Here is a 115,343-nt window from a genome sequence, read left to right on the forward strand (position 1 = left end):
ATCTTATCAATCTTTAATGAAAGAAAATATGAAGTCATTAAATAAAGCACTTAATGAGTAATTTTAATATAAAGATAAGAGGTTGAGACAAAAAATTTGTCTCAACCTCTTTTGATTTTGTGATAGAAAGTACCATCATCGTTTTTTAATATACATTTAGTCATTTCAACATGTTTTGTATTTTTCAATAATTAACATTTTTAATCATATCTGATGTAAGACACTGTTGTATTATAATATTCTTCAAGCCCACGAATACCATCAGCGCCTCCAATACCTGACTCTCTCCAACCAGCATGATATCCATTCACAACTTCTTCTGCTTCACAATTTGCATAAACCTCACCAAATTTAAGACGTTCAGTTGCTGTCATTACTTCTTTTAAATCTTCTGAAAATATATAAGATGATAAACCGGCATTTGTGTGATTGGCGTGTTCAATAGCTGCTGCAAAATCAGAATACTTAATTATAGGTAGTACAGGGCCGAAAATTTCTTCTTTAAAAGCTTCGTCGTCTGGATTAACTTGGTCTAAAATCGTTGGTTCATAAAAATAACCAGAACGATTTATGATGCTGCCACCTGTAATTAATTGAGCCCCATTTTGAATTGCCTTTTGAACTTTTTCATCTATGCTTGCTAATTGTTTTTGATTGATAATTGCACCGAAATCAGTTTGATCATCGAATGGATCGCCTACATTTAGAGTCTCCATTTTATCTTTTAGTTTATTAATGAAAGTTTCGTGAATATCATGATGAACAAAGATGCGTTCAGGACAAGTACATACTTGTCCTGCGTTATTAATTCTAGCAGCCACAATGTAATCAACTGCCTTATTTAAATTGGCATTTGGTGTCACTATTACAGGCGCATTACCGCCAAGTTCAAGATTAACTTTTTTAACCGTTTGGGCACTTTTGGCATAAACGGATTTACCCGCGCGCATACTACCTGTGATTGATATTAATTGTATATCTGGATGTTCTGCTAATTGCGTACCTACAGTTTCTCCTTTACCAGGAACAATTTGAATAAGACCCGCAGGAATCGTTGATTGTCGGAACAATTCTGCAATTTTTAAAGTTACTAATGATGTTTCTTCACTAGGTTTTATTATTACAGAACAACCTGAGATTATAGCAGGAATGACCTTTCTCATTAATACCATGATGGGTGCATTCCATGGTACGATACCTGCTGTCACACCAATAGGTTTTTTAGTTAATTGTATCGTCTCATTTTCACGACTATTTTGAATCACTTCACCTTTGCTATTCATACTTTGACTTGTCATATAATCTATAAAGTGTATTGCCTTGTTTATTTCACCGATTGCTGAATTGAGTGTTTTACCTTGTTCTTGAACATATAATTTTGCAATTTTTTCTTTATGTTCTTCTAATAACGGAATTAGCATTTTTACATGGTCAGCACGTGTTGGTTGAGGGACCTTTTCCCATTCTAATTGTGCATGTTTAGATTTTTCCACAGCTGAATTTACTTCGTCTTTAGTCGCAAATGTAATTGTGTCTATGATTTCTTCTGTCGCAGGATTAATGACATTCATTGTGTCATTAGACTCACTTTCTACAAATTGGTTGTTTATAAATAATTTATTCATTTCGACACCTCCACACTATGATATATACCACTTATTTGAGCAGAAGAAACGGTTTGAGAAATAATCATAAAACTTTGGTTTTGTTAAGTAATCGGATGTTAGTATATTTTTTATACTTAATGTGTTGACTTATGTTCAAAAGGGTATTATAATTTATCTCGAAATCGAAATAAATTGAAAGTTGGTGATGCAATGAATCGTACTAAAGAGTCATTGAATACCTTTATTGGTTTAAATCGAACCGTAGATCATTTAGAACAAATCGTTAGAAATGATATTCAACGTTATGGTTTGAATATAACGGAGTTTGCAGTTTTAGAGTTATTATATAATAAAGGTGATCAGCCGATACAACGTATTGGTGACAGAGTTTTAATTGCGAGTAGCAGTATCACATATGTCGTTGATAAGTTAGAAGCAAAAGGATATGTAGTAAGAATTCGAAATATACAGGATAAGCGCGTAACGAATGCTTCAATTACAGAAGAAGGACATGCACTAATGAATGATATATTTCCAGAACATGCAGCTACGTTAGAATCAACTTTCTCAGTATTGTCAAACGAAGAATTAGCAACATTGCAACAAGCTTTAAAAAAATTAAGTGCTCAACCTATCAATAAGTCGTAGCACTTAAAAATTTTATTCAAAATTACTTCGAAATCGAGATAAATATAATGGAAAAAGGAGTTTTATTATGACAAACACTCAATTATTAGGAATACACCATGTAACAGCAATCACAGATGATGCTGAACGAAACTATAAATTTTTTACTGAAGTATTAGGAATGAGACTTGTGAAAAAGACTGTAAACCAAGATGATATATATACTTATCATACATTCTTTGCAGATGATGTTGGTTCTCCAGGTACAGATATGACATTTTTTGATTTTCCTAATGTTCCTCAAGGGCATTCTGGTACAAATTCAATTACACGTCCGTCATTTCGTGTGCCTGATGATGCAGCGTTAGCATATTATGAACAAAGATTTAATGAATATAATATTAAACATGAAGGCATTCAAACATTATTTGGTAAAAAAGTATTGCCTTTTGAAGAAGCAGATGGACAAAGTTATCAATTAATCTCAGATGAAAACAATAAAGGTGTGGCAGCTGGTCAACCATGGAAAGAAGGCCCAGTACCAACAGATAAAGCGATTTATGGTCTAGGCCCGATTGAAATAACTGTTAGTTATTTTGAAGACTTTAAAAAGATTTTAGAAGATATATTTGGTATGACAACAATTATAGAAGAAGAAAACGTTGCAGTATTAGAAGTAGGTGAAGGTGGTAATGGTGGCCAAGTCTTTTTAAGAAAAGATGCAACTGGACCAGAAGCAAGACAAGGTTATGGTGAAGTGCATCATGTTTCATTCAGATTAAAAGATCATGAGGCAATATCTAAATGGTTAGAAAAATATGAACAGTATGGTATTGGTAACTCAGGCTTAGTAGATAGATTTTATTTTGAAGCATTATATGCACGTATTGGTCATATTTTGATTGAAGTTTCTACAGATGGACCTGGATTTATGGGAGATGAACCATATGAAACATTGGGCGAAAGCCTTGCATTACCACCATTTTTAGAAGAAAAACGTGATTATATAGAATCAGAAGTGCGTCCATTTGATACAAGACGTTCGCATTAAATTGTGAGATTGCTTAAATCTTAATATTAAAAAGTGAGAGGGTAGTTATTTTATGGAAGATATTAGTCATATTCATCATATTTCGGCGATTGTAGGTAATCCAGAAGAGAATATTCAATTTTATAGAGATATACTCAATTTAAAATTAATTAAGAAAACAGTGAATTTTGATGATCCTTCCACGTACCATCTATATTTTGCGAATGGCAATGTGGATAATGGAACAATATTGACATTTTTTAATTGGCCCAACAATTATAAAGGACGTATCGGTTCTGGTCAGGTTCAACGTATAGCATTTCGAGTGCCTAAAGGATCATTAGAAGATTGGGAAAAACATTTGCAATCACATGGGATAGAAACTGCGAGAACACAATTATTTAATAAAGCTACGGTCGAATTTTCAGATACACATGCGTTACCATTAGCACTTGTGGAAGCTGATGAAGTGCATACGTACGATAGTGGAGAAAATATTATAGGTTTTCATGGTGTTAGCATGCTATCAATTGAGCCATATCAAACAGTACGAACATTAAATGAGGATATGGGGTTAGAGCTAATAGATGAAAATAAGCGTCATATTCACCTTGAAACTAAAGGAGAATGGCGACACCATGTGATAGTTCAAAAAGAAGTTGCCGATGTGCGTGTACGATGGGGTGTTGGTGTCGTGCATCATATTGCCTGGTCAGTACCTAATGATGAGGAACACAAAGCTTGGCAAATGAAAATGAAAGACAAGGGCTATCATGTAACGGAAGTGAAAGATCGCAATTATTTTAATGCTATTTACATGAAAGAACGTGGTGGCATTATTTTTGAGTTTGCTACTGAAGGACCAGGATTTACGATAGATGAACGATTTGAAGACTTGGGTACACATCTTATGTTACCGCCACAATATGAGGAACAAAGAGAAGCATTATTGAAATTATTACCACCTATTCGAATATAAGTATATTAAAAAGGAGATGATAAATAATGGAACACATTTTTAAACAAGGTGATTTAAACGGTCCAACTTTTATTTTATTACATGGCACAGGTGGAGATGAACATGATCTTTTACCTTTAGCACAAGCATTAAATGCAAGTTATAATGTACTAAGTGTAAGAGGAGAAGTTTCGGAAAATGGTATGAATCGTTTCTTCAAGAGATATGGTGAAGGACAATATGATGTTGAAAATTTGAAATATAGAACAAACAATTTAATACAATTTTTAAAAGAAGCGGCTGAAACGTATCATTTTGATTTGACCCAAGCTATACCAGTAGGCTTCTCTAATGGTTCTAATATTGCGATAAGCATGATGTTACACCCAGATATTTCATTTAATAAAGCACTACTTTACGCACCTTTATATCCTTTAGAGTCAGTAAATGACAAAGATTTATCCAATTCTAAGGTATTATTATCAATGGGTGAAAATGACCCTATCGTTTCTGTTCAGGATAGTCAACATGTGATTGATATCTTTAATCAAGCTGGCGCAACAGTTAAACAAATATGGGTGAATAGTCACGAGTTGACACGTGAAGGCATTATTGCGGGCCAATCATTATTAGAAGATGAATAAATAACAATTTAATTAGAATAATGATATGTAAGTGCTGCGATAGCAAAATAAAAAACCTCTAGACCAACTCAATATTATGATTGAATGATGATAATATTGAAACTCTCGTCTAGAGGTTTTTGTTATGATGAATGTGATTTATAAAAGATACCTTTGATTAATATAGGAATTAACAAAATAAAACCAAAGAGTCCCATCAATGGAAATACTTTTCCAATTAACTCAATAAAACCGACAAACGTAGTAGCAAATGTAATAATTGCAATAATTATAATTAAAATATAATAATTTTGTTTATATGGTTCTGTGAAACGAGAGGCAAATGCATACATTAAGCCCACAACTGTATTATAAATCACTAATACCATGATAATGGCCATAAAATGACCAATCACAGGTGAAATTTGTTTTGCCAATAATAGTGACGGTAACGCTACATTTGTTATTTTTGTAAATTCTGTGACCATACCAAGGTTTAACATTAATAATAAAAACGTTATGACCATGCCACCTAAAATACCACCTAAATATGTTGCCTTTTCAGATTTTATACGTCCCCCCATTACAGAAAGAAAACTAAACGCAGCTGCAATTTGCAAACTGCCATAATTAATTGCATCAAACCACCACCATTTATCTGTACGTGTGCCACTATTGGCATATTGCGACGCTGAATCAAAGTCAAAACTTCCAGTAGTGAAATAATAAATAGCAATTATTGATACAATAATAATTAAAAATGGTGTAACCATACCTAAAACAGTGATTAAACGATCAAATTTTAAGCATAAAGTAGCCAAGATAATAATGACTAAAATCAAAGCGCTAATGACATAAGGTATACCAAAATTTTCATGAATCGTTGAAACGCCACCAGCTGTCATTATCATAGCTAATGCAAGTAAAAACAGTGTTAAAATCATATCAAACATTGTCGCAATTGTTCGAGGTAGGTAAAACTTTATGGGCTCAGTATGGCTGTGTGAACGCAACCGGTAGCCTGTATTTAATACAAATACACCAGCTATGGTAATGATAAATCCGGTGATAATAACGCCTAAAACACTAAATTTACCATTGCTAGTAAAAAATTGGAAAATTTCTTGGCCCGTTGCAAAGCCGGCACCCACAACAACACCTACAAACGCAAAAGCAACGATGATACTTTCTTTTAAACTAGACATATAATTGGAATCCTTTCTTGCCATACATATGGTAATCATACTTATTTAATAAACATCACAATGATTTATTTTATCTTAAACGAAACGAGAAATAAATCATAAAGTTCATATCATATATACATTTGTATTTTTTGAGAGAACGAAGCAGCTCAAAGGTTGAGTAAACAAGTTGCAAATATTCATAAAGTCAGAACCTAAAAAAACTAGGCTGCATACCCATGGGATTTAGGGATTAACAGCCTAGAAAATGGTGCTTTGATTAAGTTTGCAATTTAAGAGAACGGCGTTTATAAATAGTGTCGTTTTCTATATTTTTATGAAACAACGTAGCATTCGCCGCGTTGTTTTTTTGGACTTTTAGTCACTGGATACAGCATTATTTCATTATCATTTTATGAAGAAGTCATGGATAAAATTAGTTGACAAATCGGTCATGCATCAATACTTTTAACACATCAATTTTTTCTTGTATATCTTTACCAGTATTAGTATCACGTATTTTTTTACGTTTTAACTCTTTGTCTACCACGCGTCTTATAGAAAGTTCGTCAGCCCCATTGAGCAAGACATGTTTTTTAGAATTAAAGTGTTGGTGTGCTACAAGCTGCATTCCAAAAGAATTATAGAGTAAAGTATAGCCAGCAATACCAGTTGTAGATTGGTAGGCTTTTGAAAATCCACCGTCGATGACAATCATTTTACCACTTGCTTTGATTGGGTTTTCGCCGTCAATTTCTTTAACTGGTGTATGGCCATTGATTATATGTCCTTCTTCTGGATCTAAACCGAAATCTTTTAACATTTTTTTGCACATATTTACGTCTTCACGTAAATAATAATAAGGGTTTTTAGTTTCTTTATGTGCTGATTTATCATTAATAAAATAACGTTCAAATGTTGTCATTGCTCTTTTTCCAAATAAGGACGAATACTTACCTGTCCATAGATACCAAACAAGATCCGTTGCTAGATCATCATGTATGTCTTTATGGTCAAATGCCTCTCTTACAAAGTATTCGAAATGGTCGAGCAAATCTCTGCCATAGCATTTTTCACCATCAATAACCATAGATTCCATTTCTCCATTTTCATCCACAGGAATACAACCATGAATTAGCAAATTGCCATTATAAGGAAGGTAAAGTTTCCCTTTTTGCATTAAAAATGTCATGTGACGTTTTAATTTTTCAGATTGTTGCACTGATAATAATAATTTTTCTATTACTTCGTGTTCATCTTCAGTTAATGCGTTAGGGTTGCTTGGATCAATTGTTTGGAAACAAGTATGTTCTAAAGCATAAGTTTTACCATAAAGTGTGGCTGTATGATTTTCATAGTCGATGCTTTCCAACACTAATCGTTCTTCCATTTCAAAGTTAGGTCTACGCTTAATGATAGGTGCTTCTAGTTTAAATTGGATGATTGCGATTGCTTGGTGAATTTTAGTGATTTGTTCTATTTCGGATTGAGACAGTCCTTCAGCATTTTTAGGTTTGAAAGCAGGATTGTCACCTGAATAGTATTTTTCAGCAAGTGTTAATAATGGACGTAAATTAATACCATAAGCATCTTCAATAATGTCTAAGTTATCATAACGCGCACAAATTCTGAGTAAATTTGCTAAGCACACTTTAGAACCAGCATAGGCACCAATCCACAAGACATCATGATTTCCCCATTGTACATCAACAGAAGGATAGTCAATTAAGGTGTCCATGATTTTATCAGGTTCTGGACCACGATCATAAATATCACCTACAACGTGTAAATGGTTCACCACGAGATGTTGAATTGTAAAGGACAGACCGATAATCAGATCATCTGATTGTTCGAGTTCAATAATTTGATTCATTAGCGTCTGATAATATGAATGTTTATTATTATATTTATTACTTTTATATAATAGCTCTTCTATTATAAAAATATAATTTTTAGGTAAAGTTTTGCGTAATTTTGTTCGTGTATATTTAGAAGAAGCATAAGTGACTAATTTGATAAGACGATTAATCGTTGTGATATACCATTCATCTAAGCGCTCTTTTGAGGTGAAACTATTTTTAATTAATTTTAATTTTTCTTCTGGATAATATACAAGTGCCGAAAATTCATTTATTTCTTGTCGTGTCAAAGTATCTTGAAATATATCACTGATTTTAGAACGAACATTTCCTGAACCATTTCTTAATACATGTTGAAATGCATGGAATTCTCCATGTAGGTCGCTGACGAAATGTTCCGTGCCTTTTGGAAGTTCTAAAATAGACTCAAGATTTATAATTTCAGTTGCTAATTCCTCTCTGTTATTAAATTGTTGAGATAATAAATCTAAATATTTTTCTTTTACACTTTTTTCTGTTGCATCATGCATTATTTATGTCACTCCAATTAGGTAGTTTTGTTACTCATTCTATTTAATAAAACGTTTCCATTGTATGTGTAATATTGTAGCATTATTTTTGGGGTGAGTGTCTAGTATTGATTACATTATTTATACTATCTTTTAATTAATGGGAATGGCTTCATTTTTTTGTCAAAAAAGCGGTAAAATTGTTAAAAATAACGATGTTACTCAAATAAACAAATTCTCATATAAATGTAAATATTGTAGGAAACATACATTTTTTTGAATTAGAAAAATAAGTATTTAACCCTATAATTGTAAAAATGCACATATTATTTAAAGCGATAAAAATAGCTTGATAACAATTGTTTTGAGCGTATTGAAGGTGATTTGGAATGTATTTACAAAAAATATTTTTTAAATAGCGGTTTAAAAATTTTTAAACTTTTGTATAATAAGTGCATGTAACAAAATTATACAAAGGGAGTTTATTTTATGTTTACTTTGGGAGCATCGTTATCGAGTCAAGTAAATCCAAACTGGCAGACATATATTATGCTTGGTGCGTATTTTGTTGTGCTATTAGTCATTGGATATTACGGCTATAAGCAAGCGACAGGTAATATCAGTGAGTATATGTTAGGTGGTAGAAACATAGGACCTTATGTTACAGCATTATCTGCTGGAGCATCAGATATGAGTGGTTGGATGATTATGGGATTGCCTGGTGAAGTTTATACGACAGGATTATCAGCTGCATGGTTGGCAATCGGTCTGACTATTGGTGCATACATAAATTATCTCGTTGTAGCCCCACGGTTACGTGTGTATACAGAAAAAGCTGGAGATGCAATAACATTACCTGATTTCTTTAGAAATCGTTTAGATGATCAATCAAATGTGATTAAAATTATATCAGGTGGTATTATTGTCGTGTTCTTTACACTGTATACTCATTCTGGAATGGTTGCAGGTGGTAAATTATTTGATAGTGCTTTTGGTTTAAACTACCATTTTGGATTATTATTAGTTGCTATTATTGTAATTGCGTATACTTTCTTTGGCGGATATTTAGCCGTGTCGTTAACAGACTTTTTCCAAGGGGTAATCATGTTAATTGCTATGGTCATGGTACCAATAGTAGCGATGATGCAATTAAGTGGATTGGATACTTTATCGCAAGCGGCAGATTTGAAACCGACAAACCTTGATTTATTTAAAGGTACAACGGTTATTGGTATCATATCATTCTTTGCTTGGGGATTAGGTTATTTTGGACAACCACATATTATTGTGCGTTTTATGTCTATTAAATCAGTGAAACAATTACCGACAGCAAGACGTTTTGGCATAGGTTGGATGGCAATTAGCTTACTGGGTGCAGTTGGTGTAGGTCTTGTAGGTATTACATTTGTCAATCGTGGTGGTGTAACACTTGAGGATCCAGAGACATTGTTTATATTAATGGGTCAAATATTGTTCCATCCACTTGTGGGCGGTTTCTTACTTGCAGCTATTTTAGCAGCGATTATGAGTACGATTTCGTCACAACTATTGGTGACATCAAGTTCATTAACTGAAGATTTTTATAAATTGTTCCGTGGTGAGGAAGCAGCAAAAAAACATGAAAAAGAATTTGTTTTTGTGGGACGTATGTCAGTTGTTTTAGTTGCAATTGTATCAATTATCATTGCATGGTCACCTAATGACACAATTTTAAATCTTGTAGGTAACGCTTGGGCAGGTTTTGGTGCTGCATTTGGACCACTTGTATTAATGAGTTTATATTGGAAAGGTTTAAGTCGTACTGGTGCAGTCAGCGGAATGATTTCAGGTGCAATTGTTGTAATTGTTTGGATTGCTTTTGTTAAACCATTAGGTGAAATTAATGATTTCTTTAATTTGTATGAGATTGTTCCAGGATTTTTAACAAGTTTAATTGTTACCATTTTAGTTAGTAAAATGACGAAGAAACCTCAAATTGATGTAGAAGGCGATTTAGAAGAAGTTCGTCAAATAGTAAAAGGTAATAAGTAATCATTATCATAGTAGTTTGATAAAGGGGTAGTATTTTGATTATATAAATATTAAAAGCGCACATAAGTAATAGAAAATTTTCTGCTCAAAATTTTAGGGAGAAATTAAAGATCGTGAAAGACTAACTTCAAAGGGGGAAGTTAGTCTTTTTTTATAAAAAAATCAGACAAAAACCCTACGGATTTTGTCTGATTGCTAAGATAGATATCAGTTATACGAGCAAATGACGTAAAAAGTTTTAAACTAAAGCAAAGCGTACACTTATTGATGTGTGCGATTCTTTTTGTAGATACGAATAAAGAGATATACGACAGCTATAGCGATGATGACATACATAATATATGAATAAGTGTGTAAGCCATTCATTAACGTATCAAAACTGTTGCTCAACATGCTACCTAAGAAGATGAGTGCAATGTTCCAAATTGTAGTACCTATTAACGAAAGAATAGTAAATAATACAATATTCATTCTATTAATGCCTGCTGGTATGGTGATTAATACGCGTAAAACAGGAATAAAGCGACAAAGAAAGACTGCAATAGCACCGTATTTTTTAAACCATTCATTAGCGCGAGCAATATCTTTTCCTTTGAGTTTGATCCATTTTCCATATTTATCAACAAAACGATATAAACGTTCTTCAGAGACGATACTACTAATGTAATAAAGTATGATTAAACCGATTAACGATGAAATGGTAGATATGATAAAAAGTAAAGGTATGGATAAATCAGATTTAACTGTCATCAGTCCTGCAAATGTCAAAATAATTTCAGATGGAATAAAAGGTAATATATTTTCTAATAGGATTAATATTGCAATAGCAGTATAACCCCATGAATTTATAAAGTTTGTCAGTATTTGTTCCATGGCGATAAGTGTCGCTCCTTTTCTTAATCAAACATGATGGTATTTTTTAATTACTTCTGTATTATAATCTAAATTAATGTGTAATGCATATTTAAGGTAATATAAAGATAATTAATAAATTTGTTGCCTTGAAATTTCAATGCACTGACGGATTTAAGAAAAACTTATTTCAACTAATATTATAGTGAAGATTTAGGTTTTTAAAGAACTGGTGTTAATACCTGTCACATAAACTGTGTACGCTGCTCATAAGAATGAATAAGGTATTATCATAAAATGAAAAAAGTAGTTGTAAGCGATTTCATATTGTGGTAATATCTAGGCACACAATAGGTCATATGATGACTAGTGAAATAGGGAGAGAGTGTGGGTAAAAAAATGGAACAAAAAAGAACAAATATAAGATGGTATTTTGCTATTGCGTTTTTCATTATAGGTGTAATTGCTTATATGGATAGATCAAATATTTCCATTATTGCAGGACCTATGATGGAAGATTTACATTTGACGAAAACACAGTTTGGTTTATTAGCATCATTTTTCTCGTTAGGGTATGCGTTGATGCAAGTACCTTCTGGTTTTTTGGCAGAAAAATTTGGATCTAAAAAAATGTTAACAATTGCGCTCGTATGGTGGAGTGCTTTCACGATTTTAACTGGTGTTGTTAAAAATCATGGTTTATTATATGCTGTACGTTTTTTATTTGGTATAGGTGAGGCACCTATGTATCCTTCGAATGCAGTGTTTAACTCATTTTGGTTTGCTAAAGGTGAAAAAGGACGTGCTTCGAGTGCATTGTTAGCGGGTTCATATTTTGGACCAGTGATTGCACCTGTAGTTACGATTGCTATCGTTAATATGTTTGGATGGCAAGCTGTATTTTATATTTTTGGTGCTATTGGTATTGTCATTGCATTATTATGGATTATTATTTCAAAAGATTTACCGGAACAACATAAAATGGTAAATGAAGCAGAAAAAAGATATATTATGGAAAACCGTGATATCATAAAAACTGAAAAAAGTAACGCGCCGTGGAATATCTTCTTAAGAAGATTTAGCTTTTATGCATTGGCTGCACAATATTTTGTTGTACAATTTGTTGTGTCACTATTCTTAATATGGTTACCTACATATCTAACGGAACAATATAATGTTAAATTAACTGACCCTGATATGGCTTGGGCAGCAGGTGCACCATGGATTGCTATGTTCTTATTAATATTATGTGGCGGTGCAATCTCTGATAAGCTATTACAAAATGGAAAATCAAGATTTGTTGCGAGAGCGTCCATTGCAATCATCGGTTTTGTGGTATTTTGTATCTCATTATTCATGTCAATTCAAACAAACAATTTAGTAGCAAATGTGCTGTGGTTGTCATTATGTTTAGGCGGAATAGGAATTGCTACAGGAATGAGTTGGGCGGCAGCTACAGATTTAGGACGTAATTTTTCTGGTTCAGTATCTGGCTGGATGAATTTATGGGGCAATATCGGTGCATTGCTGAGTCCTTTATTAGCAGGTATGATGGTTGATATTGTTGGTTGGACAGTGACGTTGGAATTAGTTATTATCCCAGTAGTATTTGCAATAATTATGTGGTTTTTTGTAAAACCGGATCAACCGTTAATCATTGAAAAAGAAGAACTTTAATACCCTTATAAACAAACTTTGCAAGAGCGATTATCTTAGGAGGTTATTTATGATTTTAGTAACTGCAGTAATGAAGATTAAATCAGAACATAGAGAAAATTATTTAGCAGAGGTTGAACGCTTAGTCATTGCAGCAAATCAAGAAGCAGGTGCATTATATTATGCGCACTTTGAAAATACAAATGAACCTCAAACTTTTGCTTTTATAGAAAAATATAAAGATCAAGCTGCATTAGAAGCACATAATCAATCTGAACATTTTCAAACATTTTTTAAAGAAATAGAAACTTATTTACTTGAAGCGCCTAAAATAGAAGTTGCTACAATTAAATAATTAATAACATAAGCGTATAGAAGATAAACATCTATGATTAACGCATAAGCGCCCGTTTCAAATTCAATTGATAAGCGCCCGTTTCAAATTCAATTGAATAGAAACGGGCGCTTTCATTTTTTTGAAATATTGAAGCGTATTAACTGAACATTTTCCTATGATGGATGCCATCTTGGTAAAACGAAGTTGACGTTTATTTATAGCTTGAATCGATATTTATAGCTTGAATCGATATTTATAAATGAAATCAAAGTGTGTTTTATCATAGTTTTAAAGTAAAGCATATAAGGTTGATATCGAGAAATATTCATGTTTCATTAATGTTTTGTGAGCACAAAGTTATTGGAAAACACAATTATATTGTATAATAATATGTTGTGAATTATTGTGAATAGTGAAATTCTTTAAAAAAGATACTGATATAAGGAGAGAAAATATCATGCTATATCAACATGGCACGCTCGGTACATTGATGGCTGGATTATTAGATGGCACTATGGAAATGAATGAAATTTTAAAACATGGTGATTTAGGTATCGGTACGTTAACAGGATCAGACGGTGAAGTTATTATATTAGACGGCATCGCTTATCATGCTGATGCACATGGTAATTTCAAACAGCTAGAGGGTAGTGAAATGACACCTTTTTCTACGGTCACACCATTTCAACCGGATGTTAGTTTTGAAGTGAGACATATTACTGATTCTGAATATGTATTAAATCAAACTAAAAGCTACGCTGCCAGTGAAAACTTATTTTTTGCGGTTAAAATATCTGGGAAATTTGAAAATGTACATGTTAGAATGATGCCAAAACAAGAAAAACCGTATACTAAACTAATTGAATCGGCTAAACAACAACCAGAGTTTCATTATGATCAAATTGAAGGTACGATCGTTGGTTTTTATGCACCAACACTTTTTCATGGCATAGCTGCCGGAGGTTTCCATTTACATTTTGTAGATAGAGATAAAACAATAGGTGGACATGTATTGGATTTTGAAATGAATCATGGCGATGTAGAAATAAGTAATATTGAAACACTTGAACAACATTTCCCAGTAAATAACGCGACATTTTTAGAATCTGATATTGATTATTCAACAGTGCACGAAGACATCAAACAATCAGAATAAAATTACTCGTTAAAGTAGAATATAGTAATGATTAAACATATTCATTATAACGATTTGTAGGAAATGCCCTAGCAGAAACCAATAAAAGTGTTAAAATAGTTTAGTAATCGTTAATTAAAATGTATCTGATTTCTCAACCAAAATTTGTGAAATGAACTATTTTACAATGTACTTCCCCAGTTGTAGATTTATGTATTTGATAAAGTGAGCTGAAGGATAAATTAAATATCTTTAATATTGTATAAAAGCAAAGTATTTATATTTAAAGCTATGTATAACAAGTTTTTCACAAAACAAAATGACCTTAACGGGGACGGGACTATGAGATCGAAATATAAATTTTAGATTTCTAACCCGTCTTTTTTATGTTTTCCATCAAATCAGATGAAATATCATTGTTAAAATAAAATAAAAAGGAGAGGTGAATCGCCATTGATTAAATATTTAAAGTCACTCACAAAATTTAATGCTATGAAAATCGATGTTGCTAAAGGTATTAGACAAGCGATACTAATGTTTTTACCATTAATGATTGGTTATTTAGTCGATTATTTTTCAATCGGTCTATTAATTTCAACAGGTACGTTAGCACACATTTATGTGTTTGGCGGTACGGCAAAGTCTAAACTTCGTACAGTATTTTTTACTTCAATAGTATTTGCATTATCAATGATGTTAGGCACGTTGACCGTCAATCAACCCATCATATTTGGTATTTTATTATTGATTGTAGCAGTAATACCGTATTATGTATTTAGTTCATTAAACATTCCTGGACCATCATCAACTTTTTTTATTGTGGCATTCAGTTTGCCAATTAATTTACCAGTTGCTCCAGATGAAGCATTAATAAGAGGTGTTTCAGTATTTATCGGAGGTTTATTAGCAACATTTGTAGTAATCGTGGTGATTTTACTGTCAAAAGAATCAGCTGAAGTTAAATCAATTAAAAATGATTATAATATTATAAAACAATTAGTTTATAATTTTGATGATCCAAAAGCATTTTCAAAAGCATCCCGATTTGCAGTGACTGCTTTTAGAAATACTGATAACCAACTCATCACTGCAAGTTCTGCCAAATCTCAAAAGTCACCACAATTCCAACGTTTAATATTGCTACATAATATTGCACAAGGTATACATTCAGAATTACTGGAATTAAATGAAAAAAATGTACGGCCTTTACCTCAAGATATTAAATTGATGGTAGACTACGTAATCAATTTAGTATATACGCAAGGTAAGACAAATAAAACATGGACACGCCAAGTTGATATTGATGAAGCTTATCAAAAACTTGTAGATAATATATTCAAAGTTGATGCCATAATGAATGCAAATGATGCACAACTGGAACACGAAGTGGATATACGTGTACCTATTTATGGTCATCGATTAGTTACGAATTTGACAATAGATTCATTTGTCTTTAGAAATACTATACGCTATATCGTTATTATGGCAATTGCGATTTTTATCGCATTGATGTTTGATTTTGACAAAGCATATTGGATTCCACTTAGTACGCATACAGTATTATTAGGTTCAACTACATTACACAGTTTTGAACGTGCTGGATCAAGAGGTATCGGTACGATTATAGGTGTACTTGTACTGTCATTAATACTATTGTCTACACCACCTGTACCTATCGCTATATTACTCCTTGCGGTTGCAGCAGGCATAACAGAAATATTCGTTGGAGCAAATTATTCATTTGCAGTTATATTTATCACAATCCAAGTTATATTATTAAATGGTTTAGCATCGAACCATCTCTCGATTTTAATAGCACTTCCACGAATTATTGATGTGATTGTTGGTATTATTATTGCTGTTGTTTCGCTACTGATCATAGGTAGAAAGACTGCTTCTTCAATGTTACCAGGCACGCTTGCTACAGTAGCTCGTAATGAAGCAGTGTTATTCCATTATTTATTTTCAAGCAACAAATACTCATCGAGAGAGCGAGATAAAAAAGAAATGTTGCATTTAAGTGTTCAACTAAACAATATGAAACAAATATATAATAGTGCGAATGGTGAAGTATTTAGTAATAAAAGGGTTATACAATACTATTATCCTAGTATATATGCACTAGAAGAAATCAGTTTTATGCTGACGAGGGCATTAAGTAATGAAAAACGTTACCATATTAATGATGAAACCATGGGAGAGTATTTGTTAGTATTTGAAAACATTGCTAAACATTTTGAAATCGGTTCTAATATCAATGTTCAAGAAATGGCAACTTTACCACAATACATGCACATTAGAACTTCTTTAATGAGTATTCAACATAATTGTCAAAATGCAAGACAAGCAAATAAATCACCTCATGAATAATGCAAAACAAGCCAATGTTACGGTAGTTAATATCCGATGACATTGGCTTGTTTTATATTTAAAATTTAATGAAGTGTTTTGTGAAGTCTTTACAAATATGGAAAAATAACAATGCTCTAATAAGCATTGCTACTTTCCGATATCTAGTTGGAATCTTGTTGTTTTCTAGCTTTTTCTTCTTCTTCTTGTCTTTTTTCCTTTATATCTTCTTGTGCTTTTCTTTGTTGTTGTTCTTGTTGTTGTTGTTCTTTATGCAATTGCTTGTATCGCTGTTTTTGTCTATATCCGTAAGTACTTTCAAGTATGAGTGCTTCATTATTTAGACCAACACCTATTGCACCAGCTACAGTCGAAATTGATGCAGCAAACCAAGCTAAGTTTATGTAAGTTGTTAAACCTGCAGATGTTTTTAATTGTAATGCTTGACCTAAATAATCTGAGGGGAGCACAATTAAACTTGCAATCAAAAAGAGTGAGAACAAAATAAAGTAATAAATAATAACTGAAACAGTTAAAGTCATCGTTGTAGTTAAGTTGTATAAGGTAGTGATTTGCTTATTCGTGCTCTCTTTTTTTGATTCCCATAAATTATGTGCAATGATCATCCAAATCATCATACCGAAAATTGCTACAAGCATCATTAATAACAAGCGCCACTCAGAATATACAAAGCTTAAATTCCACATTGTCGTAAAAATGATTCCAAAGGCACCTGTAGTGAAGGCGATTGCCACAACATTACTTAAGCTTTTTAACATGTTAAATGGGTTGTTTGCAAATGTCATACCACTAACAAGACGAAAAATACCTTTAGACTTGGACGATACGTAATATTGCGTATGTTGTGAGGTAGTATTTTCAAAATAAACAGTTCGTGATTGTAAATTTGATAAAGGAAACTGCGCATTCATCAATGACATAGCGTCATGATTATTGTTAATTTTTTCAGAATGCTTAAATTCATCTATTGCCTTTAGAATAGCCAATATAGAGTTTTGAATTCTTTTTTTGATTGGACGCCATCCATAAGCAGGGATAGAAATTAAACTAGCACCATTTTGTCTATTGATATCAATGGCAACTACTTTTTGTTGTTCAATCATCGGTAGGTCAGTGAGTCCAATTGTAAAATGCCATTGATTATGCTCTTGATAATCAGCAATTTTACTGAAAATTTGTTGGACGCTTTCTGCTGAACCAGTCAAAGGATCAATAATTGTATCGATTTCCCATTTAACTGAATGCTCATATTGCTCACTAAGGATGTGGGGCAAATCAATTTCAAGATTACGCGCTACTTTTTCAGTGACGCCCGGTGCAGCAATAATACCTATTTTAGCCGTTGTTGTGTTCATTTAATCCCTCCTCATGATGTGATTGTTTTTCGCCCTTGTAGTAATCAGCTTTTGCATATGCGCTAGAGCTATCTTCATCTTCTTGTTCCAGTGATTTAGATCTATAGTATTGTCTAAAAGAATACGTCACACGTTTAATTTTTTCAGCATTTTCAACAGTGGATCCCATAGCGCCAGCGAGTATACCTAATGACGTAATAAACCAAATTAAGTTAATATAATTTAAAATAGTTGGATGCTCACTGTTTAATGATGTCCAATTTGAAAACAACTCGGGAGGTACAAATAATATTGTACTTAGAGATAACAAGATATATAGTACTATAAAATTTAAAAAGGTGATGGTCAATAAGGTTGTGAAGGTCGTGATGTTATAAATAAAGCGATAAAGTTTTTGTGTATTAGCGCTAGGTCTTTCCCATAATTTATAAGAATAAATTAGCCAACCAACCATGCCTAATACAGATAGTAACATCAGTAAAATATACCGCCAATAACTATAATCAAGACTGATATCCCAAGGTGTAGAAAATATTGCTATATAAGTTCCTGTGGCAAATGAAACAGATATGATTTTTTTAAAATCAAAAATGGCAGACCAAGGTTCATTGGCAAAAGTCATGCCACAAATCAAATGAAGCCAACCTAAAAATGTAGATTTGGCAATGATACGGGATCTATAATTTTCATTATTATCCTTAGGTATGACTTCTTTAAATTGAGTCAATTTAAAATGCTTAAAGTTTAAAGTGTTTTTGTTTCTACCAGAAGAATGTAAATATTCAATAATAAATATTAAGCACTGTCTTAATTTCTCTTTTAACTTAAAGTTTCCCAACGCTGGTAATGATAAAAGTGCTGTTTTAGTATCGAAATCAATATCACATAATGCACTTTTATTTTTAGAAAAATTAGGTAAATCCGTAATACAAATTGTATAATCCCAATTTTTTTGTTGCTTCATATTGGATGCAATATCCAAAACTTTATCCATATGTTCCGCAGTCCCAATCATAGATGCAACGTGTATTTCAAATTGCCATTCCACGCCATTATCTACATGTTTTGTGAAATCTTTTGGGAGCTCTGAATAAATTTTGTTGATTAATTTATGAGGCATGTCAGGAGAAGGGATTAAGCCAATGGATAGATTCATGTTAGTTAAACCTCCTTTTATTTAACACTGATTCTTACTCATCATTCCCTTTCAATTAATGAACAAATCATAGTTGTCTTAAATATTTATATCATTTTTAATGCATTTATTTAGTTTGTTAAAGGAAAAAAGAGGTAAAAGAGAATTAATATAAGTTTGAATATGGAGGTTTTATCACATGCCTTGGACGATGGAAGATTATCCACAAAGTTGGAAAAATATGGAAAACTTGGAAAGAAAAAAAGCAATAGACATTGGAAATGCAATGCTTAAAGATGGATATCAAGAAGACAATGCGATTCCAATCGCTACGAAACAAGCTGAAGATTGGTACAAAAATGCGACTGAAGATGAATTGAAAGCGTTGAAAAATAAAAAAATCACTGTGCATGAACGTGATCAATCTGTAAATCCACAATTAAATCATAAAGATGTTCATGTCTATTATGAGAATAGTGAGTGGAAAATAAAGTCTGATGGTGCGAAACAAGCTACGGATAGCTTCGATAAAAAGGCAGATGCTATGAAGCGAGCACGTAACATTGCAGATAATAGAAGGACTCAGATTATTGAACATAAAATGAACGAATAGTGTGAAAAAACGTGAAGGCGAAGCTGAAAATGTATTTGATTTAGTAGAATAGAGACTTTTGTATGTATAAGTGAAAAAAACAAAACATGTCAATTGAAGTAGTTGGCTTTAGAACAAACAATAGGCAGCTATGGATTTTTATGAGCTCAAACAGCCGAAACTGAAAAATGCCCTTTCACATATCAAGTAATCTCTGACTCGAACCATTCATTGATAAATATTCACTGTATTGTTTCAAGTAGTCTTTAAATTTAGCTATAATGTTTGGAAAGAGATGAATTATTGGAGGTACGATTTATGTACATTGAACGTAAACCAACGTTGAATATGGATGATTTGAAAGAAGAATTTAAAGAGAGTTTATCATATATAAATAATTATGAAGAAGCATTTGAAATGGTCATTGATTTTGTTGCTTTAGAGCAATTATATTCATCCGCACTAAAAGAAATTAGCACTAAACTTGATATTTTAGACGATCATTTTCAACAATTGTATAAACATAATCCGATCCATCACATGGAACGTCGTGTTAAGGAAATGAGAAGTCTGATTAAAAAATTAGATCGAAAAGGATATCAAATCAACACAGCGTCAGCGAAAGCATATATTTATGATATTGCAGGTATAAGAGTTGTTTGTAATTATATAGATGATATTTATGTTATTGAAGAATTATTGTTAAAACAGGCGGATGTTCAGTTATTAAAACGAAAAGATTATATTATGAATCCAAAAGATAACGGTTATAGAAGTTTGCATATTGTAGTGTCAATACCGGTGTTTTTAGCGAATTCTGTAGAAAAAGTACCAGTAGAAATTCAAATTAGAACAATAGGTATGGATATGTGGGCGAGTTTAGAACATAAAATACGTTACAAAAATAATAAAAATACAGAGGATTATAGAGAAATTTTAAAACAATGTGCCAATGAAATTACAACTGTTGAAAGTAAAATGCAAAATATTCATTCCGAAATTTTTGAGAATTAGAGTCTTAAACAAATATTATGCACTAAAAACGAATGTTACACTTGCTCGTTACGTTAGGTCACCATGTATGATTAACGTCAAGGAGGTTATTTTATGACACTATATCAAACAGGAGAACTAGCAAAGCATTGCAATGTAACAGTAAGAACGATTCAGTATTATGATAAAAAAGGACTCTTACAATCGATGCCATCATCAAGTAATGGTAGACGATTATTTGACGAACAAAGCAAAGTAAATTTAGAAATTATCTTAATATTGAAATCGATAGGTTTTTCATTGAAAGACATAAAAATATTACTAACAGACGACAAAAAGTTACAAGCAGTAAAAGTTATGTTACATCAAAAGAAAACTGAAATTAATGAAGAAATTGAAAAATTGAAACTTACTGCTTATCAAATGAAACAACTGGAAAGCAGTATCAGTGAAGATGCGCAAGCACCTATTGAAAAATTGATTAACACACATAAATATGTCATTCAAAATCAGCGTGGCATGACGTTATACATGCCACTGCTATATAAGCTGAGTCCTGCGATCATAATACAATATACATCTATCATCGCTAGCGTATTATTAAAAAAATGGATGCCTTTTTTATCAACATTACCTATTCTAGTAATTTATGCTGGCATTATGACAAAAGCGATATATCAACGTGTGAGTTATTTATGTCCGAATTGTCAACAAATATTTAAACCTAAATTGTCGACGTGGATGTTTGCTGCACATACACCTAAAACTAGAAAATTACAATGCCCGCATTGTTACCAAACACATCATTGTGTAACAACGTTAAAAACAGGAAGTCATTAAAATGAAAAAATCGGTATGTCGAGTGAAAACTTGATATGCCGATTTTTTATGGAATTTGGAGATGCTCCGTATAATTGCAAGCGCTTGCAATTATACGGAATGTATATTACTATACTTGTATACAAGTATATCGATTGAGTGGAGAGGTGAAGTCGTTTGGAATATATTTATCCAGAACAATGGCTTGAAGGTGTTTCTAAAGGTGAAATGATTGCTTCGGAAATACGTTTAAGAATTGTTGATAGCATGATTACACCAGACACATTGTTAACTGAAAACCAAATTGCCAATGAATTTAATATGAGTCGTTCTCCAGTAAGAGATGCATTTAAATTATTAAAGCAAGATCAGTTAATTCATTTAGAACGAATGGGTGCCTACGTTTTACCTTTTAATGATAATGAAAAAAAAGAACTGTATGATTTAAGAATTATGCTAGAATCATTTGCTTTTAATAAGATAAAAAAAGATAATCATGAGCAAATTGTTAAAGAAATGCGGAAACAACTAGAAATGATGAGAGTTGCTGTTAAATTTGAAGACGCAGAGGCATTTACAGAACACGATATGAAATTTCATGAAGTGACGATATTAGCTTCTAAACATCAGTATCTAAAAACATTTTGGAACAATTTGAAGCCAGTGATGGAAGCGCTTATCTTGTTATCCATGCGCAAACGTATGACTGAAAATCCGGTTGATTTTGAACGAATTCATCATAATCATGAAGTGTTTATCGATGCGGTTGCAAAGCAAAGTGCAACAAAACTAAGAGAAGCATTTCATTTGAATTTTGATGATGTTGGCGAAGATATAGATAGTTTTTGGATGAAAGAGTAATTGTGAAACAAGAGGTACAATAGGAGGAAAAACTATGAAATACATGATAGGTGTTGATATAGGTACGACAAGTACAAAAGCAGTGCTTTATGATGAAAAAGGGCAGTTTATTATGAAACATAATATTGGCTATCCTTTGCATACACCAAATGTGGAGGTGTCAGAAGAAAATCCTGATGAGTTATTTGATGCAGTATTGATGACGATTAAATATGTTATGAGGGAAGCCAATGTTCATAAAAATGATTTGAAATTAATTTCATTTAGTGCTCAAATGCATAGTTTGATTGCAATGAATGCAAGTCATCAACGATTAACTGAGAATTTGACTTGGGCAGATAATCGTGCGACAAAATATGCAGAAATGATTAAAGACAAATATGACGGTGACGCGATATACAGTAGAACAGGTACGCCTATCCATCCAATGTCACCTCTATCTAAAATATTTTGGATGAAACACGAACAACAAGAAATATATAATCAAACAGCGATGTTTGCAGACATTAAGACATATATTTTTTATCAGTTATTTGAAACCTATGTGATTGATCAATCGATGGCTTCATCTACTGGCATGTTTAACTTAGAGAATTTAGATTGGGATCAAGAAGCATTAGCGTTGTTAGGCATTCGTAAATCTCAATTGCCTGAAATTGTACCGACAACACATATATTAAAAGGAATGAAACGTCGTTACGCAACATTAATGGGTATTGACGAAAATACGCCAATTGTTGTAGGTGCTAGTGATGGCGTATTGTCAAATTTAGGCGTAAATGCGTTTAAAAAAGGTGAAGTTGCTGTAACCATTGGAACTTCTGGCGCCATAAGAACAGTAATAGATAAACCACGAACAGATTATAAAGGTAGAATTTTCTGTTATGTTTTGACGGAAGATCATTATGTCATTGGAGGACCAGTGAATAATGGAGGCGTGGTATTACGATGGCTACGTGACGAATTATTGGCGAGTGAAGTGGAAACAGCAAAACGTTTAGGCGTCGACCCTTATGATGTACTGACTAAAATTGCTAATCGTGTGAAACCGGGCGCAGATGGGTTGATATTCCATCCATATTTAGCAGGTGAACGTGCACCATTGTGGAATGCAGATGCACGAGGTTCATTCTTTGGCTTAACGCTAGCTCACAAGAAAGAACATATGATTCGAGCAGCGTTAGAAGGCGTTCTTTATAACCTTTATACAGTTTATTTAGCATTAGTCGAAGTAATGAATGAAACACCGTCCACGATAAAAGCAACGGGAGGGTTTGCTAAAAGTGAAGTGTGGCGTCAAATGATGGCAGATATCTTTGATACGAATTTAATCGTCCCAGAGAGTTATGAAAGCTCATGTTTAGGCGCTTGTGTACTTGGCATGAAGGCACTTGGTGAAATTGAAGATTTTTCTATTATTGAAGAAATGGTGGGTACAACAAATCAGCATCGTCCAAATCAAGATAATGTGAATGTTTATCAAAAACTCATTTCAATTTTCATCAATTTAAGTCGCTCATTAGAAGAACACTATGCTGAAATCGCTACGTTTCAGCGTGAACATGTGGTTGAAGATAAATCGTAGATACGATTTATTGGTACAAACTGAGTGAATGATAAGCTATAAATAAAAATATGTAAATTCCATTTAAGGCTATCATTTCATTCAGTTTAAAAAATTTAAAATTTTAAACATTTAAGTAAGCGTTATCATTGAGAGGGCAAGCCCTTTTGATATTATGAACGATTATGTTAAGTGTTAAAGGGGAGAACAATTATGTTTGAAACAATTTGGCCATTAATTACAGTGGTTATAGGTATCGTTGTATTATTATCATTAATCATTTTCTTGAAGTTAAATACATTTATATCATTAATTATTACATCTATTATCACTGCTATTTTACTCGGAATGCCGTTAGATAAAATTATAGAAACCATTGAAAATGGTATGGGAAGTACTTTAGGTCATATTGCTCTAATTTTTGGTTTAGGTGCGATTTTAGGTAAACTATTGGCTGATGGTGGTGGTGCTACACGTATTGCCGATACATTGATTAAAAAGTTTGGACACAAACACGTACAATGGGCAATGTTAATTGCAGCCTTTATTGTAGGTATAGCGTTATTCTTTGAAGTAGGATTAGTACTATTAATACCATTAGTATTTACAATTGCAAAACGCGCGAATGTATCACAATTAAAACTTGGACTTCCTATGGTTGTAGCACTATCTGTGACACATGGATTCTTACCACCACATCCGGGACCAGTTGTAATTGCTAAAGAATTACAAGCTAATTTAGGTCATGTGTTACTTTACGGTATAATTATAGCAATACCTGTTACCATTATTGCAGGGCCATTATTTAATAAAGTGGCACAAAAAATTACGCCAACTGCTTATCAACGCGAAGGTGATATCTCAGCTTTAGGTGCGCAAAAAGAATTTTCAGAGTCTGAAATGCCTGGATTTGGTATCAGTTTACTAACTGCAATTTCACCAGTTATTCTTATGTTACTTTCTACAATTGTTCAGTTAGTGACGGGTAATGAAGAAGCGACAAATGGCTTTGAATCCTTCATTTACTTTATAGGTACTGCTGGTACAGCGATGTTAATTGCCGTTTTGTTTGCAATTATAACAATGGGTGTCAGACAAGGTAGAAAAAATGCTGAAATCATGGATTCTGTATCAAACGCAATCTATCCTATTGGAATGATGATTTTAATTATAGGCGGTGGTGGTACTTTCAAACAGGTACTGATAGATGGTGGTGTTGGTGACACAATAGCTAAAATGTTTGAAGGTACTGAAATGTCTCCTATATTACTAGCATGGGTAGTTGCAGCCGTTTTAAGAATTGCTTTAGGCTCATCTACAGTAGCCGCAATTTCATCAACAGGCATTGTATTGCCATTACTACAATCATCGGACGTGAATGTTGCATTAGTAGTATTAGCAATTGGCGCAGGTAGTGTTATCTTATCTCATGTGAATGACGCAGGCTTTTGGATGTTTAAAGAATATTTTGGTTTAACTGTTAAAGAAACGTTTCTAACTTGGTCATTACTTGAAACGGTTATTTCTGTTTCAGGACTAGTTTTTATTTTTATATTAAGTATCTTTGTATAATAAAATCACATAAAAACACATATAAATGGGTGTGTGTTACGAAATAGAGTCTGGAACATAAAGTTCTTGAACAAGTGAAAAAAGGCAATTTCTATTGAAATCATATAGAAATTGCCTTTTTCAATATTATTTTAATTATAGTTAGGTCATTGATTTACTACTTGGGTTAATATAGGTCCTTATTTTTAAAAATATTTTAATGTGAATTTAGACATAAATAAGTCGTAGTATTGATGAGTAACAATGAATCACACAGATGGACTGAATTAAATCATCTTCATGTTATTTTTCTAGGGTTTATGTTCCAAATGCTATTTTGAATGAATTGCTTAGTCTTTTAAGTATTTCAACATAAATTATGGATAAAATGATAAAATTGAGTAATCGTAGAAATTTTAAGTAGTTTAGATGCCAAATATACAATAATCATAGTTATTATAATTGAAATTTTATTTAAGTTGTATATAGTAGACTCAATAAGGGGGTAACATGATGAAAAGAATATTACTGATTGCTAGTGCTTTTATCGGTGTCATCGTTGGTGCTGGATTTGCTTCTGGACAAGAAGTGCTGCAATATTTTACTAGTTTTGGTATTTTGGGCACTTTGGGTGCTATCATTACCACAGCGTTGTTTGCTTATGTTGGGATGATGCTTGTTTGGTTAGGTAGTAAGTTTGATACAGATTCACATAAAGTCGTTATACATAATATTACTGGAAAATCATTATTTGGAAAATTATTGGGATGGATTATTGATTTAGTCATTATCTTTACTTTGTTTGGTGTCGGTGTAGTGATGATTGCAGGTGCTGGGTCAAACTTAAATCAACAATTTGGGGTACCATCGCTCGTTGGTACATTATTAATGACTGTATTAATCATCCTTGCAGGAATGTTAAAGGTTGAAGGTGTAGTTAAAGTTATTGGCAATATTACGCCGTTTTTAATTATTTTTATATTAATTATTTCGATTTATAGTTTCTTAACTACAAATGTACCATTTTCTGAATTAAATACAATTTCAGATGCGAAACCTTCGACATTACCTAATTGGTTTGTTGCAGGTATTAATTATGCTTCATTTAATACAGCAGTAGGTGCTTCAATGGCTATTGTAATGGGTGGAGCAGAAAAAAATTCAAAAGTAGCAGCAATTGGAGGCTTAGTAGGTGGCCTGATATTGGGTGCTATGATTGTCTTAAGTCATTTAGCAATTTTTACACAAATCAATATTGTCGGTAATATGGAAATGCCTATGTTAGGTATTGTGAACCATATATCACCAATTCTAGGTATCATTATGGCAATCGTGATATTTGGTATGATTTTCAATACAGGACTAGGTATGTTTTATGCATTTGCAACACGTTTCACTGTTGTAGATTCTATACGTTTTAAGCTATTTTATACTATTACAATCCTTGTAGGACTTTGCTTAAGTTTTGTCGGATTTACGGATCTAGTAGCAATCTTCTATCCATTAATCGGTTATTTAGGTTTGGTGCTTATCTTTGTCTTATTCTATGCGCCGTTTAAATTAAAATTGGGTAAGAAACAATAGACACAGAGTGATTAATAGCCTTACACGCCTAAATATATAAAATTCTAAAAATAAATTAAATATTTTTTATTCATTTGATACTCTATTCCTTAATATTTAGATATAATAAAAATATAAGGAATGGGGTGTTTTTTATGAAGAATGAAACGCTAGAAATATTGCAAATGCATGCTATACAATTGTTGGGTATTCAGTTAGAAGGTTATGATATGGACAACATAAAGGCAATTAGTAACCATATTAAGACACCTTTTATGAATACTACCAAAAAACAATATAGAAATGAGTTAAAACATTTTATTGTGCATATGCAAAGTAATAAAATTTATCACTATAAAAATAGTTTTAATGTAAGCTTTTTGATTTTTAAATTTAAAAAATATAGAAAAATATATATTATTGGACCTTATATGGATAAACGACCCAATGAGCGCCAATGTAATGAAATGTTACTAAATTTAAATATTAAAATTTCTAAGCTGCCTACACTGAAACAATATCTACTTAAAATACCAATATGTCATCATGTTAAAGCACAAAAAATGTGTCGTTTAGCAATTCGTTTTTTGAAGAAAAGAAATATTGTCTATGAAACGGTAGAAATTGACTTCAGTTTTCATGCAAATGAAACATTTTTAGCTGATTCTAAGCTTCAAAGTGATTACACATTACAAGAAATAGAATATAGATATAATTTAGAAAATCAATTGTTGACTGCAGTAGAAAACGGAAATGTCGAAGAAGCATTAACGATTTTAAAAAAGATGAGTTTGTCTGTGACTGGTTTACGACGAGTGAAGGATGATCTATCAAATGAACAATATAAAGCATATTTGATCAATACTTTATGCCGTAAAGCTGGTGAAAAAGCGGGTGTAAGTCTTATACATATCGATGAAATATCCGCTCGATATGCTGCAATGATTGATCGGACATTGGATGTAGAAGTATTGGAAGAATTAACGTATGCAATTGTAAAGGAATATGCAGAAAGGGCTATGAAAATTAAAGCGAATGCCTTTAGCCCTAAAGTAAGTAAAGTGATTCAATATATTGAAAGAAACTTAGATAGTAATTTAACTTTAGAAGAATTAGCGAATTATGTAAATTTGGCACCTAGTTATCTATCAAGAATTTTTAATCAGGAATGTCATCAATCTTTATCACAATTTATTACAGCACTAAGAATAAAAAAAGGGCGTGACTTAATAGCGCGGACAAAAATGACTGTTGCCGAAGTGGCAAAATATGTTGGTTTTAAGGAACAAAGTTATTTCGCACAATGTTTTAAAAAGCAATATGGCAAGACACCATTGAAATATCGGACAGAACATAAAGAATTTTATTAGTAGATATAATGAAAAATCAGAAAATTAAATATTCAATAAAAAAATTGTAAAAAAATTAGGAAAATATCAAAAAAATCATAATTATCTCTGAAAATAATTAAAATAGCACCAATTCACATTAAACTTAGAGCTAATTTAATATTTTCCGCGCAATTGTATGTAATAAAGTATAGTATCAATTTGGATTGGCGTTATTACAGACTTTAGCAATAGTTGAAAAAAAATAGCATAGATGGATAAGTAAGACACAATTTTAACAACGTTGTTATTTTTTATTGACTGTTGTCATTATAAAAATATAATAAAAGTAAGAGCTCTATCAAAAAGTGTTAAGGGTGTATGCACGTGAAAATAATAAGCGTATCTATTCTAGAGGGTTAAAAATTTTTATGTACGTAAGAAAACGCTTTCAATTCTATGGGGAAAGTTATGATTGATGGCCACATTCAATAAAACAGACTATGAAACTGCAAAGATGAGGTGCACAAATGTTGTTTCGATAGTGGAAAGAGGTAATCCTTATGGTTACAGCCAGATTAAAACCGGCAAATAAGAAATTGAAAAAATTTAACGAAATTGAATCACCGAAATTAAAATTCAAAGAAAAACTAGCTTATGGATTTGGGGATTTAGGTAACGGATTAATGTTTGATATGGGGCAAATTTATTTACTGCTTTTTTATACAGATATTTTGGGAATTCCGTCTGCCGTTGGTGGTCTCGTATTTTTAGTTGCTAAATTTTTCGATGCATTTGTAGACACGGGTGTAGGAACTCTTGTCGATAATCAGAAGAATTTTTCAAAGCGAGGAAAATTTAGACCATTTATTTTATATGGGAGCGTTCCATTAGCAATATTGACTGTTTTAACTTTTATTTCTCCTGATATCAGTGAAACAGGTAAAATTATATGGGCATTTGGAACATATTTACTATTCAATGCTGCTTATTCTGTAGTGAATATACCTTATGGTTCATTGTCTGCCTCAATGACGATTAATGCGGATGATCGAACACAATTATCAGTGTTTCGTAATTTAGGGTCACAAGGTGCCATGTTTATTTCAGGCATTGTTATTATTCCGTTAGTAAGTTTATTTCCGAATCATGCGATTGGTTATCCGATTGCAGTAGGAATACTTGCAATTGCAGGTGTCACACTACATATGTTGTGTTATAAGGGGGTTAAAGAGCGTCATACAATTGAACGTCCGCAAGTAAAAGGTTTAGGGCGTAAAGCGTTTTTTAATTTACTGAAAAATAGACCATTTATAATTCTAGCAATTTATACATTGTTAACGATTACTGCTTTATTTTTACAACAAGGTGCGCAACTATATTATTACAAAAATGTACTTGGTTTTGATAATTTAATAGGAATTGTAAGTACATTGAATTTTATTGTTTTAATACCAGCATTATTCCTAACTACTTTCTTAAGTAAAAAAGTAGGTAAAAAAATGACAGCAGTCATAGGCGTAAGTGGTTTTATTATTTTCCAAATTGTGAACTTTTCGTTATTTTCAGAGCAAATTGTACTTTTCTTAATATTTAACACGATTGCACAATTATTCTTAGTTATTCCAAATACGGTGACATGGGCGTTTATAGCTGATGTTGTAGAATACGGACAATGGCAATCAGGACTTAGATCTGAAGGTATTATTTATGCAAGTTATAGTTTTACTAGAAAAATTTCACAAGGCTTAGCAGGTTTTATACCAGGTATGGCATTAACAATTATTGGTTATGTACCTAATGCGGCACAAACGCCTGATACAATATTCGGTTTAAAAATATTATTCTTTGTGGTGCCCGCAGTCATTTGTTTAGTTGCAGTGATACTTTTCTTCATTGCATACCCATTAACAGATCAGAAACATAAACAAATTGTTAAAGAACTAGCACTTAGAGAGGAATTATAACTATTTTGTATTTAATTTTATGAGAGGAGCATTTATATGCTATATCCAGTAACAAATGAACAGAGAAGTATCATAGACTTAAATGGTGTTTGGCAGTTTAAATTAGAAGAGAACTATGATCAAATAGATGTAACGAAACCTTTGGACACTGATTTAGTTATGGCAGTACCTGGTTCATATAATGATCAAGGCGTGACTGCAAACATACGTAATCATGTAGGAAACGTTTGGTATGAAAGAATGTTTACGATACCTAACGTACTATCAGATGAACGTATTGTGTTGAGATTTGGTTCAGCTACACATAAAGCAACTGTTTATATTGATGGTCAAGAAGTCACATCACATCAAGGAGGATTTCTACCATTTGAAGTGGAATTAAATCAAAAATTCTCTACAGGAAAACATCGTTTAACGGTTTGTGTAAATAATATATTAGACGAAACGACTTTACCTGTTGGTAATTATAGCGAAACCACAGACAAAGATGGTAATTTGATTAAAAGAAATAAGCCTAATTTTGACTTTTTCAATTATGCTGGTTTGCATAGACCCGTTAAAATTTATACAACACCACAAACATTTATAAAAGATATTGAAATTGTTCCAGAAGTTAAAAATAATGTGGCAGATATAAATTATAATGTTTCCATCAATGAACCAGTGGATGATATCTTAATTAAATTGATAGATGAAGCGGGAAAGGTTGTAGCAGAAACGACTGGTGCACAGGGTTCTATCAAGGTTGAACAGCCGTATTTATGGCAACCTTTGAATGCTTACTTATATCATTTAGAAGTAACGTTAGTAGATAATAACCAAGCTGTAGATAGTTATACTGAGCGTTTTGGTATACGATCTGTGGAAGTAAAACAGGGGCAATTTTTAATCAATGATCAACCGTTTTATTTTAAAGGATTTGGTAAGCATGAAGATACCTATTATAATGGCCGAGGATTAAATGAAGTAACAAACGTTATGGATTTCAATCTGATTAAATGGATTGGCGGTAACTCATTTAGAACGTCACACTATCCTTATTCTGAAGAAATGATGCGATTGGCAGATGAACAAGGTATTGTTGTCATAGATGAAACAACTGCTGTCGGCGTGCATTTAAACTTTAGCACTGTATTATATGGTGTGTCTACAAGAGATACATTTAAAGAAATTGGAACGAAAAAAGCACACGAATCTGTTATCAAAGATTTGATTGATAGAGATAAAAACCATGCATGTGTAGTAATGTGGTCAATAGCTAATGAACCAGCTTCAACTGAAGAAGGCGCAAAAGAATATTTTGAGCCCTTGGTCAACTTAGCACGTTCTTGCGATCCACAAAACAGACCTGTAACAATCGTAACCATTTTAATGTCACAGCCGGATAATTGCCAAGTTCAAGATTTAGTAGATGTATTATGTCTGAACAGATATTACGGATGGTATACACAAACAGGCGATTTGGAAGCTGCTAAAGAAGCTTTAAGAACTGAGTTAGATGGTTGGAGTGAAAAACAACCGCATAAGCCAATTATGTTTACAGAATATGGTGCGGACACAGTAGCAGGATTACATTCACTAAATGATGAATTATTTACGGAAGAGTACCAAATTCGTTATTATGAAGCAAATCATGAAGTCATTGATCAATATCCACAATTTATTGGTGAACATACATGGAATTTTGCAGATTTTGAAACATCTGCAGATATTATCCGTGTCCAAGGAAACAAAAAAGGAATATTCACGCGTGAACGTCGCCCTAAAGCAGTTGCACATTATTTCAAGAAACGTTGGGAAAACATACCTAACTTTGGCTATAAATCATAAACAACTAAATACAATTATAAGTATATTCACCCTGAAGCCTATAACAAGCTTTAGGGTTATTTTGGTTTTATAGAAAAAGGGGTATCAAATTGAATAATATGATTTAGCGGCATTATATATAATAAAATGTACTTTGTATGCTTAGTGCGTTTTAGTATAAATTAGTTGTTTAGCTTTATGATCGTTATAAAAGGAGACGAAAGGGCACTGTGTTGACGCAGTAGATAATGATATAAGTGAATGCATACAGCTCGAACAAACTTACTCTAGCTAAAGCTATCCATACCTATACGAAAGCATTTCAATATAAAAAGGACTAATCTCATCTTAATCTGAGAGATTAGTCCTTAATTTAAGTATAGGTATTATACTCTAAGCATGATATTATAACTCGCTTTTTTATAATTTTGCTTGCCATTTTTCTGTCCATACTAAGTCATTATATTGACCTTTAAATTCACTTTCTCCCATAATCTTATCAATGGTTTGTTTAATATTTTCTCTGTTGGAATGATAAGCGTTTATATAAGCTTTAACCATTGTTGCATCATGCAAGTGAGTCGTGAAATTGGTAGAAATAAACACGGTTGGTACTTCATGTACATACCACGGTATTTCATTGCTCATGGCTGTACCCCATTTAATGCGATAGTTATTTTCAGCAGCATAGCCGATAATATTTGCAAATACTAACGCAGCGTCTACTTTTTCACGATATTCTAATGTTTTACCTTTAATACGTGTTGAACCATCATTTAATGTCACATTAAATCCACGAGATTCGAGTTCTTTTATAATATCATCTGTGACGTTATTCGCTGATTTATAGATGCCATCTTTTTCGCCTTCGATCACATAAAGCATAATATTTTTATGTGTTTCAGGTCGGATAGGTAATTGATTTAAAGTGTTTTTTACAAGTGTTATGCCTAAATCAGCTGCTTCTGCGCGCATTTCTAAATGTTCTGTACAACCGATAATATCTAATGCTTCTTGAGGTTGAATGATTGAACCGTTTTCTTGTTTCATGTGAAGATTGAGTTGTGCTTTTAAACCTAAGATACGTCTTACGGCATCATTTAATCTCTCTTCTGTGATGACCCCGTTTTTATAACCATTGAGCATAAATTGGTAATCTTCTTCCAAATCATTGAAGAATAAGAACATATCACAACCAGCTGCAATGGCTAATGGAACATAATCTTCGCGACGCATAGAAGCAGTCATACCTAACATATGGCTTGCATCAGTAACGACTAAACCATTAAATTTCATATCATCTTTTAGTAAATCAGTAATTAGTTCAGAAGAAAGAGTTGCAGGTAAAATGTCTTTATCTTCGAGACTTGGATTTAATTTTTTTGAATAAGCAGGTTGTGCAATATGTCCTGCCATTATCATCTGTACACCGCGATCAATGTGATGTTGATAAACTTTTCGGAAGCTGTCGTCCCATTCCTCGGTAGATAGTTCATTTACTCCAAGCACCAAGTGCTGGTCACGCTCTTCCGTACCGTCTCCAGGGAAGTGTTTGATACATGTAATCATATCGCGTTCAGCATTAAAGCCGTCAATAAATGCGCTTGAATATTTAATAACTGTTTCAGCATCTGTGCCATATGCACGTGTATTAACGATTGTATTGCGCCAATTCTTAAGTATGTCTACACAGGGATCGAAATTAATGTGTACACCAAGTGCTGAGGATTCACGTGCTGAAACGAGACCAGCATTATATGAAACTTTTGTATCTTGGGCAGCTTCACATTGAGCAGCACTTGCGATATATGTACCATCTTTACATGCACCATTTCCTCCTGAATCACAGTTTGCTGCTACAAGTACTGGAACTTTCGTATGCCTTTGTAAATCATTGAGTAAGTTTTGAACTTCTTCTTTGTTTCCACCTTCATATCGAGCGCCACCAATGTGATAACGTTCAAGTATATCTTTATTAGTTAAGTCTGCGTCAAAAAATTTTTTGCCACCTTCTAAAGAAAATAAGTTAAAAAATAATTGACCAATTTTTTCTTCGTCTGTTAATGTACCAAGTGTTTCTTCTACCCATGCTATTTGATTGTCATTTAAATGATAGGGTGATGCTGTTAAATCTACTTTAACCATAGTGTTAGTTCTCTCCTTCAAAATTATTAAAAAATATTTGTTTTAAAGTGTCATGTGTGTATTGGTTGAAATGACCATCTTTAAACAATTTTAAATATTTATTGTTAAAGTCTAGCCACGATTGATCTTCATGACCTGCTAGTATTGGATAAAAGTACATACCATGAGATTCTGCTGCTTCTAAGTCTCCTTTGGCATCTCCTAACATGATGATGTCTTCTAAGTTGTAATATTGTTTTAAGTGCGCTAAACAGTGCTCTTTTGTACCTGCTTCTTGTGCAAACATGCCACTTAAATAGTCTGTTAATTTATATGATTCCCACTCATATTCTACTGCCGCTAAATTTGCTGATGACACAATTGCGATATCAGCAAAAGTTGAAGCATTTTGTAGAGACGTTTGTACGTTTTTAAATGGTCCAATACTTGGTAAGGTTTTGATAATTGCATTAACACGGTGGGACCATGATAATGCTTTTTGTAATCCATTTTGTTGCGGATTGTTTGATATAGCTTTTTCGAGTGCTGGATTAGAGAAAGCATCTGTTGTTTGCACCCATTGCTTAATATGCTTGTAGCCCTCAATATGAATCCCTTGTTCAACAAGTTCACTTAACATGCGTTCTAAACCTTTAAAGCGATTAATACCTCTAGTGATTTCATATAAATTTATATCATTCCAGCGCTTTAATAGTTTGTATTCTATATTTTCTAAATGCCATTCTTCAACAATAGCTGGACCAAATGCCCGCTCATGCTTGATAGTCATAGAATCGATGGCACATCCGTCAGAATCAACGCAAATTAATTTTTTAAACCTAGGTTTGTAATGTGATAAAGAATCAATCATTTAATCTTTTCCTCTCAAGTTAAAATATGTGCTTTATCATATACCATTACCTTACTTTTAAAATACTGTTGTAAGTAAAACTCAAGAATATAATAAAGCGCTTTCTTTATAATATTAAAGTTAGCATTCATAATAGAAAAAAACTAGCGCATTTCGTATAACTTTGTGAGTATAATCACAAAGTAGATGTTTTATGTCATTTTATTACTAAAATAGTTATTTTATTAATAAAAATATTGGCTATTTGAGAGAAGTACGTGATCAAAGGTGCGTACATTTTATTTTTGATATATCTCATCTATGGCATCCATTTTGTAAATAAAACATCAATATGCTACATAGATACTAATGATTGCTCAAATTGTTAACAAAATATAATGAATCTTACTATGAAAGGGTTACGTAGTCATCGATTGACGAAAATTAGATAAAAATTACAATGAAATAAAATGGATTGGAAAGGACAGACGCTAATGGATAAATTGCTGACTTTGGAACAATTACACCGAAACTACTTGGTAGGAGTAGTTAAGGGACCTACTTGTGATGATGCTATATTGAAAAGTGAAAAAATGATTGAGGGTGGTATGAAAAATATTGAAATAACATCTAACACGCCTTATGCAGAATTGGCCATAAAAGCGTTAACCCAAAAATTTGGTAAATCAATTATCATTGGTGCAGGTTCAGTTCAAAATGTTGTAACCGCACGTGTAGCGATTACAAATGGTGCTCGCTATATAGCAACGTCGCATTTAGACGTTCAAATAGCGCATATTTGTAATGTATACCAAATACCTTACATGCCAAGATGTGGTTCGAAAGATGAAGTAACTAAAGCGATACAGTATGAAGTACCAGTGATTAAGTTGTATCCTGCAAATATATTAGGTGTACCTTTTTTGAAAAACATTCGTGAAATCTTCCCCAATATACATATGATACCTTATGGCGGCATGTCATTAGAAAATATGGAGCAGTGGTACAAAAGTGGTGCCTATGCTATCGGTATTGGTAATGCATTAACTAAAGGGACACAAAAAAACCACTTAGATATGATTATTCATCAAACACATGCATTTGTAGAAAAATTAAATTCAGTGCGTTTGAGCTAAATGATTAGCTAAAATATGATAGCAATTTATCTAATGGTATAACTAACGCTTCGTGATTAAGCGCAATATTAACGAAATAGGTACTATAAATGGAATTTTATCGTTAACCTATTATGCGTATTTTTAAAATCAATCATTTTTAAAATTAAACAATTTGTCAATTTAAAAATGTGTGAAATATATTAAAAAGGACTAAAAGTGATTATTTTGTGAAATTAATCACAAAACACTTTAAATTCTTAACGTTATCGATTATGATAAGGGTGTAGAAGATAACAATGCCTAACGAAAGAAAAAATACGGAGTGATTATTAAATGAGAAAAGTAATTGAAGAAGTCATTTTTTCAAATGAAAGCAGTTATGATATATACACACATACTGGTGTGAATCAAGGCATTATTAATGACATTAAAGATGGATACAGAAGTATTGATTATATAGCTTATATTGATGCAGAAAAATTATACAACTATGGATTAGAAAAAAAGCTACTAGTAAGTAATTAATACACTGTATTCATCTAGTAGCATTGAAGTTTATACACATATACTTCATCGTATCTTGTGTGTAAAACTTCATGTATATTATTCTCCCTAGTATCACCTTTCATGATTTATTTAGAGCCCTTACAAAGTGGAAAAGCCTATGTTACTGTTCATCCAGTAACGTAGGCTTTTCTCATCATGATTAAACATAAGATTTAAAGTTATGTTTGATTTCATTATAGTTATAAATAGAATTATACATACGCATGCGAATGTGATCTTGTGAAGCATATGAAATACGCAATACATTACTTTGGGTGACATATTTTCTGAATTCACGTTCATATTGCTGGCGCTGGTTAAGCGATAGTCCAAGCCACTCTTCTTCATTAAACAATTGTTCAAAACGAAAGTCGAAACTTGTACTATCAATATTATTTCTTAGTTCTTTTATTCTTTCAGTGAAGTTCATGGATCATCCTCCTAATTTATTTAAAGATAAGTGAGTTATGTATGATATACCCACTTTATAATGATTTAGTGTATATGACAAGTACACATGCTTATGAGCTAACTCATTGTTTCAAGGGGGAGGGCACATGGTACAATCTTTGAGGACAGGGTATAAAATATAAAATACGTTTGATGAAAGGAAGATTCGATGGTTAAATTAGAGAACAAGGTTGCAATCATCACTGGTGCTAGTAGTGGCATTGGTGCTAGCATAGCAGAGGTGCTATCAAGTCACGGTATACAATTACTATTAACTGGTCGTAATGAAACAAAGCTGAAAGATGTTGTAAATCGTATTCGTTTAAACGAACATCATGCACAGGTTGAATATTTAATAGTGGATGTGACACAGCAACAAGAAGTTGAACGTTTAATAGCATATGCAAAAGAACAATTCGGTCGCTTGGATATACTTGTAAATAGTGCGGGTCAAATGATGTCTTCTGCTGTAACGGACGGTAATGTAAAGGCTTGGGAATCAATGATTGATACAAATGTGAAAGGGACACTATATGGCATTAATGCAGTCATACCAACATTTTTAGCTCAATCTAGTGGTCATATTATTAACATTGCTTCTATCTCAGGTTTTGAAGTGACGAAAATGAGTACAATATATAGTGCAACGAAAGCTGCAGTGCACACGATTACGCAAGGATTGGAAAAAGAGCTGGCTAAAACTGGCGTTCGAGTGACAAGCATATCGCCAGGTATGGTAGATACGCCTTTAAGTGGCCAGACAGATTGGGGAGAACGTAAAAAGCTAGAACCCAAAGATATTGCTGAAGCGGTAGTTTATGCATTACAACAACCTTCACATGTAAATGTAAATGAAATTACTGTCAGACCAGTCTAATATATATTTTTAATGTTACGACGTTGAGTTAGTTAATAGTAAAGTGATAATATAATGTGAAAGTAGGTAGAGCATGGAGTTTAGATGTCTTAAGAAAAGCGATGTAGAATCATATCGCTCATTGCGCTTACAGTCTCTGCAAACTGATCCTACAGGTTTTGCTTCAACTTATCAACGTGAGCTTCATTTACCAATTGAACGTTTTGAAGAGAGGATAGGGTCGAACGAAAGACATTTTACAATGGGTGTATTTGACGATGGAAAATTAATCGGTTATGCAACTTTTTATCGAGAAATATTAGAAAAAATGATGCACAGAGGTAATTTAGTCGGTGTATATTGTGATCCACAATATAGAAAACAAGGATTTACTCAACAACTAATTCAAAAAATGATAGATATTGTCACTGAACAAGGTGTGGTTAAAACTATAGGTTTATCGGTTCTTACGGAAAACCAAAGTGCTATTAAATTATATGAAAAATTAGGATTTCAGAAATATGGCACTGAACCAAAGGCACTTTATGATGGCAAACGGTATTATGATGAAGATTTGATGGTGTTATTTGTATAAAAAATTAATAAATTCAAAACTATAGGCTAAAACAGTTATGATCTGTTTTAGCCTATAGTTTGATATATGAGTATATATTAGTGAAATTAACTGATTATGAAAAATCATGAAGCAATCAGTAAATCGAATTTACCAATTTTTTATATCTGATCTTTCTCCTTTAAAGTTATTGGAAACTTGATGACGTTTTGACAAAGTTTTCTCAATATCTTCAAATTTGATGTTCAATGCATGTAAAAGTACAAAAAGATGATACATTAAATCAGCAGTTTCATTTGTTACTTCTTCTTGATTAGATTTCATAGCACCGATTACGACTTCAAAAGCTTCTTCACCAAACTTCTTCGTGATTTTTTCTAAACCTTCATTCAATAAATATTGTGTGTATGAATTTTCTTTATTAGAGTTAGCGCTTGAAGATACAGTGTCTTCGAGCTGTTGTACATAGAAAGGAACTGTTGTATTGAAACAACTCTGGCTCCCAGTATGACAAGTTGGTCCATTGGGAATTACATCTATCAATAAGGTGTCTTGATCACAGTCTAGGTGTACATTTTGAACGACTTGGGTGTGACCAGAAGTTTCTCCTTTGGTCCATAAGCGGTCTTTAGAACGTGAATAAAAACAAACCTTCCCCTCAGCTAACGTTTTGTTGTATGCATCTTCATTCATATAACCAAGCATAAGCACTTGTTTTGTCTGAACATCTTGTAGTATGGCAGGAATAAGCCCTTTACTAAAATCAGGTTGTTGTGTCATCTTATTGGAATACCTCCTTGAGCCATTGATTGTTTAATTTCATTCACTGTGGTTTCTTTGTCATGCAGTATGCTAGCAGCTAATCCTGCCGAGACATTTGTTTGTTTGAATAAATCTACAAAATGCTCTGGATTGCCGCCACCACCAGAAGCAATAATAGGGATGTGCACAAGTTGTTCAATCTCATGTAAATGGTTAACATCAAAGCCTTGTTTCATCCCATCGTGTGTCATGCTCGTTATTAATAATTCGCCAGCGCCAAGCGCCTCCACTTCTTGAACCCAGTCATAGACACGTTTATCTGTACGTTTCTTTCCGCCATGTGTATAGCAAAAATAATCATTTAACTCTGTATCAAAGTTACTATCTATAGCGATACAAATACATTGGCTTCCAAATTTTTCACTGGCTTCTTGGATAAAAGCAGGGTGCTTTAATGCGCTAGAGTTTAGAGATACCTTGTCAGCACCATGATTTAGCAACTGGGAAATGTCATCAATTGTGGAAATGCCGCCTCCTACTGTAAGTGGAATGAATAGTTTTTCAGCAGTTTCTTCAATAACATCTAACATAAGCCCATGGCCAGCTTCAGTTCGAGAGATATCTAAAAAGACTAATTCATCTGCACCTTGCTCGTTGTAATAAAGTGCATAATCCACAGGATTTCCAAGGTCACGTAGCCCTTTAAATTGTATGCCTTTGACAACGCGGCCATCTTTCACATCTAGGCAGGGGATAATTCTTTTTTTAATCATGATAATCCCTCCCAAAATGCATGGTTGTGTGCAGCTTTACCAACGATTGCTGCATGAACACCAAATTTTTCTAATTGTTCTAAGTCTTGTTGATGACGAATACCACCAGAAGCAATGACAGGTTTTTGTGTTGCTTTGACAAGCTGTGCTGTTATTTCAAAGTTTGGGCCAGCCATGCGACCATCTTTAGAAATATCCGTATAGATGATACCTCCCAATGGTAGCGATTCGATTTGCTGAACCAAATCGAATAAGTCTAGATGTGCATCTTGTTCCCAGCCGTTTATTTTTATTTCGCGCTGATATGCATCTACTGATAGATAGAGTTTGTACGGATATTGATGAGACATTTTGGCTAACCATTCAGTATCTTGAATGCCTTTTGTCCCAATAATACAATAGTCTATACCGTCAGCAAAATAAGCTTTGATTGTTTCATAACTACGTATACCGCCACCAACTTCCATAGGTTTATTGGTCAGGCTTCTTAATTGTTTGATGTAGTCCTGTTCAATAGATGTTTGCTGCTTGGCACCGATTAAATCTACAATATGAATACGATCTACACAGTCGAACTTGTCATAAAAAACGACGCTATCTTCGGCACTGCGCGTCATTTTTTCTTCTGAATCATATTTTCCTTCAGTCAGTCTCACACTTGTTGCATTAATTAAATCAATAGCTGGCCAAATATTGATCATTATAAGAAACCACCTTTCAGAGCTTGATTAAGTATCGCTAAACCATCTTCACCACTTTTTTCAGGATGGAATTGGATACCTATAAAATTTTTATATTGAACAATTGCAGGAATCAACGTGCCATAGTCTGCATAAGCAACAACATGATCTGACATTTCAGCTTGATAGGAATGTACAAAATATACATCTTGCGTTAATGTTGTATAATTGCTGATTAAATTATTCCACCCTAAATGCGGTACCGGATAAGGTGTTTGAATAGGTATGATATTTCCTGGGAAAAGTTGTAATCCTTCTACATCACCTTCTGCGCTGTGTTCATAAAGCAATTGCATACCTAGACAAATACCGATGATCGGTTTATGTGATATATTTTGTAAAATAGACTTTAATCCCCGTTTTTCAATCGCTTGCATAGCATCTTTAAAATGACCTACACCAGGTAATATAAGGGTATCTGCTGCCGCAATATCCTCTACACGATCTGTTAAAATTGCATTAAAACCTAAACGATTAAGCGCACGTTGTATGTTTTTAATATTTCCTAAACCATAGTCAATCACTGCAATCATTCAATCACACCCTTAGAAGAAGGAGTGATATTAGCGTCATTTGAGACTAATGCATCTTTAAGCGCACGAGCAAAAGATTTAAATATACTTTCTATTTCATGGTGTGTGTTTCCACCGCGAATTAAGTCAATATGCGTTGTTAGACGTGAGTTGATAACAAGTGCTCTGAAAAATTCCTCAACGAGTTCAGTATCAAATGTACCTACTTTTTCTTTACTGAATTGAGCATTAAAAGATAAATAAGGTCGTCCACTAATATCTACGACTGTACGCGCAAGTGTTTCATCCATGGGTATGTAACTAACCCCGTAACGTTGAAAATATTTACGTTCCTTTACCATCGATAACAGTAACTGTCCAAGAACAATACCAATATCTTCTGTCACATGATGATCATCGACTTGAACATCTCCATTTGCTTCTATAGATAAGGATAATTGGCTGTGAAAAGTAAAGAGTGTCAACATATGATCCAAAAACCCAACGCCTGTATGAATATTACTTTCACGGTGGTCATCAGCCAGAGAAATGCTTAATTGTGTTTCTGCTGTATTACGTGTTTTATTTAGTATCATATTGCGACCTCCAATTTTTAATAAGTATAAATAATTGATCTAATTGTTCATCTGTAGCAATAGAGTATCGTACATAGTCAGACATTTCTGGTTCATCGTATAATCTTGGAAGGAATCCATTGTCTTTAATATAAGCACCTAAACTTTGCGCAGCTTCTCCTTTGGTTAATACGAAATTTGTAGCAGAAGGGAAGACTACCATGACATCGTCAACAAGTTCATGAAACATATCTTTTAATTTGCGGGCAAGCTGTCGTTGTTGCTTTATAAACGCGCGAGTCATTGTTTGATTTTCAAACATATAAATCGCGATATGAAGCGTAATTGTATTCAGAGGATACGGATGCTCAATGCTTTGGATGAGTTTGATGGTATCATTAGTACCGATGAGCACACCTAGTCTTAAGCCAGCGATACCAAACGCTTTCGAGAGCGTACGCATTTGAATAACATGAGGTTGCATCTTAATATCATAAGATTCACCAAAATCTAAGTAAGCTTCATCAATGATAAAGTAACCACCCAATGTTTGCATCTTATCTGCAATAGCCATTAAAAATGTCGTACTATATTGTAAGCCAGATGGATTATGTGGATTACTCATAATAAAGAATGCAGGCTGTACTTCATCAATTCGTTTTAAAATCATTTCTAAATCAAATGTTAAATCTGAATTTGCTGGTACAAATTCAATAGGTCGAGCTACCTGATTAGCATAAGCTTGATACATGAAAAAGTCAGGATCTAAGGTCAATGCCGGTCCTTCTGGCATGATTAACATTAATTTTTGAATGAGCTCATCAGAACCATTAGCTGCTATGACTTGATCAGGAGAAATATTATGAAAAGCTGCATAAGCTCGTTTGAAGCGCTCATACTCATCATCAGGATAAAAGTTAAATGCTGCCTGTTGAATAATTGTTGCAAGTTGTTCATTAGATAATGGTTTAAGTGGACTTTCATTTTTATTAATTCTAATCATTGTGTGGCTCCTTTGTTGTTCGAATTTCTATGGATTGTTCGTGATTATACAAGTGTTCAATATGTGCTAATTTACGTGCGGATTGTTCAATGTTTTTAAATGTTTGTTGTGATAAATCTATGACAGAATGTCTCGTTAAGAAATCATTCACAGATAGACCATTGGTAAAACGAGCAGTCTGATTTGTAGGTAGTACATGGCTTGGGCCAGCAACATAATCTCCGATAACTTCTGGAGAATAATGTCCTAAGAAGAGTGCACCTACATATTTCACATGGTTGATATAGTCATGTGGACATTGTGTTTGTATAGATGCATGTTCCGGTGCAATTTGATTCATCAAATCGCAAGCTTCAGTAAAGTTTTCTACTGAAATTAAGAAGTGATTGTGTTTTAAACTGGCTTCAACAATAGGTTGCCGTTTGATTTGTCTTAGAGTTTTTTGAATATTATTTTCTAATTGTTGTAATAAGTCTTTATCTTCACTGATGACAAATGTTCTAGCGAGTTCATCATGTTCTGCTTGAGCAAATACATCATAAGTAATGGCATTTATGTCAGCCGATCGATCAATGATTAGTGCAATTTCACTTGGACCAGCAATCTGATCAATGCCAACTTGCCCATATAAATATTTTTTGGCATAGGCAACATATTGATTTCCAGGTCCAACTATTTTATCCACTTTAGGAATTGTCTCAGTACCATACGCAAGTGCAGCAATACTTTGTGCGCCACCAACTTGGTAAACTTGATCAACACCAGCAATATAACAGGCAGCAAGTACAATATCAGGTATGCCTTCAATTTGTGGTGGAGTAACGACGACGATATTTTTAACACCAGCAACTTTAGCAAGTGTTACAGTCATTAACACGGTGGAGGGATAGCTAGCTTTACCACCTGGGACATAGACACCGACACGCTCTAACGGGTGATATAATTCGTAACATTCTGAATTATCCTGCTGATGCTCTTGTTTAATAGACATTTGATATGCCTTAATTCTGTCATGACTTTGTTCAAGAGCTTCCCGTATAGATGAGTCAATGCGTTGATAAGCAGTAAATAAGTCTTCCTTAGAAACTGATAATTGTGATGTTTCTACTTTGTCTAGTTTTAGATTGTATTCCTTTAAGGCGTCGTCCCCTCGAAATTTCACTTGATCACAAATTTCTTTTACGATTGGATATAAATCTTCGTTTAGTTCAGATTGGTTCAGGTAGTTATTCATAAATGTTTCTTTATTTGTAATCAATGAGCGTCACCTCCAAAGTTTTAATTAAATTATCAATTTCAGTTGATTTTTTAAAATATGATGCCTTATTTGTAATGAGTTTAGCATTGATGTTTTTAATCTTTTCTTTTTCAACTAAGCCATTTGACTTTAAAGTAGTACCAGTTTGAACAATATCAACAATGCCATCTACCATATCTACCAAACATGCCAATTCAATTGAACCTGATAGTTTTACAAGCTCAACATCTAAACCTTGTGCTTCAAAATATTGACGTGCTGTTTGGGTATATGAAGTAGCTACTTTTTTAAATTGATAAGCTTCTGGTTTAGCAGCAAGTGAAAAGTGACATTCGCCAAAAGGTAAATCCAGTAAGTTGTTAATAAAATAATTACCTTCTTCTAAAATATCGCTGCCGACGATGCCAATATCTGCAACGCCTTGTTCAACATATATCGGTACATCACTACCCTTGACTAAAATAAATTGTATATCATTAACTGTTATAAGTAATTGACGCTCTCTTTGTTCAAGTGCATATGCTATTTCAGTTTCTCTTATTTCATTTAAATACTTTATAAAACTTTTAAGTAATCTACCTTTTGCCAATGCGACAGTAAGCATGATTTTCACTCCTTGTTTATAGTATAAAACCTAGTCCAAAGCCTTCTAATTTCCCTTTATAAAACCCACCAGTGAGACGCTGAGTTTTATTATTTTTTAAATGACATTTCATGAATGATCCTTTGTAATAAGAACGTGGTGGTCTAGGGGTTATATCAAGATGAATTTCAGTAATATTTTGTGATTTAAACCATTGTTCCCACCGATGTAAAGACTGGATGGTGCGATGGTCATGTGGAAATAGTTGTGTTAATAAATCAAGTTGTTCAGTTGTTTTTGTAGTGAGCAACTGTACCACAGGATGCGCAAGACCTAACTGTGCAGTTAACTCTGAAATATTTCGCTCTTGTATAAGATTTAATATCGATTGGCTTTGTTCGCTAGCTGCTAATAATAAATCGATTAATTGATAATGTCCTAAAATGACAAAGTCGATATCATCATTCAACGTATATTTAATAAAGTTATAAAACGTTTTAAAATCGTTTTGCATATCTGTAACAGTTGGGTTGTAATGTTCTATACCTAATTGAGTGTAAACTTCATTATTTCTGACTATTGGACCACTATAAGCTAAACGTTGTTGTTCAGGTTGATAATTACTGTAGTAACGCAATAATTGGTCAGTGAAATCATTGCGCAAAGCAAAAATATGATGGTCATGTTGCCAAAAGCTACGCTCTGTCATTTGTTGTAAATCATCAGGCGTAAGTGATTGCCAGGATAATGATTCTATAAAACTAAAATCAACAAGTTTAAAATCCGCTTGTTGAAAATGTTTTAAAAATGATAATTCATATTCTTTATTATTAATAAGTGCTTTCGTATCCATAGTATAATGACCATCCTTTATTAAATACTTTGTTTCTCTACCGAACTAAAGTGAATTGATAAAACATACTTTAACATAGTTGATTTTAGAATTCAATAAATATTCAGAAAATATTCTTGGCAACGTGACTTTAGACGCTTTTATCTATATTTATATAAAAAAATAAAACCTAAAATATTGTTTTAGGTTTTAGAGTGAAAGTAAGTGTGACGATACCACTTCGAACATATTATATTTATTATAAATTTTAACCAAGCCTAATGCCATCATTGAAAAAGAAGCAAGGTTATTATATATGCGTTTTTTTAGATAAGGTATCGAGCAAAACATAAAGTGGGGTGTATACTTAAAGTTACATGTTTGTTGTCAGGTATGTTTCTAAATCGTTGACGTTTATGATTGTTTGCCTTGAGCCACATATTTTAACATTTCTTCCTTAGGTACCATATTACCGCCAGTTGCCCATACAATATGATTGGCATTAGATAAATTAAAATGAGTTTTGTCGGTATGTTTCAACACTGCTTTTAAACCTGCAAACCCTGATGCTGCAGAGGGTTCAACAAATATACGTTCCTTTTGACTAAGCAAATATAAATATCGGTACATTTGTTGATCTTCTACAGTAAAAGCACCATATAATAATGAATTCATTATATGACCAACGAGTTTTGAAGGTCTGGCAACAGCAAGACCATCTGCATCAGTACGGCCGTCTAATCCAATATCTGTTACAGCTATTTGGTTGTGCAGTTGTGTCATCATTCCTAATGTCATGCATGGTGCATGTGTAGGTTCAGCAAAAAGACAATACACATGATCGCCAAATACTTGATTTAATCCAAAGGCAACACCACCTGGACCTCCACCAACACCACAAGGCAGATAAACAAAAAGGGGATGTTGTGCATCTACTTGTATACCTTCATTGCTAAGTTGTGTTTTTAACCGTAAAGCAGCAACTGTATAACCTAAGAAAAGATCAGCAGAACCTTCATCGTCTATGAAATGACAAGTAGGGTCGTTTTCTGCAGCCTTCCGTCCTTCAGCAACTGCATATTGATAATCAGATTGGTGTTCAACAACTTTCACACCGCGTGACCGAAGTAAGTCCTTTTTCCATTGGCGCGCATCACTAGACATATGTACAATAACTTGAAAGCCTAATTGTGCACTTATGATGCCAATACTTAAACCTAGGTTACCAGTTGAACCGACAGCAACAGTATATTTACGAAAGCACGCTTTATATTTTGATTCGGATAAAATTTTATAATCATCTGTATATTTTAAACCACATTCCTTTATAGCGATAGATTCAGCTAGTTTTAAAACTTCATATATACCACCTCTTGCCTTTATAGAGCCTGAAATAGCAAGATGACTATCGCATTTAAGCCATAATTTACCACTTTGCTCAAGGTGCTCAGAGTCAACTAATGCTTGTTGCATAAAAGGGATTGCTTTTAGTGGGGATTCAATCAGACCATGGTCTTTTTCAGTTTTAGGAAAAACATTACGTATATAACTGCTAAAACGTTCTAACCTTGCTGCAGCATCTTCTATATCATCTAATGAAAAAGGGAATGTTTCATCCTTACGAAAATTTGGATTTTTCCAAAATATCGGTTTATATTGTTGCATGTCATTGACTAAAGGAAAGTTACTTTTTAATTTTTCAACATTTATCATAAGTGACACCTCATAAAAGTTAATAGTATTTAGTGTTTATTATAGCAAAATTAGATACATAAGATGTTATATAACTGATATTTCAAAATGCTATAAGTTGAGAATGAGATGAATTTTTTTGTTTAAGTAAGAGGATATCATACGAAACCGATAAAGATGATTTCGCAATAAGGATTACCTGAGCTTTAGCTCATGCATAAGAACCACTAACCAAACAAGTTGGGAAGTGAATAACGTATACTTTCTCACTTGCTGCTCGAAAGCATAAGAACCACTAACCCAACAAGTTGGGAAGTGAATAAGTTTACTTTCTCTCTGTCGTTCGAAAGCATAAGAACCACTAACCCAACAAGTTGGGAAGTGGTTCTTTATCATCGTTTAAACGTATCTTTTAGTTTAGAAAACCATCGATTTTTATGTTGTATAGGAACTTCTTGTGGCAGGGTAGAAGCTTCTTTTAATTTTTGGCCAAATGTCATCGCTTCTTTCATTAAATAAGCCTGTGAATTTAATGGTGATAAATTATTATGAATATAATGATAATAACCTTGTTCGTCCTGATATCGACCTTTTTGGTTATCTGATAATTGTAAATTCATATAATCTAATAAGCGTTTAGCAATTTTTTTATCTTCGACAGGGAACAATATTTCTACACGCTTAATCATATTACGTGTCATTGCATCTGCTGAAGAGAGGTAAATTTTTTCATCACCGTTATTATGGAAGTAATAGATACGAGAGTGTTCAAGGAAACGACCAACGATACTTACTACTTCAATATTATCGCTGACATCTGGGATGCCTGGTTTTAAACAACAAATACCGCGAATAATTAATTTAACTTTGACACCAGCACGAGAAGCTTCAAATAATTTAAGAATAATATCTTTATCTGTTAATGAATTCATCTTCATCATAATTTTTCCATTACCGTTTTCACGATGTGATTTGATTTCTTTGTCTATTCGAGCTAAGAATACATCACGTATGTCGTATGGAGCTACAATGAGTTTATTATATTCTGGTTTCAATGTATATCCACTGAGGTAGTTAAAGAAGTTAATAGCATCTTCTGCTATTTCTTGATTTGTTGTGATAATGCCCATATCTGTATAGAGCTTAGCTGTTTTATCGTTGTAGTTTCCAGTACCTAAATGTACGAAAGATGTGAGTTTGTTATTGTTGCGTTTGACCACAAGCGAAATTTTACTATGCGTTTTCAAATATGTCATACCATAAATAACATGACAGCCTGCATCTTCTAACATTCTTGCCCAGTGAACATTATTTTCTTCATCAAAACGTGCTTTTAATTCAACGAGCACAGTTACTTGTTTACCATTTTCTGCAGCTGTTTTCAAACTATTAATGATTGGTGAATCTTTACTTACACGATATAATGTTTGTTTAATAGCAATCGTGTTCGGATCATTTGCAGCATCACGAATGAAATCTACAATTGGTTCAAAGGATTCATAGGGATGATGAAAGAAAATATCACGTTTTAATGATAAATCAAAAATGTCTTCATTACCCAAAGATTGAGGTGGTTGTGGTAGATATTTATTATATGTTAAATGTTTTAAACTATTAGATAAATGGTCTACAAGATCGAAAAGCAGTGTTAAATCTAATGGACCGTCTACAAAATAGACATCATTATCATGAACTTCCAACTGATTGATAATCCAAACAACGTCTTCATAAGTTGCTTGTCTTCCGTCTATCTCTAAACGTACTGCTGTTCCGCGTTTACGCTCTTTTAAGAAGCGTTCTATTTCAATTAACAAATCTTCGGCACCATCTTCATGGATGGTTAGATCGGCATTACGTGTAATTCTAAAGGTGAAGGTATTTAACACTTCATAGCCAGTGAATAACTCATTAATATAATAAGTGATAATATCTTCTAACATTACAACGTATTGAGTTTGACCTTGATTTAATGTATAAAATCTTGGAATTAATGATGGTATTTGTACAATAGCCGAATTAATTGCATCATCGGTATCAATATCTACAAATATATTCAAGCTTTTATTGTTTAATTTTGGGAAAGGATGATAAGCATCGATACCTAATGGTGTTAATGTAGGTAAGATACCTGTTTTAAATTCACGTTCTAACTGTGGTAATAAAGACTCTGGTAAAGATTCAGGTTTTGTTACTTCCACACGATGTTGTTTTAACAGTTCTACTAATTCGTTATAACGTGCATACTGTAAATCTACATATTTTTTATTTTTTATTTTTATTTGCTCAAGTTGTTCTTTAGGTGTGAGTTGTGCTTTGTTCTCAGGTTTATCATAACCCATTTTAACTTGATCTTGTAATCCGGCCACACGCACCATAAAGAATTCATCCAAGTTAGAGCTAAATATAGAAATAAATTTTAATTGTTCCAATAAAGGATTGTTTTTATCTTCAGCTTCTTGTAATACGCGATAATTAAAATCTAACCAACTGAGCTCTCTATTATTATAATATTGTGGTAAATTTAAATCTCTCTCTCCCAATTTCTTTTGCATAATTCTAATTCCACCTTATTGTAGTCTTGTTAACATATTTTGCTACGTACAATTTATCATATGAATTTTAAGATTTTGTAAAGATGATAGAAAGATTTTCTTTTAAAATTTTCTCGATATGCTTTTTTTGTCTAAGTGATTGATACTCTTCAGCAATCGGTTCACCAATATAACGGACATACAAAGTATAAGCACCATCTTCTTCTTGTAATGCCACACGCTCCACTGGGCTAGTGTGTGATATATTTAGGGCATTTACAAATTTAATAATACCGCCTAAAAATTGAATATGATCCAACTCTTTGCCACGTAGCCATGCGGTCTCTTGGCTATAAAATTTTAAAAGAGATTTATTTTTAAAACTTGCTAACATTGCAAGTTTGACGCGATCTTCATGTGGAAAACCATCAATCATTGAATTCGCTATAATATAATACGTATGCGGTGAACTAGAATCTGCGTCAATAAATCTTCCTAAATAATATAAATATGCACCTTCCGCAAAAAGTTCTTGCTCTTTTTTAGTAACTTGAATTTTATCTAAGTCAATCAGTTGTGATAACAATGATTGAGCCAATTTAACGCGTTGTTTTGCACTAGATTCTTCGATGCTATATTCATTAGCTAAATGATATAATGCATCTTTTCTAATATTTTCTTTTTTAAATTCTTGTGGGTGACGTTCGGATATCAACTTCATTATATAGCCCTCACGTAGCCCTTTGCGTGAGAAAGTGAAGTGGGTTGCATTGATTTGTTCGAATAAAGTTTTGAATACGGATACTGCTGGTAATATGATGTCTATACGGTCTCTGCTTAATCCATCAATATCTTTTAAGTCATCACGTGAACTCTTTTTAATTATTTTATATACCTCATCCATATCTTCTTCAGTCATTGAGTAGTTATGAACACCACCAATGGGATAAGAATGTTCTGACTGATGAATGCGTGCTACGTTACGAGCCGATCCACCAATACCGACTAGAGCAATTTTTTGGTCTTGTAACCATGGTAGCTGTTCGAATTGCTTAGCTATAAATTTTTCCATTGCTTTAATTGCTGATTTATCATTATGATCTTTATCTTCGAAGAATTTTCGTTTTAATGTTACAACGCCAAATGGGAAACTATGCGCTTCAATGATCGTTTTATCTTTGAATAAAGTGACTTCTGTAGAACCACCACCAATATCGATAGAAACACCATCTTCTACATCTGTAGTATGAGTGATGGCATAAAAACCATAAAAAGCTTCTTCTTGATCAGGAATAATTTTGATGCTGATGTCAAGTTCGCTTTTAATGTGTTTGATGATTTCTTTTTGATTGGTAGATTGTCTAATAGCAGCTGTCGCAACAGGATGTAATTCGTTTACTTCAAATTTTTTAGCGACGCTTTTAAAGCTGTGTAATGTTGTTGTCAACACATCGATACCATCTTGGTTCATCTTTAAATCATCGGTTAAATATTGACTTAAGCGTGCGGGCGTTTTAATATTTAAAATTTCATTTAATCCTGTTTTAGTATCGAATTCAAAAATAACTAACCTTATTGTATTTGATCCGATGTCTACTAATCCTATGCGTTCCATAATCTCCTCCTGTATATATGAGGTAAATAGTTGTTTATAAATTTATTTACCCACTTTTCTCTTTAATATTACAATAAATAGCATGATTTGTGATACATCAATTGAATATTGTTCAATTCATGGTAATGATTTTTATATAGTTTGAAATTTAATATTGTTTTTGACTTATTCATTGATGTGTAAAGGGCCTCCAGGGCCTAATGGCCAGCCAAGTAAGTACCATATAATCATGAATATGGGCCATACAATACTTAGAATAATGGTATAAGGCATTAAACTAGATAACAGTGAGCCTAATTTCATGTGTTTATCATATTTTTGAGCATAAGATAAAAGTAATGGCAAATAAGGCATCATTGGCGTAATTGGGTTACTAATTGAATCTCCAATTCTATACAACATTTGTGTGAATGCAGGATGAAATCCTACAATTATCAGCATTGGAATAAATATTGGAGCAAGAATTCCCCATTTAGCAGATGCACTACCGATTAATAAGTTAATGAGCGCACCTAAAAAAATCACTCCTAAAATAAGGACGATACCGTTTTGATCTTGAAGTACTTCAGCACCTTGTACTGCTACAATCACACCTAAATTACTCCATTCTAAAAATGCCAGTAATTGTGCTGCAAAAAAGACAATAACAATAAAAGACCCCATAGAAGCCATAGAATCAGCAAGCATTTTACCTAAATCTTTAGAATTTTTAAATTCCTTCATTAACATGCCGTACACCAAACCAGGCACCAAAAAAATAAGTAAAATAATTAAACCAACCCCATTAATAATAGGAGAATCATTCAATAAACTGCCAGTTTTGGCATTACGTAAGAAACTATTTTGTGGTATTGCCATAATGATAAGTAAAATAAGTGTAGTGAAAAAGCTTATATTTGCCCAAAACACAGCCTTACTTTCTTTAAGTGTTAATCCTTGATTAGTATCATCCACTTTAATATTAGACTGTGTATCGTCATATGAGCCTAAACGGGGGATGACAAAACGCATTGTAACCCAATAAATTGTTGGCAATAATACAACGACACTAGCTGCAATAAAGTACCAATTCATCGCTACATTAACTGCAATTTTATCAGAAACAATCTTTGTTGCTGGTTCTGTAAAGGCATAAAGCAATGCATCTGACATTCCTATCATGACATTCGCAGAAAAACCACCAAGTGCTGATGCGTAAGCCATCGCTAACCCGGCAATAGGGTGATAGCCTAATTTTATGAAGACCATCGCTGTTAACGGTGGTAAAACAATCGTTGCAGCATCTCCTGCAGAATTGCCAATAATACCTATAAGTATTATTACAGGCACAATGATTTGCTTGGGTGCTTTATGAACAATTTGTACCATTAATTTATCAAAATAACCTGTTTTCTCAGCAATACCTACCCCAAGCATCACTGATAATACTAAACCGAGTGCAGGGAACTCAGAAAAGTTTTTGATCGCATCATTCAAAATCATAGCAATACCATCTTTGCTTAAAATATTTTTGATGCCAATGGTATTACCTGTTCCAGGATGTTTTACTGTGACATGAAAAAGTGAAACAACCCATGTAATGATTGCGAGCCCAAGACACATTAGAAAAAACAATATACTTGGATCAGGTAATCTATTACCAATTTTTTCTACAATATTCAGAAATTTATTTATAATTGTCGATTTTTCTCTCGTATTTGACCCCATTATTATTACCTCCCCAATAAGTTATCGAAATTATAACAAACTCATTTTGAAATGAGTATGATAAATTTTATGTTTCCAAGCAAAAGGCATCTATGAATGCTTTATACAAAGGTTTTAAAATTGATTTAAAAAGGAAATGTATTACAGATAAATTAATATTGAACAGTAGGGAAATGAAAGGGGAAGTTCATAGATGAGACGATTAGAAAATAAGATTGCTGTGGTAACAGGCGCTAGTACCGGCATAGGATCTGCTTCTGCACAAATATTGGCAAAAGAAGGGGCACATGTTTTAGCGATTGATATTTCTGCATCTGTACATGATACAGTAAAAGTAATTAACCAGGGCGGTAATAAAGCTTCAGGATATAATGTAGATGTATCAGATGCACATGCAGTAGAACGGCTTGCGCAATCTATTAAAGAAGATTATAATCATATTGATATTTTATGTAATAATGCTGGTATTGATAATGCCGCTGGACGTATTCATGAATTTCCAATCGATGTGTTTGATAGAATTATGAATGTTGATTTAAGAGGTACATTTTTGATGACTAAATTCTTTTTACCACTAATGATGTCAAATGGTGGCTCTATCATCAATATGGCGTCATTTTCTGGAAATGCTGCAGATTTAAATCGTTCAGCATATAATGCTGCAAAAGCAGGTATCATCAATTTCACTCGATCAACAGCGATAGAATATGGACGTGAGCATATCAGAGCGAATGCAGTCGCACCAGGTACGATAGAAACACCACTTGTAGATAAATTAACAGGTACTAAAGAAGATGAACAAGGAAAAATATTTAGAGAAAATCAGAAGTGGGTTACGCCTTTAGGTCGTTTGGGCACACCTGATGAAGTAGGTAAACTCATTGCTTTCTTGGCTTCTGATGACAGTTCTTTTATAACTGGTGAAACCATTACAATTGATGGTGGTGTGACGGCATATACTTGGCCAGGAGAAATGTTGAGTGATGCGCGTTGGAAAGATTCTACAGAATAATTTAGAGTGAAAGTGATATTATTTGAGTTTAATAGTTATTAAGAAGCACCAAAAAGCCGTAAACATTAGTGGTAGCACTTTGTTTACGGCTTTATTTTTTATAGATTTGAGTGGTTTACCAAATGATGTTATCTACGGCATCGTCGTTTAAAGATTTAACGATTTCAGTGACTAAGGCAACCGAATTTTTATAGTCATCTGTATGCAATACAGAGACGTTTGAATGCATATAACGTAGAGCGACACCAATAGAGACCGTAGGCACACCTTCATTGGCAACATGAATACTTCCAGCATCAGTACCGCCACCAGGTGTAGAATCTAACTGGATATCTATATTATGTGCTTTAGCTATTTTTTTAATATGGTTTGTAAAACCAACATGACCTATGTTTGAAGCGTCCATAATAATGACTACAGGTCCTTGTCCAATAGCTGTCTCGCTAGTTTGGCCAGACATGCCTGGTGTATCATAGGCAACAGCTACATCGACAGCAAGAGCTAAGTCAGGTTTAATCTTATTAGCTGCAACTTTAGCGCCACGAAGACCTACTTCTTCTTGTACGTTAGCGCCTGAAACTAAATTAATATCAATGGATTCTTGTTTAAGGTTGTTTAAAACGTCTACAGCAAGGGCGCAACCATAACGATTATCAAATGCTTTGGCAGTTAAATACTTGCTATTAGCTAGTGTTTCAAACTCACTGTATGGTGTGATCATATTGCCAATTTCAATGCCGAATTGTTCAGCTTCTTTTTTACTTTTAACTCCAATATCAATGAACATATCTTTTATTTCTACATTTTTTTTACGTTCTTCGGGTGATAAAGCATGTGGTGGTTTGGAGCCAATAATACCTCTGATTTTCTTGCCTTCATCAGTTGTGACAGTTACTTTTTGAGATAACATCACTTGGTTCCACCAACCACCAATAGGTGTGAATTTTAAAAATCCATCTTTATCAATTTTAGTAACTACAAAACCAATTTCATCTAAATGACCTGCCACCATTAATGTCTTATTACCAGTAGAGGTCGTTTTTTTACCGAAAATACCTCCCAGATTATCTTCAATAATTTCATCACTTACTGGCGTCAAATAATCACGCATAAGTGTTTTTACTGCTTTTTCATGACCTGCAATACCGTCAACATTTGTTAATGATTCTAGTAATTTTATTGAATTGTTCATGTTATACCCCCTAATCAAATATTTATATTCATTTTATCATGAACTTTGATATAAGCTAATTGTTTGAGCTTTGTGTTATTAATTTAATTTACATAACATTAGATGAAGTTTACGTTGCACGCTATTGTAAGGCTAAACGTGTGCATTCAATACCTGTCCATGATTCAATATAATTATAAACAAAGTGGAGGGATAGACGATGACAGAAATTAATTATTTAACAATAGGCTCAGAATCAGCACCGATTAAAGTGGAGTCTTTTATCAATTTAGCTTGTCCATACTGTAAAAACTTCTTTTTCGCTGCAGACACTGTATTAAAGCCATTCATTGATCAAGGGAAGGTTCAACATACAATTAAACATTTTGATAAAACGAAGCAAGGCTTATTAAAAGGAACAATAGCAAATATATATTTAAACTATCAACGACCTGAAGAAACCTTAGATATTATTCGTGAGTTATACCAAACACAAGCTCAATGGAAAGTAAGTTTTTCGACAATTGAAGCCAAAATGGAAGAAGAATATAATCTTACACCTCATAAAGAAGCTGACGATCGTTCGTTAGCGATTCATGAAGAAGCATTTGAAAGAGGAATTAAAGGCATTCCGACCGTTTTTATTAATGGTAATTTATTTGAATTCAATCCATTGGAAGATCAACAAGAAACGATAGAATCTAAGCTAACAAAGCAATTGAATCACTTTATATGATAATGAACCATCGGACTTAAATATCTATTTGCAAAATAAATACGTCTGGACATCAGTGATTCGTCCCAGACGTATGCTTATCTTATCCTTCGAAATGTTGTTGAAGCTTATTTTTAACAAAGGTGTTTGTTTTAATCTTTGAAGTTAATTATGATTTAGTAAGTTTAATTTATAATCATGTATGGATTGAATGTTACCGTCTTTCTTTTTGATAATGATGTGTTCTTTCGATATCTGAGTTGGGGAAGTTACACCTACAGCGGCAGCAATGTTAAATAAGCCTTCATGTAAGCTGGTTACAAAATTAGTGACGCGGTATTTTTTTTCATCTATAATTAATCCCTTTTCACGTTTTGGATCTGTTGTTGCAACACCTACAGGACATGTGTTCATATGACACTGCCTACTCATAATACATCCGACACTAATCATCATACCTCTTGCAACGTTGACTAAATCAGCACCTAGACCTAATGCAATCGCAATTTTATCAGGTGTTACAAGTTTCCCTGAAGCAAATACTTTAATTCGATTGCGTATACCATACTTTTCGAGTACACCTGTTAAGATTGGTAAAGCAGTGAATAAAGGTAAACCTATGCCATCTTGCAATTCTTGAAATGTTGCACCAGTGCCTCCTTCGCCGCCGTCAATAGTAATAAAATTCGGAAACTGATTTGTTTCAATCATTGTTTGTGCGAGCGCTTCTACTTCTGATACTTTGCTGATTACAATTTTAAAACCAACAGGTTTTTGACCTACTTTTTGTAATTGTGTAACCCAGTCTAATAAATCGGTTGGATTATCTATAGATTCAAAACGGTTAGGGGAATTAATCGTCCTCCAAGGTTCAACATTACGAATATCAGCAATTTCTTGTGTGACTTTATTACCTTGCATATGGCCGCCTCTTGTTTTTGCACCTTGTGCTAACTTGATTTCAAAAGCTTTGACCGTATCTTCATTTGCTAAACTTTGGAAAGCATTCATATCAAATTCTCCCGATTTATCTCGTACGCCAAATAAACCTGGACCTATTTGAAAGATGATATCTGCATCGCCCGATAAATGGTGTTTTGATAAACCGCCTTCACCTGTATTCATCCAAGTTCCAGCTTGTCCTAATCCTTTGGATAGCGCCGTGATTGCATGACTTCCTAATGCGCCATAACTCATTCCTGATTGACCAACAAGCCTTTTAAGTTTGAACGGATGTTTCAGTTCAGGACCTAAAATAATGGCATCTTCATCTGTTAAATAAAATGGATCTATCTCTGCTTTTGTGCGATGTTCGTCACGATTAAAGAGTCGTTCATTATCAATTGTATAAATAAATGATGAAATCAACGGTGATTGATTAATATGTAATTCTTTAGATTGCAACGGAAACATCGTATTTTGAATGTAAAACCCATCTTCATAATCCTTTTGTGTACCAAAACTAGTCATTCTTGAATTATATTTACCAGCTAATACAATATTGGTGTAATCATTACGAGAAAAAGGTTTGCCTTTGGTATCTGCTAAAAATAAATATTGGCGTAATTCTGGACCTATTTTTTCACCAAAATATCGAATACGTGCAAGTAATGGATAATTGCGTAAAACGCTATGTTGCTTTTGTCGTTTATCCTTAAAAAGCAATACAGCCCCTAAAACAAGTACGCTTATTAAACAAACGACAATGATTACGTTGACGATAAACTGTAAAATAGTCAAAATAGTCATGTAACATTCCCCCTTAATATAGTTATATAATACAATAAATTATGCAATTTACAATGTGTTCCACTGTAAAGGGGTAGAATGGTTAATTGTAATTTTCAAATAGAAAAGTAAATCAACTTATAATAATGATAAAATATTGTGTTATATTATTGTTAAACAGCTACAAGGAAGGTGACATATGACTGACAAATCATCAGCAACGCCATTAACCAAAAAGCATATATGGCAGCATCAGAAAATTGTTAAAAAAGACTTTTGGTTAATCCCTATATACATCATTGCTAATTACCTTATACCACTTATATTAACGCTGATATTAATCGTATCATATGACATTTTTAATATTGGTAGTAAGTATCGTTTAAGTGATATGAATATACTGATTTTTGGTGGTGTTATTGCTGAAATATGTATCATCTTAAGTTTTTATGGCATGCATACTAAAGATAATATTACAGCAATTGCGATCAACAGGTTAAAATCAGTTCGTAAATATATTTTGCTTATTTTTATAGCATACATATCTACGCTCTTGTTGAATAATTTATATGATTGGCTTATGACTTTTTTACCGAAGTCATTACAATATCATGAAACACAGAATCAATTGATTTTAGAAGAACTATTTCGAGACAATTGGATGCTCCCATTTTTATTTTTAGATATTGTTATTTTGACGCCGATTATTGAAGAGTTATTATTTAGGCATCTCATCATTCATGAATTAGGTAAAAAAATTACATATGCTGCTGCAAGTGTATTATCAGTTATATTATTTGCTGGTATTCATGTATTAGGGGCTACATCCCCATTTGAAATCGGAAGCTATATTTTTATTGCGATTGGTCTAGTATTTGTATATTTGAAAAGTGGGAAAAACCTAGCAGTATCCATATCACTGCATGCTTTTAATAATTTAATATCTTTTATTGCGATTGTATTTTTAAAATAATGTTTGCGTGTGATATTTAATGTTGTGTTTTGAATAAAACGATTGAATGCTACAATGATAGGAAATCAAACAGTCGTAATAGGGTATAAACTATATATGACCTAGGAGGTTCAAAATGTTAGAGCTTAGAAATGTTTCATACCAGGTGGATAACCGACAAATTATCAATAACATTAATTTGAAAATCGAAGCAGGAGAAACGATTGCGATTGTTGGGCCTTCAGGAAGTGGTAAAAGTACTTTGTTACGCTTAATGAATAATTTGATAAGTCCTACAGAAGGGGAATTATATTTTAATAATCAAGTATATGAAGATATCAGTCCAGAAAAGTTAAGAATGGAAATTAGTTATTTATTACAAGAAAGCGATTTGTTTGAAAGTACTATTGGTGATAACTTAGCTTTCCCCGCTCAAATTAGAAATGATAAGTTTAATCGTAAAAGAGCTAAAGCACTTTTGAAGTCGGTAGGGTTAGGTCATTATAACTTTGATACAAGCGTAAACCATCTTTCTGGTGGGGAGCGGCAACGTGTTACGATTGCGAGACAGCTAATGTATAAACCCAAAGTATTATTATTAGACGAAGCAACAAGTGCTTTAGACGTACATAACAGTGAAAAAATTGAATCTTTAATCTTTAAGCTTGCAGAGGAAGGTACAACAATTTTATGGATTACACATAGTAACGATCAAAGTATGAGACATTTCCAAAAGCGCATTAGAATTGTGGATGGACAAATTGAGAAGGAGGAGGAATTATGATGAGTACCACTGCTTTAGTACTTACTGCGACACTCCTACTTTTTCCAATCATCGTGTCATATAAAGAAAAATTACACATAATTAAAGATTTACTCGTTGCAACTTTAAGAGCAGTTGTTCAATTGGTGATTTTAGGTTATTTACTTCATTTTATATTTGATGTAAACCAAACATGGTTGTTGCTCTTGTTTGTATTGATCATCATTATTAATGCATCGTGGAACACGATCAGTAGAGCTTCACCTGTGATGCATCATGTATTTTGGATTTCTTTTATTGCCATATTTATAGGTGTAGCGCTACCATTAGTCGGTATTGTGATCACTGGCGCAATTGAATTCAAACCTAATGAAGTAATTCCAATTGCAGGCATGCTTGGAAGTAATGGTTTGATTGCTATTAATCTTGCGTATCAAAATTTAGATCGTGAATTCGTTAAAGAAATGAGTCAAATCGAAGCCAAATTGGCATTAGGTGCTAATCCAAAACTATCTTCCAAAGGAACAATCCGTGAAAGTATCAAAACGGCAATTGTGCCAACGATAGATTCAGTAAAAACGTATGGTATTGTTTCGATTCCTGGTATGATGACAGGGTTGATTATCGGTGGTGTAGATCCATTGGAAGCTGTTAAATTTCAACTTTTAGTAGTATTTATTCATACGACAGCGACAATTATGTCAGCGTTGATTGCAACATACTTGAGTTATCGTCAATTCTTTAATGAACGAGACCAATTAATTGCGCGACATATCCCCAAAGACAATCGCTAAAAGTTTTTGATGTATATTTGTTATAATAAACATGATGACAATTACTAAAATCAAATCTATTTGATGAGAAATTTTAAATTTAGATGAGCAGGAAACGTCAAGAAGTATCAAAATGGTTATTGATATTTCTTGCGTTTCCTGTTTTTTGAAATGAATTTAATAGCATGTATTGCTAAGTATTCATATATATTGACGAATGGTTTATAATGTAGCAGTTATAGAATTTTTGAAATCAGATTAAAGAGAGGAGGATATTTATGTCAGTTATGCGCATATTTACCTTTATATTAAGTATATTTATTGTAGGAATGGTTGAAATGATGGTTGCAGGTATTATGAACTTGATGAGTAGTGATTTACATGTTTCTGAAGCAATCATTGGACAATTAGTTACCTTATATGCCATTACTTTTGCAGTAGCAGGACCTATTTTAGTAAAGCTAACAAATCGTTTTTCACCACGAATGGTTTTATTGTGGGCACTGTTAACATTTGTTGTAGGCAATATCATTATTGCGATTGCGCCTAATTTTTCTATTTTAGTGATTGGACGTATCTTATCATCTGCAGCTGCAGCATTAATTGTGGTTAAAATATTAGCTTTAACTGCGTTATTAACTGCGCCACAACACCGAGGGAAAATGATTGGTATTGTGTATTCCGGTTTTAGTGGGGCAAATGTTTTTGGTGTGCCAATCGGGACAGTCATTGGCGATTTAGTCGGTTGGAGATATACGTTTTTATTTATTGTGATTATTAGTTTATTCGTTGGTATTCTAATGTATATATATGTACCGAAGCTAAGTGATCATCTATCGTCAAACACTGACATGGAGACAGGTTCAAATCGTTCAAACGCTTATTCTAAAGTGTTAAGACCCGTTGAAGTTACAAAATATTTAGGTATCACGTTTTTATTATTAGTAGCCAACTCGGTGACGTTTATTTATATTAATCCGTTAATCCTTTCCGGTGGGCATCAACTATCCTTTGTTTCTATTGCATTATTAATCAATGGTATTGCAGGTGTAATCGGAACATCAATGGGTGGCTTTTTATCAGATAGACTTACGAGCAAACGCTGGTTGGTTATTGCGACAGCCGTATTTATTGTTATGATGCTTATTCTTAATATGTTTTTACCAGGTACAGGTTTATTACTCATGATTATTTTCATTTGGAATATCATGCAATGGAGTACGAATCCAGCTGTGCAAAGTGGCATTATAGAACATGTTGAGGGTGATACGAGCCAAGTGATGAGCTGGAATATGTCTAGTTTAAACGCAGGTATCGGTATCGGCGGTATTGTAGGTGGATTAGTAGTATCGAACTTAAATGTCTACGCAACGACTTATTTTTCAGCTGCAATTGCGTTAGTAGCATTTATTTTAGTGATTAGCCTTAAAAATGTCGCTAAATACAATAAAGCATCATGATTTGAGCATGGGCTAATGGTAATATAAGACTGCAAAATTTAATTATATATAAATAAAACAGGGCGTGGAACATTGAAATGTAATTTCAGTTCGACACCCTGTTTTTAAATTTTTGTGCAAATGTTTTTACTAAAGTCACACAGTTTAGAACTTAAAATGTAACGACTCCGATTAACATAGCGATAATTAACATGACGATGGCAAAACCCCATATCCAAAAGAACGCATACTTTATATATGTTCCCATATTTGCTTCTGCAAGCCCTATTGCTAACCATAATGCAGGTGAAAATGGACTGACAAACGTACCTATAATATTTCCAATTAACATTGCATATGCTGTTGACACAGATGACACACCAAACTGACCGGCTGTCTGTTCAACAATAGGTAAGATTGCGAAATAATAAGCATCCGTACTCGTTAATAAATCTAGTGGTACACCGAAAATACCGACAATAATGTGTAAGTATGGCCCTACGGCATTCGGTATAATGTGGATGAAGCTTACTGCTATTGCCTCAAGCATACCAGTTTCATTAAGTACACCTAAAAACATACCCGCTGCAATAATCACGGCAGCCATCATAAGTGCATTTGGCGCATGAGCCTTAAGCCTACTCATTTGTTCGTCTACATTTGGGAAGTTAATAATCAAAGCAATCGCAACACCAATCATAAATGCAAATTCAGGCGGAGCGATATTAGCTAGCATTACTACGATGATAGCGAGCGTAAGTATCACGTTAATCCAATTAATCCAAGGTTTCGTAACGGCAACACCACGAATTGGAAATTTAATATCTTGATCTCGTTCGTATATTTCAACCAATTTATGTATATCCACATCTTGTGTATTAGTTACTTCTCCCGAATTGATTTTACGTTGTATACTTGATTTTTCTCGAAAACCTAAAAATACAGCGAATAGTAAAACTAAAATAAAACCGATAATCTGAACAGGTATAACACCATACCATAATTCATTGACATTCTTAAAATGAATTACTGAAGCTGTACGAGCCATAGGACCACCCCAAGGCACCATGTTCATAATCGATGCACTCAGTCCGAGTAACAAAAGTAGTAGATACCGATTCATATTTAGTGCTTTATACAACGGTAATAATGCTGGTATTGATAATAAAAATGTTGTGGCACCAGCACCATCGAGTTGCGCGAATATTCCGATAAGTGCAGTTACAATACAAACAACTACAACATTACCTCTAGTAAGCAAAATCAAACGCTTTACCAATGGTTTAAATAAGCCAGCGTCACTCATGATGCCGAAGAAAATAATTGCAAAAATAAACATGATGACGACGTTAATGACTTGATCTAAACCACTATTAAAGAATTTTACTAAATCACCTATATTGTAACCTAATATGAGTGCCCCTACACTCGGTATTAAAATCATGCCTACAACTGGACTAATACGTTTAGCAATTAGTAAACCAACAATGGAAATAATAATAATTAGCCCCATAATTGTTAGCCAAACACTCTCTTGTTGCATAAAATATCCCCTCCAAATATTAAAGCGCTTACAAAAAACTGAACAATGATTGTTCACACTTCTAAAAAGTGATTATTTATAAGTGTAACAGAGAAAAGCGAAGTGTATCAGTAATATATATAAATACTTATATAATTTTACTTATATTAAATTATAAGTAAAACAAATGTATTTTTGAATTGTATTAGTATGACAATATATAGGTTTTGTACCAGAGTAGTGTGAAGAAGATCAATAAAGGATTATCTAAATTGAGCACATTTAAAAATGGTTTGAAGAAATATTTTGAATTATTAAAGATATAAATAAGTATTATATTCTTAGAAAATAAGACGTTAACATGATATAAAAGATAGTATGGATTAAATGTATATATTTATAGTAAAATTAAAATAAAAGGCGGTTTTTTATGAGTGAATCAATTAAAAACGATAAAGTAGATGCGTTTATTGAACGCTTAGATCAATGGCAAGATGCTTTTAAAGTATTAAGAAATATAATCAATCAAACAGAATTAACAGAAGATTATAAATGGATGCATCCTTGTTATACTTTGGACAATAAAAATGTTGTCATCATTCAAGATTTTAAACATTATTGTGCATTGTTATTTGAAAAAGGTGCCATTATGAAAGATCCATATCATACTTTAATTCAACAAACGAAAAATGTTCAAGCTGCTCGCCAGTTGAGATTTGAAAGTTTAGACGAAATAGAACAACGTAAAGACGAAATTGCTTGGTATGTAGAAGAAGCCATTAGAGTAGAAAAGTCGGGTGAAAAAGTACCGATGAAAACGACAGAAGAATTCGATATGCCTGAGGAATTGAAAAATAAATTAGAAGCATCGTCAGAATTAAAAGAAGCATTTAATAATTTAACGCCTGGAAGACAACGTCAATATATGTATTATATAGGTCAAGCTAAACGTGCTTCAACAAGGGAAAATAGAGTTGAAAAGTATATCAATCATATCCTAGAAGGTAAAGGCATGAATGATAAGTAACCAATTAAGCTATAGCATGACTTAAGTCTTCAATGACAAAAAAGTGTTCGTGGTTGTCAAAATTTTTTAATCGTATTTTGGTTGAACCAAACCATCGTATTTATTTAAAAATAGATATCGCGTCGTTTATAAAATCCAGATTAATCTTGCAACTTTGTCATTTATCGTTTATAGTTTGCTCAAATATAAATATAGTAGATGAATCAAGTAATATTTTGTAAGAGAAGGTGTAGATATGGCAAGAGTGTCTAAACGTATTCAACTATTAGAAGCAGCAGCGGCTATCGTAAATGAGCAAGGTAGTGAGTATTTAACACTTGATGCAGTTGCTAAAAAAGCAGGTGTTAGTAAAGGTGGTTTACTGTATCATTTTAAAAATAAATTCGCATTGATACAAGGACTTGTGGATCATGCAGATGAGTTGTATCGAAATAATGTGAATGAACATGTTAAAAATGAGTCACAAGAAGTTGGCAAATTATTGCGTGCATTTATTGAAGCTACTAGAGAACACCGTTCAGAAAATGCATCAATTACTTCTGGTATGCTGGCTGCACAGGGTATTAATAGTAATTTATTATTACCACTACAAGATACCTATAAAGATTGGCAAGAAAAAATTGAAAAAGATGGCATTGATAAAGTCGATGCAACAATCATACGTTTAGCAGTGGACGGCTTATGGTTATCGGAAATATTTGGACTAGACGCACTTGATGAAACAATGAGAGCAAAAGTTTTAGAACGACTAACATCTTATACAGAAAAGAAGCAAATCGAATTAAAAGATGCATGAAAAAGTTGAAATTATAAAAAAATAATAAATTTTTCGATTCGTTGAAAGTATTGATGCTATAGGGATAAGTGATGACAAACCATCACTTATCCCTTTTTTTAGCTGTAGCAAGGGTTGAAACTAAACCGTCCGGTTGGTACACTATCAACTGTGATCAAAACTCTGTTGGAGGTTTATATATGAAAAAAGTTATGCTAACAGCAGCTTTAACAGGTGCTGGAGATACTGTAGAAAAAAATAAAAGTGTTCCTGTAACACCTCAGGAAATTGCAGATTCAGCAATTAAATGTGCGAAAGCAGGGGCTACTGTTGCACACATTCATGCACGTGACCCAGAAACAGGCGGCATAAGCCATGATGTTGAATTTTTTAAAGAAGCAGTAAGATTAATAAGAGAAGCTGATGAAGATATTATTATTAATATTACTTCAGGTGGTGGCGGAGATTTTATCCCTAACCTAGAAGATCCATATACAGCAGGTGAAGGTTCAGATATGCAAACACCTGAAGAAAGACATGAAGCGATTGGCGCATTATTACCAGAAATGTGCACACTTGATTGTGGTAGTGTGAATATGGGTGACGCTGTTTACTTAAGCCCAGCTGATTGGTTAAGAAAACAAGCACAATTAGTAAAAGATGCAGGTGTAAAACCTGAATTAGAATGCTTTGATAGTGGGCATATTTCATTTGCAAAACAATTAATTAATGAAGGTCTCATTGAAGGCGAACCCATGTTCCAATTCTGTCTAGGTATTCCATGGGGTGCTGAAAACGATGCAGAGACAATTGAATATTTTAAAACACGTATTCCTGAAAATGCGCATTGGTCAGCTTTTGGTATTGGGAGAATGCAACTACCTACTGTAGAAGAAGCGGCGAAACGTGGTGGAAATGTCCGCGTAGGTTTAGAAGATAACTTGTATTTATCAAAAGGTGTTAAAGCTTCAAATGAACAACTAGTTGAACGTGCAGTTGAAATACTAAAAACATTAGATATAGAGCCAATGACACCGGCTGAAGCGCGTGAGCAATACCAACTTAGAGATCCTAAAGGAGGCAAATAATGAAATTTGCAGTTGTAGGTACGGGCGTTATAGGTAGTGGTTGGATTACGCGTATTTTAGCGCATGGTCACGAAGTAATTGCGACAGATCCCAGTGAAGGTGCTTATGAAAGCATGTTAAAACAAGTGAAACAAAACTGGCCATATGCTGAGCAACAAGGTTTAGCAGAGGGGGCGTCTTTAGAGAATTTATCGTTTACGGTAAGCTTAGAAGAGGCTGTTAAAGATGCAGATCATATTCAAGAAAATGTTCCAGAAATTGAAGAACTAAAAGCACAGGTATTATCTGAAATCGATACCTATGCACGTCAGGATGCCATTATTGGTTCTAGTACTTCTGGCATTATGCCTTCAGAATTACAACAAAATTTAAAACATCCTGAACGTTTGGTTGTTGCACATCCGTTTCACCCAGTATACATTTTGCCATTAGTTGAAATTGTACCTGGTAAAGAAACAACTGAAGCTGTCACAGTAGAAGCAGAAAAAGTGTACGAAAGCATTGGTATGGATGTGCTACATGTCAGACATGAAATTGAAGGACACATCGCAGATAGATTGATGGAGGCACTATGGCGAGAATCATTACACATTGTTAATGAAGGAATAGCAACTACTGAAGAAGTAGATAAAGCATTTACCCATGCAGCAGGTTTACGTTATGCACAGTATGGACCATTTATGACATTCCATCTTGCTGGAGGAGAAGGCGGTATGCGTCATATGTTGAAACAATTTGGTCCAGCATTGAAGAAACCATGGACAAAATTAATTGCGCCTGAACTAACTCAGGATTTATATGATAATGTGGTAAATGGTTGTGAAACGGCTTCACAAGGGCAAACGATGTCAGAATTAGATCAAAAGCGTAATGAATTCCTAGTTAAAGTGAAAGAATTAGCTGAAGCATATTGGCCAGAAGACACTGCATCAATGAAAAAGGGTATTAAATAATTGGAGGTTCATATGACTCAATTTCAATATCAAACCACTGTTAAAGATATTTGGGTCGATCATAATCAGCACATGAATGACGCTGAATATAATCGAGTATTTAGTGATGCCACAGATGCATGGTTGGCATCACTAGGCTTAGATGTGAATACAATTAAAAAATTGAATTATACAGTGTTCACTTTAGAAAATCATGTAGTGTATTTAAAAGAAATAAGCGTAGCTGAGCTTATTACTGTGAACGTAAGTCTATATGATTATGATGCCAAACGTTTACATGTTTTTATGACTTTAGTAGATGCTCAAAATAACCGTTGTGCAACATATGAAGTAATGCTTATGGGCATGGACACTACAATAGGCAGACCTGCAGCTTTCCCTGAACAAATAAAAAATGCTATAGATGATTATGCTAAAGTTGGAACAATTCATGAAGCGCCAAAAGAATTAGGTCGACTGATTGGCATAAAACGAAAATAATATTTTTGAAACATTGTTTTGAGCTATTGAATTGATAATTAATATCAATAGTTTAATTAACAAAACTTAAGGTTATAAATTGTTTATTTTCATTTGTTGAGTTATCTTAATAGATATAGGATGAAAAAAATTAGTCAAAATTGATATTTTTGACCAACACATGAATAAAGTAGGGCTAGTTGTGCTACATGTTTTTACTTATTTTCGGATTTGTATAACATCCACAGTTAGCCCTATATTTATAAATGAAATGTTAAATGAAAATACAAATATAGAAAGGAATTAACACATGTTAAGTATAAAAAACTTATCTAAAGTCTATGGTGGCACAAAAAAAGCTGTAGATAATATATCATTGGAAATCGAATCTGGTGAATTTATAGCGTTTATCGGTACGAGTGGGAGTGGGAAGACTACTGCTTTAAGAATGATAAATAGAATGATAGAGGCTACAGAAGGCGAAATTGCAATCAATGGTAAAAATGTGCGCAAAATGAACGCCGTTGAATTACGTAGAAAAATTGGTTATGTGATTCAGCAAATTGGCCTAATGCCTCATATGACCATTAAAGAGAATATAGTCTTAGTACCTAAATTATTAAAATGGTCTGATGAAAAGAAAGAAAAAAAAGCTAAAGAATTGATAAAATTAGTAGATTTACCAGAAGAATACTTAGATAGATATCCTTCACAATTGTCTGGAGGACAGCAACAACGTATTGGTGTTGTGCGTGCTTTAGCAGCTGAACAAGATGTTATTTTAATGGATGAGCCATTCGGTGCGTTAGATCCAATTACGAGAGATACATTACAGGATTTGGTTAAAGAACTGCAACAAAAATTAGGTAAAACATTTATTTTTGTCACACATGATATGGATGAAGCGATTAAATTGGCAGATAAAATTTGTATTATGTCTGAAGGAAAAGTCGTTCAATATGATACACCAGATAATATTTTACGACATCCTGCAAACGATTTCGTACGTGACTTTATTGGTCAAAATAGATTGATTCAAGATAGACCTAATATGAGAACCGTCAAAGATGCAATGATCCGACCAGTAACTGTACATGCAGATAGTTCATTAAATGAAGCGGTTAAGGTTATGAGAGATCGACGTGTCGATACATTATTTGTCGTAGGTAATAATGATAGATTACTTGGATATTTAGATATAGAAGATATTAACCAAGGTTTACGAGCTCATAAAGAACTTATTGACACGATGCAACGTGATATATACAGAGTAAGAGTAGATAGTAAATTACAAGATACGGTGCGTACGATATTAAAACGAAATGTAAGAAATGTACCAGTTGTAGATAGTGATGAAGAGACATTGATTGGACTAGTTACAAGAGCAAACTTAGTTGACATCGTTTACGATAGTATTTGGGGCGAGTTAGACGAAGATGTTAGTGCACAAAAAAATGCTATTGTTGAGCCCGATAATGTAGGAGCTGATAAGTAATGAAAGATTTTGTAGAGCAGTATGGTGGTCAACTGATATCAAAAACCGTTGAACATTTCTATATCTCAATCATCGCTTTGTTAATTGCTATCGTCATCGCTGTACCATTGGGTATTTTATTATCAAAGATGAAAAGAACATCTAATATTGTGCTAACTATTGCTGGTGTGTTACAAACGATACCAACATTAGCAGTGTTAGCAGTCATGATTCCAATCTTTGGTGTGGGTAAATTACCTGCAATTGTAGCTTTATTTATTTATGTATTATTGCCAATCTTAAACAATACTGTATTAGGTGTGCAAAACATAGATGATAACATTAAAGAAGCAGGCACAAGTATGGGTATGACACGTTTTCAATTAATGAAAGATGTGGAATTACCGTTAGCCTTACCGCTTATACTAGGAGGTATTCGTTTATCTTCTGTTTACGTAATTAGTTGGGCAACTTTAGCCAGTTATGTAGGTGCAGGTGGTTTAGGTGATTTTGTATTTAATGGATTAAACTTGTATGACCCATTAATGATTGTAAGTGCAGCAGTATTAGTGACTGCTTTAGCATTGATCGTAGATTTCCTACTGTCACTAGTAGAAAGATGGGCTGTACCTAAGGGATTAAAAGTATCCAGATAATTTAAGGAGGACATTATGAAGAAATTGAAACAATATTGTATTGTGCTTGTGTTGTGTCTGACGGTCTTATCTGGATGTAGTTTACCAGGATTAGGTAGCAACAGTTCAGAACAAGATATTAAAATCACAGCACTTGCAACAAGTGAATCACAAATTATGTCTCATATGTTGAGACTGTTAATAGAACACGATACAAATGGTGAAATTAAACCCACTTTAATTAATAATTTAGGATCAAGTACCATTCAACACAATGCGTTAGTAAATGGTGACGCGAATATGTCAGGTGCTAGATATAATGGTACTGATTTAACTGGTGCCTTAAATGAAGATCCAATTAAAGATCCTAAAAAAGCTATGAAAGCAACTCAAGATGGTTTCCAAAAAAAATTCGACCAAACCTTCTTTAACTCTTACGGTTTTGCTAACACATACGCATTTATGGTCACTAAGGAAACAGCGGAAAAATATAATTTAGAAACTGTATCTGATTTGAAAAAACATCCTGAACTTAAACTCGGTGTAGATAGTTCTTGGTTAAACCGTGAAGGTGACGGTTATCCTGGATTTACAAAAGAATATGGTTTTAAATTTGATACTATCAGACCAATGCAAATTGGTTTAGTATATGATGCATTAAACTCTAATAATTTAGATGTAGCTGTAGGTTATTCAACGGATGGACGTATTGCAGCATATGACTTAAAAGTTTTAAAGGATGATAAACAATTTTTCCCACCATATGATGCAAGTGCGGTTGCTACGAATGAATTGTTAGATAAACATCCAGAGTTAAAACCAATCATCAATAAACTAGACAAAAAAGTTTCGACATCTGAAATGCAAAAACTTAATTATCAAGCAGATGGTGAAGGACAAGAACCAGCAGTCGTTGCTGAGAACTTCTTAAAAAAACATAATTATTTTGAAAATGATAAGAAAGGTGGTCAAAACTAATGGAAGGTAATTTATTACAACAATTAGTAGAATATTATTCAGTCAACTATGGCTACCTTTGGGATTTATTTTTAAAACATTTACTAATGTCTGTTTACGGTGTACTCTTTGCATCTATTGTTGGTATTCCAATTGGTATCATAATTGCAAGATATAGTAAGTTTTCTGGTGTTATTATTACTATCGCGAATATTATTCAAACCGTTCCGGTTATTGCAATGTTAGCGATACTCATGCTTGTCATGGGATTAGGTACTACTACAGTCGTGGTAACAGTATTTTTATATGCGCTATTACCGATTATAAAAAATACTTATACAGGTATAATGGGTGTTGATGCGAATATTAAAGATGCTGGTAAAGGTATGGGTATGACGCGAAATCAAGTATTAAGAATGATTGAGTTACCTTTATCACTCTCAGTTATATTAGGTGGATTAAGAATTGCACTGGTTGTTGCAATTGGTGTTGTAGCAGTTGGTTCATTTATTGGTGCACCTACATTAGGTGACATCGTTATCCGAGGAACAAACGCTACAGATGGTACAACGTTTATCTTAGCTGGTGCGATACCAATCGCATTAATCGCTATTATTATAGATGTCGGTTTAAGATTATTGGAGAAACGTTTAGATCCTGCACATAAAGCAGAAAAAAGAGGTAAAACTAAGCCGCAAAGTATTAATGAATAGAAGGTCGTGAAATCATTGGCACTATTATCGATTAATTACAATTCAAAGACAATAGGTATGCATCATCATTTTATGGTAATTCTTCCAGAGGATGAAAGTTATTTCAAAAAAGGTACACAGCCTAAACCACTAAAAACACTATTATTACTGCATGGTTTGTCTAGTGATGAAACTTCGTATATGCGTTACACAAGTATAGAGCGCTATGCGAATGAGCATCAACTTGCAGTTATTATGCCTAATGCAGATCACAGTGGTTATAGTAATATGGTTTTTGGTCATAAGTATTATGATTATGTGCTAGAAGTACTTGATTATGCACATCAAATTTTACCTTTGTCACAAAAGAGAGAAGATAATTTTATCGCTGGTCATTCCATGGGAGGTTACGGAACAATCAAGTTTGCATTAGCTGAGGGACATCGATTTGCAAAGGCTTGTCCCTTATCGGCAGTATATGATGCTCAGACGTTCATGGATTATGATTGGTACGATTATTCTGGAGAAGCAATTGCAGGTGTTTCAAAAAATGCTACAGGTAATGACTTGGACCCATATTATTTAGTTGACCAGGCAATTCAACAAAGTAAAGAGATACCAGATTTATTAATTATGTGTGGTACAGAAGATGCACTACATGAAGATAATAAAAAATTTATTAAATATCTAGATGAAAAGCAAATTTCATATTGTTTTGAGGATGGGCCAGGTGAGCATGATTATGCTTATTGGGACTATGCTATCAAACGTGCTATAGACTGGTTAGTAAAAGGGTAATATATGGTGACTCATATCACTAAGTAACGTTTAAAGTCGAGGCGACGAAATCAATTTAAATACAAAATGGCTAATCCACTTGATGATGATAGGGATTAGCCATTTATTTTTATATTAGACGATCATTTTATATCATTGTCGAATTTTTCATGTCGTCATCGTGTGTCTATGATTTTGATTTTTCATCTATACTCGTATACTAAACTGTAGTGCGGTATTCTTCTTCTAATTTTCCTAAATGTCTCAACGTAGGTGTAAGCGCAGCGAAAAAGAAACCTTCTTTCAATTTACGAGCTTGTGGCGCACGTGGAGAATATGCTCTAGAACCACCGTTTACCATCGAAGCTTGATTTACTTCTAATAATAGGTAACCAGCTTCTTTTTTAATTTTGATCAGTTCAGCAAAATTATCGTCTAAATCATCGTTTTCAATAATATGATAAAACGCGTTTTTAAGCTGTTTATATTGGTTTTCATACGCATTGATATCGAATTCTAAATATTTATTGATGCCATTTTGTGCGTCAGAAAATTTATGAATTAAATCTAACGAAGCTCTGATTGAACCGAGCGCTATAGGAATTTGTAAAGCTACAAATTGTGGTCGAATGGCAGAAGCAAAACTTTTTGCTTCTTTTGTTATAATTTGTGATTCAGGGATCTCTACGTTTTTCATTTCAATAGCAAATGTAGCCGACCCATTGACACCTAAGAAATTTGATTTTTCATCTAAAGTTATACCTTTTTGATTCGCTTTTACAATAAACATCACTAACTCATCTGTATCATTTGCTTTAGAAATTGCTCCAAAATAATGATCAGACGCAATATTACTTATTGCAGGTAATTTGCCATTAATAATTAATGTGTTGTCATTATAATGATGTGTTAAATTGAATGATTCTAAATCGTTAAAAGATTTCATAGGGTTAGATAAACCTGTTGCTCCTAAAATTTCTCCATTTAACAACTGTTGCTGTAAAGTTTTATTTAAATGTGGTTGATTTGCGTGTTGTAAATAAGTTGAAAATGCTAATTGACACCATAGACAAAAACCTGTAGTTAAGCAGGATTTTGAGACTTCTTCAATGACTTCTAGATTATTTTTTAAGTCATTTTCAGAAAAATAGCCATCTCTAAATAAGCCTTGAATGAATGGTCGTGGGTAATAACTCCCTTCATCAATTTCAATAACATAGGGATCTAATTCTGTTTCAATACGTTTTTGTAAAGTCATATAAATTACTCCTTTATTCTCCAAATCTGATTAAAATTAATTTTTCTAAATAACTAATTATTCTATCTATCAAAAATCCAAAGAGTCCAATAAAGAAGATCGCTGATAATACATCTTCTAAATTTAACATATTACGCGCATCTACGATTAAAAATCCTAGTCCAGATTGGGCTCCAATCATTTCACCTGAAACTAAGAAAATCCAACTTGTTCCCACTGCCATGTGAATACCAGCCATAATATGCTTAAATGAAGCAGGGAATAAGATGTTACGATATAACGTCCAACCACTTAAATTCATATTTGACGCAATTTTTAAGTATTGTGGCTCAACATTCCTAACGCCTTTAATCGTACTAAATACAATCGGGAAAAAAGCAGCGATAAAGATGATAGCCATTGCTGGTAAACTGCCAATACCAAACCATAAAACAACAAATGGCGACCAAGCTATAGGTGAAATAGGTCGTATAAGTTGAAATAACGGTTCTATTGCAGTGTGCAATAAGGTGCTTCGACCTAAAATAAAACCTGTTGGGACACCAATTAAAATTGCGATACTAAATCCAATAAAAAATCGAAATAAACTGATGCCCAAATGGGTAAATATTTCCCCGGTAATAATAAAATGCCAAATACTCTGAGCTACTAGGATAGGACCTGGTAGTAATATCGGTTTATAATCTCCAATCCAAATGACACATTGCCAAATAAATAAGAAAAGTATGAATGTTAGTATAGGTAAAGTTTGCTTTTTAATTAAATTACCTGACATGCTGCTTATGCCTCCTTATACAGTGTTGGATCAACGAATGATTTATAAGATGGTGTTTCGAAAAGTTGATGTTGGTTAATCAACTGTGTAATTTTTTGATAACCATCTTCATTAATTGATAAATTGCCATATGATGTCCATTCTGCAGATTGTTCCAATACTTTTCGATCTTGTTTAAAGTGCTTAGACATAATATCAACACTTTGTGATTTATCATTCATTCGATATCCAGCTTTTTTATAATCAGATATAAAACTTTGAGCAACATGTTTTTGATCTTTTATTAAGTCAGTTCTAAGTACTAAAGCACAACAGTATGCATCGGGAATCACTTCATTACCATGTTTTAAAGTTTTTCCTTTGCCTAACTTTTCTCCTAATGCGCCAAAAGGTTCGGCCACAGAATATCCAGAAATTCTATGTTCATTTAGGGCAGCTGGCATTTCTGCTGGAGCCATTTCATGATAACTGAATGTTTGAGCATTCAAATTTAATTGTTTTCTCATTTCTTCCAATAATAAGTAGTGCGTTGAATAACGATGAGGGATGGCAAATCGATATTGATGCTCATTATTAAAATTGTTTACCGTTTCACCTTTTTGTCCCATAATGACGTTACCTTCGTGGTGTCCTAGCGCAACTGCTTTAATATCAGCACCCTTTTGTTTAGATTTCATAGCTAATTCTATTAAGGTTGATGCGCCATCAATTCTCCCACTATTTAATGCATCCATAAGATCTGGCCAATTATTAAACTTAATTAATTTTAATTTATAACCATTATGTTTAGCTTGTGCTTTTACTTTTTGAGTCATCATTAAGTTAGCAGAATGTGTAATTGGCAAATAACCAATTTTTAAAGTCTTTTGCGGTTGATTATGTTGATTATTCTTCTGTATAGATTGATTATTACATGCACTTAGTATAAGGATCATAATTATTGGAAAGATGATTATTTTTTTCAATAGTTACAACTCCTTATATGTAATATTCAGGTTCTGCTTGATGGTGGTTTAATGCGAATTTTTCCATAATATTATTTCTTAAAGTTAATAAATAACTATCATTTCTATTTCTCGGATGTGATTGTTCAATTGAATATTGGCTTATAATATTACAGCCATCGCCGAGTAAGATAATGTGATCAGAAAGGTAAATGGCTTCATCAATGTCATGCGTAACTAATATAATCGTAGCTGTAGATTGTTTTTGGAGTTGTACAAGTTGATCTTGTAATTTATAACGTGTAAAAGCATCCAGTGCGCCTAATGGTTCATCCATCAATATGACTTTGGGTTGATGGACTTGTGCACGGCAAAGTGCTACGCGTTGTTTCATTCCTCCAGATAATTGCTCTGGAAACGTCTTTCCTTTATGATCTAAATCAACATATTTTAAATAATTATTGATTTCACCATCACTCATTTCGCGATTTAATCCTAAACGAATGTTGTCATTAATGTTTTTCCACGGTAGTAAATTATGATGCTGAAAAATCATTAAACAATCAGGTGATGGATTTTGTTTTAATTGATCTTCAATTTTAACAGTACCTGACGAAGGTGTTAAAAATCCGCCTATAATGTTTAACATGGTAGACTTTCCACAACCACTTTTACCTAGAAAAGTAACTATTTTACCTTTTTCAATATTTAAATTAAAATCATCGATAACACGATGGTCTCCAAATTGATGTTGGATGTGATTAATGCGAATCATGGCAACACCTCTATTATCCCTATCTAATTAATATGTTTTTTTGATGAAAAAAAAAAAGCGGCAGAAATCTAAAATGTATCATTTGATTTCATATTGCCGCTCCTTGAATAGTGTTTAGGTTATTTATAAGTTTACCCCAATTTTTAGCTTAAATAAGATTGTTAGCTAGCAATGGTGTGACGAGTATGATACATACTTATAAATAACTTTTGCTAACTAAACCTGTGGAATTATAAATATAAAGAGAAAGTTTAGTTATAATTTTTCAATATCATCAATAGGTGTATCTACAGCTTTTCTTGCACGACGAACGGCGTCTTCATCAGGTGCATCATATAAGCAGATACATTTTGACATATCTTCACATACATAAGTACGTTGGAATTGAACTTCAGGGACTTCTTCATAGTGGACAGAATTTTTCTTTTTACGCGCTAAATATTGATCCATTGTGATACCTTCTGGGATGTTCCACGTAACAAGATAATCAACGTGTGCATCACCTTTTTTAACTTCTTCTAAGTCTTTACCTACTAAACGTACTTCTTTAACTAAATTAATGTTGATAGATGCATCTTCAAGAAATTGTTTAGCTTCTGTATCACTGTTCGCTTCTACAATAAAATAGCCATGTGTTAAATCTTCTGTTGCTTGTACTTCAATTAATGTTGGTACTTCACCAGTAGTGAGTTTTGCTGCTTTATCTTCTAAGTCTTTTTTAGACTTTGCGAAATCAAGATTATTTGCTTCGAGTAAATATAATGTCATTTAATAGAACCTCCAATGTTTATAATAAATGCATAGTACTATAATTCTTATCAAAATACAAGGATATAAAAGGATGTTATTTTAATTTTCTGATAATTGTTAAAAATTATATTCTATGTAAAGTAAAATCTTTCGGGAAACATGTAACGTTAATTTTTAAAAAATTTCAAAACGTATATAAAATGATATAAACATTTATATTTAATTAAACTGTATTAAATATAAGAAAAAACGGGGAGAAAATTTTAGGTTTCATAAAATTAAAGAAAACGTCAACTTCTATATTTATCATAGAAATTGACGCTTAAGCTTGAGCAAGCATTGTTTATGTTCTAACTTTTTATCGTTGTGATTTTAGATATTATAGTAAGACTGTTGCTAAAATTGGTGCAACAACGACTACGATTACACCTACGATTACTAGTGAAATAGAGGCCATTGAAGCTTCTGTCTCACCAAATTCTTGTGCAGATGACACTCCTAATGAATGGCCACTTGTACCAAGTGCGAGCCCACGAGCAATAGGGTTTGTAATGTTAAATAATTTAATGAGTTTGGAACCTAAAGCATAAATAATGACACCATTTAAGATTACTGCCAATGATGTTAGTTCTTTAATACCACCAATATCGGCTGATACTGGTAAAGCAATGGCAGTGGTAGCACCTTGTGGTAACATAGATGCAATGATTTCATTTGAAAATTGGAAAGCACTTGCAATGAAATAGATAAATACCAAAGCAGCTGTCGTTCCGAAAGCAATACCACCAAGGATCTGTTTCCAATATTTCTTAAGCACGTCACGTCTTTTATATAACGGAATCGCAAAACAGATAGTTGCAGGTTCTAAAAAGAAATTGATGATGTCGCCACCGATTTTATAATTTGCATAATCTATACCTGTTAACTTTAGAAATGCTATACCGAAGACCATGCTGACAAATAATGGTGTAAATAAAAAGAAGCCATTCGTCTTCTTGAATAATATCGTTGCTACGATAAAAGGTATAATAGATAATAAAATTCCAAAATATGGTGTGTTAATGCCTAAATGTTCAATCATAATTTTTCCTCCGCTAACTGTTTAGGTTTTCTTTTCTTAGGTATAAATGATTTTGTAATTAACATTTGTGAGAAAAATCCTGTGCATAGTAATAATAAGATTGTAGAAATGATAATTAGCAATATAATCAAGATCGGACTTTGGCTTAATACGCCTAAAGAATTAATAACTGAAATACCTGCAGGTACAAATAAGAAACCAATATTATTTGTTAGCGTCGTACCCACTTTTTCAACTTCCCCAAGTTTAACAATCCCTGTACATAAAGCGATAAATAATAAGACTAGACCTATCACTGATGCTGGCATTGGAATAGGCATGAAACTTTCGATAATATTTGATAAAAGCATGATGATTGCCAGCACTAGTACTTGATGAAAAAAGTTATACGTTTTTGAATGACTAGGCTGCTTCTCAGCTTGTTTTTTGTTTGTTTCCATAATGTATTTCCTCCCGAATTAATCTTGAGTTAATTATAATATGAAAACGGTTGCTACTAGTCTTTTTAAAGGTGAATTACGAAACGTATATACTGAGTTGCATTAATTACGATGTGACATTCAAAGTAAGCCCATATTCTGCTTGAACGTTTTCATATATGAGCGACTGACTTGGAATTTTAATGCATTTGTCATCGTAAGTTGATAGGTATAGTTAAACCAATGTTCTATTGTTTGTATGTGTACTTTATTAACAAGCGTGGCACGGTGAATTCTCATAAACAAAGGATCCGCAATTTTTTTTTCGTAATGGTTAAGTGGTTCAGTTGTATGATAATTTTCTTGTAAGGTGTTGATCGTAGTAATACCGTTATTAACAGAAATAGCAATAATATCTTCTAAATTAATGATATGAATACGCTCATCTACTTCAATAGGTAAAACCATTTGTGAAGTTGGCGTATTTTCTTTGTGTGCATCATTTTGATGCTGGCTGACATCATTTGCTTGTTTATAAGTATCGTGATCGAGCGCTGTTTCAACTTTATGGATGGCCTGTGCAATACGTTTTTGTTCGAATGGTTTTAAAATATAATCCGTCGCATCTAGCTCAAAAGCTTTAACGGCGAAAGTATCATGTGCCGTAGCAAAAATAATATGTGGTGGGTTTTGCATTTTGTTAATTTTATTTGCTAAATCGAGTCCACTCTCTTCCATTAAATTAATATCTAAAAAAATTACATCATAACGATCATAAAGTAAGAGTTCTAATGTTTCTGAAACATTTTCTGCTTCATTAATTACATCAAACGTACGAATTTCATTTAATAAGTAATGAAGTTCGTTACGCGCTAAAGGTTCATCATCTACAATAATTGCTTTCAATGTTTTTCGTCCTCTCTTATGAAAAATGGAATAGTATAACTTACGTTGGTACCTTCTTTGCTAGAATGAATATGCATTTTAGCTGTAATACCAAATAAGCCTTCCAATCTGTGATTTAAATTCTCTAAGGCGCTACCTGTGCCTAAATCAGAATAAACACGTGTTTTACCTATATTATTAATTTTATCATCAGGGATTCCTGAACCATTATCTTCAACTGATATATATAATCCATCTGCTGTTTTATAAGCGGTTACGATAATACGATTGTTATATTTACGGTTTTTAAAGGCATGTTTGATGGCATTTTCTATAAGTATTTGTATTGCAAATGGTGGTACAAGTGCACCATAACATGAATCTTCAATATTGAATGAAACATCAAAACGATCTGGATAACGTGCTTGTTCCAGTGATAAATAAGCCTCAACTTGTTGCAATTCCTTTTCAAGTGAAATCGTATTGTTACGTGCACCTTGTAAATTTGAGCGGAAAAATTGGCTGAGCTGTAACAGTAACTTTCTTGCTTTTTCACTATCAATTCTGACTAAGGCAGAAATTGTGTTAATGGCATTGAAAAAGAAGTGCGGATTTACTTGTGCTTGTAGTGATTTGATTTCGGCATCTCTAACTAAAGCGCTTTGTGTTTCAGCTTGTCCTAATTCAAGTTGACTAGAAAATATCTCTGCAAGACCAGATGCTAACTGTTTGTCGGAATGAGAAACATCGTGCCTATTAGTAAAATATAGTTTTAAAGTACCAATAACATCATTCTTGACTCTTAATGGAACGACAATGGCTGCTTCAAGCGGGCATTCAGGATGATTGCAACCAATATCTTCCCTTGAATATGCTTCTTTTAAAGTACCTGCTTGTATTGCCTGTTTTGAAAGATTGGTAATGATTTGTTTTTGGGCAACATGATGATCACTTGCTGCACCTACATGCGTTAATATATCTTTACGATTAGTGATAGCGACTGCCGAAACACGCATAAGATCTAAAATAATGGTAGCTGCTTGTTTGGCAGAATGCTCATTTAATCCTGAGCGGAAAAATGGTAATGTTTCATTTGCTAGTTGTAAAACATCGTGTGTTTGAATAGCACGTGTTTCTTCTTCTTGTTTGATTGTCGATAATATAATTGATAAAAAAATTGCTGTACCGATTGAGTTGATTGAAATCATAGGTAAAGCAATTAATTTAACTAGTGACCAAGCATGCTCCGTATTATCAGAAAAGATTAAGATACAAATCATTTGAATAACTTCTGTAGTACCTCCAATGATAGTACCTTTAACTATGGTAGGATACTGACGTGCACGCATTGCTCTATAACCAAAATAACCGGATACTAGCGCAATAAATATAGATGAAATCAGATAAATATAAGCATCGGCACCACCAATATAAACACGATAAATGCCTGAAATTATTGCGACAAAAATAGCGACGAATGGTCCTCCAATTAACCCTGAAACGCCTATGGTAAGTACGCGTGTATTTGCGAGAGAAGCCTCAGGATCTAAGTGATTATAGACACTGCCATTAACGACTTCATTGCCATTGATTTGTATACCTGTGAAGTTTGAAATCATAGAGAAACACCCGAAAATGATGATGAGCTGCCATTGTGAACTTCGTTTATCTCTTTGATTCATCATTGTTTTAAAGTGATTAATATTCATTAATATATAAGCGATAATAATAATAAGACCTACACGTTCTAGTAATAAAATAAATAAATTTAACATCTCATACACCTTTATAGATAATTTGTCTATCTAGTATAATACATATTTTTGATTATGTATTAATTATTCTTATAGAAAAGAATAGAATTTTTAAACGCTATCAATATATTTTGTGGAATAATTAAAAGTTACTTAATACACTTTGTGTGCTCTTTTTTTAGCAATAAATTGAAGTAAATGTTATTTTTATCTTATTGACTTTTTTAAAAAATGTTTTGAATTTTAAAAAGTCATGTTTACCATGTAATCATTATTATAAGACAAGAGAAAATGTTTTGGAGCTGGACAAGTTAAATCATTAATAATGATTATGGTTGTTTTACGGGGATTTAGGAGGCAAAATAATATGGAATCAGAACAACCATTTGAAGGAGATAACAGACTTCTTTTAGGTATTTTTTTAAGCGTAATAACATTTTGGTTGTTTGCTCAATCGCTTGTTAATATCGTTCCAGCATTAGAAGCATCTTTCACAACTAGTTATGGAACGATAAACGTAGCCGTAAGTTTAACCGCATTATTATGTGGTTTGTTTGTTGTAGGTACAGGAGGACTTGCAGATCGATATGGTAGGGTCAAAATGACTTATATCGGTTTGACTTTAAGCGTTCTTGGATCATTACTTATTATCATTCCAGGATTTGTCCCTTTGTTAGTACTTGGGAGAGCAATACAAGGGCTGTCTGCAGCATGTATCATGCCTTCGACATTAGCAATTATAAATGAATACTATATTGGAAGAAGGCGACAACGTGCGTTAAGTTACTGGTCTATCGGTTCATGGGGTGGTACTGGAATTTGTTCGTTTTTTGGTGGCATCATGGCTACCTTTGTAGGATGGCGATCTATATTTATTATTTCGATAATAGTAGCTTTAGTGTCTATGTATTTAATCAAACACACGCCAGAAACGAAAGCCGTTCAAACTGAGGCATCAAAGCGTGCCAAATTTGATTTTGTAGGGCTAATTATATTAATAGTTGCAATGCTGAGTGTCAATTTAATCATTACACAATCTTCAAATTATGGTTTCTTTTCACCGCTTATTTTGATGTTAATTGTGATATTCATCATTTCAATTATTGTATTTATATTATTTGAAAACAAAGTTAAAAACCCATTGATAGATTTTAAACTTTTTAAACATAAAGCATACAGTGGTGCTACAGTGTCAAACTTTTTACTAAATGCTGTAGCAGGGACGCTTATTGTTGCGAATACTTATTTTCAATCGGGATTACATTTCACCTCATTCCAATCTGGTATGATGACTATTACTTACTTAGTAGCTGTTTTAATCATGATTAGAGTCGGAGAAAAAATCCTACAGGAAATCGGTCCTAAAAAACCAATGCTTATAGGTGCAGGGCTTAATGCGATAGGGATTCTATTAATCTCGTTAACCTTTTTACCTACACCTGTTTATGTCATCAGTTGTGTGTTAGGTTACTTAATTTATGGTGTGGGCTTAGGTATGTATGCCACACCTTCAACAGATACAGCTGTTACTACTGCGCCAGAAGATAAGGTAGGTGTCGCGTCTGGTGTATATAAAATGGCATCTTCACTTGGTAACTCATTTGGTGTAGCTATTTCAGGGACAATATTTACGATTATGTCAGCTCGTGACAATATTCATGTTGGTGCCATGTATGGACTGTGGTTTAATGCTGCATTAGCAATCATTGCATTTGTATTTGTATGGTTATTAGTTCCGAAAAAGCAATTTAATAATTAGTTATGGTAATAAGATTTTTGAAGTAAATAACAAAATGAAATGCATCCTCTATGCTAGATTAAGCATCAAGCATAGAAGGGTGCATTTTTTAGAGTAGTATATATGAAAAAATTAGGATATAGACAAACCTCATATGCGTAAATTAGTTTGAAATGTACAGTAAAATTATTGGTTATCATTGGGAAATCATATTATAATTTAATAAACGCTTACAAGGAGGTCTGGATTGATGCAAACTTTATGGCAAAATGAACAAGATCGTTTAACTTTACTAAAACAACTTGTAAATCACCAATCAATTACGAATACACAAGGAGAGAAAACATTCCCTAATCTGGTAAACCAATTGTTATTTCAACTTAAATATTTTAAGACCAATCCCAATCAAATTCAAAAAATACTAACGGATGATGATAAAGAAGCATTAATTGCTTTTTATCAGGGTTCCCAATCCGGTAAAACTATTGTACTTGTTAGTCATTATGATACGGTCGATGTGTCGGAATTTGGTTTAGCTCATGATTTAGCTTGTAATCCTGATAAATTAAAGCAGTATTTTTTAGAAAACCAAAATTATTTAGATAAAGGGGCTGTAGAAGACTTACTTAGTGAAGATTACTTATTTGGTCGTGGGATTATGGATATGAAAGCAGGTCTCATGTTGCATATGTCTTTAATTGAATTAGCATCCATTGAACAATGGGATATTAATTTGATTTTAGTTACGGTTCCAGACGAGGAAGTAAATTCTTCTGGTATGAGAAAAGCGGTAGAAAAATTAGCAGAATTAAAAGCTAACTACGATTTAGATATACAATTACATTTGAATAGTGAACCTACTCTTCAGCAAGCTACTTCAGATGAAAAACATTATATATATTCAGGATCAATTGGTAAAATCATGCCAGCAGTACTGTGCTATGGAAAGGAAACACATGTCGGTCAGCCTCTTGAAGGTTTGAGTGCTAACTTTATGATGAGTTATATTACACAAGCGGTAGAATATAACACACAGCTAAAAGAACATTTTGAAAATGAATCCACACCTGTACCTGTAACATTAATGATGAAAGATATTAAAGATACATATGATGTGCAAACGCCATACAAAACCATAGGATTATTTAACTTCTTTCTATTTAACAAAACACCTAAAGATGTTTTTAGAGAATTCATAAATACGGTCATCACTGCTGTTGAGCGTTGTGAATCGGATTGGCTATCTGTATTAGAAACAGAAGATTACCAATTCGATAAAAAAATTAATGTTCTGACATATGAGCAACTTAGGCAATATGCTGTTAAACAGTACGGTGAAGAAGCAATCACTAATCTTATAGATCAAACACTTCAAGAAACGTCAGAGTTACATTTACAGAATATTCATGTTGCAGATAAGCTGATGCAAATATGTAAGAATATAGCGCCAGCTGTAGTGACATTTTTTGCTTCACCTTATTATCCAGCTGTTAATGCTTCATCCGACAAGCACGTATCCTCAACTATAGAATTAGTGAAACATACACTAAATGAACAATTTCAGCGTAGTAGTGAACAAGTATATTATTTTAATGGCATCAGTGATACGAGTTATTTAAAGTTTGATGGAGATATGGAACAGATGGTTATATATGAGCAAAATACGCCAAATTTCAATCGTACATACACTATTCCTTTTGAATCAATAAAAGCCATCAGTGCACCTACATTGTTGATAGGACCCATCGGCAAAGATGCTCATAAATTAAGTGAGCGTCTGCATAAGCAGAGCGCATTAATAGAATTACCTGTCGTGTTAGAAAAAGTAGTTAAGTCATATATTTAAACTAGATATGTAGCTAGTACTTGTTAGAAGGTGTGCGATTACGCTATTATGAATAATAAATGTTTAAATAACTTTAATTGAAAAATGGAGTGTCAAATATGATAGAGGCGTATAAAGATTTTTGGAAAAAATATATAGATTTTCAAAGTAAATCCAATAGATTAGAGTTCTGGACACCAGTGCTGATTCATATTGTTAGTATATTTATTGTAGCTATTATTGGTGTTATTGCTTTTATTTCAGGTGCTTTTATTGTTGCTACAATCCTGTCAATATTGGTTGGGATTTTTGTTTTGGCAATGATTATACCAATGTTTGCTATTACATTGCGACGATTTTATGATGCAGGAAGAAGAAGAACTTCTGCCATCATTCTTATAGCTGTGTCTATTATTATGAACATTTCATTTGATTTGATTCAAATCAATAGCATAGCCATCTTACTTAATGTGATTGCATGGATATGTACGATTTTATTAATCATTGAAACATTGCTACCTTCTCGTAATGAATCGGATGCCACTTTAAAATGGCTATAGCATTTTAAATGCGAATGAAGATATGAGATAGCAAGTGTTTAGATGTATGAATTATGGCGAACTTTAATGTCGTAGTAGAGGAATAAGTATAATACACGCGTTTTAACAAAGATGTTCAAGTAATTTTCCAAAAATGAAAAATTAAAATTTATCGCTTATAAGCCGTTGTCATTAAAAGTCTGAAACATGTAAAAGATGTTTTGGACTTTTTTGTTTATGTTGTTAAGGTATAAAAATTATCTGAAAATTCATTGTATTAAAAAAAGTAAACCTTTAATATAAAAGAAGAAAGGTGGAGATAACATGGAATGGTTAAAATTGATTGGAATTTTAATTATAGTACTTGGTTTTTTATTCAAGATTGATACGATTGCTGTGATTTTAATCGCCGCTGTAGCGACGGGACTTGTATCAGGTTTAAATTTGTACGTTATTCTTGAAACATTAGGAAAAGCTTTTGTTGATAATCGTTTAGTTACACTTTTTATTTTAACATTACCTATGGTGGGGTTAATTGAGCGTTTTGGTTTAAAAAAGCAGGCCTCGAATATGATCGGTAAGGTGAATAAAGTTACGAGTGGGCGATTGATGACTATCTATTTATTCATTAGAGAATTAGCGGGTGTTGCATCAATACGTATCGGAGGACATCCACAGTTTGTACGTCCATTGATTAATCCAATGGTACAGGGTGCATTAAGAACACGCTATCATTTGCAAGAACATGAAGTAGACGAAAAGGATATCGAAAAGATTAAAGCGCAGACTTCTGCGATGGAAAATTATGGTAATTTCTTCGGTCAAAATTTGTTTGTAGGGGCAGCAGGTGTATTGTTAATGGTTGGTACGTTTCAGTCTTTAGATATTAAAGTGAATGCCATTGATCTTGTATTAGCATCATTACCAATCGCTGTTATTGTCTTTTTTATTGTGTGGATAAATAATATTAGATTTGATAAATATTTAGATCGGAAATACGGTAAAAAGCAGGTGGTAAGACATGAGTGAGCATACATTAAATCAAATTTTAGAACTATTTTACATATTAATTGGTTTACAATTACTTTATACGGCATATCGCGTGTTAAAAGCATCAACAAATAGCAAAAAATATGGTACAGCTTTATTTTGGATTTTATTAGCTATTTTATTTATTGCCGGTCCTTATATACCTAACGTAATCAATGGCATATTTATCATAGTTATGGGAATATTAACGCTATGTAAACAAGTGGTTATTAAAAATATTATAGATGTCAACGAAGCACAGGGAAATTTAGGTTCACAAAAATATGGAAATAAATTATTTATCCCCGCTATTGTTTTAGCTATAGCTGCGATTATCGTTTCTAATTGGACACCATTAGGAGGAGCAATAGGTTTAGGTGTTTCTTCGATATTAGGGTTACTTGCTGCATATTTTGTTATTAAGCCAAATGGTAAATATATACTTTATGACAGTGACCGTCTAACCCAACAAATTGGAACAGTTGGTATACTACCACAGTTCTTGGCTGCATTAGGCGTACTTTTTACAGTGAGTGGTGTGGGGGATGTTATTTCTAAAGGCATATCCTCTTTTTTACCAGAGGGCAATCATCTTATAGGTGCGGCAGCATATGTCATTGGCATGGTGCTTTTTACAATGTTAATGGGTAATGCATTTGCTGCATTTACCGTTATCACAGCGAGTATCGGTATTCCATTTGTTATCGCCCAAGGTGGAGATCCTGTTATAGCCGGTGCACTGGCTATGACTGGTGGATTTTGTGGTACATTATTGACACCTATGGCAGCTAATTTTAATACTTTACCAGTTGCTTTATTAGAAATGAAACAAGAATTCGGCGTGATTAAAGCGCAAGCGCCCATTGCACTTATATTAATTTTGGTGCATATAGGATTAATGTATGTTTGGGCGTTTTAAAATGTAAAAAGTATAAATTAAAAAATGAAAAGGGGATGTTAATGATGAAAATATTAGTAACAGGGTTTGATCCTTTTGGTGGAGAAGAGATTAATCCAGCATTGGAAGCTGTTAAATTATTGCCAAATGAAATTGAAACACATCAGATTGATAAGATAGAAATACCTACAGTTTTTAATAAAAGCAAAGAAACTATAGTTAATAAATTAAAACAAGAACAATATGATGTTGTATTGGCAATTGGACAAGCAGGTGGAAGATTTGAATTGACGCCAGAACGTGTAGGTATAAACATTGATGATGCGCGTATACCTGATAATGAAGGTAACCAGCCGATAGATGAACTTATTCAATCATCAGGCGATGCCGCATATTTTTCCAATTTACCAGTTAAACGTATGACAGAGGCGATTAAGTCTGCAGGGGTACCAGCGAGATTGTCTAATACAGCAGGTACTTTTGTATGTAATCATATTTTGTATCAACTTGGATTTTTACAAGCAACACAATTTCCAAATATTAAATTTGGATTTATACATGTGCCTTTTATTCCTCAACAAGTCACAGACAAACCTGAAAAACCATCCATGTCTATTCAAACGATTGCAGAAGGTTTGGAAGCTGCTCTCAAAGCGATTATAGAATCAGATGAGGACATTAAAATTGCTTTAGGTGAAACGCATTAAATTATTTTTAGAACATATATTAAAATAAAAAAGCAGTGACACATACTATGATGATAGCGGGTGTCATTGCTTTTTTTAGTGCGTAAAACAATGTAGTAATAAAGTCGTAACTTGTTATTTTAATAATCGTGTTCATTTCTTGAATAATTCATACGAACTTCATAATAAGTTTTTCCAAAATAAGTAGCTTGTTTATCATTGCTCAACTTAAATCCAACTTGCTCATAAAAATGAATTGCATTTTTATTTTCTTCAACTACCCATAGGGTTACATTGTCAGGATAAGATAATTCCAAGGCACGTTGTGTAAGTGCATAACCAATCATATGACGCTGATAATCTTCCAATAAATAAAGTGCGAAGATTTCACTCCAGTCGTCAGAAGAAGATGAGGATTCCGTTTTGCCATAAGATATGAAACCTACTACTTCGTTTTCGACGAGGGCAACTAATGTCGGAACATTGTGCAAATAAGACTTTCTGATAAATTGAGCTTTGTCTAGGTTTTCTAAGTAATTATTTTTAGATAAATGGTCATAAGTTTCCAACCAACTTTCATAGTGGACAAGTGCTTTACCATACTTATCTGCTTCAGTTAATGCTCTTATTGTAAACTCCATACATCTTCCCCCTTTGTTTATCAAATTGTAAATATTATAGCATCTAATGATGTGTAAAAGAAATTTTTGAATTTATTACATGTAAATGAAAGCATTTTACAATTCAATAAAGTAACATGACTCATTGTTTAGTCAATATTTGTTTGATTGAGGGAATCCGCAAGTTTTAAAGCTTCTTGTTTTGCTTGTTTACTGTAATATGAATGAGCAAAGTGCATTTGTAAAATTAAAAACAAACCACTAAATGTCCAATACAAACCAAGTGCTGCTGCAGAATGTAAAGATATGTAAGTTATAAAAATAGGTGATAATATCATCATCACATAATATGTTTTGCGTTGATTTTTAGGGTAATGCATTGCATTTACAAGAGGTTGTATGAAATAAATAGCAGCTGCAATTAATGACATCCATAAATCAGGTTTTGTTAAATTGAACCATAAAAAATGAGGGAATTGATCTATTCCACCACTGCTAGGAAATTTAAGTGTCACGATTAAACCAAATAATATGGGCAACTGTATTAAAATTGGTAAACAACCGATAACGCTTTTTATTGGATTAATGTCATAACGCTTATAAGTGGTCATCAAATCTCTATTAGCTTCACGTTTTTCCTCCTGTGTTTGTGCATCTCTTACGCGTTGTTTGACGTTATCAATTTGCGGTTGTACTATCTTTGTTTTTTCTCTAATAAGATGCATGTTTTTAACTTGTATTAACATAAATGGCATTAAGATAAGGCGTATGGTCAGTACAATCATGATGATGGCTAAGCCATAATTGTCGTTAAACAACTGTCCCAATCCATGCAAAAACATATCAATGGGTTTTACAAAAATAAAGTAAAACCAGCCACTTCTATCCTCTTGTTTTGAATAATCACAAGCAGTTAAAAGTAAAGGTAGCATCGTCATCATTAAGACAATCCAATTTTTCTTCATATGTTATTTCCTCCTGCTCAGGTTTTGAACAATGTAACTTTAACACAATTGCATACAATTTTTAAATATTATTTAAATAATTTCGAAAAACATTTTAATGAATGACTTACAGGTATGTTTGATATACAGAATGATTTGCTGAACGAAACTTAAATGAATACAAGCGGAATATTTAAAGAATAAAGTGAAGTTGTGTCATAATGAAATTGTTAAACGAGTAGAGGAATGTGATAAATATGTTAATAGGCATGATTTCAGATTTACATATCGATAGACATAATAAATTAACGCCCAAAGATTATGAACAGGCATTAGTTACAGTAATTAAGCAACAAAAAATTGAATTATTACTTATCGCTGGAGATGTTTCAAATCATTATAAGTTAACGCAATCATTTGTGAAGGAAATCGAGATACAAACAATGATAAAAGTACTGTTTGTACCGGGAAATCATGATTTTTGGTCAACGGATACTGGGGCGACTTCTTCTGAAATCTTGGATACTTATATCAAAATGGATAATTGCTTAATAGATGATCCTTTTGTCATAAATGAAGCGTGGGCGATTGTAGGTAATACAGGTTGGTATGACTATACATATGCACACTCTAAATTCTCTTTGGAACGCATTGCACGTAGGAAATATTATGGCGCTACTTGGCAAGATAAAGTGAAAATAGATTGGCAAATTGAAGACCAAAAATTATCAATGATAGCGGCCAAACAAGCGATGAAGGATATTGAAAAAGTAAAAGATAAAAAAATTATATTAATGACACACATCGTGACTCATCGTAAATTCGCAGTACCAATGCCACATAGAATATTTGATTATTTTAATGCATTTATAGGCACTTCGGATTTTGATGAAATTTATACCCAATATGATATTAGATATAGTATTATGGGCCATGTTCATTTTCGAAATGTTTTTGAAGAAAACAACGTGACATATATTTGTCCGTGTTTAGGCTATCAACGGGAATGGCGTACACCAGATATAGAACAGGAAATCAACCATGCGTTACACAAAATAGAAATTAATTAATCATTTTTGTAAATGAATGCTCATACGTCCAGGAGCATTATAACTGCTTTCTAATTTCTGTTTGTTAATTTTTATAATTTGATATTTATTCGGAAAAATAGCAGGTATAATAATTGATTTCCATAAATTAGACCATAATGGATCAATATAATAATAATGGTTATCGTCATAACCAATCAGCACGGTAACATGAATATTTGATACCAATTGATGATGTGTATTATCAATTTTAAATGTTTTGCTAAAAGCTTTTTGACCTAAAACAGTGTGATAAATGATGACAGGTTGCCCTTTATCAATGATGTCACACAATGAAGCCAGTGATTTCCCAGTACTATTAACAATGCGTTTATCATACGTTTGTAAATAAGGTGCTAAGGCTGTAGGGAAAATCGTTTGATGATAACCCCATTTTACCCATAAGTGATGACCTACATAGCCTTTATATGGATTATTGGCGTGTTTCGGCCAGTGTTTCATGATATGTGTTGCTGGTATTTTGTGATTATTGAATTGTAATATCATTGCACTTGCAATGCCTTCGCATCCCATAATCATAGGTATCGGGAACAATTGGCTAATTGGTTTAACGGCTAATACTTTTTTATTCATAGATAGAGACTCCTGTATCAAATATTAAAGAATGATTAACATTAATGTTTGCTTTTATTATATATCTATATCAGTTTCAGTGACTATAAAGATGCTTAAATCATAGTTAATATTAGATATATTTTAATGAAAATGGTTATAATGTGCGAAAGGGGTTGAAAACAATGGATTATAGAATAGAAACATTATCCGACATTCCAGTGCCAGTTGTAGGGGTAAAAAGAGCATATGCAACTGGACAAAAAGCACAAGAAAATATTTTTAAGTTTTGGATGGAATTTGAAGCAATGGGTTACAAAAATCACTTGATATCACAAAGTAATCAATACCTCGAAGGGTTATTAGGTGTTTGTCTTCCTAAAGAAAATGGCGAAATGCATTATTTAATAGGTGTGACAAATGAGGAAACGCAAAGTGATTGGGAACACGTAGAATTAGTAGAAGGCAGATACTTAGTATTTGATGCCAAAGGTCCAGTTCCAGAATCGATTAAACAAGCAATGCAAATCATTCACAGAAAAATCTTACATACTCTAGATTATGAATTGCGAAGCGCTCCTTTTTTTGAGTTGTATAAACCAGGTGAATTACATTCAAACGACTATATTACTGAAATTTGGTTTCCAATCAAATAGTAGAATAGAAGTTTGAAATCAACGATGTTAGAAATATAAACACAATTGTGTCATGTAATCGTCCATTTCTATTTCAAGTCAAGTAGAATTGGACATTTATTGTGTTTATAGTATTTTATAGATTGGTATATTGAGCAAGCAAAAGAAAAGACGCCACTAAATGACATGTTGAAACATGAATTTAGCGGCGTCTATATTAATTTTTTAACCTAAGTTTTCCAAATTAATACATATGTTATTAAATTAATTGTGAATGTTGATAATGCTTTGAATGTATTTTTTAAGCTTTAATTCATGTTATATGCTTATTAATAAGAAACGACTTTAACCCAATTTCTAACCCAATGATTAGCACTGCAGTGATTAGTAAAATAATCGTATATGGCAAGATACTGTATTCACCTTGTAATCCTACTAATGGTGACATAATACCACCAAGTATAAATTGAAATAGACCTAGCAAACTGGAAGCATTACCACTACCACCAGTACGCGCTTCCATTGCTAATGCAAAGCTTAAAGGTCCGATACCTGTTACAGGACATACATTTAAAAAGAATGCGATAATTAATACCCATAATGGTAAATGCAGTGTTAATGTCACAATAATAAGTACAACCCCAATTATTTGAACGATTGTTAGCATAATTAGCAAAAAGTAGCGATTTATATATGCCACAAGTAAGGCTGTAAGTTGACTCATAATAATAAGGCCAATGCCGTTAAAAGCAAACAAATAACTAAATTGCTGAGGCGTCATGTCATAAATTTTTTGTGTAATAAACGGTGCCGCAGATGAAAAACTAAATAACATTACGTACGTTAAGCCTTGTAAAATCATTGGAATAATAAATGCAGGCGTTTTTAACAAATGAGCAAAATCTTTAAAAATAACTTTGAAATTAAGTTTTGCTCTGTTTGGTTGATGTGTTTCTTCTAAATGGCGAATCGACAAAAATAAAATAATAACACTTACGATGGTCAGAATTACAAATACTGCTTTCCAATTGGATATCGTTAGTGCGTATCCACCTATGATTGGCGCAATAATCGTAATGATTCCATTAATTACAAGTAATGCTGCTAGTCCTTTAGCTAATGCTTTTCCTTCATGCTGGTCTCCCATAGTAGCTTTGGCGATTACTATTGCACCTCCGCCAGTTAAACCTTGAACTAGTCGCAAAGTGAGTAAGACACCCATGGAAGCTGTGAAAACCGCCAGTAAAGAAGCGAGCGCATAGATTGAAATGATAAATAAAGCAACTTTTTTTCGTCCGTATGTATCAGACAAAGGTCCAAATATAAATTGTCCAATAGCAAGACCAATCATTGCAAATGATAAAGTAAGCTGTGCTTGAGATACAGATGTACTAAAGTCATGTTGCACATTCGGTAATGATGGCACATACATATCTATGGTTAAAGGACCAAATGTAGTCATGATACCTAACACAATAATGACCATAATTGGCAGTTGACGATTTGAAATCTTGTCCATGTTTGAAACTCCTTTAAAATACTCTCTAATACTTAATTATAAACATGTTATCTCGTTTTGTAACTACTTATAAAAGTAATATATTAAATACCATGTATACTTAAAAACGAGCATATTAATTGAGCTCGTTGTAATTATTAATATAATACAAAACATACATTTATATGATAAAGTATTATACTAGATATAGCGCGTTAATAATATGTTTTTAATAGCAATTATTCAAAAAGACATGGAAATTTACTAAGGAGTAAAAAATGAATTTGACTAAAACACACTATGAAGTGATTAAATTTGTGATTGTAGGCGGTATGAATACTTTAAATTATTACATTGTCTATCTTTGTTTATTGAAGTTATTAGAAATGAATTATTTAGTTAGTCATATCAGTGGATTTATCATTAGTTTTGTTATTTCTTATTATTTAAATTGTTACTTTGTTTATAAAGTGACACCAACTTGGAGTAAATTCCTAAAGTTTCCATTAACTCAAGTTGTCAATATGGGCATGCAAACTTTATTATTGTACATTTTTGTACAATGGTTTGGTATATCATCTGTGATAGCACCTTTTGCAGGGCTTATCATTACGATACCTATAACATTTGTGCTCTCTAAATATATTTTGAGAGATTAGTTAAATGATTAATAGACCAACATTTTAAATATAGTTATTTTTATGAGATCAAGTTTCGGAATCAAAAATATGATTTGTTTCAAACTTGGTCTCTTATTTTTGCTCAATTTTATAATTAATATTAGGATTGGCTAAAAAAATAATTAGTTTATTTATATTAAATAATTTTTGAATAAAAATCGTTGTAAATATGTTTGTAATGAGTCATAATAAGTATTCAATCATACTGAAGGTGGAACGTAAGATGAGTCAAAAAGAAAAATTGGAAACAGCACAAAAAGGTGCCTTTTTAAGTTTAATCGTCTATATCATATTATCAGTGACTAAATTTATTGTAGGTTATTTATATGATTCTGCAGCTGTAAAAGCAGATAGTTTAAATAACATGACAGATATTATTGTTTCTTTGGCCGTAATTATTGGGTTGAAAATTTCTATTAAACCTGCAGACCAAAACCATCCATATGGACATTTGAAATCTGAAAATATATCATCATTACTCGTGTCATTTATTATAATGTTTGTAGGTATTCAAGTCATTATAGAGAATGTTCCTGAATTATTCACAAACGAACATCATACTCCTAATATTATAAATATTTATGTCAGTGTCATTAGTGGTTTGATTATGCTAGCTGTGTTTTATATTAATCAAAGAATTGCTAATCATACCCAAAGTAGTTCTCTGAATTCTGCAGCTAAGGACAATTTGTCGGATGCGTTAGTGAGTTTAGGAACTGCAATTGGTTTAGTATTTACACAATTTGGATTTCCAATCATTGATACGATATTAGCCATTATTTTAGGCTTACTTATAATATATACTGGTTTTGGTATCTTTAAAGAATCAATTTTTACATTAAGTGACGGTTTTAACGAGCAAGAATTAGAAGCTTATAAAAATTATGTGTTAGAAATTGAAGATGTAATAGAAGTACAAAATATTAAAGGTCGTTACCACGGTAGTAGTGTTTTTGTAGATGTAACGATTGTAGTAAAATCAGATTTGTCTTTAGAGGAAGCACATCACATTTGCGACAAAGTAGAACAACATATGCATAGCAAAGGCATTTCTTCAGTTTATGTGCATCCTGAGCCACAGTCAATACAGTAACTAAGATGTCGAGAAAGTAAATAATTTTGATTATTATCATGACTTATATTCATATTAAGTTAATAAACTACTAATGGATAACCTGAATTAAGGTATTTAATGAATATTGATGTATAAACTGAAATTTTATTAGCTTATTTTATAGTAAAAAAACGAGTGGAACAGAAATCTATTTTTATCAAAAAGATTTCACTGCTCCACCCTGGCAAGAATGACTAGAATTTAAAAAAATATAGAGGAACACCTGAGATTCAGCCCATGCATAAGCCCCACTAACTCAATAAATTGAGAAGTGGGGCTTTATTTTTTTACATATTGAAGAAATGCATAAAATTCGTTTTACCACCAACCATTTGCAGCACGGAATTCAATTGCTGCATCAATTGAGCCATAACGTTCTTCAGCGTATTGAATCATACCTTTTGTTTGTTCAGTTACAGATCCAGTACCCCAAGCTTCCTTCGTTTGTCCTAAACCTCTATATCCTAATTCATTCACCGCATCTGGGTTACCGCTTGATTCTGGCATTACAATGTTATCCCAAAGTGCTTTTGTACCACCAGCAGCAATAAATTCACTATATACATCATTGTTTGCTTGAGTAGTTTCTGCAGCATCAGCTGTAGATGTATTTGAAGTTAAACCAACACCAGCAGTAGCGATTGTTACTGATGCGAATGAAGCTAATAATAATTTTTTCATTTGAAAAATCCTCCTAATAATTGTTTGTTTTAAATAATTTCAAATTGTATTTGTTAATCTGCATAGTTGTTTTAAAAGTGCTTATTTTTGTCTGTCGTATTGCTCGGTTTATCAACGTTTACAACTATAACATCATTTTTTTATAGACAGGTTACAGTAAAATAAAAATAAAAAGTCATTTATGAATAAATGAATACAATCATTTCAAAATTAAGTGTAAATTGTTATAATTTTAATGTATGGCATGAGAAATTATAGATAAGTATTGTCGTAACAAGATTTATATCTGTATATCACTGTAATATTTTTGTAAAACGGGTGATAATATAATTTTATTCAATGGAAAGAAGGAATATTATGCCAAAACTAATTTTATGTAGACATGGACAAAGTGTTTGGAATGCTGAGAATCTATTTACAGGTTGGGCTGATGTAGATTTATCAGAACAGGGAAGAACTGAGGCAGTAACGTCGGGAAAAAAATTAAAAGAACAGGGTATAGAGATTGATATCGCCTTTACGTCTTTATTACAACGCGCCATTAAAACTACATTTCACTTATTAGATGAATCTCAACAGTTATTTATTCCTGTTATTAAATCTTGGCGCTTAAATGAGCGTCATTATGGTGGATTGCAAGGTTTAAACAAAGATAAAGCAAGAGAAAAATTTGGAGAAGAACAAGTACATATATGGAGACGTTCATATGACATAGCACCACCTGAACAAAGTGAAGAACAAAGAAAAGACTATTTAAATGATAGAAAATATGAACATTTAGATAGAAGAGTTATGCCTGAATCAGAAAGTTTGAAAGACACTTTAATTAGGGTGATTCCTTATTGGAACGACCAAATTTCACAACAGTTATTAGATGGAAAAACTGTGCTTGTTTCTGCACATGGAAATTCATTACGTGCATTAATTAAGTATTTAGAAGATGTATCAGATGAAGATATTGTAGGATATGAAATTAAAACTGGAGCGCCTTTGATTTATGATTTAACAGATGATTTAAAAGTAATAAATAAATATTACTTATAGTTTTTCAATAAATGTAAGTAAAAAAAGACCTCATAAATAGATAATGAATCGTTTAAATAAAATAATGGCTGATCCTGAAGTATATAAATGTATATTTTCAGGAATCAAGCCACATTTTAGAAGTAATGCGACAAAACCAGAAACAAATTACCATTGGTTTTGAAGTGTTACTTCTATTTTTATTTATTGCGCTTATGTTGTTGGATAATTTTGCGTGCACGTTTCCGTGTTTTAATATTAGGACTATTTAAATTACGACGTGCTGTTTGTAAATCTAATTTCATGGTGAGGACCTCCTTTATCTATAGATATTATGTAAGAAAAAACCTGAAATGTAAATAGTAATTATTACGATTTATAACTATTTTTTAAATCTCTCAAAATAAAAGATTAAAATAAAACTAATATTTTAAGTATTTTTAATGATAAATTAAACTAAAATATGTATAATGCAGAAATGCGACTAAAAAGAGTTGATAAATTAATAGAAAATAGGAGTACAAAAATGGATCAAAAGACGAAAATTATAATGATTTTGATGATGTTGTGTGGTGGATTTTTTGGATTATTAAATGAAACCTTATTAACTACAGCATTACCAAGCATAATGAAAGATTTTAAAATAGATTACACACAAGTACAGTGGCTTACTACGGCCTTTTTATTGACCAATGGTGTAATAATCCCATTGTCAGCAATGATTATTCAAAGATACTCAACAAGAAAAGTATTTTTAACTGCAATATTTATCTTTTTTATCGGGACTTTAATTGCAGGATTTAGTCCAAACTTTTCTGTTTTATTAAGTGCAAGAATTGTTCAAGCACTTGGTTCTGGTATCATGATGCCACTGATGATGACGACGATCTTAGATGTATTTGAACCTCATGAAAGAGGTAAATATATGGGGACTTTTGGTTTAGTGATTGGTTTAGCTCCAGCAATTGGTCCGACACTGTCTGGTTATTTAGTAGAGTATTTAAATTGGCGTTCATTATTCCATGTCGTTGCTCCAATAGCTGCACTTACTTTCATTGGTGCACTTAAATTCGTCAAAAATGTTGGTACTAATCGAAAGACACGTATTGATATTTTATCAATAATCTTATCTGTGTTCGGCTTTGGTGGTTTGCTATACGGTACAAGTTCAATTTCTCGTGATGGCTGGAACGATCCAATTGTATTGACTACTGTAATTGGTGGCATTATTTTAGTTGTTGCTTTTATATTTCGTCAAACACGTTTGGAAAATCCACTGCTTGATTTTTCAGTATTCAAAGATAGTCAATTTGCCGTAGGTATTATCATAATGGCTTTTACCATGATTTCAATGATTGGTTCTGAAACAGTGTTACCGATGTTTGTGCAGAATATTATGAATGACTCAGCACTTCAATCAGGATTGATTTTATTACCTGGAGCTATCGTAATGGGGATTATGTCAGTGATTTCAGGTTTACTCTATGAAAAATATGGTGCTAAAATATTAGCATTCATTGGTATGTTTATTGTAGTTGTAACAACTTCTTATTTTGTAATCATGGATGAACATACTTCATCAGCGATATTAGCTACTGTATATGCTATTCGTATGATTGGTATCGCACTTGGTTTAATGCCATTAATGACACATACAATGAATCAATTAGCGCCAGAAATGAATGCCCATGGTTCATCGATGACAAATACTATACAACAAATATCTGCATCAATTGGTACAGCAGGTTTGATTACAATTATGAGTCAGGTTGCTAAAAACTACACACCAAATATGTCTGAGTTTAAAGATATGAGCCAAAAACAAATGACAGCAGAAATTCAACATCAAGCATTGTTAAGTGGGTATCACGGTGCCTTTTGGTTTGCAGTCATTATATCAATTATCAGTTTAATAAGTGTGTTTATGTTGAAAAGCAAAAGACAACTTAAATTAGAAGAAAAGAATGCTGAATAATTAAATTTGCGACATCGTACTGCATTAAGCGAAATTGTCTTGTAAATGATATTAATATTATGATACTTTGATATCAATATAAATATTATGAATGGAGCGTATGGATTATAGAACACTCGATGCATTTAAATAATGAACCTTTTCAATTAATGAAAAACGAAGTCAAAACGATTGAAATTAGATTGAATGATGAAAAAAGACAAGAAATTAAAAGCGGCGATTATATTGTATTCCAAAATTTAATGAATGAAGAAACATTAACAGTCCAAGTTAAGGAAATTGTAGTGTTTTCTTCGTTTCAGTCACTGTTGAATCAATATACAAATGAAGAAGTTGGAGCGAAAGCAGATGATCAACTTTCTCAAAAATTAGCGGCTATATATCAAATTTATTCACAAACAGATGAACTTAATTACGGTGCATTAGCAATCAAAGTGGCACTAATATGATGAAAATGAAATTAATTGAGTTATAGCTAGGATAAAGTTGTACCATAGGTGAAAATTTAATTTTTTACGGTAAATATGACACTTTCGTTAAATTCATTTATGAATGAATTTTTCGGAAGTGTTTTTATATAAATATAAAAATAATGTTATAGTTCTAGCACATCAAAGATTTTCGTTGTAAGATAAAACTTATGGTTAAATAATATTAGATATGAGAAGTAATATTAGGAGTGTAAATATGAAAAAATTAATGACGATGGTGTTCATTTCAATAATCATTATAGCTGGGTGCAGTAGTGGGAAATATGCTGATGAGATTGACAAAGCAGTGCATCAACAGAAAAAACAACAAAAGATTTTAGCTGATAAGCAAAATGGCGATGTGGAATCTAAGTTTGAAAAAAAGAATGCGAATATCTATGTGTATGACAAAGGTAAATATGTGACTATTGCTTATAAACCATTAAAAGATGATGATGAAGTTCATTTTTATACATATAAAATAACAGATGGTAAAGCACATTACTTAAAAAACTTTAATTCAAAATCATATTCACATGCACATGATGCGGATTATAAAGAAGAAAATATGAACTTAGAAGAATAAAACAAGATAAGAAGGTGTGTTTTTAACAAATGAAGAAATGTTGGTTAAGTTTGTTATTAATGGCAGTAGTCATTTTTGTTTCCGCATGTTCGAATGACAATCAAAATGTACATCAAGATGACAAATATGGAAAAGGTGGAAAGATTAAAATTATTGAGTATGGTGATTTTAAGTGCCCATATTGTAAAAAAGTAGAAGAACATATTATGCCTAAATTAAAAAAAGAATATATTGATACGAAAAAAGTAGATTATCAATTTGTTAATATGGCATTTTTAGGAAAAGATTCAATTATAGGTTCAAGGGCAGGTCATGCAGTAAGGCAATATGCACCTAAACAATATTTAAAATTTCAAAAGTTAATGTTTAAGCAACAACCGAACTCAGAAAAAAAATGGATTACCGAACAACTCGTTGATCAACAAATAAATCAATTGGAAATTTCAAATGATAAAAAAGAAAAGATAAAAGCGAGTTATAAAACAAAAGATAGTAAATCATGGAAAGCAGCCGAACAAGATCAAAAACAATATAAAGAAAACCATATTGAAACAGCACCTACAGTTTTTGTAGCAGGTAAAAAAGTAGAGGACCCGTATAAATATAAGAACTATAAAAAAATACTTGAAGAAAGTTAAATATTAAAATTTAGATTTAAACTTTAATATCAAAAGCCCGTTCCTGAACGTTTTATAAAACATTTAGGAACGGGCTTTTTTAGTTTATATGAAAAAGAAGGACTAACTTATTAAATCGAAACAATTACGAAAAAATCAAAATATGTATTGCATATCTCGAAAAGTACAGTTATAATTTTAAATCGTAATGATTACTATCTGAGGAGGAATAAGAATGAAAAAGTCAATATACATACTGTCATTTGTCATTATATTAGCGATCATCGTTACTGCTTGTAGTGCCACAAAGTCTAACGAATCAAAAGATAATGACAAAATAAAAATTAATACTACTGTATTTCCATTAAAATCATTTGCCAATCAAATAGGAGGAAAGTATGTTTCAGTTAAATCTATTTATCCTACTGGTGCAGATTTACATACATATGAGCCAACACAAAAAGATATTATGAATGCGAGTAAAGCAGATATGTTCCTGTATACAGGTGACGATTTGGATCCTATTGCTAAAAAAGTGGCAGCAACAATTAAAAAGGATGATAAAAAGGTATCGTTAGGAGATAAAATTGATAAAAGCGAATTATTAACTGATCAACACGACGAAGAACATGGTCACCATCATGAACATAGACATCATCATGGCGGCTATGACCCTCATGTATGGTTAGACCCAAAATTTAATCAAGTCTTTGCAAAAGAGATCAAAGATAAATTAATAAAGCAAGACCCTAAACACAAATCTTATTATGAAAAGAACTATAATAAGTTGAAAGAAGATTTGATGGGCATAGATCAAAAAATGCAAAACATCACTGAAGATAAGCAAGGTAATACCGTATATATATCACATGAATCTATTGGTTATCTTTCAGAAAGATATGGATTTGTCCAAAAAGGTATACAAAACATGAATGCTGAAGATCCATCTCAAAAAGCATTAGCAAAAATTGTGAAAGAGATTAATGATTCAGGCGCAAAATACATTTTGTATGAAGCCAATGTTTCTAATAAAGTCACAGATACGATTCGCAAAGAAACAAAAGCAAAACCATTGAAGTTTAATAACATGGAGTCATTATCAAAAGAACAAGCAGAAGATAATAAACTGACATATCAATCCCTAATGGAAAAAAATATAAAACATCTTGATATGGCATTAAATGACAATGTTAAAACAGATGATGAACACGCACATAATAAACATGAAAAAGCAATTGCTGATGGCTACTTTAAGGATAGTCAAGTAAAAGATAGAGAATTAACTGATTATGAAGGAGAATGGCAATCATTTTATCCGTTTTTAAAAGATGGCACGTTAGATGATGTCATGAAACACAAAGCAAAAGAAGATAATCAAATGACTGCAAAAGAATATAAAGCATATTACCAAAAAGGATATAAGACAAATATTAGTAATATAAATATTACGGAGGATACGATTACTTTTAAAAAAGACGGTAAGACCTTAACTGGCCAATACAAATACGATGGGAAAGATATTTTGAAATATGAAAAAGGTAATAGAGGTGTCAGATATTCATTTAAACGAGTAGGCAGCAATAAAGATTTACCAAAATATGTACAATTTAGCGATCATAATATTGCACCTAAAAAAGCAGAACATTTCCATATATTTATGGGAGATAATAAACAAAAAGTATTAAAAGAATTAGACAATTGGCCAACATATTACTCAAGTGAATTAACAAAAGCACAAATTAAAAAAGAAATGTTAGCACATTAAAGTCTAAATCAATGTGTGGATTTAAGTGAAATTAATTATTTATATAGATAATGAGTAAAATTTTGTTTTACGGGAATATTTTTCATAGAAACACAAATATGAGCATTTCTATTGATATATAAAATATACCTGATATAATAAATGTATCAATAGAAAGTTAATAATTTGGAGGTATGAATTTTTATGACAAAATTTAATTTTGATCCAGCACATTCAGTAGTAGAATTTTCAGTTAAACACCTGGTGATTTCAAATATAAAAGGTAGATTTAATGAATTCGAAGCTTCACTTGAAGGAGATTTAAATGATTTAAGTACAATTAAAGGTGGTTTAACAATCAAAGCAGATTCAATTGACACTCGCGTTGGTGATCGTGATAATCACTTAAAAAGTGGTGATTTCTTAGATGTTGAAAACTACCCTGAAATTAAATTTGATGTAACAAAAGTAGATGGAAATTCAGTTACTGGTAATTTAACAATTAAAGATGTAACTGAAGAAGAAACTTTTGAATTATCATATGAAGGTCAAAGTAAAAACCCATTAAATGGAGCTACAACAGCAGGATTCATCGCTAATGGCACAATTAACCGTGAAAAATATGGTGTGACATTTAACCAACCACTTGAAACTGGTGGCGTAATGATTGGTAAGGATATAAACTTCCAAGTAAGCCTTGAATTTGCATTAGAAGATTAATAACAAAAATTATAGTAAAAAGATCCAAGACTGATGTTTGTCTTGGATCTTTTTTTGTTATATAAAATTTAAAATCTTTTTATGCGGGTATAAAGTATTAAAAAGGGGGATTTCAGTGGCAACAATGTTACCTAAAATTGGTCGTCCAGCAACGAATGCGTTAGCTTCGATCGGTATAAATACTTTAGAAGAATTAGCAAAATATGAACGAACTACTATATTAGATACTCATGGCGTAGGACCTAAAGCGATCAGCATATTAGAAAATGCGTTAACAGAAGCAGGACTATCATTTAAAAATGAAGCGGCTTCAGAATTTCCATTTGAAATGGTTGGAGATTTAGGGTGTGATAATGCACCCAAACGGCGAATCATGTTAGATTTTCTAATTGGATCTGCATTAGCTGATAAGAATAAGTTATCACAAACAGTTGTGTCAAATTTCAAGTGGCAAGTGCCTGGTGCTTTTGAATTGAACAGTTTAGATGAATTTCACAATGAAATTGAAGCGCATAAAGTAGATATTAAAAGAATAGAAGTGACGCATAATTTAACACACGGAAAGTTTGGTGCAATGCATGGTACTCAGTTAAATAGTGATGGCACAGCAGTCTACTTTGCGGATTTTATTGAGTTTGAAAGCAATCGTAAAAATGCCAAAATTAAAACAGTGACATCTTATGTAATTATGAATGATGAATAAAAAGGAGCGTTTTAAGTGAGTATAGAAGTAAATGAAAATAAAATTATATTTAAAAGAGATTTTGAAGCAACTGCAGAAGAAATATTTGACGCATATACTGAGCAGTCTTTATTTGAACAATGGTTCCACCCTCAAGGTGCAACAACAAAAGTGTTCGAATTTAATATTGTGACTGGAGGTCAAGCGTTTTTTGCAATATATACTGATCAAGGTACAAGTTATACATTAACAAAGTATAATGAAGTCAAAGCACCTTATTTAATTGATTATAACGATTACTTTACTGATAAAGAAGGTAATATTGATAAAAATATGGCTAGTATGCGTAATGTCATTCAATTAGAACAGAAAGGTGAGAATTCAACACGTATTATATCCACTGCAGAACTACCAGATCCTAAATCAGCAAAACAATTACTTGATATGGGTGTAGAAGCGGGTATGAATAGCACATTTGATAATTTAGAAACACTTTTAAAAAATAAATAGTCATAGATATGTAAGAATTGAAACACTTGTACACTTTAGCTTTTAGTTATAATAAAAGTGAAAAGAGGTGAGTGTATTGAATAAACGTTATTTAAAAGTATTAGGGTTATATACGATAAGTACGCTTGTACCAGCTATGATGTTAAATGAAAAATGTTTAAGTAGCAGTACATTCAAATGGTTATTACGTACTTTAACAGGCTATGGTATTTTTGCTTATGGCCTACATATATTAACAAAATTTAAAAAATAACAGCAAGCAGCGCGATTAAGTTAGAGCTATCCACGCTCCAATATGAGCGCTAATTCGTTATGAACTGTCTCTAATATTTGGAGTGAAATAAAGACACTTTCGTTGAATTCACATTAAAAAGAATTTATACGGAGGTGTTTTTTTATGTAAAATAGAAGTACGTCTATTAAATTTGAATAAAAAATAATACAATGAATCTGTAAGTTTGAAATCTAAATATTTTAAAGGGGAAGGGTGTCGATGTTGATAGATAATAATAAAGCCATCAAAGATACATATATGTCAGGCGAAACAATTAAGAACATTAATAATCAAGTTCAAATGAAGGATGTAATGTTTGACCAAACACCTGGACGTTATGCATTAAAATCGATTATGTCTGGATTTTTGTTAGCCATTGTAACAGTTTTCATGCTTGCAATAAAAACACAATTTGATGGTGCAAATGAAGGACTCATTAACTTAATAGGCGCTATTTCATTCAGTTTAGCCTTAGTATTAATCGTACTAACACATTCAGAATTATTAACGAGTAATTTTATGTATTTAACAGTTGGATGGTATTATAAACTTATCGGTATGAACAAGGCGTTACTCATCATGTTAGTATGCTTCTTTTTTAATATTATTGGAGGTATTGTATTATTTGGGTTAATGAAGTTTACGCCTATAATAACAACGGAAATGGTGACAAGTTTAACAACGCTTGTAGATGGAAAGACCATAGATACGACATGGTATGCCATTTTAGTAAAAGCCATTTTCTGTAATTTCTTCATAAATATTGGAATTTACGTATCAATTCAATTTAAAGATGGTTTATCTAAAGCTTTCTTCATAGCCTGTGGTGTTATTGTCTTTGTATTTATGGGTTATGAACACGTAGTATTTAATGCAGGTTTATATGCTGGTATGCTCTTTTATAATTTTGACGCTGTCGCATGGCTACACGTTTTAAAAAATATAGTCTTTGCTTTTATAGGTAATTATATTGGTGGAGGTATATTTGTTGGGCTGGTTTATGCTTATTTAAACGGTAAACGCGATAGTTTGCGCAGTTGATTTTAAGATAAAGTAGAAAGACAATGCGGTTTCTTTAATGAAATCGTATTGTCTTTTATTTTTTATCTATAAAACAAAAAAATTGACTCATTTATCAAGAAACCATATTGTATTACTGTAAATTAATGTTTGAGATTTAATAAAATGAAGCTTTAAGAGAAACGCTAAGGAGTGACAAAATGTCTGACTATAATATTAGAATTGCTGAAATAGGTGATGCTGAAGCATTGCAAAAATTAATGCATGAAGCATTTACACCATTAAGAGAATTAGGTATTGATTGGCCATCTGTCAACGCTAGTGTTGAAATGGTTGAAAAAAATTTACAAACGGGTACGACTTTTGTCTTGGAAAATAACACGGAAATTATTTCAACGATAACTGTACGTTATCCTTGGGAGACAAAACGACGTATTTCTATTTATCCGTTTGTATGGTGGTTTGCTACAAAACCTTCGTATGATGGTCAAGGATTGGGCGGCAAGTTATTAAAATACGTTGAAGAAACCTTCCTTAGAGATACGCTTAAGGTACCAGCAGTGACATTGGGTACATCTGCACGCAAACATCCATGGCTATTAGATATATACAAAAGAAGAGGTTATGAAGTTTATGCGGAACATGAAAATGACGATGGTGATTTAGGCGTTATTATGAGAAAAGTATTAATTCCAGATCGTTTTGATGAAGAAGTATTAGGACAACCGCCATTTTAAGTGATGATATGTAGTAGGGGATTCCTTTAGGTTTTAGCTAAGGGAATTCCCTATTTTTATATTTTAGTAAAGAGGCAGGTACTGCAAATGGTATTGTTTCTATGATTGGCGGTTTGGGGGGATTCTTCCCACCGATTGTTATTTCTTATGTCACAATAGTTACAGGTTCCAGTCATTTAGCGTTTTTATTACTAGCGATATTTGGAATTATAGCATTAACAACATGTCGAGAATGGTTAAAATGTAAACTAAAACTATAAATTTAATAAAAAAAGCAACACTTCACTTTTAGGAAGTGTTGCCTTTAATGTTTAATCAATTTGAATATTATAAGAAGACTCTTTTTTCTCTTTTTTAGGTAGCGTCACATTTAGCATGCCATTTTCGTAAGCAGCTTTAATGCCATTTTCATCAACATTATCAAATTGATATTGACGTTTTACATCACTATAGCTGCGTTCTTGATGAATCATGCGTCCATTTTCATCTTCTTTATTATTTTCAAATGATTGTTTACCTTCTATTGTTAAAACATTATTTTCAAATTGAAGATTAATATTTTCTTTTTTCATACCTGGTAATTCTGCTTCTACTACGTAAGCATCTTCAAGTTCTTTGACATCTGTTTTAATGCTATTACTTCCTGGAAATTGATCGAAAAATTGACGTCCAAAGTCTCTGAATAAATCACTAGGATTTGCATCGAAAAATGAATTATCGAATGGTTTCATATTGAATGCCATAAAGCATCTCTCCTTATATAATAAATTTATTTTGTTACGATTTAATCAATATTAATTTGTTTTTTTGTATGTTTAATAGGTAACGTAACATTTAATATACCATCGTTTAGCATTGCTTTAATATTAGGTTCATCTACATTTTTAAATATAAATTGTCTACTTTGATTATTAAAATTGCGCTCTTTAATCAAGTAATTATCTTGGTTTTGAGTTGTTGTAGAAGTATTTGTAACACTGATTGTTAAAGTCTTTTCATCAAATTGAATATCTATATCTTCTTTACTGTAACCTGGCAGTTCAGCCATGACTTGATATGCATCACTTGATTCATATACATCTACGTTAAAATCATGATGCTCGGTTAATAAATTTTCTAGAATATCTGTAGAAAGATTTTGAGTGTTTTGCATCATTTTTCACCTCTCCTTTAACCTTATATTAATATTATAATACATTAGTCAAAGAAAGTCAAAGTCAAACTATGAGCGTTGATTATTCTAAATGTACGATCATATCAAAAATGGCGTATCAATGATTGTTAACATAAGTATAATTAGAAAAAATAAAAAAGAGGCAAGTTTAAGTTTAAAATAGCATAAATAAACTACACACTTTAAACGTTTCTTTGCCTCTTAATATATTAAATTTCTTTAGTGAAATGTTTATTCACAAAATTTTGTATTGTCTCTTTTAAGTGAACGGCTTCATCGATATCCATATCAAATTCACCAAAAACTTTTCTAGACACACCGGATAATGAATCTTGAACTTTTGCACCATGTTCGGTAAGTGCAATTTGTAAATTACGTTCATCATCAATCTCACGTGTTCTACTAACAAACCCTTTTTTTTCTAATTTTTTTAGTAATGGTGTTAGCGTACCTGAATCAAGATAAACGCGTTGTCCAAGTGTTTTGATGTTGATTTTTTCATTTTTTTTAATTGCGAGCATAACAATATAACCAGTATATGTTAAATCATACTCTTTTAAATATGAAGTATATTTTTTTATTATTTCTTTTGATGAAACATAAAATAGAAAGCACAGTTGTTCTTCTAAGTAACTTAATTTGTCCTCCATTTAATCACCCCTTTTGAAATTTAACCTTATTATGAACTACGTACATTGTCAAGGAACAGTTGTGTCTTTATTCATAATATTTTTATACTGTTGTGAAAGTGTTATTTGAGTTATTTTATTGATTTCATTCATATTAAAGTTAGGTGAAATTGTCCTGAACGGATTATTCAAAAAGTAATAAAGAATATATGTATATTTTATAATATATACAGTTATACATAAGCGGAAAATTAAGAACATTTTGTTACAAAAGGTAATAATACTTTATAATTTATTTGTTATCGTTCATAATATTAATATTATGAATTTTAATAAGTAGTCTAGGAATTTAAGAGTATGAGGATTAACAATGGAGTATGTATAATAATTGTTTTTACTTAAAAGGAGATAAATAATGAAGACGTTTTTGAAAATACTAGGACTATTAATTATTTCGTTAATTTTGGCTGTAATTTTTTTCTTTGGTTTAAGAACTTATCAAGGTCACAAAAATTTAGAGTTAGTTGATAACTATTTAGATGAAACTCATCTAACTGATAAAATCCAAACAGAGAAAACATTATATAGTGCTAAAAAAGGTTTGTATTATAAAGAAATTAAATTTAAAGATGATTCAGATCATACTTATGTCGTTCAACCGATTAGTACATATAAAGGTATATTGGTGCAAGGTTTTGATCCAGAAACTAAGAAAAATGTCAAAGGCGCAAAACATAATGCTTTTAAAGAAAAATATCAACCTAAAGATTAAAAGTTATTTTTAATGATGTTATTATTTTATAGATTAAAGCAAAACAGGATAAAGTTGGCTGGTACCGTATTTATTTATGGCATCAGCCATTTTTTATTAAATGCTTTTATCGTATAGATTACTTTAGTAAAAATTAAAAAACATAAGCATTTTGAGCACTATTCCAAGTGAAATGTATATAAAAATCATACCGATTTCTTATGTTACTCAAATAAAAAATAGACTAAAAGAGTAGTGGTTTTATTTGTGATTATATCATTATATCTAACTTTTAGTAAGCGATCATAGCGTGATATCATAGTCTTTAACGCCAATTTTGTATATTTGTCAAAATAATTATGTTACTTATATATATATAAAATGAGTAAAAATAAAAATTAAGTGTAATATCAACTCTTTTTGCCGAAAAAATTTATATCTATATAAAAATTATTTTGATATAATTAAGCAATGTCAGAAAAAGGGGAGAAACATCATGGCAATTATAAGAAGAATCAGTTTACCAATGCAAGTTATTATCGCTTTGGTATTAGGTGTTATCGTAGGCCTATTACTTTATGGGCACGATGAAATTGCAAATTACATTAAGCCTTTTGGCGATGTCTTCTTGAATTTAATAAAAATGATTGTAATTCCAGTTGTTTTTTGTTCACTAGCATTATCTATATCCAATGTAGGTGAATCTAAAACAGTGGGACGTTACGGTTTTAAAACAATTTTATATTTTGAAATTATAACAACAATAGCTATAGGACTAGGTATACTTTTTGCGAATATATTTAAACCAGGGAAAGGTTTAGATCCAGATAAATTACCCAAAGGTGATATTTCAACATATGAATCCTCGGCAAAAGCTGCCGAATCATCTACATATGGAAATCACTTTATCGATACAATTGTAAACATTGTGCCTCAAAATCTTTTCGAGGCATTGACTTCAGGTGAATTACTACCAATCATTTTCTTTGCAGTGTTTTTTGGTGTTGCATTATCAGCAATTGGTAAAAAAGCAGAACCTGTAAAAGCGGTTTTAAGTGGTTCATTAGAAGCTGTGTTTTGGATGATTAATAAAATATTGAAATTAGCACCTATTGGCGTATTCGCATTTATTTGTACGACAATTATGACTTTTGGTGCTTCAGCATTAATACCATTATTAAAATTACTATTAGTGGTTATCGGTGCAATGATATTCTTTATTATTGTTGTACTTGGTATCGTAGCTAGATTATGCGGTATTAGTATTTTCTCTATTATTAAAATACTAAAAAATGAACTAGTATTAGCATTTTCAACATCAAGTTCTGAATCTGTGTTACCAATAATAATGAAAAAAATGGAAAACTTTGGTTCTCCAAAAGATATTACTTCATTTGTAGTACCAATTGGATATACATTTAACCTTGATGGATCTGCATTATATCAATCAATAGCAGCCTTATTTGTTGCTCAGATGTATGGCATCGATATGTCCATCGGCCAACAAATCATGTTAATGGTTACTTTGATGGTTGCTTCAAAAGGTATGGCGGGCGTACCAGGAGTATCAATTGTAGTACTTATTACAACATTGACAACAATGGGATTACCAGCTGAAGGACTGGCATTGATTATCGGTGTCGATAGACTATTAGATATGGTACGAACTTGTGTAAATGTATTAGGTAACGCATTATCTACCATTGTTATTGCAAAATGGGAAAATGCTTATGACAAAGAGAAAGGTCAAGCCTATCTAAAATCGATATAAACTAAATTAAATTTCTGACATTTTGCACTGAATAGAAAATAAATCTATTCAGTGCTTTTTTGTTAATTACGGTTATATTATGTTAATTATAAAACAACAACAGTAGAATGTTTTTGAAAACAAGTGATGGGTTAAACAAAATTAATGTTATTTAAGGCACAAACAGCCCCATAAGCACTTCACTTCTAAGAAGTGCTTATGGGGCTGTTTTGTGACGCGGTTTTACTTATTTACATGCCTTTCATGTCCATATCGTGAATTTTCATCATTAGACCATGCGGAATGTCATCGTGATCAACGACTTCCATTTTACTATAAGTGTCTTCGTCCTCAGATTTAATAAGTTTTACAAAATCACCTTTTTTAGGATTAAATCCTGATTTAGAAGGTATTTTTACATTTTCCTCTACTTCATGGTCTTTTTCACTCACTACTTTATCAGCAGTTGTACTATTTTTCATGTAGCCGAAGTATGTCTCTTTTTGACCACCAGAAACCATCATAATAACTAAGACAATAGCTACAATCACCATTACTGCACTGATAATAATTGCAAACATTTTATTTTTCAAAATTAGATTCTCCTTTATATATCTTTACTTCAGTTATATCTGATATTTTAGCATAATGCAATTGAAGTATAAGCGATGACAAAACTTTTAAATTAAATTGTGCTAATATGTACTTATTTTTAAAGTTTCATGTCTATGCTACACTATTATTTATTTGTAGGTGATAAGCGAATGTATTTCACCTCATCTCGATCAATATCAAACTCAATAGGTGTGTGTGGATAGGTAGTATGTCGTAATTCTGATTTCGGCATATTTGAACGTTCTATATTTTTTAACAGTGATTGTTCAATGAAAATATCATTAAATATAGGAGGTAAAGCATAATCTATAAAACCATGTTCTCTATTTAACGTACGTATAAATAAAATTAATTTTGAAATAATTGTTTGTTGTTTTAATATAAACTTTCGCTTGTTTAACGTTGTGTGCGTATTGGCATTGAATAATAGTAAATGTGTACATTGTTTATCTTTTGCAACTAAATAATTAGGTTGTATTAATATCGCTTTTCCATAAAATGGCTTTAAGAATTGCATTATATATACAATGGGTTCATATATGCCGTGATGATTCATTAATGCAACGTCATATATACATTTATTCATTAGTTCATAGCCAACAGCAGAACCATTTTTAATCAATTGTATTGTATGTTGCATAATTTCTGATATTCCTAAAGGCGCTTTTTGATTATATTGAGTGAAGTGATTTTTAGTAAGTTTTGAGTACACACATTTATTAGGTTGTAGCTTAGAAAGTGTGACGAATTTATTATAATAATCACTATAACTTGATACATTATCGAATTGATGGCTATGCTTTAATAACATTGTACGTAATTCGCTACGTTCTACATCAATAAAATTAAAGTCAAAATTAAATCTATGTAAGAGTGTAAAAGTGTGTTTAAGACTTTGAGTTTGGGTTAACACGCCTTCTACATTGATTGCTAATTTGATATTAATATTTAAACTTCTGACTTTAATGTACAATCTGTTTATATCATTTAACTTTAAGTATTCTGAATCAAATAGAATCATAAAGTTATACATATTACCATTAGCATGATATTTAGGTTTGAATATTAAAAATTGGGAAATCACTTGTTCTATTTTTTTATATTCTTCCATGGATTTAATTCTAATAACTACGCCTATACAGTTAGAAAAAATAGCATCGATAAAATTGACAATCCCATTTAAATTGAGTGAAGCTGATGCTAGATTGCTCACATTATTTATAAGTAAATAGCAGTTTGTAAGGTCACTAAAATTAAGTTTTTGATTTAAATTTGTTTGAATTATATCCATTAGATTATCAATATGAATAAAGATGGTAGGTTGTTTTGCCAAATCATTATACTTTAAGTGGTCTAAATTGATAATTTCGTTATCAAGTGATTGATTATGGTCATCTAAGTAGGCTTTGAAATAGTGTGAATATCCGCTAATATCAGTAGTTAATAACGTAATAGGATTATTGTGCAATATATTAAGCTTTTTTCTGTAAGCAAGCGGTGTTAACTTGAGATGATATTTGAATTGATGAGTATAGTTAGCATAATGATTGAAACCTATATTTTCAGAAATAAGATAAATGGTTTTGTTACTATTAATAAGTTCATTAAGAGAAAGCGCAATTTTTAAACTTACTACATAATGTTTAAAGCTAATACCTAAATATTTTTTAAATAAAATCGATATGTATGAACTAGAAATATAAAAAATTGAAGAAATTTCTTTGGACATGATATGTTGTGTAATGTGCTTTTGAATATAATCTGATATTTTATTTAAAAGTTCATTTTCAGAATGGATTGTCGGTATATAAGCATAATCAGTTGATTTTTTAGTTTCTTGCTCTAAGGTAGAAATAAGCTCAGTTAATTGAGGTAATTCCATTGAATTCATAGTATTTAATTTTTCAATCATGTTTAGTATTAAATACTTCAAGTATTCTTGAGCATGCAATGCTTTTGCATCATAATAACAATTAAAAAATAATTGATTAAGCGGGATGATTTGTTGTATTGGTATTTTTAGTTCAACAAGTTGTTCTGCGTGAGTTATACAAAATAAATCACTATGATTGATGATAGCGATATTGTTTTCAACCGAAGTTTGTTTACCATTAATATTGATATTCAATTTACTATTTAATGAAAATAATAGTATGACTTGGTTGATACAACGTTGCGTGTCTGTAGTTAAAAAATCGTGGATACATAATGTGGCATGTTCCATTCTATCTAGCAACTCCTGATAACATATTGTTATATTGACTAAATTACATTATATAATAAATAGTTGTGAATATTAATATATTAAATATAACTATTTTCTTATTTCAAGCGCTAATTCAATCGATAAAATTAAATTGTGTACACCATTAAATTTGGAATAAATAAATTAAACGAACTAATGCTGTAAAAATTTAAAAATTTAAATATTAAAGAGGGAAAATAATGGAGCATATATACTCAAATTATTATGAAATAGAGGAGAAAATCACTGAACGAAAAAAAGATATTTTAGGTGTCGTTCTACACGATGATGCCGAAAATTATTCTGCCAAAAATTACATTACATGGTTAAATAAGCGCATTGAAAAAAACGAATTAGAAAAAGGATGGGCGAGCGTCTACATCGACCAAGACACATGTTACTGGTTTCATCCAACACAATATACTGAATGGCACTGCGGAAATACATTTGCCAATACGCATTATATTGGTATCGAGAGATGTCAGTCTAAAATCAATGGTATATTAACAGATAGTGCATTTATGAAGGTAGAAGAGGTTAGCTTTTGGCTAGCAGCTGCAATTTTAAAGAAATATCAATTGCCTGTTAATAGAGAAACAGTAAGAATCCATAAAGAATTTTATGATACTGAGTGTCCAGCAAGATCGTGGTTAATTCATTTGGAACAAGCTTCAAGCACATTGGAAAACATGAATAGATTGAAAGATTATTTTATCTATAAAATAAAATATTATTATGATGATATTACTAAAGAAGATATTATGCCTTTAGGTTAAGGCCAGTATCAAATTAAAGTCAGCTAATATTTATTTTTACCATCAGCAAAAAATAGTTTGGATTATAATATTTAAAAACGTCAATTCTAATCATATAGAAATTGACGTTTTTATTTTTGAAAATTAACCTGATGTGACAAGCTATTCTCAATATATAAATTTTAATAAAAAAGTGAAATAAATTTAAAAGGCATGTCTCCTAAATTTTTGAGGAAACAAGCTTTTAGAATATTACAGAAAACCAAAGTACAAATTTCAAGATTCAGTACAATAACACATGATAGAATCTTTCATATTGAGCATAAGCTTTATATCTAGTTATTTTTAAATGTGTGTTTGCTCTATATCAAAACTTTTGCTTTCGCCATAGAAATGCACCTACACATGAAACGATAATTAGTGAAATAGCGATCACGATAACCCAAGAGACATAGCTATGTTCATCAATAGGTAATGGAACATTCATGCCGAAAAAGCTAAATACTAAAGTTGGTAATGTTAAAAAGACAGTAAATAATGTCAATGTTTTCATCGTATTATTCATTTCATTTGAAAGTAGTGATGCATATGAAGTTGTAATACTTTCTAATATATCCGTGTATAATCTTGTGGTCTCTAAAGCTTGATTATTTTCTATGACTAAATCTTCCAACAAATCTTCATCTTCTTCAAATCGTTTAATTGCAGGTAATCTGAAAAGTTTCTTTACTATCGTTTCATTACCTTTTAATGCTGCTAAGAAATAAACTAAACTCTTTTCAACTTCCATTAAATTATATAGTTGTTTGTTTGTAACATTAATTTTTAAATCACGTTCTATACGTAATCTCGTTTTATTTAATAATCTAAGGTTTCTATTATAATGATTCGCGATCGTTAATAATATATTGAGCGCGAATCGGCTATGAAAATGTAAATTTAAATTTTGATGGCTAAATTTTTCTAGAAATTCGTTCTCCACATTACATACAGTAAATATTTTTTTATTACCAATAATAATACCTAGAGGAATTGTTATAAACGAGAGCACATTAAGATTTGTATCATTAACAACTGGCAAATCAAGGATTATGAGGGAATAGCCTGTTTCTTCATCGTATTCAACACGAGAACTTTCCTCAGTATCTAGAGGGTCTCTAATAAAATCTTCTGGTAAATGGTATAAATCTATTAAATGTTCTATTTCTTCCCAATTTGGGTCAACGACATTGATCCATGAAGCATCATGGTCTAAAGTTGATGTTATTATTTCTTGTGTTTGAGTATGTTTATAAGCAGTAATCACAATACAAATCTTCCCTTCATTAAATTCTTAATTATATTAGCGAAGATTAGAGCGGTTGACAAGTATCTTTCAATTTTAATTGTAATACTTATAAAAAGAATTAATTTAAGGATATTATAAGTATCATATTGTAAAATCTGCATGGTTAACGAATTTGGAAAGGTTTGCATGTATTGGTGAAATAAGATTACAGAAATGTTGAGAAAATACGATGTAATTTTAACGATAAATTAACATTAGCTT

The 115,343-nt window shown here is 32.3% G+C and carries 111 protein-coding genes and 1 pseudogene (1 of these 112 cut by a window edge); 66 read left to right on the top strand and 46 right to left on the bottom strand.

Going from position 1 to position 115,343, the window contains the following annotated elements; translation table 11 throughout:
• A protein-coding gene (locus JG554_RS02200) for a metal ABC transporter solute-binding protein, Zn/Mn family (RefSeq protein ID WP_070037377.1) crosses the window boundary here: on the top strand, positions 1–61 show its final stretch. The gene continues 911 nt to the left of window position 1, outside the view; only the last 61 of its 972 coding nucleotides appear in the window; its start codon lies beyond the left edge, outside the window; the stop codon is at positions 59–61.
• 139 nt (positions 62–200) lie between these two features.
• On the opposite strand, the gene aldA is transcribed toward JG554_RS02200, so the two are convergent.
• Positions 201–1,625 (bottom strand): aldehyde dehydrogenase, encoded by a 1,425-nt coding sequence (gene aldA / locus JG554_RS02205; protein ID WP_046206780.1) that lies wholly within the window; start codon positions 1,623–1,625, stop codon positions 201–203.
• Between the two features lie 192 nt (positions 1,626–1,817).
• Between aldA and JG554_RS02210 the strand changes: the two genes are divergently transcribed.
• From JG554_RS02210 to mhqD, 4 genes are all read left to right on the top strand, one after another.
• Positions 1,818–2,255: a MarR family winged helix-turn-helix transcriptional regulator gene (locus tag JG554_RS02210; RefSeq protein ID WP_046206973.1), complete on the top strand. Its 438-nt coding sequence runs from the start codon at positions 1,818–1,820 to the stop codon at positions 2,253–2,255.
• Positions 2,256–2,322: 67 nt separating this feature from the next.
• Positions 2,323–3,285: a ring-cleaving dioxygenase MhqE gene (gene mhqE / locus JG554_RS02215; RefSeq protein WP_019470059.1), complete on the top strand. Its 963-nt coding sequence runs from the start codon at positions 2,323–2,325 to the stop codon at positions 3,283–3,285.
• A 52-nt stretch (positions 3,286–3,337) separates the two neighbouring features.
• Positions 3,338–4,243: a VOC family protein gene (locus JG554_RS02220; RefSeq protein WP_070037378.1), complete on the top strand. Its 906-nt coding sequence runs from the start codon at positions 3,338–3,340 to the stop codon at positions 4,241–4,243.
• Positions 4,244–4,269: 26 nt separating this feature from the next.
• Positions 4,270–4,866: a methylhydroquinone degradation carboxylesterase MhqD gene (gene mhqD, locus JG554_RS02225; protein WP_070037380.1), complete on the top strand. Its 597-nt coding sequence runs from the start codon at positions 4,270–4,272 to the stop codon at positions 4,864–4,866.
• A gap of 122 nt (positions 4,867–4,988) precedes the next feature.
• Here the strand turns inward: mhqD and JG554_RS02230 are convergent, their stop codons facing one another.
• Together JG554_RS02230 and JG554_RS02235 are read right to left on the bottom strand one after the other, a co-directional pair.
• A complete protein-coding gene (locus JG554_RS02230) occupies positions 4,989–6,050 on the bottom strand; it encodes a YkvI family membrane protein (RefSeq protein ID WP_070037382.1) in 1,062 nt (353 codons plus the stop codon).
• A gap of 415 nt (positions 6,051–6,465) precedes the next feature.
• The gene (locus JG554_RS02235) at positions 6,466–8,418 is read right to left on the bottom strand and encodes a fructose-bisphosphatase class III (RefSeq protein ID WP_070037387.1); all 1,953 of its coding nucleotides are present in this window, start codon (positions 8,416–8,418) and stop codon (positions 6,466–6,468) included.
• Positions 8,419–8,886: 468 nt separating this feature from the next.
• On the opposite strand from JG554_RS02235, the gene putP reads away from it, so the two are divergent.
• Positions 8,887–10,428 (top strand): sodium/proline symporter PutP, encoded by a 1,542-nt coding sequence (gene putP / locus JG554_RS02240; protein WP_046206784.1) that lies wholly within the window; start codon positions 8,887–8,889, stop codon positions 10,426–10,428.
• 261 nt (positions 10,429–10,689) lie between these two features.
• Here putP and JG554_RS02245 read toward each other — a convergent pair whose 3' ends face one another.
• Positions 10,690–11,301 (bottom strand): undecaprenyl phosphate transporter UptA, encoded by a 612-nt coding sequence (locus tag JG554_RS02245; protein ID WP_070037390.1) that lies wholly within the window; start codon positions 11,299–11,301, stop codon positions 10,690–10,692.
• 378 nt (positions 11,302–11,679) lie between these two features.
• Here JG554_RS02245 and JG554_RS02250 point away from each other — a divergent pair, with 378 nt between their 5' ends.
• The 4 genes from JG554_RS02250 (at position 11,680) to JG554_RS02265 (ending at position 16,778) form a co-directional block, all read left to right on the top strand.
• Entirely contained in the window at positions 11,680–12,957 is a 1,278-nt protein-coding gene (locus tag JG554_RS02250) for a pyruvate MFS transporter (protein WP_070037731.1), read from the top strand.
• A gap of 49 nt (positions 12,958–13,006) precedes the next feature.
• On the top strand, positions 13,007–13,291 hold the full coding sequence (locus JG554_RS02255; protein WP_046206786.1) for a putative quinol monooxygenase: 285 nt from the start codon (positions 13,007–13,009) through the stop codon (positions 13,289–13,291).
• A 439-nt stretch (positions 13,292–13,730) separates the two neighbouring features.
• Positions 13,731–14,429 carry an acetolactate decarboxylase gene (gene budA, locus JG554_RS02260; RefSeq protein ID WP_070037393.1) on the top strand — a complete coding sequence of 233 codons (699 nt, stop codon included), beginning with the start codon at positions 13,731–13,733 and terminating at the stop codon, positions 14,427–14,429.
• Positions 14,430–14,861: 432 nt separating this feature from the next.
• Positions 14,862–16,778 carry an FUSC family protein gene (locus JG554_RS02265; RefSeq protein ID WP_019470067.1) on the top strand — a complete coding sequence of 639 codons (1,917 nt, stop codon included), beginning with the start codon at positions 14,862–14,864 and terminating at the stop codon, positions 16,776–16,778.
• 143 nt (positions 16,779–16,921) lie between these two features.
• Here the strand turns inward: JG554_RS02265 and JG554_RS02270 are convergent, their stop codons facing one another.
• Both JG554_RS02270 and JG554_RS02275 read right to left on the bottom strand, forming a co-directional pair.
• A complete protein-coding gene (locus JG554_RS02270; protein ID WP_046206788.1) occupies positions 16,922–18,133 on the bottom strand; it encodes a hypothetical protein in 1,212 nt (403 codons plus the stop codon).
• Complete coding sequence (locus tag JG554_RS02275; protein ID WP_019470069.1) at positions 18,114–19,289, bottom strand: hypothetical protein; 1,176 nt, start codon at positions 19,287–19,289, stop codon at positions 18,114–18,116. The genes JG554_RS02270 and JG554_RS02275 overlap by 20 nt, the downstream gene beginning before the upstream one ends.
• Before the next feature lie 178 nt (positions 19,290–19,467).
• Here JG554_RS02275 and JG554_RS02280 point away from each other — a divergent pair, with 178 nt between their 5' ends.
• From JG554_RS02280 to uidA, 10 genes are all read left to right on the top strand, one after another.
• Positions 19,468–19,881 carry a DUF2188 domain-containing protein gene (locus tag JG554_RS02280; RefSeq protein WP_019470070.1) on the top strand — a complete coding sequence of 138 codons (414 nt, stop codon included), beginning with the start codon at positions 19,468–19,470 and terminating at the stop codon, positions 19,879–19,881.
• 297 nt (positions 19,882–20,178) lie between these two features.
• Complete coding sequence (locus tag JG554_RS02285; RefSeq protein ID WP_064209284.1) at positions 20,179–20,874, top strand: GTP pyrophosphokinase; 696 nt, start codon at positions 20,179–20,181, stop codon at positions 20,872–20,874.
• A gap of 93 nt (positions 20,875–20,967) precedes the next feature.
• Positions 20,968–21,693 (top strand): MerR family transcriptional regulator, encoded by a 726-nt coding sequence (locus JG554_RS02290; RefSeq protein WP_064209285.1) that lies wholly within the window; start codon positions 20,968–20,970, stop codon positions 21,691–21,693.
• Positions 21,694–21,849: 156 nt separating this feature from the next.
• Positions 21,850–22,533, top strand: a complete 684-nt coding sequence (locus tag JG554_RS02295; protein ID WP_070037397.1) for a GntR family transcriptional regulator — start codon at positions 21,850–21,852, stop codon at positions 22,531–22,533.
• Positions 22,534–22,567: 34 nt separating this feature from the next.
• Positions 22,568–24,118 carry a gluconokinase gene (gene gntK, locus JG554_RS02300; protein ID WP_203265360.1) on the top strand — a complete coding sequence of 517 codons (1,551 nt, stop codon included), beginning with the start codon at positions 22,568–22,570 and terminating at the stop codon, positions 24,116–24,118.
• A gap of 192 nt (positions 24,119–24,310) precedes the next feature.
• Positions 24,311–25,669: a gluconate:H+ symporter gene (locus JG554_RS02305; protein ID WP_019470075.1), complete on the top strand. Its 1,359-nt coding sequence runs from the start codon at positions 24,311–24,313 to the stop codon at positions 25,667–25,669.
• Positions 25,670–26,161: 492 nt separating this feature from the next.
• Positions 26,162–27,232 (top strand): YkvI family membrane protein, encoded by a 1,071-nt coding sequence (locus tag JG554_RS02310; RefSeq protein ID WP_070037400.1) that lies wholly within the window; start codon positions 26,162–26,164, stop codon positions 27,230–27,232.
• Positions 27,233–27,366: 134 nt separating this feature from the next.
• Positions 27,367–28,581: a helix-turn-helix domain-containing protein gene (locus JG554_RS02315; protein WP_070037403.1), complete on the top strand. Its 1,215-nt coding sequence runs from the start codon at positions 27,367–27,369 to the stop codon at positions 28,579–28,581.
• Between the two features lie 521 nt (positions 28,582–29,102).
• The gene (locus JG554_RS02320) at positions 29,103–30,506 is read left to right on the top strand and encodes an MFS transporter (RefSeq protein ID WP_046206794.1); all 1,404 of its coding nucleotides are present in this window, start codon (positions 29,103–29,105) and stop codon (positions 30,504–30,506) included.
• Positions 30,507–30,542: 36 nt separating this feature from the next.
• Entirely contained in the window at positions 30,543–32,336 is a 1,794-nt protein-coding gene (uidA, locus tag JG554_RS02325; protein ID WP_070037406.1) for a beta-glucuronidase, read from the top strand.
• 399 nt (positions 32,337–32,735) lie between these two features.
• On the opposite strand, the gene JG554_RS02330 is transcribed toward uidA, so the two are convergent.
• Both JG554_RS02330 and JG554_RS02335 read right to left on the bottom strand, forming a co-directional pair.
• Positions 32,736–34,460: a glycoside hydrolase family 3 protein gene (locus JG554_RS02330; RefSeq protein WP_203265361.1), complete on the bottom strand. Its 1,725-nt coding sequence runs from the start codon at positions 34,458–34,460 to the stop codon at positions 32,736–32,738.
• Between the two features lie 4 nt (positions 34,461–34,464).
• On the bottom strand, positions 34,465–35,310 hold the full coding sequence (locus JG554_RS02335) for an HAD hydrolase-like protein (protein ID WP_070037409.1): 846 nt from the start codon (positions 35,308–35,310) through the stop codon (positions 34,465–34,467).
• Between the two features lie 449 nt (positions 35,311–35,759).
• Between JG554_RS02335 and JG554_RS02340 the strand changes: the two genes are divergently transcribed.
• Positions 35,760–36,425: a beta/alpha barrel domain-containing protein gene (locus JG554_RS02340; RefSeq protein ID WP_081338768.1), complete on the top strand. Its 666-nt coding sequence runs from the start codon at positions 35,760–35,762 to the stop codon at positions 36,423–36,425.
• A gap of 315 nt (positions 36,426–36,740) precedes the next feature.
• Positions 36,741–36,932, top strand: coding sequence for a hypothetical protein (locus JG554_RS02345; RefSeq protein ID WP_019470083.1), 192 nt, complete (start codon positions 36,741–36,743; stop codon positions 36,930–36,932).
• A 181-nt stretch (positions 36,933–37,113) separates the two neighbouring features.
• Here JG554_RS02345 and JG554_RS02350 read toward each other — a convergent pair whose 3' ends face one another.
• On the bottom strand, positions 37,114–37,383 hold the full coding sequence (locus JG554_RS02350) for a DUF1413 domain-containing protein (protein ID WP_019470084.1): 270 nt from the start codon (positions 37,381–37,383) through the stop codon (positions 37,114–37,116).
• A gap of 189 nt (positions 37,384–37,572) precedes the next feature.
• On the opposite strand from JG554_RS02350, the gene JG554_RS02355 reads away from it, so the two are divergent.
• Positions 37,573–38,280 carry an SDR family oxidoreductase gene (locus JG554_RS02355; protein ID WP_070037415.1) on the top strand — a complete coding sequence of 236 codons (708 nt, stop codon included), beginning with the start codon at positions 37,573–37,575 and terminating at the stop codon, positions 38,278–38,280.
• Between the two features lie 73 nt (positions 38,281–38,353).
• On the top strand, positions 38,354–38,854 hold the full coding sequence (locus JG554_RS02360) for a GNAT family N-acetyltransferase (protein WP_070037418.1): 501 nt from the start codon (positions 38,354–38,356) through the stop codon (positions 38,852–38,854).
• Between the two features lie 129 nt (positions 38,855–38,983).
• Here JG554_RS02360 and hisIE read toward each other — a convergent pair whose 3' ends face one another.
• The 13 genes from hisIE to JG554_RS02425 form a co-directional block, all read right to left on the bottom strand.
• Positions 38,984–39,613 (bottom strand): bifunctional phosphoribosyl-AMP cyclohydrolase/phosphoribosyl-ATP diphosphatase HisIE, encoded by a 630-nt coding sequence (hisIE, locus tag JG554_RS02365; protein ID WP_019470087.1) that lies wholly within the window; start codon positions 39,611–39,613, stop codon positions 38,984–38,986.
• Positions 39,610–40,368: an imidazole glycerol phosphate synthase subunit HisF gene (hisF, locus tag JG554_RS02370; protein ID WP_046206799.1), complete on the bottom strand. Its 759-nt coding sequence runs from the start codon at positions 40,366–40,368 to the stop codon at positions 39,610–39,612. The genes hisIE and hisF overlap by 4 nt, the downstream gene beginning before the upstream one ends.
• The gene (gene hisA / locus JG554_RS02375; protein ID WP_070037421.1) at positions 40,365–41,069 is read right to left on the bottom strand and encodes a 1-(5-phosphoribosyl)-5-((5-phosphoribosylamino)methylideneamino)imidazole-4-carboxamide isomerase; all 705 of its coding nucleotides are present in this window, start codon (positions 41,067–41,069) and stop codon (positions 40,365–40,367) included. The genes hisF and hisA overlap by 4 nt, the downstream gene beginning before the upstream one ends.
• Positions 41,069–41,641: an imidazole glycerol phosphate synthase subunit HisH gene (hisH, locus tag JG554_RS02380; protein ID WP_070037424.1), complete on the bottom strand. Its 573-nt coding sequence runs from the start codon at positions 41,639–41,641 to the stop codon at positions 41,069–41,071. The genes hisA and hisH overlap by 1 nt, the downstream gene beginning before the upstream one ends.
• Entirely contained in the window at positions 41,638–42,216 is a 579-nt protein-coding gene (gene hisB / locus JG554_RS02385) for an imidazoleglycerol-phosphate dehydratase HisB (RefSeq protein ID WP_019470091.1), read from the bottom strand. The genes hisH and hisB overlap by 4 nt, the downstream gene beginning before the upstream one ends.
• Positions 42,203–43,198, bottom strand: coding sequence for a pyridoxal phosphate-dependent aminotransferase (locus JG554_RS02390; protein WP_070037433.1), 996 nt, complete (start codon positions 43,196–43,198; stop codon positions 42,203–42,205). Before JG554_RS02390 ends, hisB begins: the two co-directional genes overlap by 14 nt.
• Entirely contained in the window at positions 43,191–44,453 is a 1,263-nt protein-coding gene (gene hisD / locus JG554_RS02395) for a histidinol dehydrogenase (protein ID WP_046206976.1), read from the bottom strand. Before hisD ends, JG554_RS02390 begins: the two co-directional genes overlap by 8 nt.
• Positions 44,443–45,060: an ATP phosphoribosyltransferase gene (gene hisG / locus JG554_RS02400; protein WP_070037435.1), complete on the bottom strand. Its 618-nt coding sequence runs from the start codon at positions 45,058–45,060 to the stop codon at positions 44,443–44,445. The genes hisD and hisG overlap by 11 nt, the downstream gene beginning before the upstream one ends.
• A gap of 16 nt (positions 45,061–45,076) precedes the next feature.
• The gene (locus JG554_RS02405; RefSeq protein WP_046206802.1) at positions 45,077–45,892 is read right to left on the bottom strand and encodes an ATP phosphoribosyltransferase regulatory subunit; all 816 of its coding nucleotides are present in this window, start codon (positions 45,890–45,892) and stop codon (positions 45,077–45,079) included.
• 393 nt (positions 45,893–46,285) lie between these two features.
• A complete protein-coding gene (locus tag JG554_RS02410; protein ID WP_070037437.1) occupies positions 46,286–47,584 on the bottom strand; it encodes a D-serine ammonia-lyase in 1,299 nt (432 codons plus the stop codon).
• Between the two features lie 371 nt (positions 47,585–47,955).
• Complete coding sequence (locus tag JG554_RS02415; protein ID WP_019470097.1) at positions 47,956–50,115, bottom strand: RNA degradosome polyphosphate kinase; 2,160 nt, start codon at positions 50,113–50,115, stop codon at positions 47,956–47,958.
• Positions 50,116–50,182: 67 nt separating this feature from the next.
• Entirely contained in the window at positions 50,183–51,712 is a 1,530-nt protein-coding gene (gene ppx, locus JG554_RS02420; RefSeq protein WP_070037439.1) for an exopolyphosphatase, read from the bottom strand.
• Between the two features lie 162 nt (positions 51,713–51,874).
• The gene (locus tag JG554_RS02425) at positions 51,875–53,416 is read right to left on the bottom strand and encodes an AbgT family transporter (RefSeq protein WP_046206805.1); all 1,542 of its coding nucleotides are present in this window, start codon (positions 53,414–53,416) and stop codon (positions 51,875–51,877) included.
• A 193-nt stretch (positions 53,417–53,609) separates the two neighbouring features.
• Here JG554_RS02425 and JG554_RS02430 point away from each other — a divergent pair, with 193 nt between their 5' ends.
• Entirely contained in the window at positions 53,610–54,428 is an 819-nt protein-coding gene (locus JG554_RS02430) for an SDR family oxidoreductase (protein ID WP_064209297.1), read from the top strand.
• A gap of 115 nt (positions 54,429–54,543) precedes the next feature.
• Here JG554_RS02430 and JG554_RS02435 read toward each other — a convergent pair whose 3' ends face one another.
• A complete protein-coding gene (locus tag JG554_RS02435; protein ID WP_019470101.1) occupies positions 54,544–55,620 on the bottom strand; it encodes a M42 family metallopeptidase in 1,077 nt (358 codons plus the stop codon).
• A 199-nt stretch (positions 55,621–55,819) separates the two neighbouring features.
• On the opposite strand from JG554_RS02435, the gene JG554_RS02440 reads away from it, so the two are divergent.
• Positions 55,820–56,335, top strand: a complete 516-nt coding sequence (locus JG554_RS02440; protein WP_019470102.1) for a thioredoxin domain-containing protein — start codon at positions 55,820–55,822, stop codon at positions 56,333–56,335.
• A gap of 144 nt (positions 56,336–56,479) precedes the next feature.
• Here the strand turns inward: JG554_RS02440 and JG554_RS02445 are convergent, their stop codons facing one another.
• Positions 56,480–58,063 carry an FMN-binding glutamate synthase family protein gene (locus tag JG554_RS02445; protein WP_046208801.1) on the bottom strand — a complete coding sequence of 528 codons (1,584 nt, stop codon included), beginning with the start codon at positions 58,061–58,063 and terminating at the stop codon, positions 56,480–56,482.
• Positions 58,064–58,241: 178 nt separating this feature from the next.
• Between JG554_RS02445 and JG554_RS02450 the strand changes: the two genes are divergently transcribed.
• From JG554_RS02450 to JG554_RS02465, 4 genes are all read left to right on the top strand, one after another.
• On the top strand, positions 58,242–59,015 hold the full coding sequence (locus tag JG554_RS02450) for a CPBP family intramembrane glutamic endopeptidase (RefSeq protein ID WP_070037442.1): 774 nt from the start codon (positions 58,242–58,244) through the stop codon (positions 59,013–59,015).
• A 115-nt stretch (positions 59,016–59,130) separates the two neighbouring features.
• A complete protein-coding gene (locus tag JG554_RS02455) occupies positions 59,131–59,778 on the top strand; it encodes an ABC transporter ATP-binding protein (RefSeq protein ID WP_019470105.1) in 648 nt (215 codons plus the stop codon).
• The gene (locus JG554_RS02460; RefSeq protein WP_046206977.1) at positions 59,778–60,551 is read left to right on the top strand and encodes an ABC transporter permease; all 774 of its coding nucleotides are present in this window, start codon (positions 59,778–59,780) and stop codon (positions 60,549–60,551) included. The genes JG554_RS02455 and JG554_RS02460 overlap by 1 nt, the downstream gene beginning before the upstream one ends.
• Before the next feature lie 257 nt (positions 60,552–60,808).
• Entirely contained in the window at positions 60,809–61,990 is a 1,182-nt protein-coding gene (locus JG554_RS02465) for an MFS transporter (RefSeq protein ID WP_019470107.1), read from the top strand.
• A gap of 151 nt (positions 61,991–62,141) precedes the next feature.
• Here the strand turns inward: JG554_RS02465 and JG554_RS02470 are convergent, their stop codons facing one another.
• A complete protein-coding gene (locus JG554_RS02470; RefSeq protein ID WP_070037444.1) occupies positions 62,142–63,512 on the bottom strand; it encodes a CitMHS family transporter in 1,371 nt (456 codons plus the stop codon).
• A gap of 409 nt (positions 63,513–63,921) precedes the next feature.
• Here JG554_RS02470 and JG554_RS02475 point away from each other — a divergent pair, with 409 nt between their 5' ends.
• The 10 genes from JG554_RS02475 (at position 63,922) to JG554_RS02520 (ending at position 72,349) form a co-directional block, all read left to right on the top strand.
• A complete protein-coding gene (locus tag JG554_RS02475; RefSeq protein ID WP_046206813.1) occupies positions 63,922–64,518 on the top strand; it encodes a YdeI/OmpD-associated family protein in 597 nt (198 codons plus the stop codon).
• A 235-nt stretch (positions 64,519–64,753) separates the two neighbouring features.
• Positions 64,754–65,314 carry a TetR/AcrR family transcriptional regulator gene (locus tag JG554_RS02480; RefSeq protein ID WP_064209299.1) on the top strand — a complete coding sequence of 187 codons (561 nt, stop codon included), beginning with the start codon at positions 64,754–64,756 and terminating at the stop codon, positions 65,312–65,314.
• A 179-nt stretch (positions 65,315–65,493) separates the two neighbouring features.
• Positions 65,494–66,381, top strand: a complete 888-nt coding sequence (locus JG554_RS02485; RefSeq protein WP_019470111.1) for a beta-keto acid cleavage family enzyme — start codon at positions 65,494–65,496, stop codon at positions 66,379–66,381.
• Entirely contained in the window at positions 66,381–67,334 is a 954-nt protein-coding gene (locus tag JG554_RS02490; protein WP_019470112.1) for a 3-hydroxyacyl-CoA dehydrogenase NAD-binding domain-containing protein, read from the top strand. Before JG554_RS02485 ends, JG554_RS02490 begins: the two co-directional genes overlap by 1 nt.
• 12 nt (positions 67,335–67,346) lie before the next feature.
• Positions 67,347–67,814: a thioesterase family protein gene (locus JG554_RS02495; protein ID WP_046206815.1), complete on the top strand. Its 468-nt coding sequence runs from the start codon at positions 67,347–67,349 to the stop codon at positions 67,812–67,814.
• A gap of 289 nt (positions 67,815–68,103) precedes the next feature.
• On the top strand, positions 68,104–69,288 hold the full coding sequence (locus JG554_RS02500; protein WP_019470114.1) for a betaine/proline/choline family ABC transporter ATP-binding protein: 1,185 nt from the start codon (positions 68,104–68,106) through the stop codon (positions 69,286–69,288).
• Entirely contained in the window at positions 69,288–69,923 is a 636-nt protein-coding gene (locus tag JG554_RS02505) for an ABC transporter permease (protein WP_019470115.1), read from the top strand. The genes JG554_RS02500 and JG554_RS02505 overlap by 1 nt, the downstream gene beginning before the upstream one ends.
• Positions 69,924–69,938: 15 nt before the next feature.
• Positions 69,939–70,880, top strand: a complete 942-nt coding sequence (locus JG554_RS02510) for an osmoprotectant ABC transporter substrate-binding protein (protein WP_064209302.1) — start codon at positions 69,939–69,941, stop codon at positions 70,878–70,880.
• The gene (locus tag JG554_RS02515) at positions 70,880–71,572 is read left to right on the top strand and encodes an ABC transporter permease (protein ID WP_019470117.1); all 693 of its coding nucleotides are present in this window, start codon (positions 70,880–70,882) and stop codon (positions 71,570–71,572) included. The genes JG554_RS02510 and JG554_RS02515 overlap by 1 nt, the downstream gene beginning before the upstream one ends.
• A gap of 15 nt (positions 71,573–71,587) precedes the next feature.
• Positions 71,588–72,349 carry an alpha/beta hydrolase gene (locus tag JG554_RS02520; RefSeq protein ID WP_046206818.1) on the top strand — a complete coding sequence of 254 codons (762 nt, stop codon included), beginning with the start codon at positions 71,588–71,590 and terminating at the stop codon, positions 72,347–72,349.
• A 199-nt stretch (positions 72,350–72,548) separates the two neighbouring features.
• Here JG554_RS02520 and JG554_RS02525 read toward each other — a convergent pair whose 3' ends face one another.
• The 9 genes from JG554_RS02525 to JG554_RS02565 all read right to left on the bottom strand — a co-directional run bounded on the left by JG554_RS02525 (position 72,549) and on the right by JG554_RS02565 (position 80,990).
• Entirely contained in the window at positions 72,549–73,586 is a 1,038-nt protein-coding gene (locus JG554_RS02525; protein WP_046207558.1) for an acyl-CoA dehydrogenase family protein, read from the bottom strand.
• A gap of 13 nt (positions 73,587–73,599) precedes the next feature.
• The gene (locus tag JG554_RS02530; protein WP_046207559.1) at positions 73,600–74,361 is read right to left on the bottom strand and encodes an ABC transporter permease; all 762 of its coding nucleotides are present in this window, start codon (positions 74,359–74,361) and stop codon (positions 73,600–73,602) included.
• Positions 74,362–74,366: 5 nt separating this feature from the next.
• Positions 74,367–75,326 carry an ABC transporter substrate-binding protein gene (locus JG554_RS02535; protein WP_046207560.1) on the bottom strand — a complete coding sequence of 320 codons (960 nt, stop codon included), beginning with the start codon at positions 75,324–75,326 and terminating at the stop codon, positions 74,367–74,369.
• A gap of 13 nt (positions 75,327–75,339) precedes the next feature.
• Complete coding sequence (locus tag JG554_RS02540) at positions 75,340–76,080, bottom strand: ABC transporter ATP-binding protein (RefSeq protein ID WP_019468799.1); 741 nt, start codon at positions 76,078–76,080, stop codon at positions 75,340–75,342.
• A 255-nt stretch (positions 76,081–76,335) separates the two neighbouring features.
• Positions 76,336–76,848 (bottom strand): DUF4242 domain-containing protein, encoded by a 513-nt coding sequence (locus JG554_RS02545; RefSeq protein WP_019468800.1) that lies wholly within the window; start codon positions 76,846–76,848, stop codon positions 76,336–76,338.
• A gap of 361 nt (positions 76,849–77,209) precedes the next feature.
• Entirely contained in the window at positions 77,210–77,911 is a 702-nt protein-coding gene (lrgB, locus tag JG554_RS02550) for an antiholin-like protein LrgB (protein ID WP_019468801.1), read from the bottom strand.
• Positions 77,908–78,351, bottom strand: a complete 444-nt coding sequence (gene lrgA / locus JG554_RS02555) for an antiholin-like murein hydrolase modulator LrgA (RefSeq protein ID WP_046207562.1) — start codon at positions 78,349–78,351, stop codon at positions 77,908–77,910. The genes lrgB and lrgA overlap by 4 nt, the downstream gene beginning before the upstream one ends.
• Before the next feature lie 120 nt (positions 78,352–78,471).
• Entirely contained in the window at positions 78,472–79,236 is a 765-nt protein-coding gene (locus tag JG554_RS02560; RefSeq protein ID WP_046207563.1) for a response regulator transcription factor LytR, read from the bottom strand.
• Positions 79,233–80,990 (bottom strand): sensor histidine kinase, encoded by a 1,758-nt coding sequence (locus JG554_RS02565; protein WP_046207564.1) that lies wholly within the window; start codon positions 80,988–80,990, stop codon positions 79,233–79,235. The genes JG554_RS02560 and JG554_RS02565 overlap by 4 nt, the downstream gene beginning before the upstream one ends.
• Before the next feature lie 346 nt (positions 80,991–81,336).
• Between JG554_RS02565 and JG554_RS02570 the strand changes: the two genes are divergently transcribed.
• The 6 genes from JG554_RS02570 to pcp all read left to right on the top strand — a co-directional run bounded on the left by JG554_RS02570 (position 81,337) and on the right by pcp (position 87,705).
• Entirely contained in the window at positions 81,337–82,728 is a 1,392-nt protein-coding gene (locus JG554_RS02570; protein ID WP_070037446.1) for an MFS transporter, read from the top strand.
• 229 nt (positions 82,729–82,957) lie between these two features.
• Positions 82,958–84,553 (top strand): M20/M25/M40 family metallo-hydrolase, encoded by a 1,596-nt coding sequence (locus JG554_RS02575; protein WP_203265362.1) that lies wholly within the window; start codon positions 82,958–82,960, stop codon positions 84,551–84,553.
• 98 nt (positions 84,554–84,651) lie between these two features.
• A complete protein-coding gene (locus tag JG554_RS02580) occupies positions 84,652–85,092 on the top strand; it encodes a DUF805 domain-containing protein (RefSeq protein WP_064209313.1) in 441 nt (146 codons plus the stop codon).
• Between the two features lie 303 nt (positions 85,093–85,395).
• A complete protein-coding gene (locus JG554_RS02585; RefSeq protein WP_070037450.1) occupies positions 85,396–86,100 on the top strand; it encodes a DUF969 domain-containing protein in 705 nt (234 codons plus the stop codon).
• Positions 86,093–87,019 (top strand): DUF979 domain-containing protein, encoded by a 927-nt coding sequence (locus tag JG554_RS02590; protein WP_046207569.1) that lies wholly within the window; start codon positions 86,093–86,095, stop codon positions 87,017–87,019. The genes JG554_RS02585 and JG554_RS02590 overlap by 8 nt, the downstream gene beginning before the upstream one ends.
• A gap of 44 nt (positions 87,020–87,063) precedes the next feature.
• Positions 87,064–87,705, top strand: coding sequence for a pyroglutamyl-peptidase I (gene pcp / locus JG554_RS02595; RefSeq protein ID WP_203265363.1), 642 nt, complete (start codon positions 87,064–87,066; stop codon positions 87,703–87,705).
• Positions 87,706–87,824: 119 nt separating this feature from the next.
• Here pcp and JG554_RS02600 read toward each other — a convergent pair whose 3' ends face one another.
• Together JG554_RS02600 and yidC are read right to left on the bottom strand one after the other, a co-directional pair.
• On the bottom strand, positions 87,825–88,325 hold the full coding sequence (locus JG554_RS02600) for a GNAT family N-acetyltransferase (RefSeq protein WP_046207571.1): 501 nt from the start codon (positions 88,323–88,325) through the stop codon (positions 87,825–87,827).
• 128 nt (positions 88,326–88,453) lie between these two features.
• Positions 88,454–89,269, bottom strand: coding sequence for a membrane protein insertase YidC (gene yidC, locus JG554_RS02605; RefSeq protein WP_070037455.1), 816 nt, complete (start codon positions 89,267–89,269; stop codon positions 88,454–88,456).
• A gap of 236 nt (positions 89,270–89,505) precedes the next feature.
• On the opposite strand from yidC, the gene JG554_RS02610 reads away from it, so the two are divergent.
• Positions 89,506–90,318, top strand: coding sequence for a metallophosphoesterase (locus JG554_RS02610; RefSeq protein WP_046207572.1), 813 nt, complete (start codon positions 89,506–89,508; stop codon positions 90,316–90,318).
• Here the strand turns inward: JG554_RS02610 and JG554_RS02615 are convergent, their stop codons facing one another.
• Positions 90,319–90,930 (bottom strand): C39 family peptidase, encoded by a 612-nt coding sequence (locus JG554_RS02615; RefSeq protein WP_070037467.1) that lies wholly within the window; start codon positions 90,928–90,930, stop codon positions 90,319–90,321.
• A 164-nt stretch (positions 90,931–91,094) separates the two neighbouring features.
• Between JG554_RS02615 and JG554_RS02620 the strand changes: the two genes are divergently transcribed.
• Entirely contained in the window at positions 91,095–91,565 is a 471-nt protein-coding gene (locus JG554_RS02620; RefSeq protein WP_070037470.1) for a GyrI-like domain-containing protein, read from the top strand.
• Between the two features lie 292 nt (positions 91,566–91,857).
• Here the strand turns inward: JG554_RS02620 and JG554_RS02625 are convergent, their stop codons facing one another.
• Complete coding sequence (locus JG554_RS02625; protein WP_070037473.1) at positions 91,858–93,063, bottom strand: putative multidrug effflux MFS transporter TcaB; 1,206 nt, start codon at positions 93,061–93,063, stop codon at positions 91,858–91,860.
• A gap of 257 nt (positions 93,064–93,320) precedes the next feature.
• On the opposite strand from JG554_RS02625, the gene JG554_RS02630 reads away from it, so the two are divergent.
• Positions 93,321–93,701, top strand: coding sequence for a GtrA family protein (locus JG554_RS02630; protein WP_019468817.1), 381 nt, complete (start codon positions 93,321–93,323; stop codon positions 93,699–93,701).
• Positions 93,702–93,945: 244 nt separating this feature from the next.
• Positions 93,946–94,815 (top strand): cation diffusion facilitator family transporter, encoded by an 870-nt coding sequence (locus JG554_RS02635; RefSeq protein WP_019468818.1) that lies wholly within the window; start codon positions 93,946–93,948, stop codon positions 94,813–94,815.
• Positions 94,816–95,154: 339 nt separating this feature from the next.
• Here the strand turns inward: JG554_RS02635 and JG554_RS02640 are convergent, their stop codons facing one another.
• On the bottom strand, positions 95,155–95,517 hold the full coding sequence (locus tag JG554_RS02640) for an aggregation-promoting factor C-terminal-like domain-containing protein (RefSeq protein ID WP_019468819.1): 363 nt from the start codon (positions 95,515–95,517) through the stop codon (positions 95,155–95,157).
• Positions 95,518–95,874: 357 nt separating this feature from the next.
• Between JG554_RS02640 and JG554_RS02645 the strand changes: the two genes are divergently transcribed.
• Positions 95,875–96,561 (top strand): 2,3-diphosphoglycerate-dependent phosphoglycerate mutase, encoded by a 687-nt coding sequence (locus JG554_RS02645; protein WP_040030126.1) that lies wholly within the window; start codon positions 95,875–95,877, stop codon positions 96,559–96,561.
• Between the two features lie 179 nt (positions 96,562–96,740).
• Here JG554_RS02645 and JG554_RS02650 read toward each other — a convergent pair whose 3' ends face one another.
• Complete coding sequence (locus tag JG554_RS02650) at positions 96,741–96,845, bottom strand: putative metal homeostasis protein (RefSeq protein WP_017722768.1); 105 nt, start codon at positions 96,843–96,845, stop codon at positions 96,741–96,743.
• A 221-nt stretch (positions 96,846–97,066) separates the two neighbouring features.
• Here JG554_RS02650 and JG554_RS02655 point away from each other — a divergent pair, with 221 nt between their 5' ends.
• The 12 genes and pseudogenes from JG554_RS02655 to JG554_RS02710 form a co-directional block, all read left to right on the top strand.
• Positions 97,067–98,515, top strand: a complete 1,449-nt coding sequence (locus JG554_RS02655) for an MDR family MFS transporter (RefSeq protein ID WP_070037476.1) — start codon at positions 97,067–97,069, stop codon at positions 98,513–98,515.
• Between the two features lie 119 nt (positions 98,516–98,634).
• The gene (locus JG554_RS02660; RefSeq protein WP_019468822.1) at positions 98,635–98,964 is read left to right on the top strand and encodes an ASCH domain-containing protein; all 330 of its coding nucleotides are present in this window, start codon (positions 98,635–98,637) and stop codon (positions 98,962–98,964) included.
• Positions 98,965–99,202: 238 nt separating this feature from the next.
• Entirely contained in the window at positions 99,203–99,571 is a 369-nt protein-coding gene (locus JG554_RS02665) for a DUF4467 domain-containing protein (RefSeq protein WP_019468823.1), read from the top strand.
• Positions 99,572–99,600: 29 nt separating this feature from the next.
• A complete protein-coding gene (locus tag JG554_RS02670; RefSeq protein WP_046207576.1) occupies positions 99,601–100,209 on the top strand; it encodes a DsbA family protein in 609 nt (202 codons plus the stop codon).
• A gap of 214 nt (positions 100,210–100,423) precedes the next feature.
• Positions 100,424–101,953, top strand: a complete 1,530-nt coding sequence (gene adcA / locus JG554_RS02675; protein ID WP_203265364.1) for a zinc ABC transporter substrate-binding lipoprotein AdcA — start codon at positions 100,424–100,426, stop codon at positions 101,951–101,953.
• A 183-nt stretch (positions 101,954–102,136) separates the two neighbouring features.
• Positions 102,137–102,652 carry a YceI family protein gene (locus tag JG554_RS02680; RefSeq protein WP_019468826.1) on the top strand — a complete coding sequence of 172 codons (516 nt, stop codon included), beginning with the start codon at positions 102,137–102,139 and terminating at the stop codon, positions 102,650–102,652.
• 124 nt (positions 102,653–102,776) lie between these two features.
• On the top strand, positions 102,777–103,355 hold the full coding sequence (locus JG554_RS02685) for a helix-hairpin-helix domain-containing protein (protein ID WP_037539911.1): 579 nt from the start codon (positions 102,777–102,779) through the stop codon (positions 103,353–103,355).
• A gap of 15 nt (positions 103,356–103,370) precedes the next feature.
• On the top strand, positions 103,371–103,844 hold the full coding sequence (locus tag JG554_RS02690; RefSeq protein WP_070037482.1) for an SRPBCC family protein: 474 nt from the start codon (positions 103,371–103,373) through the stop codon (positions 103,842–103,844).
• Positions 103,845–103,920: 76 nt separating this feature from the next.
• Positions 103,921–104,097, top strand: a complete 177-nt coding sequence (locus tag JG554_RS02695) for a hypothetical protein (RefSeq protein WP_046207579.1) — start codon at positions 103,921–103,923, stop codon at positions 104,095–104,097.
• 243 nt (positions 104,098–104,340) lie between these two features.
• On the top strand, positions 104,341–105,159 hold the full coding sequence (locus tag JG554_RS02700; RefSeq protein WP_070037733.1) for a formate/nitrite transporter family protein: 819 nt from the start codon (positions 104,341–104,343) through the stop codon (positions 105,157–105,159).
• Positions 105,160–105,338: 179 nt separating this feature from the next.
• Positions 105,339–105,875: a GNAT family N-acetyltransferase gene (locus tag JG554_RS02705; protein WP_070037485.1), complete on the top strand. Its 537-nt coding sequence runs from the start codon at positions 105,339–105,341 to the stop codon at positions 105,873–105,875.
• A 59-nt stretch (positions 105,876–105,934) separates the two neighbouring features.
• Positions 105,935–106,135 (top strand): annotated as a pseudogene (locus tag JG554_RS02710) (hypothetical protein); the annotation flags it as partial.
• A 51-nt stretch (positions 106,136–106,186) separates the two neighbouring features.
• Here the strand turns inward: JG554_RS02710 and JG554_RS02715 are convergent.
• The 3 genes from JG554_RS02715 to JG554_RS02725 all read right to left on the bottom strand — a co-directional run bounded on the left by JG554_RS02715 (position 106,187) and on the right by JG554_RS02725 (position 107,699).
• Positions 106,187–106,618 carry an Hsp20/alpha crystallin family protein gene (locus JG554_RS02715; RefSeq protein WP_070037488.1) on the bottom strand — a complete coding sequence of 144 codons (432 nt, stop codon included), beginning with the start codon at positions 106,616–106,618 and terminating at the stop codon, positions 106,187–106,189.
• Positions 106,619–106,659: 41 nt separating this feature from the next.
• Positions 106,660–107,031, bottom strand: coding sequence for an Hsp20/alpha crystallin family protein (locus tag JG554_RS02720; RefSeq protein WP_070037491.1), 372 nt, complete (start codon positions 107,029–107,031; stop codon positions 106,660–106,662).
• A 227-nt stretch (positions 107,032–107,258) separates the two neighbouring features.
• The gene (locus tag JG554_RS02725; protein ID WP_070037495.1) at positions 107,259–107,699 is read right to left on the bottom strand and encodes a MarR family winged helix-turn-helix transcriptional regulator; all 441 of its coding nucleotides are present in this window, start codon (positions 107,697–107,699) and stop codon (positions 107,259–107,261) included.
• Between the two features lie 394 nt (positions 107,700–108,093).
• Here JG554_RS02725 and JG554_RS02730 point away from each other — a divergent pair, with 394 nt between their 5' ends.
• Positions 108,094–108,450: a DUF3139 domain-containing protein gene (locus JG554_RS02730; RefSeq protein WP_019468835.1), complete on the top strand. Its 357-nt coding sequence runs from the start codon at positions 108,094–108,096 to the stop codon at positions 108,448–108,450.
• A gap of 475 nt (positions 108,451–108,925) precedes the next feature.
• Entirely contained in the window at positions 108,926–110,200 is a 1,275-nt protein-coding gene (locus JG554_RS02735) for a cation:dicarboxylate symporter family transporter (RefSeq protein ID WP_019468836.1), read from the top strand.
• A 230-nt stretch (positions 110,201–110,430) separates the two neighbouring features.
• On the opposite strand, the gene JG554_RS02740 is transcribed toward JG554_RS02735, so the two are convergent.
• Together JG554_RS02740 and rsp are read right to left on the bottom strand one after the other, a co-directional pair.
• Complete coding sequence (locus tag JG554_RS02740) at positions 110,431–110,772, bottom strand: DUF4889 domain-containing protein (protein WP_019468837.1); 342 nt, start codon at positions 110,770–110,772, stop codon at positions 110,431–110,433.
• Positions 110,773–110,918: 146 nt separating this feature from the next.
• A complete protein-coding gene (gene rsp, locus JG554_RS02745) occupies positions 110,919–113,018 on the bottom strand; it encodes an AraC family transcriptional regulator Rsp (RefSeq protein WP_070037498.1) in 2,100 nt (699 codons plus the stop codon).
• A gap of 221 nt (positions 113,019–113,239) precedes the next feature.
• Here rsp and JG554_RS02750 point away from each other — a divergent pair, with 221 nt between their 5' ends.
• On the top strand, positions 113,240–113,815 hold the full coding sequence (locus JG554_RS02750; protein ID WP_064209323.1) for a peptidoglycan recognition protein family protein: 576 nt from the start codon (positions 113,240–113,242) through the stop codon (positions 113,813–113,815).
• A gap of 346 nt (positions 113,816–114,161) precedes the next feature.
• Here the strand turns inward: JG554_RS02750 and JG554_RS02755 are convergent, their stop codons facing one another.
• A complete protein-coding gene (locus tag JG554_RS02755) occupies positions 114,162–115,100 on the bottom strand; it encodes a magnesium transporter CorA family protein (RefSeq protein ID WP_203265365.1) in 939 nt (312 codons plus the stop codon).
• Positions 115,101–115,343: the final 243 nt, after the last annotated feature.

The organism is Staphylococcus sp. 11-B-312, assembly GCF_016743055.1.
GTDB classification, from domain to species: domain Bacteria; phylum Bacillota; class Bacilli; order Staphylococcales; family Staphylococcaceae; genus Staphylococcus; species Staphylococcus ureilyticus.

Coding starts and splice junctions, on each gene's coding strand:
- aldA (WP_046206780.1), bottom strand. CDS start 1,625: ATGAATAAATTATTTATAAACAACCAATTTGTAGAAAGTGAGTCTAAT.
- JG554_RS02210 (WP_046206973.1), top strand. CDS start 1,818: ATGAATCGTACTAAAGAGTCATTGAATACCTTTATTGGTTTAAATCGA.
- mhqE (WP_019470059.1), top strand. CDS start 2,323: ATGACAAACACTCAATTATTAGGAATACACCATGTAACAGCAATCACA.
- JG554_RS02220 (WP_070037378.1), top strand. CDS start 3,338: ATGGAAGATATTAGTCATATTCATCATATTTCGGCGATTGTAGGTAAT.
- mhqD (WP_070037380.1), top strand. CDS start 4,270: ATGGAACACATTTTTAAACAAGGTGATTTAAACGGTCCAACTTTTATT.
- JG554_RS02230 (WP_070037382.1), bottom strand. CDS start 6,050: ATGTCTAGTTTAAAAGAAAGTATCATCGTTGCTTTTGCGTTTGTAGGT.
- JG554_RS02235 (WP_070037387.1), bottom strand. CDS start 8,418: ATGCATGATGCAACAGAAAAAAGTGTAAAAGAAAAATATTTAGATTTA.
- putP (WP_046206784.1), top strand. CDS start 8,887: ATGTTTACTTTGGGAGCATCGTTATCGAGTCAAGTAAATCCAAACTGG.
- JG554_RS02245 (WP_070037390.1), bottom strand. CDS start 11,301: ATGGAACAAATACTGACAAACTTTATAAATTCATGGGGTTATACTGCT.
- JG554_RS02250 (WP_070037731.1), top strand. CDS start 11,680: ATGGAACAAAAAAGAACAAATATAAGATGGTATTTTGCTATTGCGTTT.
- JG554_RS02255 (WP_046206786.1), top strand. CDS start 13,007: ATGATTTTAGTAACTGCAGTAATGAAGATTAAATCAGAACATAGAGAA.
- budA (WP_070037393.1), top strand. CDS start 13,731: ATGCTATATCAACATGGCACGCTCGGTACATTGATGGCTGGATTATTA.
- JG554_RS02270 (WP_046206788.1), bottom strand. CDS start 18,133: ATGAACACAACAACGGCTAAAATAGGTATTATTGCTGCACCGGGCGTC.
- JG554_RS02275 (WP_019470069.1), bottom strand. CDS start 19,289: ATGAATCTATCCATTGGCTTAATCCCTTCTCCTGACATGCCTCATAAA.
- JG554_RS02280 (WP_019470070.1), top strand. CDS start 19,468: ATGCCTTGGACGATGGAAGATTATCCACAAAGTTGGAAAAATATGGAA.
- JG554_RS02285 (WP_064209284.1), top strand. CDS start 20,179: ATGTACATTGAACGTAAACCAACGTTGAATATGGATGATTTGAAAGAA.
- JG554_RS02290 (WP_064209285.1), top strand. CDS start 20,968: ATGACACTATATCAAACAGGAGAACTAGCAAAGCATTGCAATGTAACA.
- gntK (WP_203265360.1), top strand. CDS start 22,568: ATGAAATACATGATAGGTGTTGATATAGGTACGACAAGTACAAAAGCA.
- JG554_RS02305 (WP_019470075.1), top strand. CDS start 24,311: ATGTTTGAAACAATTTGGCCATTAATTACAGTGGTTATAGGTATCGTT.
- JG554_RS02310 (WP_070037400.1), top strand. CDS start 26,162: ATGAAAAGAATATTACTGATTGCTAGTGCTTTTATCGGTGTCATCGTT.
- JG554_RS02315 (WP_070037403.1), top strand. CDS start 27,367: ATGAAGAATGAAACGCTAGAAATATTGCAAATGCATGCTATACAATTG.
- JG554_RS02320 (WP_046206794.1), top strand. CDS start 29,103: ATGGTTACAGCCAGATTAAAACCGGCAAATAAGAAATTGAAAAAATTT.
- uidA (WP_070037406.1), top strand. CDS start 30,543: ATGCTATATCCAGTAACAAATGAACAGAGAAGTATCATAGACTTAAAT.
- JG554_RS02330 (WP_203265361.1), bottom strand. CDS start 34,460: ATGGTTAAAGTAGATTTAACAGCATCACCCTATCATTTAAATGACAAT.
- JG554_RS02335 (WP_070037409.1), bottom strand. CDS start 35,310: ATGATTGATTCTTTATCACATTACAAACCTAGGTTTAAAAAATTAATT.
- JG554_RS02340 (WP_081338768.1), top strand. CDS start 35,760: ATGGATTGGAAAGGACAGACGCTAATGGATAAATTGCTGACTTTGGAA.
- JG554_RS02345 (WP_019470083.1), top strand. CDS start 36,741: ATGAGAAAAGTAATTGAAGAAGTCATTTTTTCAAATGAAAGCAGTTAT.
- JG554_RS02350 (WP_019470084.1), bottom strand. CDS start 37,383: ATGAACTTCACTGAAAGAATAAAAGAACTAAGAAATAATATTGATAGT.
- JG554_RS02355 (WP_070037415.1), top strand. CDS start 37,573: ATGGTTAAATTAGAGAACAAGGTTGCAATCATCACTGGTGCTAGTAGT.
- JG554_RS02360 (WP_070037418.1), top strand. CDS start 38,354: ATGGAGTTTAGATGTCTTAAGAAAAGCGATGTAGAATCATATCGCTCA.
- hisIE (WP_019470087.1), bottom strand. CDS start 39,613: ATGACACAACAACCTGATTTTAGTAAAGGGCTTATTCCTGCCATACTA.
- hisF (WP_046206799.1), bottom strand. CDS start 40,368: ATGATTAAAAAAAGAATTATCCCCTGCCTAGATGTGAAAGATGGCCGC.
- hisA (WP_070037421.1), bottom strand. CDS start 41,069: ATGATCAATATTTGGCCAGCTATTGATTTAATTAATGCAACAAGTGTG.
- hisH (WP_070037424.1), bottom strand. CDS start 41,641: ATGATTGCAGTGATTGACTATGGTTTAGGAAATATTAAAAACATACAA.
- hisB (WP_019470091.1), bottom strand. CDS start 42,216: ATGATACTAAATAAAACACGTAATACAGCAGAAACACAATTAAGCATT.
- JG554_RS02390 (WP_070037433.1), bottom strand. CDS start 43,198: ATGATTAGAATTAATAAAAATGAAAGTCCACTTAAACCATTATCTAAT.
- hisG (WP_070037435.1), bottom strand. CDS start 45,060: ATGCTTACTGTCGCATTGGCAAAAGGTAGATTACTTAAAAGTTTTATA.
- JG554_RS02405 (WP_046206802.1), bottom strand. CDS start 45,892: ATGGATACGAAAGCACTTATTAATAATAAAGAATATGAATTATCATTT.
- JG554_RS02410 (WP_070037437.1), bottom strand. CDS start 47,584: ATGATAAATGTTGAAAAATTAAAAAGTAACTTTCCTTTAGTCAATGAC.
- JG554_RS02415 (WP_019470097.1), bottom strand. CDS start 50,115: ATGCAAAAGAAATTGGGAGAGAGAGATTTAAATTTACCACAATATTAT.
- JG554_RS02425 (WP_046206805.1), bottom strand. CDS start 53,416: ATGGGGTCAAATACGAGAGAAAAATCGACAATTATAAATAAATTTCTG.
- JG554_RS02430 (WP_064209297.1), top strand. CDS start 53,610: ATGAGACGATTAGAAAATAAGATTGCTGTGGTAACAGGCGCTAGTACC.
- JG554_RS02435 (WP_019470101.1), bottom strand. CDS start 55,620: ATGAACAATTCAATAAAATTACTAGAATCATTAACAAATGTTGACGGT.
- JG554_RS02440 (WP_019470102.1), top strand. CDS start 55,820: ATGACAGAAATTAATTATTTAACAATAGGCTCAGAATCAGCACCGATT.
- JG554_RS02445 (WP_046208801.1), bottom strand. CDS start 58,063: ATGACTATTTTGACTATTTTACAGTTTATCGTCAACGTAATCATTGTC.
- JG554_RS02450 (WP_070037442.1), top strand. CDS start 58,242: ATGACTGACAAATCATCAGCAACGCCATTAACCAAAAAGCATATATGG.
- JG554_RS02455 (WP_019470105.1), top strand. CDS start 59,131: ATGTTAGAGCTTAGAAATGTTTCATACCAGGTGGATAACCGACAAATT.
- JG554_RS02460 (WP_046206977.1), top strand. CDS start 59,778: ATGAGTACCACTGCTTTAGTACTTACTGCGACACTCCTACTTTTTCCA.
- JG554_RS02465 (WP_019470107.1), top strand. CDS start 60,809: ATGTCAGTTATGCGCATATTTACCTTTATATTAAGTATATTTATTGTA.
- JG554_RS02470 (WP_070037444.1), bottom strand. CDS start 63,512: ATGCAACAAGAGAGTGTTTGGCTAACAATTATGGGGCTAATTATTATT.
- JG554_RS02475 (WP_046206813.1), top strand. CDS start 63,922: ATGAGTGAATCAATTAAAAACGATAAAGTAGATGCGTTTATTGAACGC.
- JG554_RS02480 (WP_064209299.1), top strand. CDS start 64,754: ATGGCAAGAGTGTCTAAACGTATTCAACTATTAGAAGCAGCAGCGGCT.
- JG554_RS02485 (WP_019470111.1), top strand. CDS start 65,494: ATGAAAAAAGTTATGCTAACAGCAGCTTTAACAGGTGCTGGAGATACT.
- JG554_RS02490 (WP_019470112.1), top strand. CDS start 66,381: ATGAAATTTGCAGTTGTAGGTACGGGCGTTATAGGTAGTGGTTGGATT.
- JG554_RS02495 (WP_046206815.1), top strand. CDS start 67,347: ATGACTCAATTTCAATATCAAACCACTGTTAAAGATATTTGGGTCGAT.
- JG554_RS02500 (WP_019470114.1), top strand. CDS start 68,104: ATGTTAAGTATAAAAAACTTATCTAAAGTCTATGGTGGCACAAAAAAA.
- JG554_RS02505 (WP_019470115.1), top strand. CDS start 69,288: ATGAAAGATTTTGTAGAGCAGTATGGTGGTCAACTGATATCAAAAACC.
- JG554_RS02510 (WP_064209302.1), top strand. CDS start 69,939: ATGAAGAAATTGAAACAATATTGTATTGTGCTTGTGTTGTGTCTGACG.
- JG554_RS02515 (WP_019470117.1), top strand. CDS start 70,880: ATGGAAGGTAATTTATTACAACAATTAGTAGAATATTATTCAGTCAAC.
- JG554_RS02525 (WP_046207558.1), bottom strand. CDS start 73,586: ATGACTTTACAAAAACGTATTGAAACAGAATTAGATCCCTATGTTATT.
- JG554_RS02530 (WP_046207559.1), bottom strand. CDS start 74,361: ATGTCAGGTAATTTAATTAAAAAGCAAACTTTACCTATACTAACATTC.
- JG554_RS02540 (WP_019468799.1), bottom strand. CDS start 76,080: ATGATTCGCATTAATCACATCCAACATCAATTTGGAGACCATCGTGTT.
- JG554_RS02545 (WP_019468800.1), bottom strand. CDS start 76,848: ATGACATTATATTTACTCGAAGCAAATAATCTTGATTTCGCAAAGTCT.
- lrgB (WP_019468801.1), bottom strand. CDS start 77,911: ATGATTGAACATTTAGGCATTAACACACCATATTTTGGAATTTTATTA.
- lrgA (WP_046207562.1), bottom strand. CDS start 78,351: ATGGAAACAAACAAAAAACAAGCTGAGAAGCAGCCTAGTCATTCAAAA.
- JG554_RS02565 (WP_046207564.1), bottom strand. CDS start 80,990: ATGTTAAATTTATTTATTTTATTACTAGAACGTGTAGGTCTTATTATT.
- JG554_RS02570 (WP_070037446.1), top strand. CDS start 81,337: ATGGAATCAGAACAACCATTTGAAGGAGATAACAGACTTCTTTTAGGT.
- JG554_RS02575 (WP_203265362.1), top strand. CDS start 82,958: ATGCAAACTTTATGGCAAAATGAACAAGATCGTTTAACTTTACTAAAA.
- JG554_RS02580 (WP_064209313.1), top strand. CDS start 84,652: ATGATAGAGGCGTATAAAGATTTTTGGAAAAAATATATAGATTTTCAA.
- JG554_RS02585 (WP_070037450.1), top strand. CDS start 85,396: ATGGAATGGTTAAAATTGATTGGAATTTTAATTATAGTACTTGGTTTT.
- JG554_RS02590 (WP_046207569.1), top strand. CDS start 86,093: ATGAGTGAGCATACATTAAATCAAATTTTAGAACTATTTTACATATTA.
- pcp (WP_203265363.1), top strand. CDS start 87,064: ATGAAAATATTAGTAACAGGGTTTGATCCTTTTGGTGGAGAAGAGATT.
- JG554_RS02600 (WP_046207571.1), bottom strand. CDS start 88,325: ATGGAGTTTACAATAAGAGCATTAACTGAAGCAGATAAGTATGGTAAA.
- yidC (WP_070037455.1), bottom strand. CDS start 89,269: ATGAAGAAAAATTGGATTGTCTTAATGATGACGATGCTACCTTTACTT.
- JG554_RS02610 (WP_046207572.1), top strand. CDS start 89,506: ATGTTAATAGGCATGATTTCAGATTTACATATCGATAGACATAATAAA.
- JG554_RS02615 (WP_070037467.1), bottom strand. CDS start 90,930: ATGAATAAAAAAGTATTAGCCGTTAAACCAATTAGCCAATTGTTCCCG.
- JG554_RS02620 (WP_070037470.1), top strand. CDS start 91,095: ATGGATTATAGAATAGAAACATTATCCGACATTCCAGTGCCAGTTGTA.
- JG554_RS02625 (WP_070037473.1), bottom strand. CDS start 93,063: ATGGACAAGATTTCAAATCGTCAACTGCCAATTATGGTCATTATTGTG.
- JG554_RS02630 (WP_019468817.1), top strand. CDS start 93,321: ATGAATTTGACTAAAACACACTATGAAGTGATTAAATTTGTGATTGTA.
- JG554_RS02635 (WP_019468818.1), top strand. CDS start 93,946: ATGAGTCAAAAAGAAAAATTGGAAACAGCACAAAAAGGTGCCTTTTTA.
- JG554_RS02640 (WP_019468819.1), bottom strand. CDS start 95,517: ATGAAAAAATTATTATTAGCTTCATTCGCATCAGTAACAATCGCTACT.
- JG554_RS02645 (WP_040030126.1), top strand. CDS start 95,875: ATGCCAAAACTAATTTTATGTAGACATGGACAAAGTGTTTGGAATGCT.
- JG554_RS02650 (WP_017722768.1), bottom strand. CDS start 96,845: ATGAAATTAGATTTACAAACAGCACGTCGTAATTTAAATAGTCCTAAT.
- JG554_RS02655 (WP_070037476.1), top strand. CDS start 97,067: ATGGATCAAAAGACGAAAATTATAATGATTTTGATGATGTTGTGTGGT.
- JG554_RS02660 (WP_019468822.1), top strand. CDS start 98,635: ATGCATTTAAATAATGAACCTTTTCAATTAATGAAAAACGAAGTCAAA.
- JG554_RS02665 (WP_019468823.1), top strand. CDS start 99,203: ATGAAAAAATTAATGACGATGGTGTTCATTTCAATAATCATTATAGCT.
- JG554_RS02670 (WP_046207576.1), top strand. CDS start 99,601: ATGAAGAAATGTTGGTTAAGTTTGTTATTAATGGCAGTAGTCATTTTT.
- adcA (WP_203265364.1), top strand. CDS start 100,424: ATGAAAAAGTCAATATACATACTGTCATTTGTCATTATATTAGCGATC.
- JG554_RS02680 (WP_019468826.1), top strand. CDS start 102,137: ATGACAAAATTTAATTTTGATCCAGCACATTCAGTAGTAGAATTTTCA.
- JG554_RS02685 (WP_037539911.1), top strand. CDS start 102,777: ATGTTACCTAAAATTGGTCGTCCAGCAACGAATGCGTTAGCTTCGATC.
- JG554_RS02705 (WP_070037485.1), top strand. CDS start 105,339: ATGTCTGACTATAATATTAGAATTGCTGAAATAGGTGATGCTGAAGCA.
- JG554_RS02715 (WP_070037488.1), bottom strand. CDS start 106,618: ATGGCATTCAATATGAAACCATTCGATAATTCATTTTTCGATGCAAAT.
- JG554_RS02720 (WP_070037491.1), bottom strand. CDS start 107,031: ATGATGCAAAACACTCAAAATCTTTCTACAGATATTCTAGAAAATTTA.
- JG554_RS02725 (WP_070037495.1), bottom strand. CDS start 107,699: ATGGAGGACAAATTAAGTTACTTAGAAGAACAACTGTGCTTTCTATTT.
- JG554_RS02730 (WP_019468835.1), top strand. CDS start 108,094: ATGAAGACGTTTTTGAAAATACTAGGACTATTAATTATTTCGTTAATT.
- JG554_RS02735 (WP_019468836.1), top strand. CDS start 108,926: ATGGCAATTATAAGAAGAATCAGTTTACCAATGCAAGTTATTATCGCT.
- rsp (WP_070037498.1), bottom strand. CDS start 113,018: ATGGAACATGCCACATTATGTATCCACGATTTTTTAACTACAGACACG.
- JG554_RS02750 (WP_064209323.1), top strand. CDS start 113,240: ATGGAGCATATATACTCAAATTATTATGAAATAGAGGAGAAAATCACT.